The sequence below is a fragment of the Haloferax litoreum genome (genome assembly GCF_009674605.1).
GTDB classification, from domain to species: domain Archaea; phylum Halobacteriota; class Halobacteria; order Halobacteriales; family Haloferacaceae; genus Haloferax; species Haloferax litoreum.
On record NZ_WKJO01000001.1, the window covers coordinates 2,004,057 to 2,113,367 of the forward strand.

Here is a 109,311-nt window from a genome sequence, read left to right on the forward strand (position 1 = left end):
TGGATTGTTCGCACTCAGCACCGCGGTCACCAGCGCACTGTACGCGCCGGAGGGACTCAGTCCCTCGACGAGGATGTACCACGCTGGGACTGTCGACGACGGAAACTCACCGAGGACGACGAGGTGGGCCCCCTGTGGGACGAGGTCCCAGAGGAGTGCTAACCCGAGGTAGACGGCGATACCGAGCGTCATCGCTCGTGCACGAGTGGCCGTCGCGGCGGAGATACCGATAGCGATGCCGACGAAGGAGACACCGAGCGCAGCGGTCAGGAGTACAATCAGTCCGAACGTCGCGACGGGGAGTTCGCCGTAGACGAGGAAGGCGAGGAGGCCCGCGATGAGGACGCCGATGCCGACGCCGGCGACGACGACACCGCTCCGACCGACGAACTTTCCGAGGACGACCGTCCCACGGGCGGGTTTCAGGCCGAGCAAGAGGCGGAGACTCCCAGATTCACGCTCACCGGCGATGGCGAGGTAGGCCGCGACGAGCGAGACGATTGGGACGAGCATGGCCGCGAACTCCGTGGCCGCACCGAGTCCGAGGAGGACAGACCCGTCGAACTCCGGGATGAGAAGCGGCACGAGTGACGTGAGGCCCATGACGAGAGCGACGACGGTGACGAGTCCCCAGAGCAGTTTCGACCGGACCGCGTCGTCGAACTCCTTGGCCGCGATGACGGACCAACTCATCGTTCTGCCTCCACGGCCATCGGTTCGTCCACGGGGTGCGTGTACGCCGAAAACAGGTCTTCGAGCGACGTCTCGTGTGTCTCGATGTCGAGGATGCGACTACCTCCCTCTCGGACTCGGTCGACGAGTGTGACCTTCGAGGTTGGGTCTGTGCACGTCGCTTTGACGACGCTTCCGTCGAGTGCTACGTCGGTGATACCGTCGATGTCGTCGAACTCGACGCCGACTGGCGGCGTGTCGACGGCGAGCGTAATCGTCGCGCCAGTCCCGACCGCTTCGCGCAGGCCGTCGATGGTGTCGATGGCGACGAGTCGCCCACGCGAGAGGATGCCGACGCGGTCACACACCGCTTCGACCTGACTGAGGATGTGTGACGAGAAGAACACCGTTCCGCCCGCGTCGGCGTGGGACCGCGCCAGCGCTCGAATGTCGCGGATACCGTCCGGGTCGAGGCCGCTCGACGGTTCGTCGAGGATGAGTACGTCGGGGTCCCCGACGAGTGCCATGCCAAGTGCAAGGCGTTGACTCATCCCTTTCGAGTAGGTTCCAGCAGGTCGGGCCGCCGCATCCGCGTCCAACCCGACGCGAGCGAGAATCTCGTCTGGGTCGTCGTCGCTCTCCTTCAGTGAGATGGCGAATTCGATGTGTTTGCGCCCCGAGAGGCGGTCGTACAGACTGTACCCGTCGGGGAGGATACCGACGCGTTTGTGAACCGCTTCAGCCTCGTCTTGGGCGTCGTATCCGAGGATGGTCGCCGACCCCGAGGTGGGCCGGACGAAGTCCATCAGCATGTCGATGGTCGTCGATTTCCCGGCACCGTTCGGGCCGAGGAAGCCGAACACTTCTCCTTCTTCGACCGTCAACGAGAGGTCGGAGACTGCGTACACGTCGTGGCCGTACCGCTTCGTCAACCCAGTCGTCTCGATGGCGGGCACGGTCACCACGTCCCCCCGAGATGGTCGGGGCACTGAGGGTCGCTCCGATTTGGCCACTGTCGAGTCCAGAAGAGGTTCATGTCGGTAGAGACGGCTCTCACGAAGTAAATAGTCGCATCACATTCTCACCCCGTGGTAGGCTCGATTCCACGTGGCTCTCTGACCCGGTATGGTCGTCGTTCCCGGAGAGTGAGAGTCTGAAACGGCCATTATCCCCACTGACGACGAATAGTCACCCGGTGACCGCAGATGGCGTCATTCCTCGTCGTATACGGAAGTAGCGAAGGACAGACAGCGAAAATATCGGAGCGAATCGTAGACGTGCTTGCAGACCGTGGCCACGAGGCCACCGCCGTCTCCGCAGGTTCGGTTCCGACGGACGTAGACCCGGACGCGTTCGACGCGATACTCGTCGGGTCGTCGATTCACATGGGCAAGCACGCCAAGCCCGTCTACACGTTCGTCCGCGAGAACCGCGCGGCGCTCGAAGACCGGCCGAACGCGTTCTTCCAGGTGTCGATATCGTCTGCCAACCCGGACGACGAGGCACAGGCCCACGCAGCGACGTACGTCGATGAATTCATCGAAGGGTCTGGATGGCACCCAGACAGAATCGCCCTCTTCGGTGGCGCACTCCGCTACTCGAAGTACGGGTTCCTCACTCGAATCGTGATGAAGCGTATCGCGAGGGATGCGACCGGTGACACGGACACCTCGCGCGACTACGAGTACACCGACTGGGACGAAGTCGAGGCGTTCGCGGCGGACGTCGCATCACTGGTCGAGACTGGCGACGTGTCCGCGAGTGGCGAATCGGAGGGGACGCAGGCGTGAGGACAGCGGGGTCTGCCGTGCAGACTGATACTGCCGTGTCTCTCCCGAGGCCGTACGTCGTGGCGTCGGCTCTGACGCTCTCCTTAGCCGCCGCAGCGACGCTCGTCGGGTTGTTCGTCCCCGACTTCTACCGCGACGCGCCTGCGCTCGTCGCGCAGGTGTACGGACAGGACGCATTGACGCTCGTCGTCGCGCTTCCGGTCCTCGCGGGGTCGCTCTCGCTCGCACGTCGAGGGTCACAAAGCGGGTACGTCGTCTGGCTTGGCGTGACCGGATACCTCCTGTACACGTACGCCTCGTACGCGTTCATGACGGCGTTCAACGAACTGTACCTCGTCTACGTGGCCCTGTTCGCACTCACGCTGTTCACCTTCGTCGGCGGGATGCTCCGACTCGACGCCGTGGCGCTTCGTGAGCGAATGGGTGACCACCCAGTGCGCGCGTACGTCGTGTTTCAGGTGGTCGTCGCCGTCGTCGTTGCGGCACTGTGGCTTTCGGAAATCGTCTCCGCGACGCTGGGTGGAACCGTCCCCGTGAGCATCCATGAGATGGGCATCCCGGTGAACGTCATCCACACACTGGACCTCGCCGTCTTCGTTCCCGGCCTCGTCCTCGCTGCGTATTGGCTCTGGCGCGGTGACGCTCGTGGATACGCACTGACCGGCGTCCTCGTCGTCAAGGCGACGACGCTCGGATTGGCCGTCTTGTCGATGGTCGTCTTCATGGTTCGCGACGGCCACGCCATCGTCCTCCCACAGGTGATTATCTTCGCCGCGTTCAGTCTCGCCGGATTGGCGTTAGTCGGCAGATTCGTCACGGCCATCCGGGGCGCATCGCCGACGACGACGCGGACGACACAGACGAGCGGTGAGATTCGATAGACTGTGCGCGACGACGGACGTTCTCACCCACTTGGAACTGTGTGGTGAGTACATCCACTCACGGACGAAATACCAACCAACGAACGGGTATCCTCCCGAGCGCATCTATGCGCTGACTGGATTCAACTGGTGGTTACATTGAAAACACGCACACTCGGCATCGTGGTAGTCGTCCTCCTCCTCCTCGTCGCCGTCGTCGGTGGTGGTCTGTGGGCAGTCGGACGTCTCTCGTTCCTCGATTCGTACAGAAGCGAGTACGACTACACGGTCCGCGTCTCGGCAGACGAACCGATTTCGAACGTGACTATCTTCGTTCCGTTACCGGTCCACGACGGAACGTCGGACGTCGGCACCGTCGTCGAGACGCGCGAGTACTTGAAGCCCGATTCGTGGACGTACTCGGTCGTCGAGACCAGACACGGTCCGATGCTTCGGATTCAGGCAGACGAGATACCCGCTGAACCGACGTACCATCGGGCAGTCATCGAGAACGACCGGCTAGTGCGCTGGGAACAGATTCCGGTCGAAGAGTACGTCCAAAACGACTCTGAGACGGTTCGCGTCGAACACGACGCGGTCGAAGTCAACGCCGACCTGGCGACGAACCGGTCTATCGATACGAAATCGCCCGAACGGGCAGAGCCACTCCTCAACCCCCGGTCGAACGCACGGGCGGTCCCGTGTGAGTGGCCACACGACGCCGACGAGACACAGTGTTACTCGTACGACACCATGATCTTCGTCGAGTACGACGGTCCGGAGACGACGAACCTCACGGTGACGAGCGAACTCCGCGGGGGGAACTCGTGGTGGGTCGGCGGGTGGAATTTCAACGAGTACACCGACCGCGTCTACGTCTACGACCTCCCGGGCGACCAACAGGGGTGGGTCGTCGTCCAAGGCGAACTCCAGACGGGCGTCGGGAACTACCCACTAAACCCACCGCAGTAAGGCGGTCTTTACCCCTATATCGAATGTATTAATTAGTGATATTCGTCAGTTATATGTGCCGCAGGACGAATTGCGTTCCACCGATGGGATTCAGCGACCACCTCCTCGAAGTCGGTGCGGACCACTGGGACGCACAGAAAGAACACCCGTTCGTGGTCGAACTCGCCGAGGGAACCCTCGACGAAGCGGCGTTCCTCCACTGGGTGCGACAGGACTACCACTACCTTCTCGACTACGCGCGGACTTTCGCCCTTCTCGGAGCGAAGGCCGAAGACGAAGAGACGATGGCCCACCTCTACGGTGTCGCACACCGAGTCGTCGACGACGAGATGGACCTCCACCGCGAGTTCGCCGCCTCCTACGGGGTGTCCCCCGCTGACCTCGTGGCGACTGAGAAAGCGCCGACGTGTGTCGCGTACACCAACTACCTGCTCCGGGTCGCCCGTGAGTGCCCCCTCCCCGTCGGTGCGGCGGTCATCTACCCGTGTGGACAGGGGTATCTCGACATCGCAGACCACATGGCTGAACTGTCCGACGGCGACCACCGATACACGCCGTTTATCGAGAAGTACACGAGTGACGGGTTCCGCGACGCCGTCGCGTGGATTCGCGAGTTCGTCGACGAGATGGCCGAGGCGTACCCCGACCAACGCGACGCGATGGAAGACGCGTTCCGTCGAAGCACGAAACTCGAACACACCTTCTGGGAGATGGCTTACACCGGCGAGGAGTGGCCTACGACCGAAACAGCGTAACTTGGGGAGCGACGGCGGCGGTTGACCCCACAGACGACACCACCTCACCGCTACCGCTCGGGGCAAAGATGGCGGCGCGCACACACATTTTTCCCGTCTTACACAATTATACATTATAATGGCTGGTGGCGATGCTCCGCGGACGAACCGACACACGGAACCGACACACGGAACCGACCTGAGCGACTTCCAGCACTTCCAGGAGTCGCGCGACTACGAGGTGGTAGACGTAGACGAGTACGCCGGATTGGCCGACGACTTGCGTAGTGCCGTCAGCGGTGAGGTTCGGTTCGACGAGTACGCACAAGTGCTGTACGCCACCGACGGGTCGATTTACGGGGCACGTCCCGCGGGTGTGGTCATCCCCGAGACGGTGGACGACGTGACGGCGGCCATCGAAATCGCCGGCACCCACGACGTGCCGATTCTCCCGAGAGGTGCTGGGTCGTCACTGGCGGGACAGACCGTTGGCCCGGGATGCGTCGTCCTCGACTTCTCGAAGTACATGGACGACATCGTGGATATCGACCCGGAGAACCGACGCGCGACGGTGCAACCCGGCGTGGTTCAAGACGACTTGGACGACAGACTCGCCGAGTACGGATTGAAGTTCGCACCCGACCCGGCGTCGTCGAATCGCGCGACTATCGGCGGCGGTATCGGAAACAACTCGACCGGTGCGCACTCGGTCCGGTACGGCATCACCGACGCCTATACCGAGGAGTTACAGGTGATACTCGCGGACGGGTCGCAGATTCACACGCGCGACGTGGTCGTCGACAGCGACGAGTGGGACGAAATCGTGGGAAAAGACGACCGAGAAGCGGCACTGTATCAGACCGTCAGGCAACTCGTCGAGGACAACGAAGACGAACTCGAACGACGGTATCCGACGCTCAAACGCTCCGTCTCGGGCTACAACCTCCACAAGGTGGTCTTCGAGAACGACGCCGGCGAGACAGTCATCAACCTCTCGAAACTCTTCGTCGGCGCAGAAGGGACACTCGGCGTCGTCGTCGAAGCGACTGTATCTCTCGTGACGGTTCCCGAGGAGACGGCACTCGTCCTCTACGCCTACGACGACCTGATAGACGCGATGGCGGCCGTTCCCGACGCACTCGACTTCGACGCCAGCGCCGTCGAACTCATGGACGACGAGGTGTTCAGGATGGCCAGCGAGTCGAGCGAGTACGCGCAGTACGTCGAGCAAATCCCGGACGGGACGGCGGCGACGCTGATGTTGGAGTTCGACTCCGAACTCCACGACGACTTCGAGGCGGCCATCGAAGCGGCCAACGACCACTTCCTCCAGTCGGGGTCGGACGATGGCAACGCCTTCGAGGCCATCGAAGCGTACACCGACGAGGCACAAGCCGACATCTGGAAACTCCGGAAGGCGGCGATTCCGTTGCTCATGTCGCTGCAAGGCGACCCCAAGCCGTATCCGTTCATCGAGGACGCGAGCGTCCCGCCCGAAGAACTCGCCGAGTACGTGCAGTCGTTCGAGGACGTCCTCGACGACCACGGCACGTCGGCGGCGTACTTCGCCCACGCCGGGTCGGGAACGCTCCACATCCGGCCCATCCTGAATCTGAAAGACACCGACGGCATCGAGACGATGCACTCGATTACCGACGACGTGACCGACCTCGTGTTGGACCACCACGGTGCGTTTTCGGGCGAACACGGTGACGGCATGGCCCGAACCGAGTGGAACCCGAAGATGTACGGACCCGAACTCTGGGAGGCGTTCAAGCAACTGAAGTCGGCGTTCGACCCCGACTGGCGAATGAATCCCGGGAAGGTGGTCTACCGCGACGACGACCCGGCGGATATGCGCGAGAATCTCCGCTACGGCGCGACGTACCAGTCGCTCGAACCCACGACTGCCCTCGACTTCGACGACGAAGGTGGGTTCTCACACCTCGTGGAGTTGTGCAACGGGTGCGGGACCTGCCGCCAGACCGGGTCGGAGACGATGTGTCCAACCTATCGAGCGTCGAAGGACGAAGCGGAGACGACGCGTGGGCGGGCGAACATGCTCCGTGCGGCCATCAGCGGCGACCTGCCCGAAGACGAACTCTACACCGACCGGTTCCAAGAGGAGGTTCTCGGCCTCTGTGTCGGGTGTAAGGGGTGTAAGAACGACTGTCCGACCGGCGTGGACCTCGCGAAACTCAAAGCCGAGGTCAAGCACAAACACCACCAAGAAGAAGGGTCGTCCCTCCGTGAACGCCTCTTCGCGCAGATAGACAACGCGGCGAAACTCGGGAGTGCACTCGCACCAGTGTCGAACTGGGCGGCGAGTGTTCCGGGTGCGCGAACCGTGATGGACCGACTCTTCGGTATCGCGCCGGACCGAGAACTGCCGGCGTTCACCCACCACTCCCTCGAAGACTGGATGTCGTCGCACGACCCCGCCGTCTCCGCCACCGAGGCGACACACAAGGTGCTCTTGTTCCCCGACACCTACACGAACTACGTCACGCCAGAGATTGGCCGGGCGGCAGTTCGGACGTTGGAGGCGGCAGGCGTCCACGTCCAGTTGGCAGAGAACGTCGCCCCCAGCGGACGCGCGGCGTTCTCCGGTGGGTTCCTCGACCTCGCACAGGGGCGGGCCGCCCGAAACGTCGAGACGCTCGCTCCGCACGTCGAGGATGGCTGGTCAGTGGTGTTCACCGAACCCTCGGACGCCGTGATGTTCCAAGACGAATACTACGACCTACTCGACCACCCATCCGTCGCAGACGTTGGCGCGGCGGCCTACGGCGTCATGGAGTTCCTCGACGTGTATCGACTGGACGACTCGCTCCCGATTCGAGGACGAGACGACGCGACTGGCGCGGGGTCGGCGGGCGGCCCAAAGGCCGTCGTCGACGGCGGTGCAGTCGAATCGCTGACCTACCACGGCCACTGTAACCAGAAGGCGCTGAACAAAGACCACCACGCAGTCGGCGTCCTGCGCCGGGTCGGGTACGAGGTGGACCCACTCGATTCGGGATGCTGTGGAATGGCCGGCAGTTTCGGCTACGAGACCGAACACTACGACCTCTCGAAGGCAATCGGACGCATCCTGTTCGGGCAGGTCGACGACAGTGACGGCGACACCGTGGTCGCACCGGGCGCGTCGTGTCGAACGCAACTCGAAGACCGAGATACGGACGCGTCACGGCCACCACACCCAATCGAGAAGGTGGCCGAGCGAATCATCGGGTGAGTCGACCGACGAAGGACAGACTCGTCACCGACTGCGCTCACTCTCGAACGTCTTTCTCGCGTATCTACCGGCACTCCGTTCGCTTTCCCTATGTTTTTAGCCCAGTGGGGAGGCACGTCATCGTAGACCATGCCGAATGCACCAGATGTCGGCGAACTCACGCCGCCAAATCGGACGCTGATGGGCCCCGGACCGAGCGACGTACACCCCCGCGTGCTCCGGGCGATGTCGACGCCGCTGGTCGGGCACCTCGACCCGTCGTTCATCGACATCATGAACGAGGTTCAAGAACTCATGCGCTACACGTTCCGAACCGACAACCAGTGGACGATTCCCGTCTCTGGGACCGGGTCGGCGTCGATGGAGGCGGCCATCGGCAACCTCGTGGAACCGGGCGACACGATGCTCGTCCCGACGAACGGGTACTTCGGTGGCCGGATGGAGGCGATGGCCGAACGCGCCGGTGGGAACGTCGTCCACGTCGACGCGCCGTGGGGCGAACCCCTCGACACCGCCGACGTGCAGGAGGCATTCGACGAGTACCAACCCGACGTGTTCGGGTTCGTCCACGCCGAGACCTCGACCGGTGTCAAGCAACCGCACGTTCAGGAACTGACGAGCATCGCTCACGACCACGACGCACTCGTCGTCTCCGACACCGTCACTTCGCTGGGCGGCGTCGAACTCGAAGTCGACGACTGGGGCATCGACGTGGCGTACTCCGGTCCGCAGAAGTGTCTCTCGTGTCCACCGGGTGCGAGTCCGCTGACGCTCAACGACCGTGCGATGGACAAAGTCCTCTCCCGTGAGGAGGCACCGCGTTCGTGGTACCTCGACCTCTCGCTGCTCGAAGGTTACTGGGGCGAAGACCGGGCGTACCACCACACTGCACCCATCACCAACGTCTACGCAATCCGCGAAGCGCTCAGACTCGTCGCCGAAGAGGGTATCGAGAATCGCTGGGACCGTCATCGTCGCGTCGCAAGCGCCCTCAAGGCCGGCGTCGAAGCGATGGGTCTCGGGCTGAACCCCGAAGACGAATACTGGCTCCCGAGCCTCAACGCCGTTCTCGTCCCCGACGGCGTGGACGCAGGCGAGGCCATCAGCTACGTCCTCGAACACTACGACCTCGAAATCGCGGGCGGTCTCGGCGCACTCGCCGGCGACATCTTCCGTATCGGATGCATGGGCTACTCCGCCAAGCCCAAGAACGTCTCGTACCTCGTGACCGCACTCGGTGAGGCACTCGAAGCGCAAGGCGCGGACGTAGACGTGGATGCCGGGTTCGCGGCGATGCGCGCGCAACTGAACCAGTAACGGGGCGTTACTCGCGGATAATCCGCGTTAATCCGGTTCAACCGTCGGCCGAACCGGTGCAAATCGACACGCACTGTCTCCTCCCTTCATCACCCTCCCGTCGTGAGTGGCGACCGGAGCGAATCACGATGAAACGACGAACTATCGTCGGCGTCGCACTCGCCGTCCTCGTTGCGACTGCGGGTGTCGCCGCCGCGACGCCAAGTACAGGTGCGAGCGAATCGACGACGAACCCGAACCCGAGCGACGCCGGCCAACAGAGTCCGCCGAGTAAGTTGCCCGAGCAGGTTCCCGACTTCGTGTCCGCCATCCACGAGACGGTAACCGAGTACGTCGACGGCGCGCTCGATGGCGCGCTCGGCCCCGTCGTGAGTGACCACGCCGAGTCGTCGCACCCCGCCGAGAACTGACTTTTTGACCGACGGTTACTCCCCAAACGAACACGTATCACACACCTATGAAACGGTCCCTCCTCGTCGCCTCGACGGTCGTCCTCCTCGTCGCCGCCGGCGTCGGTGTGGCGTTCGTGGCTGGCATCGGCCCATTCGCCGACGGGTCTGACGCCGGAGACCAATCGACCGACCCGTTCCCGACGCAGACGGCGACGCCCACGAGTGATGGCAGTGGAAGTACCGAAGAAAGCGAGACAGACGGCGGGACCAGCGGTGGTGACGCAACGAGTACGAGTACCGCGACGACGGCAGAACCGGTCGACCCGTTCGCGTTCACCATCGTTCGTATCGAGGAGTGTGGACAGACCTGCCGTGACGTGACGAGTACGCTGACGAACCAGCAAGAGACGGGTGCGACTGGTGTCACCGTCTACAGTCGTATCTTCGCCGGCAATAGCACCGCCTCGGACGACGAGATTTGGCGCGGGAGCGAATCGGTCGGTGACCTCGACGCCGGCGAGTCGTACACGACGACCAGACGTGTCGAACTCTCGTTCTCCGAGGCGTTCGCCGTCCAGCAAGCAGATGGATGGATTACGATTCAGACGACGATTCAGACCGACCAACAGACCGTGACGTACACGGAACGTCGGGACGTCATCTAACTACTGGGGCGCTGTCAGCGCACGGTTCGGTCACGTGGTGCGGTAACGGTTCGCCGTCAGGGCCACCGCTTCCGCAACGTCTTTTCGCGCCGACGCCGAACGCCGCCTATGAACATCGAGGTTCGCGAACTTGCCGGTCTCGGCCCGGACGCCCGCCGCGCCTTCTTCGAGCGTGACGCCGGCGTCGCCGAGGTGCGGTCCGACGTCCGCGACATCGTCGAACGCGTCCGAACCGAGGGGGACGTCGCCCTCCGCGAGTTCTCCCGCGAGTTCGACGGCGTCGAAGTCGGAAACATCGACGTGAGCGACGCGGCGGAACGCGCGTACGAGGAAATCGACGACGACGTACGCGACGCAATCGAGACGGCGGCGGCGAATATCCGCGAGTTCCACGAACGACAGGTTCCCGAGGACTGGCGCGAGGAGTTCGACGGCGGCAGAGAACTCGGCCGTCGCTACCGACCGCTCGAACGGGTCGGCGTCTACGCGCCCGGCGGCACCGCGGCGTACCCGTCGAGCGTCCTCATGGGCGTCATCCCCGCGAAGGTGGCCGGCGTCGAACACGTCGCCGTCGCCACCCCGCCCGCCGACCCGATGAACCCCGTCACGTTGGCCGCGATGCACGTCGCTGGCGCGGACGCGGTGTACTCGGTTGGCGGCGCACAGGGCATCGCCGCACTCGCCTACGGGACCGAGACAGTCAAAGCCGTCCAGAAGGTGGTCGGACCGGGTAACAAGTGGGTGACCGCCGCGAAGGCCGAAGTCCGCGGCGACGTGGACATCGACTTCCTCGCCGGCCCATCCGAAGTCCTCGTCGTCGCCGACGAGACGGCGGACCCGCGATTCGTCGCGGCGGACCTCGTCGCGCAGGCCGAACACGACCCGAACGCCTCCGTCGTCGCCGTCACGGACGACGCCGACGTCGCCGAGGAAATCGTCGCCGAAGTCGAACGGCAGGCCGCCGAACGCGAACGTGTCGAGACCATCGAAGCGGCACTGGAGAACGACGCGTCGGGCGTCCTCCTCGCCCGGTCGATGTCCGAAGCGGTCCTCTTCGCCGAAGAGTACGCCGCAGAACACCTGTCGATTCAGGCCGACGACGACGAAGCACTCTTAGACCGCATCGACTCGGCGGGGAGCGTCTTCCTCGGCCCGTACACGCCCGTCGCCGCCGGCGACTACGCCTCCGGGACGAACCACGTCCTCCCGACCGGTGCCGGCGCGAAGCGGCAGGGTGGCCTCTCTGTCGACCACTTCGTTCGCTCGACGACGGTCCAACGACTCGACCACGACGCCCTCGAGGGTCTCTCGGAGACCATCACGACGCTCGCCGAGGCAGAAGGACTCGACGCCCACGCCCAGAGCGTCCGCGAGCGATTCGACCAGTAGCGAGCCACTGCGTTGGGTGACGAGGGGGTAACGAGATGGTCGGGTTGACCCCGGCGCCACAGTTATCCGTTCCCACAGTATAACGGGTAGTATGAGCACGGAATCCGCGACCGGAAGCGGCGACGCGGGTATCACGGTCACGCCCGACGCCGCGGACGAGGCCATCTCGCTCCTCGAAGGCGAGTCGATGGACACCGACGTTGCCGGTCTCCGTCTGTTCGTCCAACAGGGCGGGTGCGCCGGCCTCTCGTACGGAATGCGGTTCGACAACGAACCCGAAGACGACGACACGGTCGTCGAACAACACGGTCTGCGCGTCTTCGTCGACCCGGCGAGTATCAACTACATCGGCGGGTCGACGCTCGCCTACGAGGGCGGACTGCAAGGTGCAGGGTTCCACGTCGAGAACCCGAACGCGACGAGCAGTTGCGGGTGCGGCGAATCCTTCCGAACGTAGGCCCAGACTTCTTAAGCCACTCGCCCGCGAATCGAGGTACATGGCCGACTTACAATCACAGACCGTCGACAGCGGAAAGACCGTCTACGTCGCACAGGACGAAGTCGAACGCGGGTCGAAGGGGCCGTTCTACGTCGTCTACGCCACCGACGACGCAGAGAACCGATGGGGATTCCTCTGCGGCAACTGCGACTCGTTCAACACGGCGATGGATACGATGGGGCGAATCGAGTGCAACGAGTGTGGAAACGTCCGAAAACCGGACGAGTGGGACGCCGCACACGAGTAGAATCGTCTGTGCAACCGAACATTCGTTGACAATTGGTACGGTATGCCGTGACAACCTTTATCAAGGGCGCTAGTGTAGATAGACTTGCATGGCCCAGGCTTCGATGCCCCCTGTTCAGGAGGCTCGGTCGATATTCGGCCGGCTGGGGTACACCGTCTCGGGGGACGGACCCCAACTGCTGGCCGAACACAAGTGGCGTACGGTCCAAGTGACCGCACTGAGCTCGCGCGAAGCGTCTGAGTGCCGACCGGTACTTACAGACGGCGGAGACGAGAACGGATATCGACTCCGCTGCTTCGTGACGTGGGACGACCACATCGACGCGCTCACAGAGCGCCTCCGTGGTGTCGACCTCCCGTACGAGTGGGCCATTATTGGTGTGTCGAACGGTGGGGGAGACGACTACGAAGTCGTTCGCGGCGTGAACACCTAACCGCGCCCAAACGTTTTCTCACCCCATCGCTAACGGATGGGTATGCCGCAGACCACGCAGTCGGGGCTTCGTCAGTTTGTCCGTAACAAACGGCTCAACGCGGCCCTCTCGTGGTTATTCGTTGGATTTCTCGTAGCAGTCGCTATCGGGAGTGTCGTCGCCAACGACGACCTCGTCTGGGGTGGGTTCGCGGCCATCGTCGCTATCCTGACCGTGGTCCCAGCGATTGCGTTCCGTGAACCGCAGGCGATGCTCCCGTGGGAGGTGGTCGCACTCGCGTCTTTCCCACTCGTCGCTCGGATACTCGTCACGGGGCAGACGATTGGCGGACTGACGTTCACGGGGCGCGTCTCGACGTACCTCGCCGTCGCCGCAGTCGCCCTCATCATCGCCGTCGAGTTAGACGTGTTCACGCCGGTTCGGATGAACCACTCGTTCGCCGTCTTCTTCGTCGTCATCGCGACGATGGCCGCCGCTGGCGTCTGGGCGGTGGTCCAGTGGTTGTCCGACCTCTACCTCGGGACGCGCCTCCTGTTGAACGGCCGACCCGAGGACGTCGTCGAGACGGCGCTGATGTGGGACTTCGTGGCCGCGACAGTCGCCGGACTCGCCGCCGGATTACTGTTCGAGTACTACTTCCGCCGCCGGGCAGATTCGAGACAGCGCCTCCCGGCAGATGTCGTCGAAGCAGCAGAGATGGTCGAACCCGACGGAGGGGAGTCACCGTGAAGATTCGGACGAGACTGCACATCGACGCGAACCGCCAACAGCAACTCGCGCGAGCGATGCAACTGATTCTCGTCGGTCTCATCTTCATCGGACTCGACCGGCGGAACCTCGGTATCGTCGTCAACGCGTCCGTCGGACTCGGTGTGACCTATCTCCCGGCGATACTCGAACGCGACTACCGCATCCCGATGGACGCCGGGTTGACGCTCTGGATTTCTGCTGCCGCGTTCCTCCACGCAGTCGGCACCGTCGGCGTCCCCGGTTCCGAGACGAGTTTCTACGCCGGCGTCTGGTGGTGGGACCACCTCACGCACGCACTCTCGTCGTCCGTCGTGGCCGCCGCCGGGTACGCGACGATTCGGGCCGTCGACCAGCACACCACCGCTATCTACCTCCCCGGCAGGTTCATGTTCGTCTTCATCTTGTTGTTCGTCCTCGCGTTCGGCGTCTTCTGGGAGGTCATCGAGTTCGCGATTTCCCGCGTCGCCGCTCTCGCAGGGACCACGTCGGTGCTGACGCAGTACGGACTCGAAGATACGATGTTGGACCTCGTCTTCGACACTGTCGGTGGGTTAGTGGTGGCACTCTGGGGGACCGCACACCTCACCGACGTGGTCGGTGCGATTCGGTCGCGTCTGGACAAATCCACACAGTAACACGGCGGCGACACCGTTCGTCGACCACCAACTCCGCCGTTACAAATTTGTAGTTACGTTGAGATTTAGAGGCTCATGGGGAAGTCGGCCAATACGGATAACCGGGCAGTCGACTTTTCGACTGTGTCCAAACGGCGGTCGATACTCGACGTGCTGACGACGGAGACGTACTCCAAAGCGGAACTCGTCGAACTACTTTCGGTCTCTCGGTCGACTATCGACCGCGGTATCGAGGAACTCACCGACCTCGGGTTGGTCGAACACGTCTCGGGTGAGTTCGTCGCGACGAACACCGGCGTCGTCGCTTTGCAAACGCACGACGAAGCACTCGACACGTTCTCGAACGTCCTCGCCGCCGACGCGGTTCTGGCCCGTCTTCCGAACGGGTTCGACGTGCCAACGTCGCTGTTCCGCGACGCTATCGTCTGCGACAGAGACCCGGCGGCACTCGAAAACCAAGTCGAGGCCGTCCTCGACGACGTGACGGCAATCGATGGCTTCAACGGTCCGTTTCGGTACAGCCTCGACCCGGACACACGTGAGACGCTCGTCTCACTCGGCGAGCACGCTCGGTTCGTGGTCTCGGAGGAATCGCTGTCGTGGCTTTCGTCACAGTACGGGACCGCGCTCGATGCCGTCAACGACGCAGGTGTTCGTATCTTCAGTGTCGCCGACGCGCCACCGTACGGGGTTTTCGTCGCCGAGCGAACGGACAACGCGTCTGTGACACTCGTCGTGTACAACCACACGGGAGGTGTCGAGGCGGTGCTCGTGAGTTACGACGCTCAGGCAGTCGAGTGGGCCTGTGGCCTCGTCTCCGAGCACGCCGAAACCGGGACGCCGTATCGAGGTCCAGACGGGGACGATTATTTGTGATAGTACGACGAATAGTCTGCCGAGATGGTGTTCAAGAAAATCACCCTCATCGGTCGGAGTAACGAGAGTTTCGACGCGGCAGTCGACGACGCAATCGACCGGGCAGAGGAGACGCTCGCTGGTGTCAAATGGGTCGAGGTGAAAGAGTTCGGCGTCGAAGTCGCCTCCGTAGAGACCCGAGAGTACCAAGCAGAGGTCGAAGTCGCGTTCGAACTGCAAGGCGAAGAAGGCGAGTAGCGCAGTTCGGTTCGGGGAGTGACTCCCTTTTGGGCCGGCGTCTGGCCCGAGTCCACTCTTCGAGTCTCAGTGCGTCCCGACGACTTCTTGTCCAATCGCACCCCCACGTTCGACTAGCGAATGCCTCGGCTCCTCCACTACTCTGATATCGAGAACGTCTTCGACGACCCTGAGCGTGCGGGCCGCCTCGCCGGGTGTGTCACCGCCCTCGACGACGACCGAACCCTCGTCGTCGGCACGGGCGACAACACCTCTCCCGGTGTTTTGTCGCTCGTCGAACGAGGCGGGCAAGTCCTCGACTTCTACGACGCCGTCGACGCCGACTTGGAGACGTTCGGCAACCACGACTTCGACTATGGCGCGAGTCGGACTCGCGAACTCGTCGCCGCGAGTCGCCCGACGTGGGTCTCCAGCAACATCCGCGACGAGAACGGCGACCAGTTCGCCGCCGCGGACGGTGCCGTCCCGTGGACCACCCGCGACGTAGACGGTGTGACACTCGGGTTCTTCGGCGTGACAGACCCTGCAACCGGGTCAATCAACCCCGAAGCGGTCGAACTCACGTTCGACGACCCGTACGCGGCGGCGGACGACGCGACCACCGCACTCCGTGAAGAGGGTGCCAACGTCGTCGTCGCACTCTCACACCTCGGAAGCGGCGACGACGAACTCGCCAGTCGGTGCGACGTCGACCTCGTCCTCGGCGGACACGTCCACGCAGAGCGTGACGACGTGGTCGACGGCGTCCCAATCGTTCGCCCCGGCGCGAACGGCCACGTCGTCTGGGAAGTCCGAATCGAGCCGGACCGAATCGAGACGGTCCGCCACAGGACGTCGGAATACCGCCCCGTCGAGTCACTCGTGACGGCGCTCAACGGCCGTGTGGACGCCGCTGGTCTCGACGAGGTGCTCTGCCGAATCGACCGCCCGATGGACCGGTCAGAAGAGACTGTCGCCGCCGGCGAGTGTCGGGTTGGGAACGCCATCGCAGACGCCTACCGCTGGGCCACTGGCGCGGACGTCGGCCTGCAAAACAGTGGCGGGATTCGCTCTGGCCCACCTATTGGTCCCGATATCACCCACGCCGACCTTGTGAGTCTCGTCCCGTTCGAAGAGCACCTCGTCGTCGCCGAACTAACCGGCACGGAACTTCTCGCCGTCTTCAACGCCGCCCGCGGGGCGAAGATGGGATTCGGTGAACCCGAGTGGTGGCACGCACACGTCAGTGGCGCACGTATCGTCTGGGACGACGACCGAGACGAAGTCGTCGCGGCGACGGTCGGTGGCGACCCACTCGACCCGGATGCGCTCTACACCCTCGCCACGAGCGACTACGTCCTCCACAGCACACAGGAGTTCCCGGCGGTGACACAGGCACACCGCGCCGGTGAGTTCGGGATTCAACACGAGGAACTGGCGCGGTACGCCCGCGAAGTCGGGTTCGACGCGGCAGTCGAGGGGCGAATCGAGCGACGGACGACGACACCCGCGGAGGACTGACCGATTTTCGACCGTCGTTCGGACGCCGGCCAACGCGTCCGAGAAGGAAAGGTTGACGCACACCCAGTGAGTGGGTGCCGAATATGACACGGGTCGTGGTCCCGGTTCGGTATCCGCTCTCCAGACACTCGCGGGCGACGCTCGAAGAGGCAGTTCGCGTCGCGAGGGAACGCGACGCGGAGTTGACGGTCCTCCACGTCGACCTCTACCAGTCGAACCGAGGCGTCACGCGCACCGAACTCAAGCGCGCGGTAGAACGCGAGTTCGGCCCGCTGACTCGCGCGCGCTACGTCGTCCGGAAAGGGTTCCTCGTCGAAGAGACCATCCTCGAAGAAGTGGCCGCCGAAGACGCCGACATCGTCGTCATCGGGTCCAAACAGGCGAGTCGCTGGCGGCGGATGCTCCGACGGTTCCTCGACGACCCGGACATCGACGTGTTCCTCCGCGAGAAACTCGACGCCACGGTCATCACCGTCCGCGCCAACCACTGACGTCGGCTGAACAGACTTATTCTGCGCCGTCGCGGCCGGTGTCGGGTGACTCTGCGGCCTCTCCCGACGGCGCCGCGACTGCGTGCTGGGCGCGTTCGGGCGTGCCAGCGTCGACCTGAAGCGACCCACTCGTCTCGTCGAAGACGATGTGGGTGTGCGGGTAGGCGAACTCGACGTTTGCGTCGGACTCTTCGAGCAGGTTCCACAGGCGTGTCTGTACGTCTGACTGGATACGGGGCATCTTGTACGGTTTCGTCACCCAGTAGCGAAGGCGCAAGAGGACGCCGTTGTCGGCGTACGAGTTGATGTACGCGGTCGGTTTCGCGGGGTAGCGAGCGCTGCCGACGCGAATGTCAGGGCCCCCCTCGATGACCTGCTCTGTGTCGCGAGCAGCGCGTTCGACCAACTCGCGTCCCCGCGCTAAGTCCGACTCGTAGGTGACGAGCACGTCGAGCGTCATCCGCGTCCGTTCGTCCTCGGCGGAGTAGTTGATGACGTCGCGGTTACGGATGTTCGAGTTCGGCATGACGAGGAAGGTGTTGTCGAGCGTGAACACTTTCGTGTAACTCAGGTTTATCTCGTCGACGAACCCACGGGTCCCGTCGTCGAGTTCTATCATGTCTCCGATTTCGAAGGGCTGGTCGACGAGGACGAACACGCCGTTGATGACGCTCCCGACGATGGGTGCGAGGACGATACCGAGTACGGCCGAAAACACCGTCACTGAGAGGACGATGTTACCGAGTTCGAAGCCGAGAAGGTTCGCTGCGAACACGGACCCGGTGAAGAAGATGGAGAGGCGGACGATACGAAGCACTGTCTGTGCGACGCTCTGACGGGCGAACTGCCGGGCGACTGGCCGGCCCAGCAATCTGACCGCGTACTTCGAGACGACGACGCTGAGGACGAGAACGAGGAGTGCCGCGACGAACTGCCACCCGGGGAACAACAGGTAGTCCGGGACGAAGTTCGGCGGTGTCACCAGTCCCGACTGGAGTGGGACGGGGAGGGCGTCTCGGCCCGTCGCTGCGAGTCGCGTCCCGGCATCGACTGCCACGTCCGTCACCCCGTCGACTCCGTGCATGGAAATCGCAACGCAGAGTGACGAAAAAAGGGTTGTCACTTCAGGGGTTCACGAGACAGTGAACGGCTATGTGTCAGTGCGACGTATCGTCGTGTATGACCAACACAGCGATGTCCCGTCCCGACTTCCACATCACACACGAAGAGACGCCGAGCGAGGTTCTCATCGCGGGGTTCTCGTCGTTCGGACTCGCCGGCCTGACCGCCGTCGATTTCATCGTCGACCACCTCGAACTCGAAGAGACCGGACACCTCACCGTCGAAGGGTTGCCGTCGGTGACGCCGTTTCTCGAAGGCCGGCCGAGACACCACACACGACTGTTCTCTCGCCCCGACATCGACGTGACAATCCTCGTCGGTGAATTGTTCGTCCCCGCCGAGTCCGGCGCGCAGTTCAGCAACGCCATCCTCGACTGGATGGAGGGACACGGCGTCGGTGAGATAGCAGTCCTCAACGGGATTCCGATTGCACACGGTCCGGACGAACACCGGGTCTACTACGTTGCAACCGACGACTATCGTGCGGCACGTCTCCAGTCGGCCGACATTCCGCCGATGGGGCGCGGGTTCTTCGGGGGCACGAACGCCGCACTCGTCGAACGTGGCATCGAATCCCCACTGGGCGTCGGTGTGTACATCACGCCTGTCCATGCACAGGTTCCCGACGTCGAAGCGGCAATCAGACTCGTCGACGCGGTAAACGACGTGTACGACTTAGGCGTGGACTCCCACCCGCTCGAATCGTTCGCCGAAAACGTGCACCAGTACTACACCGAACTCGCGGACAGACTCGAAGAGAGCGAGTCTGACCTGCCCGACGACCGAATGTTCATGTGAACGTTCCTGTCGACGAATACACCACTTGTTTTCGAAATGGGGTGCTACTCGGATATTAGTAAATGACTTAGGTGATGCCTGTATACGTCACGAACATGGCTGATGAACTGCGGCTTACGATGGAGCGTGTCGGCGAGCGCTTCAGTCTCGGCGAGTACGAGATAGACGCGTACCTGGCCGTCCTCGAACACGGGCAGTTGACGGCGAGCGAAATCGCAGACCGAACGAGCATTCCGCAACCGCGAGTGTACGACACGGTTCGGAGTCTCTCGGATCGCGGACTCGTCGAACTCCGCGAGTCGCGGCCGATGAAAATCGTCGCCGTCGACCCCGAAGACGCCTTCTCGAACGTCCAATCGTCGCTCGACGAACTCATCGAGGAACTCGAAGCACGCTACACCGCCCCCGCTCGGGACACTGAGGCCGTCTCCCTCGTCAAGTCCCGTTCGACGATTCTCCGCTACATCGAAGAGATAATCGAGTCCGCAGAGTACGAACTCGTCTTGTCGCTGACGCCCGACCTGCTCCGTCGCTTCCGTGACGACCTCGCCGCGGCAGTCGACAGCGGTGTCAGCATCGACCTCTTGGTCACGCCCGCCTCCCGCGCGCCCGACCCGGCCGAGTTCAACTACCTCGACGTGGCCACTATCGCTCGCGCACGCCGCGGTATCACCTCGCCCGTCTTGGCCGTCGCCGACGGCGAATACTCCATCTACGCGACGCAGGACGCCCTCCGCGACGACAGAGACCGGTACGGCGTCATCTTCAACCGCTCGGCACTCGGGTTCCTCGTGAGCGGATTCTTCGGGACGGTCCTGTGGTCCACTGCCGAGACTATCGTCGCCAACGGCAAGCGCCGCCCCTTCCCGCGTCGCTACGCCTCGATTCGCCGCGCAGTCAAGGACATCCGCGAGATAGAAGGCGACTTCTACGCCTCTGTCTCTGGCCGTGACGTGGAGTCGGGCAACCCAATCGTCGTCGAAGGCCGCGTCATCGAGACCGCCTTCGAGGACACCGAGGAAGTCGCGTCGCTCCACATCGAGACGGACGAAGGCGTCGTCGAAGTCGGTGGCCTCGTCGCCGCACTCGAAGACATCGAAGGTCAAGAGATTTTGCTCGGACTCGACGAAGTGCCGGACCGCGACCGGTTCGCCTGAACGGCGTCTCTGTGTCTGAAAAATTCGCTGGTGTCTGAACGACACCCGTCCGTCGCGGTTCGCGATTTTCCTTACTCGTCCCCGAACTCGTAGACGACCGCACCGCACCCCGAACAGCCCAGCACCTCGTGTTCCGGGGAGTCGTAGATGCCGGCCGTGCCGCCACAGCAGTTCCGCACCGTCGTCTCTTCGACGACGCCGCCGCACGCGGGACAGACTTCGGTGAACATCCGGAGTGGTTCCGTCGCGGCGAGCGAGACCATCGGGTCGACACCACGTTCGGTGACTGCCAGAAGCGTCGCCACGTCGGCGATGGCCTGTGGTCGGGAAATCCACACGGACATCGACGGTCCGTCGATTGAGATGCCGTCGTACTCGGCCGTCACGGTCGCCTCGAAGGGAATCGCGGCGGCCACGGCGTCGGCCAGTTCGTCGTCCGAGGCCTTGCGAAGGGTCGCCATCGTCGACTCCCATTCCTCCCGCGCGTCGTCCGCGAGGAACAGGCCGTCTGGTTCTTCGACGAGGACGCCGGCGTCGAGGAGCGTCGACAACATCACGTCCGGGTTGACGTTGGCGTCGAGACTCTCAGATTGACGCGGTTCCTCGTCGTGGTCGAAGACACCGCTGAGTCCGGCGGCGGCGACGAGTTCCGGCGCGAACGACGGTGTTCCGGGGACGACGTAGCCACGGAGGTAGACGAGGAGTGCCCCGATGGCGAGGACGACGAATCCGGCCGGTATCCACAGGACGCCGAGTGCCAATCCGACGATGGCGACGAACGCGGCGTTGACGACTGTACACGGACGACACCGGTTCTCACCGGTGTGCTCGGGTCGTTTCAGTGAATCGATGACGGACATGGTGAGGACGTAGGGTCGTGAGGTGTTTCGCTGTTTGGGTCGTCAGTTCGCTGGTGGGGTCTCGACGGTGTCGAGGCGGACTGCCCGGCCAGTCTCGGACGAACGGTAGATTGCGTCGATGACGCGCTGGACCGCGAGTCCCTGTTCGACGGTGTTTCGGCCGGGGTGTTCGCCCGCGGCGACTGACTCGACGAATAGCCTCTGTTCGGACTTGTGGGTGTCGTTGGCCTGCGTCTCGACGTTCGCCGTCGAGAGGTGGTTGCTGCCACCGACGCCACCGTCGTAGAACTCCAGTTCGTGGCTCGCGCGGTCGAACCGCGCACCACCCTCGGTCCCGCGGAGGAAGAACTCGTCGTTGGTCGGACGGTTCGTCGCCCACGCGACTTCGAGCGAGATAGTCGTCCCTTCGTCGGTACGGATGAACGCACTGGCGGAGTCGTCGACGTCGAACGCCTCCGGCCCGATGTCGTCGCCCCACATCTCGACGTACGTGTAGTCGTCTTTGTCACCGAACTCAGAGCGGGTCACACCGGAGACTTCGACCACGTCGGGGAAGTCGAGGAAGTAGAGTGCGAGGTCGATGGCGTGGACGCCGATGTCGATGAGGGACCCGCCGCCGGCGATGTCCTTCGAGGTGAACCACGACCCGCGGCCGGGAATGCCGCGGCGGCGGACGTAGTTCGCTTCGACGTGCGTGATGTCGCCGAATTGGCCGCTCTCGTAGTGGTGGCGGACGACTTCGACCGGGTTGGCGAAGCGGTTGTTGAACCCGACCATACAGAATCCGTCAGCCCGTTCGGCGGCCTCGGCGATTCGCTCGGCGGATTCGAGCGAGTGTGCGAGCGGTTTTTCGAGGAGCACGTCGAGACCAGCGTCGAGTGCTGCAACGGCGTACTCTTCGTGGAAGCGGTTCGGCGTCGTGATGATGACGGCGTCGACTTCGCCGAAGAGTTCTGCTTTGTCTTCGTAGGTGTTGACGTCGTACTTCTCGGCGAACTGGCGGCGCGCGTCCGCCTGAATGTCGAGACCGCCGACGAGCGTCGCACCGAGGTCGACGAGACGGTCTGCGTGGTGGTGCCCGATGTTGCCGAGTCCGACGATACCGACCCGGACCGATGAACCTGTACTCATGAATCGATTATTAACTACAGCTGGTGTTAAGTTTCACGTTCTTTAGCCTGATTTACCAGCATCGACAACGGCCGAGACGAAATCGGCCGACGGGTGCCGGCCGCGCGAGAGGAGAAGAGGCGGACTGGACGTCTCAGTAGAGTTGCTCTTCGCGCTCTTGTCGTTCCTGTTCACGGCGCTCTTCTTCTTTGAGACGTCTCCGTCCGCGAAGGTACTGCCGTCCCTTCGGGATGTAGATGTTCTTCACGTCGAGGAGGAACGAGACGATTCCGTAGGCCCAGAAGAAGAACAGAATCGTCATGCCGCCGATGTAGAACAGTCCGAGTTCGTTGACCATGGGAGTGTGATACGTCGTGGGTCGGATAAACGTTGTGTGGGAGTGTCGAGGGCTTAGTCGTCGCTTTCGGCTTCGGTACCGGTTGGCCCACTCGCCTGGACGGCGCTCTCGATTCCGTGGCTGATAGCCTTGCCCGTCTCCGTGTCGAAGAGATGGACCCTCGAGCGGTCGAGGATTACCGTGACGTCTTCGTCCTCTTCGATGTCGGTGTCGGGTGCGACGCTCATCAGCAGTTGGTCGTTCATCGCGATAGCGTCCTCGTCGAGGCTCGCTTCCGCGCCTTCTTCGAGTTTCAGGTAGACGAATATCTCGTCACCCATCGGTTCGAGAACGTCGGTCATCGCCTCGATTTCGTGGCTCGGGTTCGCCACGAGGTTCGTGTCTTCGACGAGGTAGACGTCCTCCGGGCGGATACCCATCGTGACTTCCCGCCCGGCCTCGATGCCGACGTCGGCGGGGTCGAACTCGATGTCGATGTTAGTCGACTCGAAGCCGTTTTCGGTGACCGTTCCGTCGAGGAAGTTCATCGACGGCGACCCGATGAAGCCTGCGACGAACAGGTTCGCCGGTTCGTTGTAACAGACCAACGGCGGGTCGATTTGCTGGAGTTGACCGGAGTCGATGACGGCGATGCGGTCGGACATCGTCATCGCCTCTGCCTGGTCGTGCGTGACGTAGATGATGGTCGTGTCCAGTTCCTTGTGCAGTCGCTGGAGTTCCGTCCGCATGTGGACGCGAAGTTTCGCGTCGAGGTTCGCGAGCGGTTCGTCCATCAGGAAGACACCGGGGTTCCGGACGATTGCACGGGCGATAGCGACACGCTGTCGCTGCCCACCGGACATCTCGTCGGGCATGCGGTCGAGCATCCCTTCGAGTTGGACGACGTCTGCGGCGCGGTTGACGCGCCGGTCGATTTCCTCCTTGTCGTAGTTGCGGAGGCGAAGGCCGAACGAGATGTTGTCGTACACGTCCATGTGCGGGAACAGCGCGATGTTCTGGAACACCATCGCCACCCCGCGGTCCTTCGGCGGGAGGTTCGTGACCTCGCGGTCACCGATGAAGACCTTCCCCTCCGAGGGGATGGTCAGTCCCGCAATCATCTCCATCGTCGTCGACTTGCCACACCCCGAGGGGCCAACGAGGCAAATAAATTCGCCGTCGTTGATGTCGAGGTTCATGTCGTCGACTGCCGTTACGTCGTCGTAGTGCTTGCTTACGTGTTCGAGTTTGACGTCTCCCATGGTTACTCCTTCAGTGCTCCTGCAGTCAGTCCACTGACGATACGTTCCTGTGCGATGATGACAAGGATGGCCACGGGTAAGACTCCCACGATGGAAGCGGCGGCCATCAGGTTGTACGGTGTGTCGAACTGGCCTTGATATTTCAGGATACCAGCGACGATTGGCGCCCACGACGAGGCCTCTCCGTTGTTCATGATGAACGAGAAGAAGAACTCGTTGTACACTCCGATGAACGTGAGGACGCCTGCAGTCGCCACACCCGGTGCCGAAAGCGGGACGATGACGCGGAAGAGTGCGCCGAGTCGAGTCGTCCCTTCGACCCGTGCCGCATCCTCCAACCCGTCGGGAATCTGTCCGTAGAAGGTCGTGAGGATGAAGATTGACAGCGGCAGGAACAGTGCGCTGAACGGGAAGACCATCGGTGCCGGCGTGTTGAACAGGTCCGGCGTCGAGATGGTGACTGTGCCGAGGCTGATGGCGGTGTTCCCGGTGAACAGTTCGAACAGCGGGATGAGGAACGCCGCCGGCGGGAAGTACGAGATAGCGAGGATGCCCAGCATCAACAGGCTCTTCCCCGGGAAGCGGAGTCGTCCGAAGACGTATCCCGCGAGACTCGCGAGGAGCAACACGATAATCGTCGTCGTGATGCCCAACACGAAGCTGTTGAACATGTACAGGTGGAACGGCACCCGTTCGAACATGGTGATGAACACCTCGGGATTGAATCCCTTCGGGACCAGTCCCATGTCGGTGATGAGGTTGTTCGGCGTGAGTGCGATGACCAAGAGCCAGTAGAACGGGAACAGGGTCGTCACGAGGAAGAACACCGTCGCGACGTAGAACATCGCTCGGTAGACCCTGCCGGGGTTCTTGATGGCCTTACCGACCCAGCGTCCGAGCGGCCCTCGCTTCATCTCTGCGTCGTCGGAACCGAGGCCGATTCCGGATTGTTCGTTGGACATCTTAGATTCCCTCACTGGCGAAGTTCACGATGTAGACGGAGACCACGATGGCGATGATACCGGCGGTGATGAACGCCACCGTCGCCGAAGTTCCGTACAGCGGTGCGTTGAACGTGGTGACGACGAGACACGAGAGCGACGGCACGGTCTGACACCCTGCCATCGTCTCGATGATACCGTAGACACGCATCGCGTCGATGGTGCGGAACAGCATCGCGACCAGCACCGTCGGCAGGATGAGTGGGAAGGTGATGAGCTTGAACTGCTGCCAGCGCGACGCGCCAGCGACCTTCGCCACGTCGTACAGAGAGCGGTCGATACTCTGCATCCCGGCGAGGATGAGCAGCGCCATGAACGCTGATGTCTTCCAGACGTCGGCCACGATGATGAGGAACAGCGAGTCTGCGGTGTCACGCAGTGGCGTTGTTCCGATGAGGCCGAGTTGGTTCATGATAGCCGGGTTTTCGGTCGTTCCGACGAGGAACCCGATGTTCGGCTGGAACATCAGGAACCAGATCATCCCCTGAATGACGATGGGAACAGCCCACGGGATGATGATAGCGACGCGGACCCACCGGCGGCCACGGAAATCCTGGTCGAGGATGAGCGCTTGGCCGAAGCCGATGAGTGTTTCGAACAGTACGCTGAACACGGTGAAGATGAGCGTCACCATCAGCGCACTCGAGTAGATGTCTGTAACGAACGGGAATTCTGTCGTGAACGTCGGGAGGAAGGCCGATGGGAGCGCGAAGTCCCGCGCACCGGTGAACAGGTCGATGTAGTTCTGCAACCCAACGAACTCACCCAATCGTGCGGCCCCAGTCAGCTGGTCGGCGTACAGCGACATGCTGAACGTCGACGCGAGCGGATAGATTGCGATTACCCCCAGTAGGATGAGTGCGGGCGTCAGAAGCAGGTACGCGAACTGCGTCTCCGAGAGCGTCTCGATCCAGTTGACGGCCGATGCGTACGGGCCGCTTCGCTGGGTCTCTGTGAGTGCCTCCCCCGATTGTTGTTCAGTAGCCATGACAATTGATAACGTGTGTGGGTATTATTACGTCTTACCCAAGACGAGGTTTACGAGGCGCTCTGCTCGATTTGCTCGAGCTGCGACTTGAGGTCAGACATCGCCTGTTCGGGGGCCTTCTCCTGTGCATACGCGTTGTTGACCTCCTGCGCGACCTTTCCGGACTGCTGCGGCCACACGACGGTGACCGGACGCGGGATTGCGTTCTCGCCAGCGACCTTCAGGGCGCTGAGGTAGCGACCGATGACGTCCACTTCTTTCGCCTCGTCGGAATCGAGGAGTTCCGGACGTGGTGGAATCCATCCCTGGATACCGAAGTTGTCGAGCTGGAACTGCGGTTCCATCATCGCTCTCAAGACCTGAACTGCTGCCGACTTCTGCTCGTCGGGGGCGTTCGGGTTCATCGTCATGTGCCAGCCACCGAGGGCGGCGACAGGGCCACCGGTACCCTCGTACTCGGATTCGTCCGGCGTGACGCCGTACGGAATCGGCATGACACCGAGGTCCTCGCCGAAGACGTCCTCTGCACCGTTGATGGTGATGGAGTACGGCCAGTTGCGGTGCATGATGGCGTTTCCGCCCGTGAACGGCTTGCGGGACGGCTCTTCGGTCCACTGCAGGACGGCCTCGGGCGAGATGTTGCCCGTGATGCCGTCGAGGGCGTGTTCGTCGTCCTCACCGTGGATGAGCGTACGAACCATCCGGATGGAGTTGAGGACGGGTTCTTCGTCGACCGTAATCGGTCGGTCACCGACGGGGCCGAAGAGGTTGTCTCGGCCACCGAAGAAGGTCCCACCGTACGAGGTCATGAACTCGTTGAAGTCACAGCACGAGAGACCCTCGTAGACGTTCGCCTGGAAGGTGAACCCGTTGTCGATGTCGGGGTTGGCCTCCATGGCCTCTTTCGTGATCGCGGAGAACTCTTCCCACGACATGGACTCGGTCGCCCACGTCTCGAAGTCCTCGTCGGTGTAGCCCGCGTTTCGAAGCAGGTCTTTGCGGTACTGCATCGTCGGGAAGTCGGGGAACAGCGGAACACCGTAGAGGTCGCCTTCGGCACCCTTCGCCGTATCGACACTCGCCTGGAAGTACTCGTCTTCGATGGTGGAGGTCATCTCGCTCGGGAGCGATTGCGAGAGGTTCTGCAACTGGTCCCGTGCGATGAACGGAATCGTCCACCCGCTGTCCATCATCAGAAGGGTCGGTTCTTCGCGGCCACCGTTCAGCCACTGCTGATACTGTGCCTGTCGGTTGTCGGTCACCTGCGAACCGGCGATAATCTCGACAGAGATGTTCTCAGGCAGTCCTGCATCGTACATGGACTGGATGATTGCATCGCTGTTGTCGGCCATCCGGGTGTCGCCGGCAATCTGGACCGTGATGTCTTCGGTCGGTGCTTCGGTGTTGATTGGCGTGTTGGTGTCTTCGTTGCCACCGTTGCCGCCACCGTTTCCGGAGTTACCGTCGCCGCCGCCTGTGCTAATACAGCCTGCGAGTCCAACTGCGACGCCAGATGCGCCGGCAGCCTTCACGAAGTTGCGTCGCGAGACGCCATTCCGCTTGCCCTTGCGTGAGTCAGCATCAACCATTACAGTTTGTACTCTACAATTAGTGATTATTTATAGTTTTGGTGCCGGCTACTACCGCTGTTGTAGTAAATTGCTTGTCAATAGTGTCGGCACTCCGGAACCCAATCAATCTAGCATCTGCGACGAATCGCGTATTACTTCGGACTATTGAAACTTAATCCTTGCCCGGTGCAGGCCACCGTGGCGTCTTCGGCGCTTCGATACGTTCGATATCGTCGGGTGTTAGGTCGATATCGAGCGCAGCGAGATTCTCGTCGAGGTGCTCGATGCTTCGTGGCCCGACGATTGGTGCGTCGACGACGGGTTTGTGGAGCAACCACGCGAGCGACACTTGCGCCGGCGTCGCGTCTTTCTTCTCGGCGATGTCGCGTATCTCATCGAGGACGTCCCAGTTCTCGTCGCTGAAGCGATTCGAGGTGTATTTATCTGTTTCTGCGCGTGTGCCCGCGGGAATGGAACTATCTCGCTCGTACTTCCCGGTGAGGAACCCGCCCGCCAACGGTGACCACGGGATGACGCCGATATCCTCACCTTCACAGACTGGAAGGAGATTCGCCTCTTCGTGGCGGTCGACTGCGTTGTACTCCGGTTGCATGCACGCGAACCGTTCGAGGTTCTCTACGTCTGCGGTGTACAACGCCTTCGTAAACTGGTAGGCAGACATGGTACTGGCACCGACGTAGCGGACGAGTCCCTCGTCGACGAGGTGGTCGAGTGCGGAGAGTGTCTCTTCGATGGGGACGTGGTCGTCCCAGCGGTGAATCTGATAGAGGTCGATGTAGTCGGTGCCGAGTCTGTCGAGACTCGCCCGCGCTTGGTCGAGGATGTGTTTCCGCGAGAGACCGGACTTGTTCGGGCCGTCGCCCATCGGGAAGTACACTTTCGTCGCGATGGCGAGTTCGTCTCTGTCGCGGTCGGCGATGGCCTCTCCGACGATCTCTTCTGACTCACCGCGAGAGTACGCGTTCGCCGTGTCGAGGAAGTTGATACCCGCGTCGAGTGCGTGGTCGAGGAGTTCGAGACTGGCGTCCCGGTCGTTCATCATCCAGTCCGCACCCGACCCGAAGTTCATACACCCGAGACAGAACCGAGAGACTTCGAGACCGGTGTTTCCGAGGTACGTGTACTGCATGTCGCTCATACGTTGTCGTACACACACGACCGGCAAAAGTGTGTGTGCAGTGAGAAGAGCAGCGCGGTGAGAGGCATCACCACCGACGCCCAGAGACGTAATCGCTTTACCCCCGCCTCTGGAATCCGAGATGTATGGACGGGCGCACTCGCGAGTACCTCGAAGGTCGCTTCGGTGACTACTACCGGAGCACCGACGTTCCCCTCCCGCCCGCCCCGAGCGAACGGGAGTGGGGCGTCATCCCGTGGTCTGCCGGCGGGACACGGATGCACCGCCACCAGTCGTTACTCGACCTGGGTGACCTCAGCGACTATCTCGCACGCACTGCGCCCCGGCACGTCTACTTCTCGTCGGCCCGCTTTGCCGACCCCGGCGCGTCAACGATGGACGACAAGGGATGGCGCGAAGCGGACCTCGTCTTCGACATCGACGCGGACCATCTCCCCGGTGTCGACCCCGAGGAGACGCCGTACGCTGAGATGCTCGAAGCGGGGAAGCAAGCCCTCTTGGACCTCCTCAACCTCCTCGAAGACGACTTCTCGTTCGACGAGATGCAAGCCGTCTTCTCTGGGGGACGCGGATACCACGTCCACGTCCGCGACGAGTCGATTCGGCGTCTCGATAGCGAAGCACGCCGCGAAATCGTCGATTACATCCGCGCAATCGACCTCGACGTGGACGGCCTCATCGAGACACGTGCCTTCGGGACGACCACCCGCCGCGTCCTCCGAACTGAGGGAGGGTGGGGACGACGGACCCACCGCCGCCTCCTCCAGTTCGTCGATGGGCTGATGGACCTCGAAGAAGAGGCCGCGCTCGAACGACTGAAAGAACTCGACGGTATCGGCGACGGTCGAGCGAAGACTATCCTCGGGGCGTTCCAGAACAATCCGGACGCCATTCGAGACGGGAACGTCGAAGCGGGCGGCCCCGGTGTCAGGACGCTAGTCGAAGCGATTGCGACCGAGACGGTCGCCGACGAAACGTCGCCCATCGACGAACCCGTGACGACGGACACGAAGCGCCTGATTCGACTCCCGAAGAGCATCCACGGTGGGTCCGGACTCGTGGTCGAACCCCTCGACCGGGACGAAATCGACGACTTCGACCCACTCGTCGACGCGGTCCCCGACCGTTTCCGTGGCCGCGACATCACGGTCAAAGTCACGGACCCCGGGTCGGTGACCTTCGATGACGATACCTTTACACTTCCGTCGGGCGTGCAGTCAGTACGCGAAAGCCTCGGGGTGTTTCTCATGGCCCGCGGTCGAGCAGAGAAGGTGGCAGAATGAACGTAGACGACCTCAGGAGTGTGCTGCGGACGGAGCGACAGAAAGATAGCTTGCAGCATCTCCGCGAGTCGTTCTACGACGACGTCGCGGAGTACATCGCCGAACAGAAGGCGATTCGCAATCAGAAGGCCGAGGAACTCGGCACCCACTACTCACCGGAGATTCGGCGCATCACCGACGAAATCGAAACCGCCGAAGAAGTCGTCACTTCGATTTACGAGCGACGAGTCGGGAAAGTCGTGAAGGCCGCCAGTTTCGCGGCGGCCGGGATGTCCTCCGAGACGGAGGGCCTGACCCACGAAGAGAAACGACTCTTCGACGACCTGGTCGCCCGTATCGAGCAGAACCGAAGTACCGTCCTCTCGACGCTCGAAGACGTCGTCGCGAACGACGGGCCGAAAGACGCTGTCACAGCAGGGTCCGTCTCGACTGACGAACCGACGGCCCGACAGGTCGAACCGGAGGCCTCCGAGACACCGTCGTCAGACCCCACGATTCCACCGGACGAACCCGACCCGGGGACGATGGCGTTCGACGGGTCTGACACCGACGGAACCGGCGATGCGGGCGACGTCCTCGCCGACGCGATGGGCACCGGTTCGAGCGATTCGGCGGCCACTGCCGACGAACACGTTGCTGCACCCGACGACGAGTCCGGTATCGACCGCCCTTCCGACGAAGCGGCGGCGGTCATCGGCGGCGACGAATCCACGGCGGAGACGCCGTCAGAGTCGGGACTCGAAACGGTGGAGCCCGCAGCGAACACGACAGTAGACTCAGACACTACCGCAGAGTCCGACGACGACCCACTTTCGGGCCTCGTCGACGACCGAGAGACGGTCCGAATCACCGCGGACGTGGGAACCATCTTCGGCGTCGACGAACGCGAGTACGACCTCGCCCGCGAGGACGTGGTGACACTGCCGTCCGCCAACGCAGAACCCCTCGTCGAACGCGGTGCCGCAGAGAAACTCGAGTAGGAAACATCCTTCATCCCACCACCCGAACCGGTGGATATGCTCGCACCCGGCGACGATGCCCCCGACTTCGAACTCACCGACCAGCACGGCGACTCTGTCTCGCTGTCCGACTTCCGTGGCGAACACGTCGTCGTCTACTTCTACCCCCGAGCGGACACGCCGGGGTGTACGACGGAGGCCTGTTCGTTCCGCGACGCGTGGGACGACTTCACGGAACGTGACATCACCGTCCTCGGAATCAGCGACGACCCGGTCTCGGACCTCGATTCGTTCGCCGAAAAGTACGACCTTCCGTTCTCGCTCCTCTCCGACGAAGACGGTGCTGTCTCGACCACGTACGACTCCTACGGCGAGAAGAACATGTTCGGCAACACCTTCGACGGCGTGTTCCGCAACACGTACGTCGTCGCCCCCGACGGCACCATAGAACACGTCTACGAAGGTGTCTCTCCCGCAGGGCACGCCGAGGAGATTCTCGCCGATATCGACGACTGACGGCCGAGTACGGCGTTTTCGACGGTGTTCCACCCGATGCAGAAGTGACAACTACGCACCGAGTACAATCTTTACAAACGGGGAGGGACACACCGCATTTCCGGTGAAACAAACGCGAAGCTCGTTGAAAATTTACTATCCCTAGCAGTGGGTACCACTACATAGTAGACAGGAGTAATAAGAACATATCGGTCCGCCGGAATCACAGCAGACAAAGAGTGTCAGTCGAGGACGAACGTCGATGGATAAACACCAGTCGCAGTCGGTGGGCGAACACCACCGACCGCCGTCGGAAGACGGACCTTACTGGAAGGTCCGGCCGACTTCGGTCTCGCGGTCGCGTTCGACTTCGCTCTTCTGGAAGCGTTCTTCTATCTCCTCGTAGCGGCGGCGAACGTCGTCGGTGACGCTCGCACGAACCTCGTCGAGGGCGTTCTCGAAGTGTTCCATCGTCACGCGGACGTTGCCGATGCTCTCGTCGATTTCGTCTCTCTTCACGCTCTGGATGAGTTCGCGGGAGGCGTTCATCGACGCCTCACGGGCGAGTGCTTCGAGGTCGGCACCGACGTAGCCCTCGGTCTTCGATGCGATTTTGTCGAGGTCGACGTCGTCTGCCAGCGGTTTGCTCCGGGTGTGGACGTCGAGGATGGCGCGGCGGGCGTCCTCGTCCGGCACGGGGACGTGGACGTGGCGGTCCAACCGACCCGGGCGCAAGAGCGCCGAATCGATGAGGTCCGGCCGGTTCGTCGTCGCGATGACGACTACGTCTTCGAGTGATTCGAGACCGTCGAGTTCCGTCAGGAGTTGCGAGACGACGCGTTCGGTGACCCCCGAACTCGACGAGTCGCGGCCACGTTCGGTCGCGATGGAGTCGATTTCGTCGAAGAACACCACCGTCGGGGCGTTCTCGCGGGCCTTCTTGAACACTTCGCGGACGCCCTTTTCGGACTCCCCGACGAACTTGTTCAGGAGTTCGGGACCCTTGATGGAGATGAAGTTCGACTCTGCCTCGTTGGCGACAGCCTTCGCGAGGAGCGTCTTCCCGGTCCCCGGCGGGCCGTACATCAAGACGCCCTTGGCGGCGTCCATGTCCATCTGCTGGAAGACCTCGGGGTATTCGAGTGGCCACTGGATGGTCTCGCGGAGGCGCTCTTTGGTGCCTTCGAGGCCACCGACGTCGGTCCAGTTGACGTCGGGGACTTCGACGAACACTTCGCGGAGTGCCGACGGTTCGATGCTCTTTCTGGCCTGCTTGAAGTCGTCCTCGGTGACGCGCAGGTTTTCGAGGACTTCGGCGTCTATCTCCTCGGCCTCTAAGTCGAGTTGCGGGCGGATGCGGCGCAGTGCGTGCATCGCCGACTCCTTGGCGAGCGATTCGAGGTCGGCACCGACGAACCCGTGGGTGCTGTCGGCGTACGCGTCGAGGTCGATGCCGTCCGACAGCGGCATGTTCCGCGTGTGGACCTGGAGAATCTCCTTGCGGCCGTCGCGGTCCGGGACGCCAATCTCGATCTCGCGGTCGAACCGGCCACCACGGCGCAGTGCGGTGTCGATGGCGTCGACGCGGTTGGTCGCGCCGATGACGACGACCTCGCCGCGTTCGTCCAGCCCGTCCATGAGGGACAGGAGCTGGGCGACGACGCGGCGTTCTACGTCACCGCCGGCCTCGCTCCGCTTGGGCGCGATGGAGTCGATTTCGTCGATGAAGACGATGGCGGGCGAATTCTCGGTCGCCTCTTCGAAGATTTCGCGGAGTTGCTCTTCGGACTCACCGTAGTACTTCGACATAATCTCCGGGCCGGAGATGGTGTGGAACGAGGCGTCGATTTCGTTGGCGACGGCCTTCGCGATGAGGGTCTTCCCGGTCCCCGGCGGCCCGTGCAGGAGCACGCCTTTCGGCGGCTCGATGCCGAGGCGCTTGAACAGTTCCGGGTGACGCATCGGGAGTTCGATCATCTCCCGAACCTGCTCGAGTTCCTTGTCGAGGCCACCGATGTCTTCGTAGGTCACAGACGGCCCGTCGCCACCGCTCGGCGCGGTTTCTTTGATTTGCTCGGCGGGTTTCTGGCTGACCTGGAACTCGGTGTTATCGGTGACGACGACGGTCCCAGCGGGGTCGGTGGAGGCGATTTTGATGGGGACCGACTGGCTGGAGGCGCTCATGAACCCGAAGCCCAGTGGTAACTGGACGTTCTGGCCCGTCGTGACCGGTTGCCCCGAGAGTTTGTCGCGGATGTAGGTCCCGATGTTGCCACCGATACGGAGGTTCTGGGGGAGCGCGATGGTGACGCGGTTGGCTGGTTTCACGTCCGCTTTTTCGACCTGTACGCGGTCGTCGATACCGACGCCGGCCTGCTGGCGGAGTCGCCCGTCGATGCGAATGATACCCGTCCCCTGGTCTTCGGGGTACCCAGGCCAGACACGCGCGATGGCGGTGCCACCGTCGGGGCCTTCGATACGGATGAAGTCGCCGCCTTCGAGTTCGAGTTCCGCGGCGGCGGCACGGTCGATTGCGGCGAGTCCACGGCCAGCGTCCTTCTGTTTGAGTGGTTTGACAGTGAGTTTCATTTATTTCTGGATGGTGATGGTGAGCACGCCGTTTCGAACGTCCACATCGACGTCGCCGCTAGCGGGGAGTTCGAACTCCGTCTCGGTCACGTGGTCGCCGGTGTCGGCGACGACGATGGCCGTCGAACCGACGATATCGACGTCTATCTCGTCTTCCGAGAGGCCGATATCAGCTGCGATGACCCAGCTGTCTTCGTATTCGTACCGGCGAATGAACCGCTCGTTTCCGCCGGCGAATTGCTGCATGCTCATGATAAGTCTAACCCAAGGTTAGCGTTTTGAATATATAAATCTTTCTGCGCAAAATCGGGTGACGACGTGGAAATACCCGTTTTTCGGTTGTATTGCGGTTCACACTCGTCGCACCTCGGTATGTGATTCGCGGCGGAGTAACGTCAAACTAGTGGCCTCGGAACTCGGCGCTGGAACCCATTTCGACGAGTGGCGTCTCAGGCGAGTGCGGATGTGATACGGGAACCGCCATAGATGCCAGTGAGGGTGGTGACGCGACTTGCGAGATAGACAAACGCGTAGATGACAGCCGTCACTGGGTGGTAGAAAAAGAGTGCGGCGTACGTCCCAACCGTCAGCGACATCACCGAGGCTCTAACCGCTGGTTTGCTGCTTAGTCGATTGAAATACACGAAATACTGGAACAGAAACGGAACGACCGCCCCAAGGACGACTCCGGGAACGAGACCGAGTAGTAGCGCAGCGATGATCGAATCCGGTCGTGCATCGAGTGTTGCGAGTGTCATTATCTGCAGCGACTTGGCCAACACGAATACCAACCCAAACTCGACAGCTACCACCCCTACCAGTGCAAGTCCGAGAACGAATGTCCTCGTCTGTGTGTAATCCACCGAATTACGAGAGACAATTCGTCCCCAATTTCGGAGAGGCACCATAGCCACGAGAACATATCAACAGACTACTAAATTTTCGGTTAGAGAGGACGAGCGTATCCTCAGGACCGCGGCCTACGGAGTCGGCTTTATCGCGCCGTGGTGTGCAAGAGACACTATGGACGTTTTGACGACTGCGCACCACGGACGGACGACGACGTATCGGTTCCGTGAGGCGCGCGGCGAGCCTGATGCACCAACCATCTTGTTCGTACACGGCAGCGGCGGGTCTCATTCCGTCTGGCGTGGCCAATTCCGACTCGCGAGTGACTACTCGGTCGCCGCGCTCGACCTGAGTGGCCACGGAGATAGCGACGACGTGGACGCCGACACCGGCTACGAAACACTCTCAGCGTACGTGGACGACGTTATCGCTGTCGCCAAAGCGACGGACGCGAGCGTCCTCGTCGGCAACTCACTCGGTGGGGCAGTGGCCATGACGCTCGCGCTGGAACGCGACTACGACCTCGACGCACTCGTCCTCGCGGGAACCGGCGCGAAACTCGCCGTCCTCGACGACTTACTGAACTGGTTGGACGACGACTTCGACAGGGCCGTCTCGTTCCTCCACGAGGAAGACAAACTGTTCCACACGGACGACGAACGACTCGTCGAGGGGTCGAAAGAAGCCATGTACGACGCCGGACGGGCCGTCACTCGGCGCGACTTCCGCTCGTGTCACACCTTCGATGTGCGTGACCAACTCGGCGAGATTTCGGTCCCAACGCTCGCGCTCGTCGGCGAGTACGACCGCTTGACGCCGCCGTCGTATCACGAGTTCCTCAGCGAAGAGATACCGAACGGCGAGATGGCGACTATCGAAGACGCGGCACACCTCGCCATGTTAGAACAACCGGAAGCGTTCAACGCGGCGGTTACGTCGTTTCTCGACCGGCGCGTCGAATAACATCGAGACGCGGTCTCTCGCTCAGTACAACTCGTCTAACTCGTCTTCGACGTGACTGTGTTCGTCGGCCGGGAACTCGCGCGCTTCGACGGCGTCGCGGTACGCGTCCACTGCCTTCTCCATCTCGGCTTTCACGTCGCCGAACTGGGCCGCGAAGGGCGGCACGCGGTCACTCATGCCCACGACGTCGTCGATGACGAGGACCTGCCCGTCGCAGTCCGGGCCGGCACCGATGCCAATCGTCGGGATGTCGATGGCTTCTGTGACTTGCGTTGCGACGTTGGCCGGAACGTGTTCGAGGACGAGTGAGAACGCGCCTGCGTCCGCGTGGGCCTTCGCCAGTTCGAGGATTTCGCGGGCACTCTCTTTGCTGGTCCCCTGTCTGCTGTAGCCGACTTCCTTGACGCGTTGCGGCGTGAGGCCAAGGTGGGCCATCACGGGGATGCCGAGTTGGACGAGACGCTCCGTCAACTCCACAGTGTGGGGGCCGCTCTCCAACTTGACCGCGTCTGCGTCCGCCTCTTTGAGCATCTGACCGCAGTTCTCGATGCTCGACGCTTCGTCTACGCCGAACGAGAGGAACGGCATGTCGGCGACGACGAGTGCGTCGTCAGTCGCCCGTGCAACCGCGGCGGTCCGACTCTTCATCTCCTCGACTGTCACCGGGAGCGTCGACTCGTGTCCGAGCGACGTGTTCCCCATGCTGTCGCCGACGAGGATGATGTCGATTCCCGCGGCGTCGACGATGCCCGCCGTCGGCGCGTCGTACGCCGTGAGCATCGTAATCGGCTCTGTTCCAGCCTTCGCCCGAAGGGCCCGTACCGTGACCATGCAGGCCGTTCGCACGTCTGGTTTATCAGCGTCACTCTTGCGCGCTGCGAGCGGCGGGACACCCCAGCACGCAGACAGTGTCCAATCGATAACGTCGTGGAATACTGTTATATTCTCGCCGTCTGATGCCTCAGACGACGGATGGTCCCAGAACGCCCCTCCATTACCCTCCCACGCTTCGGTCGCAGAGGCATCTCACCAGTCGTCGGTGTCTCACTCATGCTCGTCATCGTCGTCCTCCTCGCGACGATGGTCGGCGTCATGGTGATGGGGTTCGAGGATTCGCTCGTCGAACCACAACCCCAACTCTCGTTCGACGTGGCGTACCACCCCGCTGGAGAGGGCAACGGCGCGAACGGGGCGTACATCAACCTCACCCACGAGTTCGGGAGCATCGAAGACGGAAATCAGGTGTTCGTCATCGACGGGAGCGGCAATCGCATCGCGTGGGAAGACATCTGGACCGGCGGACCAGTCGTCGGCCCGGCAGGTGAGTACGCCCACATCGACGGTGCCGGGTCGGACGATGTGCTGGACCCCATCTGTGAGGCCGGCCAAACGTACCGCGTCGTCGTCGAACACGACGACGGGTCGTCGAGTACGCTCACTACCTACGAGATACCCACAGACCCGTCGTCGACGAGTTCTGACTGCTGACGGGAACCGGCACGCATTAGCCCCCGCCGTCGTAGCTTTACTCGTGCAACCAGTCGAGCGAACGAATCCGGAAGGTGTCGACTACGGGTGGGTCATGCAGATGACCTTCGTCACGACGATTCTCGTCGGGTCGCCAATCGTGGCACTCCTCTCGTTGAACACCACGCTCCCGACGTGGGGCGCACGTGCGGCGTTCGCCATTCGAATCGGTGCAGTCATCTGGTTCGTGACCGCCATCGCTCTGTTCGTCTACGCGAAGCGGACCAACGCCGGCGACGGCGGGTCGTCGCCCGAGGCGGACGCCGAGAACTGACACGTCTGCCCCCGTCCCGGAAACTCTTTCACACGATACGCAGAGGTTCTCGTATGATAGACGAGACCATCGAGGAGATTCGTGAGATGCAGACACACAGCTCCTCGGTCGTCGCCGTCAAGGCCACGCAGTCGCTCGCGGAGTTGACCGAACGCGACTACGCGACCGTCGAGGAGTTCGAGCGTGACCTCGAACGAAACGTCGGCGCACTCAAGCGCGCGAACCCGTCGCACGCCTCTCTCTACAACGCGCTTCAAGACGTCCTCCGGAGCGTGCAAGGTGAGACAGATACGTTCGAAGACGCACGCGAACTCACTCTCGACACCATCGACCGCGTGGTCGAGAGCGTCGAGATGGGCAAGAGTCGCGCCGCCGAAAACGCGGCGACGACTATCAATGACGGCCAGACGTTCCTCACACACGACTACTCGTCGACTGTGATGGAAGCGGTCGAACTCGCCGTCGACGAGGGTGCAGAACTGACTGCCTACGTCACGGAGGCCCGTCCGCGCTTCCTCGGCCGGAAGTTCGCTCGTGAACTCGCCGCCATCGACGGCGTCGAACCGCACCTGATGGTCGACGGCGCGTCCGGCATGTTCCTCGCCGAGTGCGACCGAGTCATTATCGGGATGGACTGCATCGTCGAAGAGACCTTGTACAACCGCATCGGGACCTTCCCACTCGTCGCGACGGCCAACAAGATGGACGTTCCCGTTACCGTCGTTGGGTCGAGTACGAAAGTCGTCGACGGCGGGTTCCGCTTCGAGAACGAGATTCGCTCGCCCAGCGAGGTCATGCTCGAACCCGTCGAAGGTATCGAGTTGGAGAACCCAGCCTACGACGCGACCCCTGTCGAACTCATCGACCAGGTCATCACCGACGAAGGCCTCGTCGAGTTCTGATTCCCTCCCCTATTCGAGACTGACCCACTCACCGGATTCGTCCGACCGCTCGATTGCATCGAGCACCTGCTGGACTTCGTAGGCGTCTTCGAACGACGGGTGGAACTCGCCGCCTTCCGCCGCCGCAGACAGGAACTCGAAGTTCTCGTGGACGAAGGTGTGTTCCCACCCGATGACGTGGCCCGGCGGCCACCAGTGGTCCACGTACGGGTCGGTTTCGTCGGTGACGAGTACCGTCTCGTAGCCCCGGTTGTCGCCCGTCTTGACCTCCAACTCGTTGAGGCGTTCGAGGGAGAATTTCAGGCTCCCTTCGGACCCGTGAATCTCGATGGTGTGGTCGTTCTTGTGGCCGTTGGCGAAGCGGGAGGCTTCGAACGAGCCGACAGCACCGTTTTCGAACGCGGCCTGCGCGGTGTACGCGTCGTCCACCGTGACCGGTTTGTACTCGTCCGTACCGGGGACGGGTCGTTCGTCGACGAACGTCTGGAGGTGGCCAGAGACGCGTTCGATGTCACCGGCGACGTTCCCGACGAGGAATCGCGCGAGGTCAACCGTGTGCGCGCCGAGGTCACCGAGTGCGCCGGACCCGGCGAGGTCCTTGTCCATCCGCCACGCCCACGGCGCTTCGGGGTCGACCAACCAGTCTTGGAGGTAGCGCCCGCGAACGTGGTGAATCTCACCGAGTTCGCCGTCTTCGATGAGGCCCTTCGCGTGCTGGATGGCCGGGACGAAGCGGTAGTTGAACGCACATCCGGCGACGCCGTCGGCGTCGCGGGCGGCGTCGCGCATCTCCTCGGCTTCGTCCAGCGTCGGGGCGAGCGGTTTCTCGCAGAAGACGTGTGCGCCCGCTTCGAGTGCGGCGATAGAGGGTTCGGCGTGGAGGTGGTTCGGGCCGAGGTTGTAGAACACGTCCACGTCGTCGACGACGTCGCGCCAGTCCGTTGCCGTGGACTCGAAGCCGAATCGGTCGGCAGCGTCGGCGAGGGCCTCTTCGTCGCGGCCGACGATGACCGAGCGCTCTACCTCGGGTGCCTCCGGGAAGAACATCGGGAGGCGTGCGAGGGCGTTGGAGTGTGCTTTCCCCATGAAGCGGTAACCGAGGACACCGACGGAAAGTTTGTCACTCATGGTGAATCACTCCGCCCAGTAAGCGTCGCCCGGTTGCGTCTCGAAGACGGCGCGCGAGAGCACGTCGACGGCCTTTTCGAGTCCTTCGTTCGAGGAGGTGAGCGCATCTTCGTGTTCGATGGAGAGCGCACCTTCGTAGCCGACCATCCGGAGCGTCGAGACCACGTCCTTCCAGTGTTCCTCGCCGTGGCCGTAGCCGATGGAGCGGAAGAGCCACGAACGGTCCGCGGTGTCGGCGTACGAGGTGGTGTCGAGGACGCCCTTCACACGGGCGTGGTGGTCGTATACCTTCGTGTCCTTCGCGTGGAAGTGGTGGATGGCGTCGTGCTCGCCGAGGAAGCGAATGGCCTCAGTGATATCGATATCCTGCCAGTAGAGGTGCGAGGGGTCGAAGTTCGCGCCGATGCGCTCGTTGGTTTCCTCGCGGAGTTTCAGCATGCCAGTCGGTTCGTAGACGAGCATGTTGGGGTGCATCTCGATGGCCATATCGACGCCGTGGTCGTCGGCGAACTCGGCGAGGTCCGACCAGTAGTCGATGGCGACGTCCCACTGGTACTCGTGGGCGTCGGCGTGCTCAGTCGGCCACGGCGCAGTAATCCAGTTCGGCACCTCGTCGTTCGGGCCGCCGGCAGGCAGGCCGGAGAAACAGGTGACGGTGTTCACGCCGAGTGCGTCGGCAAGTTCGATGGCCTCTCGGAGTTCCGCGTCCGCGTCGGCCGCCGTCTCCTCGTCGGGGTGGAGCGGGTTGTTGTGGGTCGCCAGCGCGCTGATTTGCATGTCGCGTTCCTCGACGGCGGCGAGCAGGTCGGCCTGCGCGTCGTCGTCGCCGAGGACGGCCGTTCGGTCCACGTGGTCTTCGCCCGGCCACCCGCCGACGCCGAGTTCGACGCCCGTGACGCCGATTCCCGACAAATAGTCGAGGGCGTCTTCGAGTGATTCGTTCCCCAGTGGGACAGTGAGCACTCCGATGTACATACGCGGCCCTACTACTACGAAGCGAATAAAAATTAAGGATACGAGCAAGGTCGGAGCGCTGGCGCAGAGTGCGACGCTCCACGAGTGAGGAGGGGGTCAGCAGTCGGTGTGCGGGTGGGTTACCGCCGCAAGAACTCGGAGAGTCGTTCCCGGAGACTCGCTTCTTCCCCGAGGCGGAGATAGTACGACGCGCCGCCGTCTTCGTAGTAGTTCTCGATGCGTCGCTGGACTTCGAAGCCCATCGCCTCGTAGAAGTCGAGGGCGTTCCGGTTCGTCGTTCGAGCGTGGCAGGTCACGACCGGATGCTCTTTGGCGACTTCGGCGACGAGACGTTTTCCGTAGCCCTTGCCGCGGGCCTCGGGAGAGACTGCGAGAAAGAGGATGTAGCCGTCGCGTCGTGTCGACGCGAAGGCGACGAGTGCGTCGTTTTCGAAGAGGAGATAGGTCGTCGACCGGCGGTAGGCGTCCATGAAGAACCCACGGCGTTGCTTCAGGAGGCCCTCGTTGACCCGGATTTCTTCTTTGAGGGCCCACGCCGTTTCGGCGTACTCCGTCTCGCCGGGGCCGTCGATTCGCATCTCCACGTTGACGCTCACGTCCCGAGGTAACCGGAGCGAGAATATAACTCCACCGTCCGTCAGGACAGGTCTCAATCACGAGAGAACTCCGCGAAGTATCGCCGCCCGCGACGACCGACGAGAGTCACGACTGTCGACCGAAAGGACGAGGACACACGCCACCTCTCTAGTGGATATGGGATTCACACTCCGCGAACACACCGCCGACGTGGCCGTCGAGGCCGACGGCCCGAGTCTGGGGGCCGTCTTCGCCGCCGTCGCCGACGGCCTCGCGGCGGCGATGTGCGACGACATCCCCGAGACTGGCGAGCGATTTTCGCTCTCTGTCCGCGCCGAGAGTCGCGAGGCGGCACTGTTCGACTATCTCGACCAACTCATCTACGAACGGGACGTTCGAGGCGTGCTACCGGTTGCGCACGAGGCGACGGTCACACAGGACGGCGACGAGTGGGTCGTCGACGCATCGGCCCGCGGTGTTCCCTTCGCGGACGTAGAGGCCCGTGACGTGAAGGCAGTCACCTATTCAGAGATGCGACTCGCACCGACCAACGACGGGTGGGAATCGTACGTGGTATTCGACGTGTAATTCGCGTATTCTATCGTTTCATACCTTCTATCGGCCGTCTTCGACCGAATTTATCCCGCGACGTTATGCCGTCTCGACCGTAGTATCGTGCATGTCCTCCACCGTTCGACGCGGGGCCGCGCTGAGTGGACTCGTCACCCTCCTCACCCTCGCCACGGGGACGGCAAGCGCGCACGTCAAGTACGTGACACCGGGGAGTGACCCCGTCGAAGTCGCCGCGTTCCTCGCCGACGCGTTGACGGACCCGTTTAACCTCGCCGTCCTCTCCGTGGGCGCATTCGGCACCATCGCTACTGGGCTGGCGTATCTCAGACTCCGGCCGTTTCCGGACGACGTTCGAGTCTTCCGCCGCACACTCCGGTCGTACGAGGACCGCCTGCCGTGGCTTCTCCGCCTCGCAGTCGGACTTCCGTTGGTCGGTGCAGGATTTTCGGGGTACTTCTTCTCGCCCGTCGTCCAACCTGCTGCCCCTGTCTTCGTCCGCCTGTTCGGCATCACCATCGGGTTCCTCCTCCTGTTCGGGTTCGGGACGCGACTCGTCGCCGCCGTGGGTCTCGTCTCGTACCTCGTCGCGCTCGCCGTCGAGCCTGCACTCCTCCTCGCGTTCGAGTACGTCCCCGGATTCCTCGCGATTGCACTCGTCGGTGGCGGACGGCCCAGTGCAGACCACGTCGTCGCGTCCATGGCGGCAGACGACCGGACCGTGTACTCACGTCTCGACCCGTTCTATCGCCGCGTCGCGCTCCCGTTCGTGGAACGGACCCGTCACCTCGAATCGTACGTTCCCGTGATTCTCCGCGTCGGCCTCGGACTCACCTTCGTCTACCTCGGTGTCGCACAGAAACTGATGGAACCCGGTGACGCACTCGCCGTCGTCGCCAAGTACGACCTCACGGCCGTCGTGCCTGTCGCACCCGAACTGTGGGTCGTCGGTGCGGGGTTGACCGAACTGCTCGTCGGTGTCCTCCTCATCGTCGGGGCGTTCACGCGCGCGGCGTCCGGTGTCGCGTTCTTGCTCTTCACGACGACGCTGTTCGGCCTCCCTGACGACCCTGTCCTCGCGCACATCTCGTTGTTCGGACTCGTCTCGGCGCTCCTCGTGACCGGTGGCGGGCCGTATTCGGTGGATGCGGCGCTCCACGACAGTTCGACTACTGCCGACACCAGCGCGCCGCCGCGGACGACACAGAGCGACTGACCGATTGGAGCACGGCATTCGGTGTGAGACGACTGACACAGGCGCGTGACGGAATCCTATTCAATCGCCGTCTCGATTGTTCGACCATGACCACACGCGAGTTCGGCGATATCGAACTGCGACGAGTTCGCGAGCACGTCTGGGAGATTCCGCAGGAGGGCGACATGAACGCCCCCGCACGGATTCTAGCCTCCGAGGCACTGCTCGAACAGATTGGACAGGATAAGACGCTCGAACAGTTGCGAAACGCCACGCACCTGCCGGGTATCACGAAACACGCCATCTGCATGCCAGACGGTCACCAAGGCTACGGGTTCCCCGTCGGCGGCGTCGGCGCGACAGACACCACTGACGGATGCATCTCACCCGGTGCTGTCGGATACGACATCAACTGCGGGGTTCGAATGATGACGACGAACCTCACCTACGAAGACCTTCAGGGGAAGGAAGCGGAACTCGTTGACGCCCTCTTCGAGGCCATCCCGTCCGGCCTCGGCGGCGGCGGTGTCGTCAACGGTGACGCCGAGACCATCGACGACATCCTCGCTCGCGGGATGCAGTGGGCACTCGACGAAGGCTACGCCACCGAAGACGACCTGGCCCACTGCGAAGACGAAGGGTTCCGCGACGACGCACATCCAGAGTACGTCTCGCAGAAAGCGAAAGACCGTGGTCGAAACCAAATCGGCAGTCTCGGGTCCGGTAACCACTTCCTCGAAGTCCAGCGTGTCACCGATATCTACCGCGACGACGTCGCCGAGTCGTTCGGTCTCGAAGCAGACCAAATCGTCGTCCTCATCCACTGCGGGTCCCGCGGACTGGGTCATCAGACCTGTACGGACTATCTGCGACGAATCGAGAAGGAGCACAACGACCTGCTCGAAGAACTCCCCGACAAGGAACTCGCCGCCGCGCCCGCCGGGTCAGAACTGGCCGAGGAGTACTACGGCGCGATGTGCGCCGCCATCAACTTCGCGTGGGTGAACCGGCAACTAATCATGCACCGCACGCGCGAGGTGTTCGCCGACGTGTTCGACCGCGAGTGGCACGACATGGAGATGCGCCTGCTCTACGACGTCGCGCACAACATCGCGAAGAAGGAAGTACACACCATCGACGGCGAGGAGCGAGAACTCTACGTCCACCGAAAAGGTGCGACCCGAGCGTTCCCCGCCGGGCGACCCGAACTCCCGCCGGCGTACGCCGACGTGGGGCAACCGGTCATCATCCCCGGCAGCATGGGCGCTGGAAGCTACGTCCTCCGAGGCGGCGACGAGTCACTCGGCCTCACGTTCGGGTCTACCGCCCACGGTGCGGGTCGATTGATGAGTCGAACGAAGGCGAAACAGGAGTACTGGGGCGAGACGGTCCAAGAAGAACTCCGCGAGCAAGAGAAGATATTCGTGAAGGCGCAGTCGGGTGCGACGGTGGCAGAAGAGGCACCGGGCGTCTACAAGGACGTGGACGAAGTCGTCCGTGTCTCTGACGAGTTGGGCATCGGCGACAAAGTCGCGCGGACGTTCCCGGTCTGTAACATCAAGGGTTGAACCGGCCGAGAAGCGGATTTTTTAGGCTGTGGTCGCGGTCACAGTCCGACGCTTGTAGAAGTAGTACGCGAGGGCAGCGAGGCCGACGAAGACGGCGGTGACGCCGTCGCCAACTGCACTACCGGACAGGAGTGCCGAGACGACGCTCCCGAGGCCGAGGGCGAGGACGAGCAGTCCTCCACCGAGAATCCACGCCCGCGAGTCCGAATTCACCTCGGCGTACTGACCGCTCTCGATGAGCGCCATCTCTTTTCTGTGTTCGAGGTAGGCAATCACCACACCGAAGGTGAGGATAGCGACGCCGAGGAGGGCGAACGGGAGGAAGAAGAACACGTCACCGAGGCTGAATCCAGATTGTATTGGTATCATACCTTCATATCGTCACGCAGGGTATTGAATCGAGAGTGACAGGTGGTAGCGCCCGGTGTGAGACAGAGACGGAGTCGGATGGCCTACTCAGTAGCCGCCGGGTCCGCGCGGCCCAGCGTTCGGCCCTCGCGGAGTCGACGGTCCCTGTCCCCCGATAACGACGTAGTCGCTCTCGGGGACTGCTTCGACTTCTCGCCCGTCTTCATACTTGACGAACGAGAGGTAGAAGTCGCGTCCGCACGGCGACGCCAGACCGGGATTTTCTACGTCGGCGGCGTCACTCACGTCGTCAGTCCATGCCACCGCCGAGGCGTCGCTCTCGCCGCAGACGAAGTGGACACCGTCTGCGTCTTCGAAGTCTCCTGACGGGTCGGCGTAGTCCCACCCTTCTAACGGGTACGGCGTCACCGACTTATCGGCGAGGTAGCCGTCCCGTTCGAGTTCGACGACGGAACCGCAGTGCGGGCAGTAGTACGAGACCGGAAATCCCATGAGAGAAACGTAGGACTCGGCGGGCTTAACGGACACGGCGAGGCGATAGCGTCCCGACTGAGGTTTATCTGCCATGACGCGGCCAGACCCCGTGTGCGTTGACACCCACCGTGAGGCGTGACGCGGTTGTGCGGCACGTCGCCTCGCGGACGCCGAGTGCCGCCTGTTCGCTATTCGTCTTCCAATTCAGACGCCCGACGGTCCGTCGCCGACGTACCGGAACGCGACGCCCGCGCGTTCGGCAGTCACTTCGTCGCGGGCGGAGTCGCCGACGAACACCGCCGAGTCGGGGTCGGCGTCCATCCGGTCGAGCGTCGTGAGCAACGGTTCCGGGTCCGGTTTCCGCGTCTCGACGGTGTCGCGTCCGACGACAGCGTCGACGTAATCAGCTAGGTCGTGTACGTCGAGTGCGACGCGGCAGGCGTCCTCGGCGTTGAGCGAGCAAACACCGGAGGGAACGCCGTCGTCCGGGAGATAGTCGGCAAGCGGGAGCACGTCAGAAACCCACGCCCCCTGTCGTTCGTGCGAGGCGAGTTCCAGTTCGAGTTCGTCGCGGACGCCCGCCTCGTCGGCCACGTCGAGCATGTCCCAGAGGTCCATCGAGTCGGCGTCGACGCCGGCGTCTCGGAGGACGGCGGCCACGTCGGTTGCCGCGTCGTCCCAGTCGACGCGGAGGTTCACGAGCGTGCCATCTAAATCGTAGACGACGGCGTCGAAGTCAGCGAGGTCGGGGAGACTCATTAGTCGATGTAGGGTGTTCGAGCGAAAAGACGCTTCGGGAGAAGACCTATACTGGAGAGTAACAACTCGAATCCATGTTCTCCTCGCTGCGTGACCGCCTCCTTCCGCTGTTTCCTTCGTTCGTCGTCGTAGCCGGTGTTCTCATGCCGTGGGTGCAAGTCGACCCGAACCACGAGGGACCGGTCATCGCCATCTACTACCCCGGAATGGGGAGTGGCCTCGAACTTCCGCATGGAGTCGCGCTCCTCGTCGCTGTCGGTGGCCTCTCTGTCCTCTCACTCGCTGGTCGCCGGTTGCGACGCGCTGAACTCGTCGTCGGCGTCGGCGGGGCTGTCGCAGTCGGGTGGTTCATTCTGTCGTGGCAGGGAGCGTTCGTCCCCGCGCCCGGCGCGTGGGTGACACTCGTTGGGTGTCTGTTACTCGCCGCTGTCGGAGCGGGTCGTATCACCGTCGCACGCCGGAAGACGAAAACTGTCGCCTGAAATCGGAAACGAGAGTTAGTCGAGCAGCGACCGGGCGATGACTTCCTTCTGAATCTCGCTCGTGCCCTCGTAGATGGTCGTAATCTTCGCGTCGCGGTAGTAACGTTCCACGTCGAAGTCGGTCGTGTAGCCGTAGCCACCGTGAACCTGTACGGCTTCGTTAGTCACGTCGACTGCTGCTTCGCTGGCGTAGTACTTCGCCATCGATGCGGCGGTCCGCGGGTCTTCGCCGGCGTCGGCGACGCGGGCCGCTTCGCGGACCATCGTGCGCGACGCGTGGACCTTCGTCCCCATGTCCGCAATCTTGTGACGAATCGACTGAATCTTCGAGATGGGGTTGTCGAACTGCTCACGCTCGTTCGCGTAGGAGATGGCGTCGTCGAGCGCCGACTGGGCGAGTCCGGTCGCCTGCGCGGCGATGCCGATGCGACCACCAGTCAGGATGTGGAACGCCGCGGAGAGGCCGCGCCCTTCCTCAGTGAGGCGGTTCTCGGCAGGGATACGCACGTCGTCGAAGGTGAGGCCGGTCGTATCAGACGCGCGGAGGCCGAGTTTCTCTTCTTTCTTGCCGACTTCGTAGCCGGCGTCTTCGGGAACGAGGAACTGCGTCACCGAGTTCGGGTCGTCGGGGTCCGTCTTGGCGAAGAGGATGCACACGCCGCCACGCTGGCCGTTCGTAATCCACTGCTTCTGGCCGTTGATGACGTACTCGTCGCCCTCACGGCGAGCGACGGTGGACATCTCGGCCGGGTTCGACCCCGCTTCGGGTTCGGAGAGGGCGAACATCCCGACTGGGCGACCTTGCGCCATCTTGGGAAGCCACTCTTCTTTCTGCTCCTCGGATGCGAACTCCGAGATGCACTCAGTGGCGAGACAGTGAACCGAGAGGGCGGTGGCGACGGCGAGTTGGCCGTAGGCGACTTCCTCGTTGACGACAGCGTAGGTGGTTCGGTCGGCACCGAATCCGCCGTACTCCTCGGGGACGGTCAGTCCCGTCAAGTCGAGTTCGGCGAGGCCGTCCCAGACGTCCTCGGGGAACGTCTCCGTCTCGTCTGCCTCGCGTGCAGTTGGCCGAATCTCTTCGACTGCGAACTCGTGGACCACGTCCTGAATGGCCCGTTGCTCGCCAGTCAGACCCGTAGCAGACCCTACTGATTCCATGGTGTCCACTACGGATCGTCATTGAAAAAGATGATTGAACCATCCCGCGACTCTGTTCACTTCGGTGATGCGTGGGCAGTCCGACACCCACCGATTAGTAGACTCGTTGTGAAGTCACAGTATGGAGACGACGACCCGAGAGGACCACACGTTCGACAGTCAGGGCGTCGCCTGCGCCGGGTGGCTTTACCGACCAACCGATGTCGAGAACCCACCGGTCGTGGTCATGGCACATGGGTTCGGTGGCGAACGAACGTGGCGTTTACCCGCCTTCGCCGAGCGGTTTTCTGAACGGGGACTCGCAGTATTCGTCTTCGATTACCGAACCTTCGGTGCGAGTGGGGGGACCCCGAGAAACCTGGTCGACCCGTTCAACCACCGCGCAGACTGGCTCGAGGCTATCGACTACGTGCGGTCGCTCTCAACGGTGGACGCCGGCCGGGTTGCGCTCTGGGGTACGTCGTTCAGCGGTGGCCACGTCATCGACGCCGCGTCCCGCGCGGCCGGTATCCGTGCAGTCGTCGCGCAGGTGCCGTTCTCTGATGGGCCACGGACGGGACTCAACTTGGTTCGACGCGGGGGACTGGACTACCTCAAAAAGAGCGTCGTCGCAGGACTCCGCGACGCGTGGCGAGCGATTCATGGCCGAAAACCATACTACATCCCGCTCGTCGGGTCACCCGACGAGTTCGCGCTTCTCAACACGCCCGACGCTGTCCACGGGGTCGAAGCGCTGATACCCGACGACGAGGAGTGGGACAACCGCTGTGCTGCGCGGGTCTCGTTCACTGTGCTGACTTATCGACCACTCGCTCGTGCGCGCAACGTCAACGCCCCGGTGTTTATCGCACAGGCGACGAACGACGCGATAATCCCCGCATCGACGGTCGACCGACTGGTCGACGAACTCGACGACGTCGAACGGGTCCGATACCCGTTGGGACACTTCGATGCGTACGTCGGGGACGCCTTCGAGGAAGTCGTCGACCGAGAGGGTCGCTTCCTCGAACGACACCTCACGGACTGAGTGAGTCGAACGGAGAACGGCGAAACGAGCAACCGTTAGACGGGACCACCGAGCCTCGGCGTTCAGTCTCTGAGGAACGCCAACACCTCGTCAGCGGACGCGCCGATGCCGCCACCCTGTGCGAACGTCGGACTGCCACCGCCGCCACCGCCAAACTCGTCGGTCACCTCGGAGACGACGTCACCCGCGGCGACGTCTCCTGCGCTGGCGACGACGAGGAACGGCGCGTTCGACTCGCCGACGGCGACCATCACGTCGGCGTCGTCGCGTGCTTCTTTCACCGCCTCACCGACCTCGTTGGCCTCGAATCCCGAAATCGACCCAATCTTCCACGTCAGTCCGCCGCGTTCGACAGTCTGGAACTCGGCGAGGCGCGCACCGAGTACTTCCGACTTCAGGTCGGCGAGTTCGGATTCGAGGTCACTTCGGGCCTCGACGGCGCTGGACGCCGTCGGTCCGAGGTCATCGAGACTCGTCCCGAGTGCACTCGCCGCGTCGTACGCTGCTGTCTGCAACTCGGCGCGGTGGTCGATGGCCGAGGGGCCGACTGCGAACTCGACGCGAGTGAGTCCCTCACCGGGGTTCGAGCGACCGAGGACTTCGACCGGGCCGATTTCGATGGTGTTCGAGACGTGCGTCCCGCCGCACGCGCCCCAGTCCCAGCCTTCGATACTGACGATGCGAACCTCGTCGGCGTCGGCGAAGACACCCTCTTCGGTCTTGACGTTGAACGCGATTTCCTCGCGTTCGCGTGCCTCTTCGACCGGAATCTCTTCCCACGACACGTCACGGGCGTCCCAGACTGCTCGGTTGACGAGGCGTTCTAACTCGACGAGTGCCGTGTCGTCGACGTCAGTCGTCGTCTCGAAGTCGACGCGGACTTTCTCGTCGGAGATGCCGAACCCACCGTAGCCGAGTTCGTCGAAGATGTGGCGTGCGGCCCCGTAGAGCACGTGGCTCGCAGTGTGCGCCCGCATACAGTAGGTCCGGAAGTCGTCGTCGACGACGCCGGTCACCTCGTCGCCAACCGAGAAGGTCGGTTCGGTGGCGAGTTCGTGGACGACGACTCCGTCCGCTGCTCGGACGTGGACGACTTCGGTGTCGCCGAGCACACCACGGTCGGACGGTTGCCCACCGCCTTCGGCGTAGAAGTACGTCTCGTCGAGGACGACAGACTGGCCGTCGACGTCGGTGACTGTCGCCTCGAACGCCCGAACCGTCGGGTTGTCGGATGCGAGAGAGGATGACATGTGGGCGTCGAGACGCCCGAGGGAGAAAAATCGTGCTACTCGTCTACGAGGGTCACGTCGAGTCGCTCTTCGAGTGCGCGGATGACCGACCCGCCGACGTTCGCGCGCGTCGCCCGGCCCTGTTCGATGGCGAGCAGTTGTTTCTCTTCGAGTTCGAGTTCGTCTGCGAGTTCGTCCAGTTGCAGACCTTCGTCCTGTCGGGCAGATTCGACGATATCGCCGTATCCAGACACGAGGTACGGGAGACGGTCTTTCTCGTAGTTCGTCCCCTTCTCTTCCCAGTGCTTCGCGCTCCCCTTGGCGCTGTCGTACATCTTCGCCGTTCGCTGGGCGGCGCGTTTGCGGCGACTACGCTCAGAGTCGTCTCGTGTGGACTGCGACTGCTCGTTCTTCCGGTCGGTGTGGCGGTTCTCGCCGTGAGGGGCGCAGTCGGGACAGACCAGCAGGTTCGCACCGGCAACGTTCGCCCGGCGGAGTTTCGTGGTCGTCCGCCCGCAGAGTTCGCAACTGTCGCCACCGGAGTCACCGCCGCCCCGGTTGGTCGAATACTTAGCCATGTGGCGTGTTACTCGTTCGACCCTTTTAAACTCGCGGCACGGTGCGGGGATTCGGGTACCGATTGGACGGAGCAGAGTGAGAAATCGAGGACGGGACAGCGCCGTCGCTTGCAGTGTGAAGAGGTGGAAAACCCACGAAGGGAACTCTCTCGTGGGTGGTAGTTTCGGAAGGATTGTGCGTGGGTGATGTCCGTGTAGGGACGTCACCTGCATCTTGCGATGCGTGGGACCGGATTTGAACCGGCGGACCTCTACAGGACAGCGCCCTCAACGCTGCGCCGTTGGCCTGGCTTGGCTACCCACGCTCGCTGTGTCTTGCTGCACTCTTCGTTACCCCGCGGTAATTTAAATGACTTTCCTTTCGCCTCGACAATGTCGGGCGTTTGCAGGCGACGTAGCGGACCGATGGACAGAACGATTTTCCCGTCGCAGTCCCCCAATACGGCTATGGAGCTTCGAGCACGCGACCACGTCCGTGAACTCACGGCAATCCTCTCAGTACTCTCGCTCGCGCTGGTCTTCGGGGCGGTCCTCGGGGCGATTCCTCGGGCGGTCATCCCGCAGGCACCGGAGTCGTTCTTGAACGCGATTCCCCACGCGAACGCGGTCATCAGTACGGTCGCTATCGTGACTATCGTCACCGGCGTCCGATTCGTCCGCCGCGGAGAGGTGGAAAGACACCAGCGGATGATGCTCACTTCGTTCGTCCTCTTCGCCACGTTCCTCGTCCTCTACCTCTACAAAGTGGTCGTTCAGGGGACTGCCGAATTCCCCGGTCCCGACGCAGTCTACCAGTTCGTCTACCTGCCGACGCTGGCGATTCACATCCTCCTCGCCGTCGTCTGTGTCCCCATCGTCTACTACGTCCTGTTGTTGGCGTTGACCCGCCCGCTCTCGGAGGTTTTCAACACCCAACACGCCCGGTTCGGTCGCATCGCGGCGTCGCTGTGGCTCATCTCGTTCGTTCTCGGAAACGTCGTCTACGTCCTCCTCTACGTCGTGTACTGAGACGACAAGGGAGTTGCCTGTCCGAACCTGCGTGTCGAGAACGGTTCCCGATGCGAGAGTTGTTCGGACAGGTAGTCGGTACGTGGTGTGACCGGCAGGTCACAAAGACGGAGATGGGCGAGACGTCTCGCGTAGTTACACGTCGCCCCGTCGGTCGCATTGCACTCCGTCTGTACTCCGTTCCGTCACCCGGTTTCTGACGGGCCGAAGTACGTGTGACTGTACGAACGCGAAGGAAAAGAAACGACGCGTTGATTATGTTAGCACGCCTCCCGGTGAGAGTCACGGACGATGACAGACGACGGCAACCCACCGAAAACCAGTGTGTCAGCCACCAGTAAGGGTCTGGTGTCCGAGTCGGAAGAACTGCGCGTGTTTCAGTCGTCTGCCGGGGCGTCGGCACCGACGACAGGGCGACTGATGTCGCGGTCGGTCTCCTCGCCGTCGATGTCGTAGGGGTACTCACCGGTGACACACCCGAGACAGAGGTCGGCACGCGACTTCTCGAGGACTGCAGAGACAGCGTCGATAGAGAGATACGAGAGGCTATCGGCCTCGATGGTGTCACAGACCTCGTCGACAGACTTGTCCGAGGCGATGAGTTCCTCCCGCGTGGCCATGTTGATACCCATGTAACAGGGCGCGACAATCGGCGGCGCACCGATTCGCATGTGGACCTCTTCGGCACCGGCCTCACGGAGCAGTTGGACGAGTTGGTTCGAGGTCGTTCCGCGAACGATACTGTCGTCGATGAGGGTCACGGACTTCCCCTCGACGGTGCTCTTGATGGGGTTGAGTTTCAGGCGGACGGCGCGTTCGCGTTCGTCCTGTGTGGGCATGATGAACGTCCGGCCGACGTAGCGGTTCTTCATCAGGCCTTCGGCGAACTCGACGCTCGCGTCGTCTTCCTGTGCCGCCTCCGCGTATCCGGAGGCGAACGCCCGGCCAGAGTCGGGGACGGGCATGACCACGTCGGTGTCGACACCCGCTTCCTCCCAGAGTTTACGCCCGAGACCACGGCGCACCTCGTAGACGAGTGTGTCGTTCATCACCGAGTCGGGACGGGCGAAGTAGATGTGTTCGAAGAAGCAGTGGGCCGTGTTTTCGCGTTCGACGAGTTGATAGGAATCGAATCCGGACCCGTCGGGTTCAAGGACGACGAGTTCGCCCGGTCGAACGTCGCGGACGAGTTCGCCGTCGAGGGTGTCGATGGCGGCGGACTCGGACGCGAGGACGTAGCCGTCGTCGAGTTTACCGATGCAGAGTGGGCGATTCCCCTCTGGGTCGCGGACGCCCAGCACAGTCTCGTCGTGCATGATGGTCAGCGCGTACGACCCGTGGATTCGCTCCATGGTCCGTTTGACGGCGCGGACGAGGTCCTCTTCGAGGAGGTTGCGGGCGAGGTCGTGGGCGATGACCTCGGTGTCGCCCGTCGAGGTGAACGCGTGCCCGAAGTTCTCCAGTTCGTCGCGGAGTTCGTCGGCGTTCACGAGGTTGCCGTTGTGTGCGAGGCCGAGCGACCCCGACTTGAACGAGACGGCGAACGGTTGCGCACAGGATTTCGTCACGTCGCCGGCAGTCGGGTAACGGACGTGGCCGATGCCCGCTTGCCCGTTCAGACCGTCGAGGTCTGACGCGCTGAAAGCGTCTCCGACGAGGCCCATCTGGACGTGGCTGTGTTGTTGGAACCCGTCGTGGGTGACGATGCCTGCGGACTCTTGCCCTCGGTGCTGGAGGGCGTACAGCGAGTAGTACAGGGGTCGAGCAGCGTCTCGGTCGCCGAGTGCGACACCGACGACACCGCACTTCTCGGTTGGTCCGCTGATGTGGTGGGAGTCGTCCCGCCCATTTGCCATGGATGAAAATAGCGCGGGGAGGGGGTAAAAAACCCGTCCTTATGCAGTAACTGCGGGTTTCAACACCAGATATTATGCATAATCGTGTATTGTCTGGTGAGAGAACGAGTAGGCGCTGATGCTCCCGAGTCGGTGACGATAGCAGTCTATGCTGGGGCCAGTCAGCGATGGTCGATGAGAACGGCTCCCTACGGTGAACGATGCCTCTCTGAAAGTCTAGTGGTACCGAATGGCATGGATGAGACGACAAACCGGGAGTCAGGAACGCGGGTTGGTTGCTCGCCGGGTGACGGCGAGACAGAAGACAAAATGACGGTCAGAGACCGTCGAGAGTCGTTATTTGTCGCCGGCTTTCGACTGCCAGGCGTAGCTGCGACGCTTCTTCGACTTACCGAAGCCGCAAGACGAGCAGACCTTCTTCTTCACGTGGTAGGACTTCTCGCCACAGCGACGGCACTTCACGTGCGTCGTCTTGTTCTTCTTTCCTTGGCTGGGGGTTCCTGCACCCGTCATGCTTTGATGGTGACGACGTTATCGCCGCGTATAATGGTTGTGTCTTGGACTTGCTCGAGTTCGATATCCCCGGGCACGGTGTCTTCGTCCAGCGCTTCTTCGAGTACGACGTTCATGTGCTGGTCGTAACCAGCGAGGACGCCGAAGTATGCGTTTCCGTCCTTGAGTAGAACCGTCACCGGTTCGTCGAGTGACGCTTCGAGGACGTCGAGAGGTCGACCGCTCATGTTTCAATTCCTTCTCGTAATTATCTTAAAGGTGCCGAACCGCACGAATCGGAGAGTGTCACCGAGCGCTGGCTATCAGGCTGCTGCCTACCGAAATCGGTGTCGGGCGAGGTGAGATGGACGAATTCGTGTCAGTTCCCCGGCTCGTCTCCACTTCTCTCCCCGTTGTTGGTTTCCTCCCCGTTCTATTTACGACCGGTTGTGCGGGCGCGATGAACCCACGTAGTTTTTAGTACCCCGGTGAGTAGGTGCCGATACCAGAAACCCGCGGGTAAGTGCGGGTGCGCCCACATCGACCGGCTGGGCGCACCTCGCACGCGGGGTCAATCGACCGACGAGCTGCAAGACGCCGGGGCCGATGGCCCCCAGACACCCGTCTTTCCGTGAGCACCTTCGCCACATCGTGGCTTTCGATGCTCGGAATATCGAGATACAAACCATGGAAATCGAAATCGCAACCATAGGCGGATACGAAGAAGTCGGCCGTCAGATGACGGCCGTCCGTGCCGGAGACGACGTTGTCGTCTTCGACATGGGTCTCAACCTGTCGCAGGTCCTCATCCACGACAACGTTGAGACAGAAAAGATGCACAGCCTCGACCTCATCGATATGGGCGCCATCCCGGACGACCGTATCATGAGTGACCTCGAAGGTGACGTGAAGGCAATCGTGCCGACGCACGGCCACCTCGACCACATCGGTGCCATCTCCAAACTGGCACACCGCTACGACGCCCCCGTCGTCGCGACGCCGTTCACCATCGAACTGGTGAAACAGCAAATCGAAGGCGAGAACAAGTTCAACGTCAACAACGACCTCGTCAAGATGAGCGCCGGTGAGACGATGTCCATCGGTGACTCCGGAAAGGTCGAACTCGAGTTCGTCCACGTCACCCACTCCATCATCGACGCCATCAACCCGGTCCTCCACACGCCCGAGGGCGCAATCGTCTACGGTCTCGACAAGCGTATGGACCACTCGCCGGTCCTCGAAGACCCAATCGACATGAAGCGCTTCCGCGAGATTGGCCGCGAGGGCAACGGTGTGCTCGCGTACATCGAGGACTGTACGAACGCCGGTCGGAAGGGCCGCACGCCCTCCGAATCCGTCGCTCGTCGCCACCTCAAGGACGTCATGACCTCCGTCGAAGACTACGACGGCGGTATCGTCGCGACGACGTTCTCGTCGCACATCTCGCGCGTCTCCTCGCTCGTCGAGTTCGCGAACGACATCGGCCGACAACCTGTCCTCCTCGGTCGCTCGATGGAGAAGTACTCCGGCACCGCCGAGCGTCTCGGCTTCGTCGACCTCCCCGACGACCTCGGGATGTACGGCCACCGAAAGTCCGTCGACCGCACCTTCAAGCGCATCATGAAGGAAGGCAAGGAGAACTACCTCCCCATCGTCACGGGCCACCAGGGCGAACCGCGCGCGATGCTCACCCGCATGGGCCGCGGCGAGACGCCGTACGAACTCGACGACGGTGACAAGGTCATCTTCTCGGCCCGCGTCATCCCGGAACCGACGAACGAAGGGCAGCGCTACCAGTCCGAGCGTCTCCTGCGCATGCAGGGCGCTCGCATCTACGACGACATCCACGTCTCCGGCCACCTTCGTGAGGAAGGGCACTACGAGATGCTGCAGGCACTCCAGCCCCAGCACGTCATCCCGGCCCACCAGAACCTCAAGGGCTTCGCTCCGTACGTGGACCTCGCAGAGAGTCAGGGCTACGCCCTCGGCCGCGACGTCCACGTGACGCGGAACGGCAACATGATCCAACTGGTGGAGTGATGAGTTCGGACGCGACGGAACAGCGAGTGCTCGAGGCGATTCGCGAGCGACGCGAACTCGTCAACGACGCACTCGACGAGGACGTGCCGATGGCCGAGCCAGAACGGCTGTACGAGGCCTCTCGGTACCTCCTGAAGGCCGGTGGAAAGCGACTCCGCCCGACAGTCTCGCTCTTGACGGCCGAGTCCCTCGCGGACGTGGAACCGATGTCGGAAGACTACCGCGCGTTCCCGACGCTCACCGGGGAAGCAATCGACGTGATGATTGCCGCTGTGAGCATCGAGGTCATCCAGTCGTTCACACTCATCCACGACGATATCATGGACGACGACGACCTGCGACGCGGCGTCCCAGCAGTCCACAAAGAGTACGACACCGAAACCGCGATTCTCGCGGGCGACACGTTGTACGCGAAGGCCTTCGAACTGTTGACGAAGACGGGCGCAGACCCAGCGGCAGGCCTCGAAGCGGTCCGCCGCCTCGCCACCACCTGCACGCAAATCTGTGAGGGGCAGGCGCTCGACATCGGCTTCGAGCGACGGACCGAGGTGCTCCCCGACGAGTACCTCAAGATGGTCGAACTCAAGACGGCAGTCCTCTACGGCACCGCGGCCGCCATCCCGGCAGTCCTCATGGGTGCCGACGACGACGTCGTCGAAGCCCTCTACCAGTACGGCATCGAGTCCGGCAGTGCGTTCCAGATTCAAGACGACGTGCTCGACCTGACCGTGCCCTCGGAGAAACTGGGTAAGCAGCGAGGCTCGGACCTCGTCGAAAACAAGGAGACGGTCATCTCCCTGCACGCACGCCAACAGGGTATCGACGTGGACTCCCTCGTCGACGCCGAGACGGCCGAAGAACTCACCGAGGCTGACGTCGAGGCCGCCGTCGAGGAACTCGAAGCGGCCGGCAGCATCGACTACGCCCGTGAGATGGCAGAAGGCCTCACCGAGCAGGCGAAGGCGCGTCTCGACGTCCTCCCCGACAACGACGCACGCGACCTGCTGCGCGACATCGCCGACTACCTCATCACCCGCGGGTACTGACCGACCCCGGTGTCGGCACTCATTTCTGTTGGACGCTTCGTCCGACACTCGCGCTTACAGTCACTCTCTGTGTGTCACCGCCGCAACTCATATTTACTTAGCCGTGTTAACAATTCACGTACCCCTGCCCGCGCGAGGACCCTTCCCCGCAATCCGGGCCTGTTTTTAGGCGCGCCGCGGAATCGGACGGTAATGGACGACGAGCTTCGAGAACGCGTCGAGCGAGAAGCGGAGAAACACGCACTCCTCAACGCGGTCAAGCACGACAGCGACGCCGACGTGGGTGCCATCATGGGCCCACTGATGGGCGAGAACCCAGAGTTCCGACAGCACGGTGGCGAGATTCCCGGACTCATCGGGCCCGTCGTCGCCGAAGTCAACCAACTCTCGGCGGACGAAAAGCGCGACCGACTGGAGGAACTCGCGCCCGAGGAACTCGCTGAGATGGAAGCAGAAGAGGAAGAAGACGAATCACTGCTGCCCGACCTTCCCAACGTCGAAGCGTACGACGAAGTTCGGATGCGCGCCGCGCCGAACCCCAACGGTCCGTGGCACCTCGGCCACGCCCGTATGCCCGCCGTCATCGGGACGTACAAGGACATGTACGATGGGTCGTTCATCGTCCGTTTCGACGACACCGACCCGGAGACGAAGCGTCCCGACCTGAGCGCGTACGACGCTATCCTCGAAGATATCGACTATCTCGGGTTCGACCCCGACGACGTGATTCGCGCCTCGGACCGCGTCGAGACGTACTACGACCACGCCCGCGAACTCATCGAGATGGGCGGCGCGTATACCTGTTCGTGCACTGGTGAGGAGTTCTCGAACCTGAAGAACAACGCCAAGCCGTGTCCGCACCGCGACAAGGACCCGGAGACGACACTCGAAGAGTTCGAGGACATGGTCGCCGGCGAGTACACCTCGGGCGAGATGGTCCTCCGCGTCAAGACCGACATCGAACACAAGAATCCCGCCCTGCGCGACTGGGTCGCCTTCCGGATGATAGACACGCCGCACCCACGGCCAGAGGCCGAAGACTACCGCGCGTGGCCGATGCTCGACTTCCAGTCTGGCGTCGACGACCACCTCACGGGGGTCACGCACATCATCCGCGGTATCGACCTGCAAGACTCCGCGAAGCGTCAACGGTTCGTCTACGACTACTTCGGGTGGGACTACCCCGAAGTCATCCACTGGGGCCACGTGCAGGTCGACGAGTACGACGTGAAGATGTCCACGTCGAGCATCAAGGAACTCATCGACGCGGGCGAACTCGACGGCTGGGACGACCCGCGCGTGCCGACTATCAAGAGCCTCCGCCGCCGCGGCATCCGCGGACAGGCTATCGTGGACGCGATGGTCGGCCTCGGCACCTCTACCTCGAACGTCGACCTCTCGATGTCCAGCATCTACGCGAACAACCGTGACCTCGTGGACGACGAGACGGACCGCTACTTCCTCGTCCGCGACGTCGCCGAGGAGACCTCGGCGGGCGGCCAGACGTGGTCTGGCCACGGGCAAGAATTCGCCATCGAAGGCGGTCCCGACGTTGCCCACCCGCCACTCCATCCGAGTTTCGAAGAACGCGGCACCCGCGACATCCCCGTCGGCGATAGCGTCCTCCTCGAATCCGGTGACGTGCCCGCCGAGGGAGAGCGCGTCTGGCTGAAAGGGTTCGGCGCAGTCCGCCGTGAGGACGACACGCTCGTCGCCACCGGTGACGACCTCGACGTGGTCCGCGAAGGTGACGTTGCGGTGATTCACTGGGCGCCCGCAGACGGTGTCTCGGTCCGAATGCGAACGATGGACGGCGACGTGCTGGGCGTCGCTGAACCAGACTTCGCTGACGTGCCCGAAGACGAACTCGTCCAGTTCGAACGCGTCGGCTTCGTCCGCGTGGACACGGCGGGTCACGACGAGACGCTCGTCTACTTCGCGCACAAGTAGGGAACTGTCCTCGAACCACTCACTTCACACACGAACACTCGTTTTACCGACGCCCGCGTAGGACCCGTCGTGACCCTCGTAGACCTCACTCGTCGCGTCGAGTCCGGGATGCCGACGTACCCCGGTGACCCGGCCGTCTCGGTCGAATCGCACGCGGACTTCGACGCCGACGGCTATCGCGTCTCTCGTCTCGAACTCGGCACCCACACCGGCACTCACGTCGACGCTCCGGCGCACACCGAGGCGGACGGCGCGACGCTGGATTCGTACTCTGTCGAGGACCTCCGATTCACCGCGCAGGTGGTCGATTGTCGCGACGCGGGTGCGAACGGCCTCGTCACGGCGGGCGTGATACCCGCCGAATTGGACCCCGACGTGGACTGTCTCGTCTTCCGAACGGGGTGGGAAGACGAGTGGGGGACCGTCCGGATGACCGACCACCCAGCGCTCGCACCGGAAACGGGGCAGGTGTGTGCCGACCGCGGATTCTCAGTCGCACTCGACGCGCTCAGTCCCGACCCGACTGGCGGTGATGGGGTTCCGGTTCACCACGCGGTGCTGGGCGCTGGCAACCTCATCGTAGAGAACCTCCGCGGGTTGGAGGCACTCCCGACCGACCGTTCGTTCGACCTCTTCGTGTTGCCGCTTCGGGTCGATGCCGACGGCGCGCCGGCACGGGTCGTCGCCGAGGTGTGAATGGGAGGCAGCAGTACGGTAAATGTTGGTACGGTGAGTATGGCAGTATCAGCGTGTCGCCGAAAAGAGCGATTCGGGTGGTCCCGAATGCATAAGCCCATCCATGACCATTGTTAACATAGGTGATAGTGAATGAGATATCGAACCGCCCGGTTCGTGACGCGAAACTGGTGGCTCTTGCTGTTCGTGGCGCTCTTAATGCTCGCCCTGTCCGCCGGTGTCGTCGATGGCCTCGCGGTGTAGCCACCCCATGGTGACCCAGACCTGAGTGTGGAGTGAGGCGAGTATCGTCGCCTACAACACTACCACGACGGCAAACCCGACGAGCATCGAGAGCGTCAGCAGTACTTGTACGACGGACGACGCGAGGACACCGACAGTCGTGTAGAGGGCGCGTCGACCGCTCTCTTCTGCATCTTCGTGTTCGAGGTACTCGATGACGAAGACGGTTCCAGCGACGCCGAGGAACATTCCGAGTGGACCGAGGACGAACAGGAGGATGAAACCGACCACACCAGCGAGGATGGACGTTCGGGTCGACGCGCCGCCGACACGGGCAGCGATAAACCCGGCACCGTAGTCGGTGGCGACGGCCACGACACCGACGAAGAGGAGGCTAAAGAGGCCGAGCAGACCGGGGTCCGTGAACCCGGTCGACCACCAGTAGACGAGGACACCGGCCACGGAGAGCACCGCACCGGGAAGCAACGGGAGGACGCTCCCGACGACGCCGAGGACGAGGAGGGCGAGTGCGACCCAGAAGAACAGGTCCATGTCTGCTCGTTGCACCTCTGGGGTAATCACCGCATCGAGAATTCTCTGTCCCGTGTTCGGGGCATGATTTATTGTCCCGTCAACGGAATGGTAACAAGAACCATGCCAATTGACCCGTCCTTCGAAGAGAACCGAGAGCGTGTCGACGATGGGAGTGGTGTCGCGGTCTGGGGCCCTACTGACCCACCAGAGAAACTCGGTATCCACGGGACGCACGTCGCCGTCGACTTCGACATCTGTCTCGCCGACGGTGCGTGCCTCGAAGACTGTCCAGTCGACGTGTTCACGTGGGTCGACACACCCGGCCACCCCGAATCGGACATCAAAGCGGAACCGACACACGAAGACCAGTGTATCGACTGCATGCTCTGTGTCGACGTCTGCCCGGTCGACGCCATCGACGTCGACCCGGGACGCGCCGGACGCATCTAGTCGACGCGACTAATCGACCCTTGGTTCCTCCGCGGCCGTTTGCCCGATTCGAGAGCAACAGCCCTCGCTGACTTTCCAACGGGGTAGCACAAAAGATTATTATGAATATGAGCTAGCATTAAGGAGAGAGTGTTCTCAATGCACACGGTGGTACTTACCAAAGGGGTCCCTGACTTTCGAGAGGGACAGGTATCGTTCGACGAAGACGGGCATCTCGAACGCGGCAAGACGCCCACAGTGATGAACCCAAACGACCAGTTTGCACTGGAGGCGGCGCTCCAGACGCGGGTTCGACACGGTGGCAACGTCAGCGTGATGAGCATGGGTCCGCCGGGGTACAAGGAAGTCCTCCAAGAGGCGATGGAGTCGGTGTACGCCGACGACCTGTATCTCGTCTCGGACCGCGAGATGGCGGCGGCGGACACGTGGGCGACGGCGATTACGCTCAGTGCGGCCATCGAGAACCTCGGCGAGATGCCGGATATCGTCTTTGCGGGGTTCAAGACGGCAGACGGGGAGACCGGTCACACCGGCCCCCAGACGAACTGGTGTCTCGATATGCCACTCGTGACGCACGTCATCTCCCTCGACATCGACGAAGAGGCGCGAACACTGCGAGCGAAGCGCCTCGTCGAAGGCGACATCGAAGAGATAGAGACCGTCGAGGTATCGCTCCCGGCGTTCGTCGTCACCGACCCCGAATTCGTCCCGTCGTATCGCTCGGCAGGGGAGCGACTGACTCTGAAGGACCTCCGGGCGGCGACGACGGAGCGAGCACCCGATTACGAGGACTACCTCACCGTGTGGGACCACGCCGACATCAACGTCGACCCGGACTACATCGGACTCGACGGGTCGCCGACCATCGTCTCGTCTGTCGACCCGATTCCGAAGGCACCGGCAGAGCGCGAAGCGACGATGGTCGAACCGGGAGACGTCGATGGAATGCAAGAAGTGCTGGAGGCGATGCAGTCGGCAGTGGGTGGCGACGCCGCGGCGGCGGAGGGTGACTGACCATGTCTGACTTCGACCCGGGTGAGTACGATATCTCGGAACTCGGCCCGGCGCTCAAAGATATCGACGACGTGGGCGAGTTAGAGGAGATTCTCCAGAAGGAACACCGCGGCCAGAACCGCGACCCGGTCATCGCACTCATCCAGAGTCGCATCGAGAAGTTCTCCGAAGACGAAGAGGAACCCGAAGACGCAGGGAGCCTCGACCTCGCGTCGATGAGTACCGCAGACGTGGGGAACGCCCTCCAGAGCATCGACGAAGTAGACGAACTCGAAGCGCTCCTCGAAGCGGAAGAGGCGGGTGAGGACCGCGGTGCGGTCAAGCGACTCATCAACAAGCGCATCGACTCCGTGCAGGGAAGCGACGAGGAGGTCATGGTCGACGAAGAGGACGAACGGACCGCCGAAGAGCGGCATCCAGACCTCGACCACCCGACGCGCGACAAGCGCCACGTCCGGTCACTCCACGGCGGCGTCTACGAAGATATGTGGGTCTACTGCGAGACGCAGGCCGGCGAACTCGTCGACGTGTCGAAAGAGATGCTCGGGAAAGCCCGCGAACTGATGGACCAGTACAACGACGACTACGACGCCGACGAACGCGTCGTCGCCGTCCTCATCGGGTCGGACGTGTCGAAGCACGTCGACGACGTCGTCGCCTACGGGGCGGACGTTGTGGTCGTCCGCGAAGACGACCGACTCGAACGCTTCCAGCACAAGCCTTACACCGAGATATTCTGCGATATGGCCCGCGCCGGGGCGACTCACAACCGCGGCGAGGTGGTAGACGGCCGAGACGAGGAGTGGCGCGACTACGACAAACCGCGGTACACCCTCTTCCCGGCGACGAACAACGGTCGTGACCTCTCTGCGCTGGTGCAGGCCGAACTCGACTCCGGTCTGGCGAGCGACTGTTCGGGACTCTACATCGAGAACCAGGTCATCTCGAACCCGGTCAAGACCGGCGTGGCCGGTGAGAAAAAAGAGTTCGAGCGCGTCTTGCACATGAAGCGTCCCGACTTCTCCGGGTTCGAGTATTCGACGATTCTGTGTCTCGACAACCCGCGACGCGAGTTCCACCCACAGGGTGGGTCGGTCATCCCGGGGAGTTTCGATATCCCCGAGACCGACCCAGAGCGCGAGGGCATCGTCGTCGAACACGACGCGCCACTCGACGACGACTGGTTCCGCATCTCCGTGACCGAGTGGGACCAGTTGGACGAGGGTATCGACCTGACCGGCCACGAGGTCATCGTCGCCTTCGGCCGTGGTATCGGCGACAACCCGACGAAAGGCGTCGAACTGGCGTTAGAACTCGCAGACCAGTTCGAAGACGCCGAAGTCGGCGTCACGCGTGGTATCGTCACCGGGTCGTTCCAGTTCGACGGCCACGTCGAACAGTACACCCACGAAGACAGACAAATCGGCGAGACTGGACAGGTCGTGGCCCCGAAACTGTACATCGCGGCGGGCATCTCCGGCGCGATACAGCACAAGGTCGGTGTAGACGAGTCGGACACGATTATCGCCATCAACACCGACCCCGACGCGCGCATCCGCGACTTCTCCGACTACTTCATCGAGGGGGACTTGTTCGAGGTACTCCCGCGACTGACGGAGGCGTTGAAACAAGGACGATTCGAGGCAGCGGTGGCAAGCGACGGAGGCGTCGCAGGCGAACACGGTGACTCACAATGAGCGACTACGAACACTACGAAGCACTCGTCGTCGGGGCAGGTCCCGGCGGCGCGGCGGCAGCAGCGACGTTCGCGAACTACGGCATCGAGACACTCGTCCTCGAACGCGGGGTCGAAGCGGGGTCGAAGAACGTCTCTGGTGGCCTCATCTACGCGGAGGAATCCGCGCCCTACACCATCGACGACCTCTTCCCCGGATTCCGCGAGGAGGCGTCGGAACGGCCGATTACGAAGTACCGCATCCACAACCTCGCCGGCGACAAGGTGGAGTCGTTCGACCTGACGAAACTCCACGAACACGACACCGAGTGGTCCGACTCCGTCCTTCGACGGAAGATGGACTCGTGGCTCGAAGAACGCGTCCACGAACGGACGCGCGCGACGGGCGGTGGCCTCCTGACCGGCGTCCACGTCACCGGCCTGCTCCGCGAAGAAGGGAAAATCGTCGGCGTCGAGACGGACGAACTCGACCCGATTACGGCGGACGTCATCGTCGCCGCCGACGGGGTGAACTCCGAACTCGCCCGCGACGCGGGCTTGATGGACTGGGACGAACCCGAAGAGTGGTTCCAGGGCGTGAAAGCCGTCGTCGACATGCCGAACGACGTCATCGCCAACCGATTCGACGTGGGCGAGGACGAAGGCGCGGCCCACCTGTTCTCGGGCGACCTGTTCCAGGGCGTTCGCGGTGGTGGGTTCCTCTACACGAACCGCGACACGCTGTCGCTGGGGACCGTCTTCCACCTCGACAGTCTCGTGGCCGAACAGGCCGAACCGCACGAACTCCTCGACGCCATGTTGACCCACCCACTCCTCGCGCAGTGGTTGGGCGACGACTACACGGAGCTGGAGTACAGCGCGAAACTCGTCCCCGATTCGAAGAAGGTTGCACTGCGCGAACCGCACTTCGGTCGACTCCTCGTCGTCGGCGACGCCGCCGGCCAGATGCAAGCGCAAGGACCCATCATCAAGGGAATGAACCACGCCGTCACCGCGGGCGCACTCGCGGCCGAGTCGTACGCGCAGGCGAAGTCCCGCAACGAACCCGAGAAGGCGGGGACGCGCTACGCGCACAAACTCAGGAGCGAAGGCGTGATGCAGAAACTCCGCCCGCGCGGGTACGAGATGTTCCGCGGCGTCACCGAAGACGACGGGGTCACCGACCTCGTCGAGAGTGTCCTCACGTCCTTCGTGGGCCGCGCCGGCATCCGAGCGCTCTCTGGTCAACTCGAACGCCTCTACAACGTCCCGGCGCTCTCGTCGATGATTCCGGACACGCAGACGCCCTACGTCACGCTCCCGACGGTCATCGCGGAGGAACTCGGCACGCCGGTCCGTGAGACCAGTTCTGTCACCCCGCCGAGTCTCGAAGAACGCATCGGCGACCTGACCTACGACACCGACATCGGCAACCCGCACATCACAGTCCTCGACAACTCCTACGAGGCGAGTGGTGCCGCCGTGGCGGCCTGCCCCGTCTCCGCGGTGGACTTCGGCGGTGGGTGTTACCGCGAAGAACTCGTGCGAACCAACGGGTCCGAAGAACGCGTCGTCAGCCTCGACACGCAACCGTGTGTCGAGTGCGGCACGTGCGCCGTCGTCGCCGATACCGAGTGGACACATCCACGCGGTGACAAAGGCGTCGAGTTCAAGTGGGGATGACGTCGTGACTGGGGACACAGTACAGTCGGCGCGACAGGGCGACGAGCGTCGACCGGATGGCCGGGAACGCGACCCGGAGCACGTCCGGTTCGGCGAACGCGTTCGGACTCTCGCAGCCGAGGCTCGGCAGGCCCGCGAGCGATTCGACCCACCGGACGAATCCGCGGCAGACGAGCGAGCGCTGGTGTGCGCCCGCGACGGCGTCGGGCCGGCAGTCTCGCTCTACATCGAAGCGCGAACCGGCGGGCGGATGGTCGAGTTCACGCGCGAGGAGTTCCGACTCCTCCACCGCGCGCTCAACGACTGGTTGACGCTGTACGCTCGGTGTTACGGCGTCGAACTCGACGCCGACTTCACCATCCGCGAGGCAGCGGAGGTGCTTCTCAGGACGCACAACGTCCGCGACACGGCCCAACTCTTGACCTGCGTGCCCGCACGGTACTGAGGTTCTCGCTTCCTCACTACCGAGGAATCTCTCAGTTCCCCGCGACAGTCCGCTCTCGACAGTCGAGAGTTCGAACCAGACGTTCTCTCAATTCATCACGAACAACAATTATTAACCATGCCTGTGATTGTGTACCATGGAAGTAACTGACAGTCTTAACTTCGGTCACAAAGACCGCAAGGACATCTACGAGTACATCGAGAGTCACGGCACCGTCAGAGAAGACGAGGTACGACGCGCACTCAACTTCGACCCGGCGGCCCTCGGTGCCCACCTGACGATTCTGCGACGAGACGGGTACATCCGAAAGGTCGGAAAGCACGTCGAGGTGGCGTACGCCCCCGAGAAAGAACAGACAGTCGAACTCGGCGACTTGGATGTGACGATTCGGATGGCCCAGAACGTCGACTTGGAGAGTCTCGTAGACGCTATCCACGAAGTCGCCGACGAAGGACGCTACATCGAAGCGGAGACAGTCGCGGACGTCCTCGACCACGAAGAGGTCGTTCTCCGCCACAACGAGGTCAGTTCACGGATGGTGTTCGTCGCCACCGTCGAAGACGAACTCGCGGGATGGGTCCACCTCGACTTGCCCGAAGCCGAGAAACTGAGTCACACCGCCGTTCTCACCGTCGGGACCCGACCCGAATACCGTGGCCACGGTATCGGGAGTCGCCTCCTCGACACGGGCGTCGAGTGGGCACGCGACCACGGATTCGAGAAACTGTACAACAGCGTCCCCGCGACCAACGAGACGGCAATCGAGTTCCTCGAAGGCCACGGATGGGAGACAGAAGCGGTCCGCGAGAATCACTACAAGATAGACGGTGAGTACGTCGACGAAGTGATGATGGCCGTCTCACTCCGGTGAATCGTCTCCCCTACGACCAGTCCTTTTCTGCGCCATCGAGCGGTTCAGCGACGACGCCGTCCTGCTGAACGAATGCCCGTCCGTGTGCTGTGCAGACGTCTCTGTCGGCGTCCCATGGAATGTAGAGTCTGACCGCGGCGACGTTCTCACACCCGTCTTCGCTACACTCGGCCATAGTCGACCATCGTCGCGAACGACTATCGGTGTACCGCCGAGAACCACTGGCCGCCGTCTACAGATATCGCGAGCGTTCGTCGTGCGCCACCTCGCCGCCGTACTCGTCGACGAGGGGTTCGTGGGCGTCTCCGAGGGCGCGCATGCACTGCGCAGTCGAGTGGAAGTCGAGTTCGTCGGCGACAGCAGGCCACGGGTGGGTCTGCAACACCTTCCGAACGAGTAGACGCTCCTCTCGGTCGGAGAGCGAGACACGCTCAGGGTTGGTCAGGTGCGTGAGCGCGAGGCGACGGAACGCACCCGGTGCCGTCGTGTAGAGGCCGGGGCCGTAGGATGCTCCGACGACGACGCGCCACTCGTAGTCAGAGAGCGACGGTTCGTCGTCCGCGTCGTCGTCAGACCCACCTTCCGAAGAGTACCCGACAGAAGCGAGTGCGGCGCGCGCGACGTCTGGGTCGAGGTCCGAGAGTGCGTCCCCGAGTACGTCGCCGATGCGCTGGACGAACCACTCTGTGTGTCTATCGTGGAGGGCGTGGCCCGCTGGCGAGAGTGGAAGCACCATCAGCGCGGAGTATTCGCCGCTCGTGTCGTTCCGGGTGGTCGAGAGATGGACGGTGCCGTAGTCGTTCTCGCGCCAGAACGAGAGGAGTTCGGGCGTCGCACCGAACCCGACACCGAGGTAGTCCACGTCGTCGGCGAATTCACCACGAATCGCTGCGAGCAAGTGTGACCCGAGTCCCGACGACCGGACGGCGTGGTGCGTCGCGATTCGCATCACGCGATAGCCCACCGGGACGCCGGCGTCCTCGTCGCGGAGTTGACTCGTGAACACGTCGGGGAGCATGTTCCCGCGGATTCGACCACCGTCGTACATGTGGCGGCGGGTCTCCGCATCGAGACCACCTTCGCGTGCGAGCAAGGCGACAGAGACGATTCGGCCCTCGTAGGTGAGTGCACGCAGCGTCAGGTTGGGCGCGTCGAGGAGGCGGGCTAAGTCGTCTGGTTCGGTCCGGTAGTGGGCAAGGACGAGCAGACCGAACGCCTCTCGCAAGAGGTGTTCGTCGGCGAGGAGTTCGTTCGGGGTGAGCGTCTGGTACTCGACGTTCTGCGGGGCCGCCTCGGTAATCAACTGGGCGACCGGTGGACGAGCATCGAGCAGAAGCACCCGGAAGGTCCACGATTCCAGGGGGTCGCCAGCGGCGTAGCGAATCGGGTCGTCGAGTCGCACGTCAGTGACCTCGTGGTCTGAGTCGTCGAGGCGGTCACGGAATCTGACGGCGAACCCGCGTCCGGCACCCTCATACCCGCGGACAGTCGTACAGAACGCCACCGACGGCGCGTCGAGGAACGACGTGAGAAGCCGAACCGGGAGCGCGGCAGCCTCGTCCACGACGAGGGCGTCGATATCTGCCGCCACGGCCCCCGCCTCGGTCGGCGGGACGTATCGGACGCGGCCTCCACGCGACGACGAGAGGTCGAACTCGTCGGCACTCTCGGCGTCGTACAGGTCGAGTTCTCTGAGGAGTCGCTCGGCGCGGACAAACACCTCGGCGGCGTTGCGTCGGCCGGGGGCGGTGACGACCACGTCGCGTCCCTCGGCAGCGAGACTCCCGGCGGCGAGGCCCGCCGCACTGGACTTTCCGCGCCCGCGGTCCGCCTCGACGACGACGGCGTTATCGGGTTCAGCGAGTGCTTCGAGTGCCGCAAGTGCGTCAGTTTGGTCGGCGGTGAGACAGTCTTCGTAGGCACGACGTGGGAATCGCCGTTCTCTCGGGACGGTCGGAAGCGACGTGTCGAACGTGATTCCCTGCCTGTACGCGCCGTCGCGTTCGACGGTGCCGGTGTCGAGGTCCACGAGCGCGACGCCGGGGTGGTCGCGAAGTGTCGAGACGAGTCGACCACGGAAGCGGTCGCTCACGTCCGCGGTAGTAAACGGTGGGACGGCGAGGCGTTCGTCGAACGAGTCGCGTCGCGCGACCCACTCGTCGAGGGACGGTGTGAGGAGGACGAGGAGGCCACCGCCGTCGACAGTGCCGGCGACGCGGCCGAGTGTGTTGGCCGAGAAGTCCTCGTGCGCGTCGAGGACGACGACGGTGCGCGTGGTCCCGAGGAGGTGTGACGCCTGCCGCGGTTCGACTCGGTCGAACCGGAATCCGTCGCGAGTCGTGACAAACGTCACTTCGTCGTCCGGAACGTCCGCTCCGCGAACGACGTCGAACGCGGCGTCGATGCCGGCGTCTCGGGCACCGGCGAAGACGAGGAGACGACGCTGGTCGGTGTCCATCGCTTCCTCACGGAGGTCGGCAGCGAGCGACTCCACGTCGAGTGTTTCGGCACCGTCGCCGGACCGAGCGTCCTCCCCAGAACTGGTCATACCCCTCGTTTCCCGGCGAGTGTATTCACTTCCTTCGGTCGGGTCGTCTTGGGAGTGGCGTGACTCGTAAGGGGTGATGGTTCGATTTCTTCGGGGTGAATTTGCATCATTCTTCACCGAATTTCTCGCGACCGAGAACGCCGATTCCCGGGGCGTGCGGACGCGTACCACGCCGTCGAGATTTTGAAAGCGCTTTTATGGGGTCCGAAGCAAGGAATGGTTACAGCCTGTCCGGGGTTGATGAACCTCCTCGCCGTAGGGATTGTGCCCACCGGTCGATTCCGACCGACTGGTGACGCCGGCGAGGGAGTCGAGCCCGCGAGCAGGATTTAGGTGAACAACAATGGCAGTCTACGTAGATTTCGACGTACCGGCCGACCTCGCTGACAGCGCCGTCGAGGCGCTCGAGGTCGCCCGAGATACCGGCATCGTGAAGAAAGGAACCAACGAAACGACCAAGTCCATCGAGCGCGGCAACGCCCAGCTCGTCCTCATCGCGGAGGACGTCTCCCCCGAGGAGATCGTCATGCACCTCCCCGAACTCGCAGACGAGAAGGGTATCCCGTTCATCTTCGTCGAGACGCAGGACGATATCGGCCACGCCGCCGGCCTCGAAGTCGGCAGTGCCGCGGCCGCTATCGTCGACGCTGGCGAGGCGTCCGACGATGTCGAGGACATCGCGACTAAGGTCGAGGACCTTCGATAACCGACCATGAGCGCGGACGAACAAGCCAGCGACTCGACGCCCGCGGAAGTCATCGAAGTCGTTGGAAAGACTGGGATGCACGGCGAGGCCATGCAGGTCAAATGCCGCATCCGTGAGGGCTCCAACAAGGGCCGTATCATCACGCGAAACGTGCTGGGTCCTGTCCGCGAGGGCGACATCCTTCAGCTCCGCGAGACCCAGCGTGACGCCGACTCCATTGGAGGGCAATAACGATGGTCGAGAAACGAACCTGCGACTACAGCGGTGAAGAGATCGAACCCGGAACGGGTACGATGTACGTCAAGGTCGACGGAACCATCCTCCACTTCAAGAACTCGAAGGCCGAGAAGAACTACTTCCTCGGTCGCGAGGCCCGTGACCTCGAGTGGACGGAGGCCGGTCGACGCGCACGTGGTCGCACGGAGGAGGACAACTGATGTCCGACGCCGAGCGTACCTTCGTGATGGTCAAACCGGACGGCGTCCAGCGTGGCCTCATCGGTGACATCGTCTCCCGCTTCGAAGAGCGCGGTCTGAAGATGGTCGGCGGCAAGTTCATGCAGATTAGCGAGGAACTCGCCCACGAGCACTACGGCGAGCACGAAGGCAAGCCGTTCTTCGAGGGCCTCGTCGACTTCATCACGTCCGGACCCGTCTTTGCGATGGTCTGGGAAGGACAGGACGCGACGCGTCAGGTCCGCCGCATGATGGGCGAGACCGACCCCGCAGAGTCCGCACCCGGTACCATCCGCGGCGACTACGGACTCGACCTCGGTCGGAACGTCATCCACGGCTCCGACAACGAGGACGAGGGCGCAAACGAGCGTGAAATCGACCTGTTCTTCGACGAAGACGAACTGGTCGACTACGAGCGTATCGACGAGACCTGGCTCTACGAGTAAGTTCTCGTCTCGATTTTCCACGTTTTCTCCCGACGGAGCGACGGCCATCTCCGGTGGTCGCCGCTCGTCCGCGCTCTTTACCGAAGTGAACGTCTCGTCGTCTAAGTGTGTGTCGTGGTATCATCGGCCGCTTCGGTAGAGTGCGACGACGACACCCTCTACAGGTCGTGACCGTCAGGTCTGGCGCAAATAATCGCTTTGCTCGTCGCCAGCGAAAGAGAGGACATGGTGGAACTGGAACTCGTCCTCGTCACACTGCTGGTGATATTCTTCGTGGGAGCGGTTGCGATGCTCGGGGCGACGGCAGTCGCTGCGTGGGTCACTGCGCGACTTGCGACGAACGCCCTGGCGCTGGCCCGGCCGGTCGTCCTCGGTCCGACCGACATCCGTGACGTGGAACTCAAGGTCGCAGGACTTCGTGCCCTCGACCACGTCGATTCTGCGGTCGTCACTGCCGTCGTGCCGGAACGACGACGGGGCAAACACGGCTTCTCGCGGTTCTCGCTGAACGATGGTGTCAGATTCGACCTCGCACTCGCGACGCCCGATGACAGGAGAGCACGCCTCTGGGTCCCGTTTCCGAACCAGCTGACCGGTGAGTCGCGACTCGAACGAGTCGCCGCGGCGTGTGGCGTCTTCCCCGACGAGATATCGGACGCAGTGGGGACCGAACTCCCACTCGTCCGGGGGTCAGACGGAACGTGGCGAGTTCCCGAGTACCGAGGGGCCACTCGCGACAGCGAATACACCGGCCCGGCGTACGAAAGCGAGTGGGTCTAACCCCTGGCTACACCGACTCGAAGCGGAAACGAAAGCGATGAGAGTTCACTCGACCGAGTGTCTACAAAAAATGTCGTCCGAAGCGTCTGTCTGACGCGTTATTCGGACTCACTGTCTCCGCTGCGGTACGCTTCGACGATGGCGTCCCACGAGACCGTTCCCTCGCTGACGATGTTCTCTGGCGAAAGGAGGGACGACTCGAAGACCGCTGCCGAACTGGGGAGGTCCAAGTCGAGTCCGCCAACGAAGGCCGAAAAGATGTTCATCTCGACCGGTGGGCGACCGGTGTCCATCTCTTCGGTTTCGTCGGTACCGTCGTCCGTGTCGTCGCCGTTGTCCCCGTTGGATTCTGAGTCCACGTCCGCTCCGTCGTCCATACTGTCGTCGTCTGGCATCGACTCGTCACCGACGACGACGCGCATCACCATCCCAAACGGTTCGTGTGGTGGACAGTACGCGTCGTAGACGCCCTCGGCTTCGAACTGGTAGAGCCAGTATCCCCCGACGGGAATGAGTGGGGACGAGATTGGCCCCACACCGTCAGGGACACGGTTCTGTCGTCCATGGCGTTCGTGGAAGACAGTAAAGCCGTGGTCAGGTGTCTCTGCACTGAACAGAACCACGTCACCCGGTTCGACAGCGAGCCCCGTCGGCTCGAAGTGGAACGCGAGGGTGCCGGCGAGGGCCGTTGCAATCTCTTCGACGGTCAACGTAACCTCTCCTTCCGGTGTCTGGGCTGTAACCTCCATCTCCGGGTCGTCGAGTTCGTCTACATCGACTTCGCCGCTTGCGATGGCGGCATTGATGTTCTCAATCGTCGATTGGTCGAGCACACCCGGTGCAGTAAAGGGAAACACTTCCTCTGGCAGGTCGATGTGCAGTTCGACCTCGTGTACCGGTTGCACGTCGAACGACTCGAAGCAGTCCTCGCTCGCGTCCCCCATACAGGGATTCGGTCCTGCCGATGCGAGCCCGAATATCGGGTCTAGTCCGTCCATCTGGGAGTCGTCGTCACCGTTCCCGTCGTCCTGTGGCGTCTCCCCCTGTCCATCTTCGTCACTCTGTGCGACTGTCGTCCCCGCTCCCATTCCGAAGAGCAGCGCCGATGCCCCCGCGGCGCGCAGTACACTCCGGCGAGCCACCGGGAACCAGTGTTGCTCGTCGCTCAGTTCACCCGCTGCTGGTGTGTTTGTCACATTTCACCACCATATGATATGACAACGCATTCCAATATAAACTCGCGTAATGTTTTGTTCAGTTGACAATCCTGAGGCGCTGAACAGCGGGAACTCGTGGTGGTATCGAATGAAAGAACGGACACGAACCGGACGCATTTTGGTTCGAAAAGAGTTACTGCGCCAGCGAGACGGACGAGTCAGTCGGCCGATTGGACCGGTGCGTCGAGGTCGATTTCGCCAGCGTCGAGTTCTGCTTCGACCTCACGGGCGGCCGTGACCATGTTCTCCATCTTCTGGTAAGCAACTTCACGGGGGAGGAGTTTCACACCGCAGTCCGGCGAGATGGTGAGTTTCTCCGGCGGGACGACCTTCAGACCCTGTTTGATGTTCTCTTTTATCTCTTCGACCGACTCGACGTCTGCGTCGTGCACGTCCACGACGCCGAGGGCGAGGTCGGGTTCGAACTCGGGGTCGGTGAACACGTCTATCTGCTCGTAGCCACCGTTGCAGAGTTCCACGTCGAACTCGTCGATTGGGTAGTCGTTGAGTTCGGGGTAGATACGCGAGTAGTCGCCGTAACAGACGTGCAGACCGATGCGAACCTCGTCCGGAACACCCGAGACGATGCGTTCGAGACACTCGCCGACGATTGCGTGGTCGTCTGGTGTCGTCGCCAGCGCGGGTTCGTCGATTTGGATGTAGGTCGCGCCCGCCTCGACGAGTTGCTCGATTTCCTCGTTGACGAGGTCGGCCAGCGCGTAGGCGAGGTCTGCTTCCGAGTCGTAGTGCTCGTTGAACGACCAACTGGCGAGGGTGTACGGGCCGGTGATGGGGACTTTGACCGGCTTGGAGGCCACGTCACGCGTGAACTCGAACTCGTCGACTAACCACGGTTCGTCGTACTCGACTTCGCCGACGACGGAGGGCTTGTCGAAGTAGTTGTGGCCCCAGACCTTCACCGGGCCGTTGAACTCGTATCCCGGAATCCGGTGGGCGAAGTATTCGACCATCTCTTCGCGGCGCATCTCACCGTCGACCACCGTGTCGAGACCAGAGCGCTCGTGTTCGTTCGTGATGACCCGGCAGGCGTCGTCGTGCGCCTCGTGAAGGTGCTCTTGGGTGAACTTGGAGTCCGGGTCCTCTGCGAGGTCGTTCGCGCGGTTCAGCCACTTGGGCTTCGGGTACGACCCGACGACGGTCGTGAGCAGGAAGTGCTCGTTCTCGTGGTTCTCGGGGCGGAACTGCTCGCGGTTCTCGACGCCTCGACTCATGCTTCCACCTCCAGTTCTTCGTCGGTCGCAGCAGCGAGGGCGCTGAGTTTCTCCGTGGCGCGGTTCTCCGGCAGGTAGAACAGTTCGGTGTTAGAGGTCACGTACGCGGTGTCGAACGTCTTGTTCTGTACGCGGTCGAGCGTCCACTCGACGCGTTCGCGGACCGTCTCGGGGTCTTCGACCAACGTGTTCTGGCCGTCGACGAGGCCGAGAGCGATGTCGTCTTTCGTGCCGTACTCGTTGATGTTGTAGAACGTCTGGTCGCGGTCGCCGGCGACGAAGTCGAAGCCGATTGCGTCCACGTCCGCGTCCATCAGGTGGGCGTAGACCTTCTCTTCGAGCGACCCCCAGTAGGTGTGGACGACGACGTTGGCGTCAGTCGCGTCCGCGACGGCCGAGATAGCTTCGGGGACCTGCGCGTCGATGTCGTCGCCCGGCGGCGACTCGACGAGAGAGGGTTCGAGGAGGAACAGCGTCTCGTGTTCCGGGAAGGCGTCGACTTCGCCGGCGAGGAATTCGCCGACTGCGTCGAGGAAGTCTGCCTCGTCGCCGTAGTATTCGTCGGTGGCGAGGTCCGCGAGGGAGTAGGGGCCGGGGAGGACGGCCTGCAGCGGCTCGTCGCCGAGGAGGTCGGTCGTCGTCTCGAGTTCGGCGGCCACGTCGCCGGAGAACGTCAGTTCGCCGCGGACCTGCGGGTCGCGGTAGAAGTTATTGTTGTCGTAGTAGCGGACGATACCACCGGTCTCGACGTTCTCGTGGACCGTCAGCGGGTGCGCGAGCATGTCGTCCCAGCGGAGTTGCCCTTCGACGACGTGGTCGAGGCCAGCGTCGACTTGCTCGGAGACGACTTCCTCGCGGGCGCGGTCGTAGGCGCTCACGATGTCCGGACCCTCGTCGCCGGAGATGAGGTCGTGCTTCTGGTGGCCTTTGAGGTCGGAGAGGTCTTGTTTCGCCCAATCCGGGAGGGGATACAGCCCCGGTGTCGTCGAGACGAGTTCAGTCATCACTCGCCGCTAAGAAATGACGGCGTATAATATTTCCTGTATGGACAAATGCACCACAGTTATTTTAGGGCGAGGACCGTGAGCGTCTCGTAGGGGTACGACTCCTGGACGACGACGTCGTGCCCGAATCCGTTCGCCTCGGCCCGAGCGAGTACCGCGTCGTACCCGGTGAGACTGCTCACGAGGAGGAGTACCTCTCCGTCTGGTTTGAGGACTCGACCGACGGTGTCGAGGAAGGGGTCGATGATTTCGCGCCCGTCTTCTCCGCCAGTGAGTGCGACTTCCATCCAGTCGTCGCGTGCCGCTTCGAGGTCCTCCGGGAGGTACGGCGGGTTGAACGCGACGGCGTCGAACGAGTCGTCGCAGAAGGGGTCAACGAGGTTACCACGGACGACGTCGAACCCGCGGTGACCGTCGTCGCGAAGTTTCGCAGAACGTTCGGCCGCCTGTCTGCACGCGTGCGGGTTCAGGTCGCTCGCGACAACGTCGGCGTCCGTCTTCTGGACGAGTTGGGATGCTACCCACCCGGACCCCGTGCCGACTTCGAGGACACGCCCCGAGACACGTCCGATAGCCGCCTGTGCGAGGAGTCCAGAGTCCTCGGCCGGTTGGTAGACAGTGGTGTTCATCCCCCGTCGCTCTGCGAGGTCGGTCATCGGTCCCCTCCATCTGACGCGCCCGAACGTCCGTTGGTCTCGGGGGTCCCCCGCGACGGTTCTTCGGTGAGCGGAATCGGCCCCGACTGGTCTCGCGACGAGAGTTCGCGCTGTGGGAACGGGATGGTGATATCTTCTTCCTCGAAGGCGTCTCGAACGGCCCCGATGACCGCAGTCTGGGTCTGCCACTTTCGGCGGGCGGTCGGACGGTCTATCCACGGCCGCACGCCGAGGACGACGGCGGAGTCGTCGAACCGCTTGGCGACGATTTGGGGTTGCGGCACGGAGAGCGTCTCGTCGAGTTCCTCGACTGCCTCCTGTGCCACGGACGCGGCGTGGTCGAGGTCTGCCTCGTAGTCGACGCCGACTTCGATGTCGAGGCGGAGTCGACCCTTCCGACTCCGATTGACGAGGCTCTCGGAACTCACCACGTCGTTCGGAATCATGACGTACTCCCCGTCGAACGTCTGGATTCGGGTGTTCACGACCGTGATGTCGGTGACGATGCCCTCGTGGTTTCCGACTTCGACCCAGTCGCCGATTTCGAAGGGGCGAGAGAACATCAGGACGAATCCCGCGATGAGTGCCCCGAGCGTCTGTCTGGCGGCCATCCCGACGACGATACCGAGGAATCCCGCCCCGACGAGGATACCGCCGAGGTCTGCCTGCCAGACGCCGAGGATGACGACGAACGCGACGAGGTAGGTCGAAACCTGCGCCAGACGAAAGATAATCTCACGCTGGTGGTCGGATATCTCCGGGCGAGTGCTCGCAACCTCCTTGATGAGTCGCCCGAGGACGGTGGTCACCACGTACGCTCCTGCGAGGAACGCTGCCGAGAGACCAATCTGGACGAGTGTGTCGGTCCCGAGGCCGTACTGTTGGGAGAGCGTGGCGATGTCACCAGAACTCGACCAAATCAAGAAGAGGAACGCCCCGCCGAAGACGACGCCGACGAGGCGGAACAGCGTGACGGTGAGGTGCCAGAGGGCCGACGAGAATCCCTCGGTGTCGACGTCGTGCAGTCGCGCACCGAGGGCCCAGATAGTGACGATGGCGGCGATAGTGAGCACGCTCGCGACGAGACGGAGTTCGACCGACGGCAACAACGTCGCGAAATCTATCGGGACGATGTTCTGGAGTGTGACTGTCGTCGGTACGTGAGTGGACACGGTGGACGGAGGGAGTGTGGAGGACATGGGCAACGTCGTGGACAGGGAAGGTGTGGGAGACATATTCGATACGAACGCGGGGCGTGACACGACTTACAAGCCGACGTCAGCGGCCAGTTGGGCGAGTTCGGCGAACTCGCTGGGTGCCATGTTTCCGGCACGTTTCCGAAGCACGTCTTCGTCCGCCGCCTCGACGACGGCGTCGGGGTCGACCAACCCAGAGATGTGTGCCGTGTTTCGGATGCCGTTGCGAATCGTCTTACGACGCTGGGTGAACAACGCCTTCACGAAGTCGAGGAAGAACTCCTCGTCGTCGACTTCGTAGTCGGGCGCACGTGGGGTCACACGGACGATAGCGCTCTGGACCGCCGGTTGCGGGTCGAACGCCTCGCGAGGGACGATTTCACAGACGTGTACGTCGCCGTAGTGCTGGGCGCTCACCGAGAGACGACCGTACTCGGACGTTCCCGACTCGGCGGCCATTCGCTCGCCGAACTCCTTTTGGAACATGAGGACGAGCGGTTTGCCGCGCGGAAGGAGGCGGAACGCTATCTCCGAGGAGATGCCGTACGGGAGGTTCGAGACGCACGCCGTGAACTCGGGGAGGTCGACTTCCAGTGCGTCACCGTCGACGACTGTGAGACGGCCGTCTTCGACTTCCTCGGCGAACTCGCGGCGCAAGTGTGCGGCGAACGTCTCGTCTTGTTCGACGACCGTCACGCGGTCGGCAACCTCGAGCAGTCGGTCGGTCAGGACGCCCGGGCCGCCGCCGATTTCGAGGACGTGAGACAGGTCTGTCCCCTCGGGAAGGTACGTCGGAATTCGGTCGACGACGCGGTCGTCGACGAGGAAGTGCTGGTCTCGGTCGGGGTCACCGCGGACGCCTGCCCGGCGGATGAGTGCGTCCGGGTCGCGCGCGCCGGACGCACGGACCTGTTCGCTGCCGTCGCTCGTCATTGGCGGTCCTAACGCGTGAGTGCGGGTAAAAGTCCCGTTCCGCTTATTGGTCGTTTCGCACGAACGTCTTGTACTTCACGTCGTTACCGTGAAGTTCTTCGAGGATGCGTTCGACGACGACTTCTTTCGGGTGGTGAAGCCCCGAGACACGCTCTTGGAGGTCTTCGAACGACTCGAACGGCCCGTAGCGCTTCCGCTCTTCGAGAATCTTGTCCCGGAGTTTCTTCCCGATGCCGGGGAGCAAGTTGAGTTGGTGCAGGCGAAGCGTGATGGGTTGGGCGTCGTTGTAGAAGTCGACGAAGCGCGCTTCGTTGGCGTCGACGATGTCTGCGACGACGTACTCTAACTCGGAGTCCGCCGTGTTTGAGAGGTCGCCGTAGGACAACCGCTCGACCTGCCTGACGGTTTCGCGGTCTGCAACCGGTGACACAACGACGCGGTCACCGATGCTCACGTCTGCGTCTTCCGCCAGCGTCAACTCGAGGAGGCGGAAATTCGACTCGTCGAGTGCGTACGCGATGGGGTCGGCGTCGAACCGCCGTCTGCCGTCGTCTTGACGCCCGTGCCGAAGTACGTCGAGCAAGACGGCGTACTCGACCGTTGCCTCGGCGTCATCGCTCTCCGATGCAGTCATGTCAGTAGATACGACGAGGCGCTATTTAAATAGTTGGCCGCGTCGTCGCCCGTTCAGACGTACTTGGCGACGACGTTGAGAATCTCGTCGAGTTCGTCGCCAGAGAGTGCGTACCGTTGCTGGGCGAACACCGCACGCAGTTCGTCGCGGGACTCCGGCAGGAGGTCCGCGATTTTGATTGCGGTGGGGCCGTCGACCTTCTCGAGTTCGGCGAGCTCCTCGACGAGTTCGCGAGATTCCTCGGGGTCGAGGTGGGCGAACCGGTTGACGTGTTCGATTGCACGCGCCAGTTCGTAGCGCATCTCGCGCTCTTCGTCGGCAGCGCGTTCCGCCTCAACCTCGGCGAGGAGTTCTTTGACCTCAGACGTGGTCAGATACTCCTCGTCGAGCTTCTCTTTGAAGATGGTCATCGCTTACTTCTGGGCGCGCAGGTGAGCGGGCCGGACGATGACCAACTTCTCTTTGCCACCGTCGTTGATCTGGACCTTGAACGCACGTCCCTGCTTTCCGACGACCTCACCGGTGAGGCCGTTGAAGCGTGGGTGGAAGCGTCCCTCGCGCACGCTCGGGTCGAGGTTGAGGTGGACCTTCTGACCGTCTTCGAATTCGGCGATAGAGCGCTGCGGCGGCGAAGTACCGCGCTCGCGCGGTTTGTTCGAGAGCTTTCCTCGCGTCCCCTTCATTGGACCATTGGAGCTCGGCATAGTCGTGAGAACGAATACTTGCGTCGCCATTATAAATTGCACGTTACGAACCGCGCGTGTGTGTCTCCCGCGTGGTCGCGCGGGAGGGACGGACTTAACCCGAGCGGGCGCGGGGATTCGCGTATGTCTGAAGACGAGCGACGCATCGAGACGCGCGCAATCCACGCCGGCCAAGAACCCGACGAGGAGACGGGCGCGCTCATGACGCCTATCTACGCGAACTCGACGTACGCGCAGGACGGACCCGGCGACCACCGCGGGTACGAATACTCCCGAACGGGCAATCCGACACGGACCGACCTCGAATCGAACCTCGCGGCGCTCGAAGGCGGGTCGTACGGTCGCGCGTTCTCCTCCGGGATGGGCGCTATCAACACCGTTCTCAACCTCCTCGAAGCGGGCGACCACGTCGTCGCCGGCAACGACGTCTACGGCGGCACGCACCGCATCTTCACGCAGGTCTACGAGAAATACGACCTCGAATTCGACTTCGTCGAGACGACGGACCACGACGCCGTCCGCGACGCCGTCCGCGACGAGACGGCGCTCGTGTGGGTCGAGACGCCGACGAACCCCCTCATGCGCGTCAACGACATCGACGCTCTCGCGGACATCGCACACGAGGTGGACGCGCTCTGTGCCGTCGACAACACCTTTGCCACGCCGTACCTCCAGCGCCCGCTCGAATACGGCGCGGACATCGTCTCACACTCGCTGACGAAGTACCTCGGCGGCCACTCCGACATCGTCGGCGGCGCACTCGTCACCGACGACGAGGAACTCGACGAAGAGATAGGATTCTACCAGAACTCCGTCGGCGCGACACCGTCACCGTTCGACTGCTTCCTCGTCCTCCGTGGAACGAAGACGCTCCCCGTCCGGATGGACCGCCACTGCGACAACGCCCGCGAACTCGCGGCTTGGCTAGACGACCACGAGGCCGTCGAGACTGTCCACTACCCCGGCCTCGACTCCCACCCACAGCACGAACTCGCGTCCGAGCAGATGGACGACTTCGGCGGCATGCTCTCGTTCGAACTCGACGGCACGCTCGAACAGGCGTCGACCGTCGTCGAGGAGACGGAGGTGTTCACGCTCGCCGAGAGTCTCGGTGGCGTCGAGAGTCTCATCGAACAGCCTGCGGCGATGACGCACGCCGCCATTCCGCGAGAAGAGCGTCTCGAAGCGGGACTCACTGACGGACTCATTCGCGTCTCGGTCGGCATCGAGCACATCGGCGACATGAAAACCGACCTCCAGCAGGCGTTCTCTGCGGCGTTCTAAGCGCGTCTCACCCTCACGTTCATCTCTCGAAGACAGTCGTCTGAGGTGGCTAAACGTTCGTTTTCGACTTTTGGGAACCCGAGCAAGGATTATAGACTAAGACGATGAATCATTACATATGTCCCAAGAATCAGTGTCACTGAGCGCAGAGGCCATCCACCAACAGACGCCCGCCGAGCCCATGGACCACGTGATGGTCGATTCCGACGACCGCTCGGGGTCGAGTCACAGCGCAGAACAGTTCGGTATCGGCCTCGCCGCTGGGATTCTCATCGGCGGAATCGCTGGCGTCATCGGCAACTCGCTCACGCTCGGCGTGATGAGCGGTCTGATACTCGGAGTCGTCCTCGGCATCTACGTGATGGAACGCCGCTGAAACCGCACGAGAGCCGACGCGGTCGCTCAGCGGGACGGGTTTTCTGTAAAAGGGTGGTCGTACAGTTAGATACGGCCGACGTTCTCGACGGAGACGGACTCGACGCCGTCCACTCCGGTGAACGCCTCTTCGACGGCCTCGGTGCCGCCGGCGTCGTCAGGGACGATGACCGTCGGCAGGAGTGCGACGAGGCCGAACGCGACGTCGTCGCGTTCGAAGCCCTTGATTTTCGCACCCTCGGGGAGGGAGTCTTCGAGCTTGTCCTCGAGGTCGTCGAGGTCCAGCTCGGGGCTGTTCGGCATGACCTTGATTTTAGCGGCTACTTTTCCCATGTTTATGGACCCATGAACCCGCAGTCGGGGCACTCGTAGAGGTTGCTCTGCTTGCGGCACTTGGAACAACGCGAAATCTCCTGGCCACAGTCGGGGCACTTGAACGTCGCTGCGCTCATGCCAGCGATGTTGATGCCACAGGACACACACTGGTGCGCGTGTCGCTGTTCGGACTCGCTCATACGCTCACAAACCGGCGCACGACTTTTAACCGTTGTCTTTCCGGGTTCCAGTGGGGGTAATCTGTGTCCCACGTCGACACGACTCATCCGAGTGCTACCGGTCCCATGAGGACACTCATCAGGTGGACGCGACGGCATCCGAGGGACACTGGAACGTAGCCAACGAGTGCGGCGACGACGAGGACGGCGACGCCACCCACGCCCGCGAACGCCCACGAGAGCACGACGAGAAAGACGCAGACGACGGTGACGAGTCGCCGCTGGTCGAATCGCCCCACGAGCACCAACGCCCGGTCACCGAGGAGTGGGACCAACATCGCGCCGACCATGCCGGCGACGACAGTTACCGGGACTGCAACCCAGAGACCGGACGGGAGGTCGGCGGCCGTGAGCGCGACGAGTGCACCGGTTCGCGGGGTTCCCAGCCCGACCAACGCGAACAGCGCGAACACTGTCGTCGCCGTCGTGGCCGCACTCGTCGCCGTGACGTACGCCCGTGCCGACTGGTCCGGGTCGCGTGCAGGGAGGACTGCGAGTGCGAGTGTCCCTGCAATCCCAGCGGAGACGCCGGGGAGATAGCCGACGAATGCGCCCCCGCCGGTTCCAGCGAGGATACTGCGAGCGACTGCCCGTCGACTCGTCGCGAGCGTCGTATCACCCTGTGGTGGGACGCCCGCGCCATCGCGCGCGTCGAGGAGGACTGGAACTCCGAACAGACCGGCCAAGAGTGGGGCCAACACGCCGCCAACCGGGAGCGGGCCGGCAAATGTCCTGTCGAGAACGGCGAATCCCAGTCCCGCCGCAGCGACCACTGTCCCCGCCGCCGCGAGTCTCCCACGCAGTGTCGGTTCGGCCCAGACGAGCGCCAGAACGACGGCACCGAGAACGGCCCACAGGGAGTCGCGAACGACTGGGTAGACACCGACCATCACCTCGGTAATCGGGAGTGCGAGTGGGACGGCGAGACAGAGGGCGGCACCGCTCCCGAGTGCAGACAGTCGCAACGCTTCGCGGCCTCTCCCGCCGAGAACGAGTCGATGGGCCGGGAGCGCGCCGGGTGCGAGCGCCGCGTCTGGGACGCCGAGTGCCAACGCGGGAACCACGTCGAGGAACGTGTGGACCGTGGCCGCTGCGAGAATGGCGGCGGCGATTGCGGCTGGTGGGCCGGGGATGCTGGACGCGACGCTCGCCAGCAGGAGTGCGAACGCGTTGGCGTGGAGGCCGGGGACGAGGCCGGAACACGTCCCGAGGACGACACCGACCACGACACCAGTGACGACGGCCATAGTCGGCTCGGTGGTGACGAGTCCGAGTGCCCCAGTGAACGACATCGCATCGAGGTGGCCCCGTGATTGGGTATGAACCTACGGCTATGCTGGGTCGGCAGACGACCAACGTGAGTCGACACCGAGCGCTGCCGCTCCCGGGAACGAAGAAAAATGCAGAATTGGGAAGCGAGTCGTGCCGCGTGTGCGGCGTGTGTCTCGCGAGGGTTTAGCCGAAGAGAGCGCCGAGGCCTTCGCCGTCTGCCTCTTCGTCTTCGTCGTCGTCTTCGTCAGCGGCCTCTTCTTCGGCGGCTTCCTCTTCGTCGTCATCGTCAGCGGTCTCGACTTCGCCACCAGCGCCGCCCGTCGCGGGAGCGGGGGCAGCGGCGGCCGTCTCGATGGCCTCTTCGATGTCGACGTCCTCGAGCGCGGCGACGAGCGCCTTGACGCGGGACTCTTCGACATCGACGCCAGCGGCGTCGAGGACTGCGGTGATGTTCTCTTCGTTGATCTCTTCTTCCGTCTCGTTCAGGATGAGTGCGGCGTAGACGTATTCCATTGTTGTGTTCCTCGTTGTGTGTTGTTAGAACAGCGAGCCGAGAGCGTCGCCTGCGTCACCGTCGTCTTCCTCGTCGGTGTCGTCGGCGTCAGCCTCTTCGGCGTCTGCTTCTGCTTCTTCTTCGTCGGTCGATTCGTCTTCCGCTGCGGGTTCCGCGCTCTGCGCGGAGACGCCGCGGAGTTCCTCAGGGAGTGCCTCTTCGTCGTCGATCTGGGCGGCAAGTGCCCGGAGCTGGCCGTCCGCCTTGCTGATGAGTTCCGGCATGAAGTCCGGACTCTCGATGTTGGCGAACAGACCGACGGATTTGGCCTCGCTGGTCGCCTTCGCGATGAGCGTCGGCGCGGTCTGAGCGGTCGGGTAGACCGCGTTGACCGAGAGGTTGGTCGCGGCGGCGACGGCCGACTGGATGTCGGCGCGGTACTCGTCCACGTCGATGGCGAGTTCGTCGGGTTCGAACAGGACGCCTTCGGAGAAGACGCCACGAAGGTCGAGACCGACCTCCTTGGGCTCGATACCGAGTTCTGCCAGGACGTTCGCGAGTTCCTCGGAGACTTCCTCGCCCGTCGAGAGGACGTGGGAGTCTTCGGTCACCTTGATGGAGCCGTCCATAATGCGGGCGGACGCTCCGACTTGCTGGAGTTCGCCAACGAACGGACCCGGGTCGACACCCGTGTCACCCTCGGGGATGACGATGTCGTTCGGGGCAACCTCGCCAGCGTTGATGGGCGCGGGCGTCTTCGACGCCTCGAGCTCCTTGTACAGGGCGAACGGGTTGTCGTTCGTGCCGATGAGGGCGACCTGTCCGGCGACGTACTCCTTGAGTTCCTCGAAGCCGTCGTCGACTTCGTCGAGCGCGCGGTTCACGAGCGTGTTACGGCTCATACGCACCTGAGCCGAGCCGTGAAGCTCGCGGCGCATGGCCTGGAGCTGGCGGCTCGGGATGCCCGCGACGCCCACGACACCGACGGATTCGTAGGATTCGACGAATTCGACGAGCGCGTCGACTTCGTCCTGTTTCCACTGCGGAATGACTTCCGTCTGTCGAGCTTCAGATTCGCTCATGCGGGCACCTCCACGGACGGACCCATCGTCGTCTTCACGAAGATAGAGTCGATGTTGAGGGGGCCCTTTTCGAGCGTCGCCTCGAGACGACGAACGATAACGTCGATGTTCTCCGCGATTTCGTCGGGAGCCATATCGTCCGCGCCGACGCGCGTGTGGAACGTGCGTCGGTCACGGGAGCGGAGTTGCACCGTGTTCTTCATCCGATTCACCGTCTCGACGACGTCGTCGTCGGGCTGAAGCGGGGTCGGCATCTTACCACGAGGACCGAGGACGGTACCAAGGTAGCGACCGATGTCCTGCATCAGTGCTGCCTCGGCAACGAAGAAGTCGGTCTCGTCGGCAAGGTCTTTCGCCGCATCAGAGTCGTCACCGAGGTCCTCGAGTTCATCTGGTCCGAGAACGTCGTCAGCGACATCTTCAGCGCGGAGCGCGGTTTCACCGGTCGCGAACACCACAATCTGGGTGTCCTGGCCGGTGCCAGACGGGAGTACGATACTCTCGTCGACACGCTTCGACGGGTCGTTAAGATCTAAATCGCGCAGGTTCACGGCGAGGTCAACCGTTTCGCGGAAGTTCCGCCCAGGTGCCTCGTCGAGTGCGCGAGAGACTGCGTCAACTATTGTGTCTGCCATTATTCACCTCCGTAGTACGCAGGATTGCTCCTACGGGTCAGTGAAACAGGCTACTGCCTGCCTCGTCCGGCAGGACGAGTAGGCCAAACTTAAGTCCGTCGAAGAAAGGGCGTCGAGGCGGCCGAATTCGGCCGTTTCGCGTGTGACGGCGACACATGCAGCCACGCGAAGCTATCCGTATTCTGGAGAGGAGAAAGCGGGCCGAGCAGACTCGGCCCGACGGAAAGTGCGGTTCGACGTGGCGAGACGATTACTCGTCGTCGAAGTAGTCGTCGAACTCGCCGCCGTCGATGCGCTCTTTGAACGTCCGCGCGTCTTCGCCCTCGACGGTGACGCCGAGCGACGCACACGTGCCGGCGACTTCCTTCGAGGCGTTCTTGAGGTCGTACGCGAGCAGGTCAGAGGACTTCTGCTCGGCGACCTTCTTCAGCTGTTCGATGGACATGTCGGCGACGAAGTCCTTCTGGGGCTCGCCGCTGCCAGTCTCGAATCCGACCTCGTCCTTGATGAGGGCGGCCGTCGGCGGGACACCGACCTCGATAGAGAACGAACCGTCGTCCTCGTACTCGACGGTGACGGGCACTTCCATGCCGTCGAACGCTGCCGTCTGGTCGTTGATCTGGTTGACGACGTCCTGCACGTCGACGGGGGTCGGGCCGAGTTCCGGGCCGAGCGGCGGACCGGGGTTCGCCTTCCCGCCGGGAACGAGTACTTCGATAGTTCCAGCCATACGTGGAAACACCGTGTGGCGACTTTTAACGGTTTTCTTTCGCCCGGAGACGTGTGAGAAGACTACGCACAGACCGGACAGCGACCACGTGACAGCGGCCACCAACTCGGTTCCGGTGTCCGTCCTGTGACCGGTGACAGTCCCCGATTACAGTTCGACGCCGAAGGACTCGACGTCGCCTGCGAGCGTCGCCATCGCCCCGAGAAGCGCGGCCACGTCGTCTAAGTCCTCCGTCGAGATGACTTCGACCGGCGTGTGCATGTAGCGGTTCGGGATGCCGATGTTGAGTGAGGGGATGCCGGAGCGACTCGTGTAGAAGGCGTCGGCGTCCGTGCCGGTGTACGTGCCGGTCGCTTCCAGTTGCACGTCGATGTCGGCTTCCGCCGCGGCGTCGCGGGCGAGTTTGACGACGTTCGGGTGGTTAGCGCTCCCGCGGGAGATGGATGGTCCTTCGCCGAGTTCGACCGGGCCCTTGGCCTTGCCCGGTACGTCCGGGTTGTCCGTCGCGTGCGTCACGTCCACGGCGACCATCGCGTCGGGGTTCAGGTCGTAGCCGACCATCTTCGCACCTTGCACGCCGACTTCTTCTTGGACCGTGCTGACGGCGTAGACAGTGGCGTCCACGTCTGCTTCGACGGCGGCGCGCAGTCCTTCGGCGGCGGCCCACGTCCCCACGCGGTTGTCCATCCCGTTGGCCGCGATACGGTCGCCCGCGAGGTCACGGACTCGTCCTTCGACAGTCACGGGGTCGCCGACTTCGACGTAATCTTTGGCGTCGCCTTTGCTCGTGACGCCGATGTCGACGAACTGCTCTTCGAGGTCGTCGTACTCCTCTTTGCCCACGTCGCGGAGATGGATGGCCGTCTGGCCGATGACGCCGGGCACGTCGCCGTCCTCGTTGTGGACGGTCACGTGCTGGCCTTTCGAGACGGTTCGGTCGGCCCCGCCGATGGGGCCGATGCGGACGAACCCGTCGTCGTCGATGTCGCGGACGATGTAGCCAATCTGGTCGGCGTGGCCCGCGAACGCGATTTCGGGGCCGTCGCCCGAGCCTTCGTGGACTGCGACGGCGTTGCCGTAGGCATCGACCGTCACGTCGTCGGCGAACTGGGAGACGTAGTCCACCCAGACGCGCTGTCCGTCGGTCTCGTACCCGGAAGGGCTGGGTGTGGTGAGCAGGGCGTCGAGGAAGGAACGTTGGTCGTCGTCCATGGGGTTCCTTCGTGGTGCGGGCGTGAAGAACACAGCGAAAATCCGACCGTACCTGTCGCGACGGAACCGCCACAGGTGGCACAGAAGCCACAGTGGAGACCAACCTACCGAACGTTTCCACCCGGTGAGTATCGCCACAACGACTATCACTCTTGTGAGCGTATTGATGGGTATGGCCGACTTTACCCTCTTCGAGGTACACCTGCACGACGGCTTCGAGTTCAGCCCTTCCAGCCGCGGACCGTTCTTCGGGAAGAGCGAAGAGATGTCTGAAGACTACGAGGCGGAACTCGAATCGGAGGCCGAAGAGTACGACATCGAGATAGAGACCGAAGACGAAGACGAATCCAGCGGCAGTCGCGCGATGTCGATGCTGGTCGGTCTCGTCCTCCTCGTCGGTATCGCGGCAATCGTCCGCTTCGTCCGTGGTCGCGGCGACGACGACCTCGACGAACTGGCCGACCTCGACGACCGCGAGGAAGTCGAAATCGGAGCCTGAACCGGCGACGACGCCAGCACCGCCCGCACAACGTCCCCGTCTCCGTTCTTTGTGACCCACCCTCCCAGTGACGACGCCGGTCGGATACGCTTAAGCGAGTCCCACAGAAAGCCCGGAACATGACCGTTTCGAGCGCTCCCGGCAAGGTGTACCTGTTCGGGGAGCACGCAGTCGTCTACGGCGAACCGGCAGTCCCGTGTGCCGTCGAGCGCCGGGCGACTGTCTCCGTCTCGCTCCGTGACGACGACCACGTTCGGGTCCGTGCCGAAGACCTGAGTCTCAACGGCTTCACCGTCGAGTACAGCGGTTCGACGGGCGGCCGCCCGGACGTTGACGTTCCAGCACCGCTCGTCGAGGCCGCGATGGGGTACATCGACGCCGCCGTCGAACAGGCCCGCGACGCCGCCGGCGCCCCCGACGCTGGCTTCGACATCAGCGTCGAGAGCGACATCCCGCTGGGTGCTGGTCTCGGGTCGTCGGCCGCCGTCGTCGTCGCCGGCATCGACGCCGCCACGCGCGAACTCGGCGTCGAACTCTCTCCCCGAGAGATAGCCGAGCGAGCGTACAAGGCAGAGTACGAAGTCCAAGACGGACAGGCCTCGCGCGCGGACACCTTCTGTTCGGCCATGGGTGGCGCAGTCCGTGTCGAAGGCGACGACTGCCGGACGATTGATGCGCCGGCGCTCCCGTTCGTCATCGGATTCGACGGCGGCGCGGGCGACACCGGCGCACTCGTCTCCGGCGTTCGCCAACTCCGCGAGCGCTACGACTTCGCCGCCGACACTGTCTCCACCATCGGCGACATCGTCCGGCGCGGCGAGGAACTCCTCGCCGACGCGGACCCCGACGAGGAACCGACCGAGGAACTCCTCTCCGAACTCGGCGGGTTCATGAACTTCAACCACGGCCTGCTCGAAGCACTGGGTGTCTCCTCTCGCTCGCTCGATTCGATGGTCTGGGCGGCCCGCGAGGCCGGTGCCCACGGCGCGAAACTGACCGGTGCGGGCGGTGGCGGGTGTATCGTCGCACTCGACCCGACGCCCGAGTCACAGACCGGTCTCCGATTCACACCGGGGTGCGAAGACGCCTTCCGTGCCGAACTCGCTACCGAGGGCGTCCGCGTAGAAGAACCGCCGACCACCGACGGTGAGACACCCGCTACCGACGACTCGTCCGCGGAGGAGTCGGCGTGAGCCTCGTCGTCCTCAAACTCGGCGGGAGCGTCGTCACCGACAAGGACGAACCCGAGACGGTAGACGAGGACGGCCTCGCCGCCGCCGCAGACGCCGTTGCATCTCTCGCCGCGTCCGGACAGGTCGTCGTCGTCCACGGCGGCGGCAGTTTCGGCCATCACCACGCCGCCGACCACGGCGTCTCGTCTGCGACCGGAACCCACGACGCCGTCGGCGTCCGCGCCATCCACGACGCGATGAAGCGCCTGAACGACGCCGTCCTCGACGCCCTCGCGGAGCGTGACGTTCCGGCGCTTCCAGTTCACCCGCTGTCTGCCGGTGCGCGCACCGAGGATGGGTCGCTGTCGCTTCCGCTCGCATCGACTGAGACGATGCTCGCAGAAGGGTTCGTTCCAGTGCTCCACGGAGACGTCATCGCCCACGCGGGCGAGGGGGCGACTATCGTCAGCGGTGACGACTTGGTCGTCTCGCTCGCCTCCGGTCTCGGTGCGGACCGAGTCGGCCTCTGTTCGACGGTTCCGGGCGTCCTCGACACCGACGGCGACGTGATTCCGGAGATTACGGCGTTCGAGGACGCCGCCGCCGCACTCGGCGGGTCCGAGTCCACAGACGTGACCGGTGGCATGGCCGCAAAAGTTCGGAAGTTACTCGCACTCGGTGCACCTGCACACGTCTTCGGTCCAGACGGTCTCTCGTCGTTCGTCGCGGGCGAGTCTCCCGGGACCGTCATCCGCGGCGAGTAAACGCCGAGCGACGCCGAATCAGCTACTCAGAATTCGACGGTCATCCCGTCTTCTGCAACCTTCACCTCGCCGTCGAAGTGCGCTGTGACGCGTTCGACGAGTTCGCCAGTCACGCGGTCAGCGTGGGGGTACAGGTGTGTGAGAAACACCGTGTCGATGTCGCGTCCGGTCAGCGTCTCGCCGAGTTTGGTCGGCGTCGGGTGGTTCGACACGTCCACGTCGTCCGGGAACGAGCAGTCGTGGACGAGGACGCTCGCACCGTCGGCGAAGTCGGTGAGTCCCTCGAACGCCTCGGTGTCACCCGAGACGACGAGGTCAGACTCGCCCAACTCGTTCGTAAATCGGTAGGCGAGCGTCGGTACGGAGTGTCGCACTTCGTAGCCCATCACGTCGAATCCGGCGATACCGAACTCGTGCGGACCGACCTCTCGGACGGAGATGTCGAGTCGGTCTTTCATGTAGTCGTGTACGTCGAGGAGGCCGTCGACGAGTGCCTCGGTCCCTTCCGGGCCGACGATTTCGAGGTCGTCCTCACCGACCAACCATCGCGCCTTGACGAGTGGCATGAGGTCCGAGACGTGGTCGAGGTGGACGTGGGTCAGAAGCACCGACGAGACGCCTTCGTATCCAACGTCGGTTTCGGCGAGTCGAGCGAGGACGCCCGACCCGCAATCGACGAGGAGCGTGTTCGAATCCGATTCGAGGAGAAGTCCAGACTGGGCACGGCCCGAGACGGGCATCGCGCTCCCAGTGCCGAGGAATGTGACGCGCATGGGTCACTATACCACGTTTCCCGCGTTAGTCCTTGTGTTCGGTCTGACCGATTCGCTGAAATGAAAATCTTGATATCCTGCATGATTATTTTCACGGATGTCCCGTGTCCCGCATTCGCACCCTCCTCTCCCACAGCATTTTCGCCGTTCTCGGCGTCTACGCGGTTGTCTCACTCGCGTTTGCCCTCATCGCCCTCACACCGGACCCCGGCGAGGCGTTCCTCGCCCACACGCTCGCCCGGCACGGTCAGGGTGACCAGATAGAAGCAGAGATTCAGGCCTACCGCGCGGCCCGGAACCTCGATGCACCCGTCGCCGTCCGATACGTCCGTTGGCTCGTCGACATCACCGTCCTCGATTGGGGCCGCTCACTCGAGACGGGTCGGCCCGTCCTCTCGATGGTTCGCGACGGCCTGACCTACACGTTCGCGTACGTCGTTCCGGGCATCCTCGTCGGGACTATCGGTGGCATCTGGGCGGGGCTAATGAGCGCCTCGGAGGACCGCACTCGGTCCCGACGCGGCCTCTCGGTCCTCTCGTACGTCGCCTTCGGTGTCCCGAGTTTCTGGGTCGCCGCCGTGTTCCTCATCGCCGTCGCGCCGTCGCTCTCGTGGTTCCCCGACCGGTTGCCTGCGAGTGGCCCGTTCACGCCGGACGGTGCGTTGTTCCTCTTCCCGGCCGCACTCCTCGTCGGTGTGAACGTCTTCGCTGGGCAGTTTCGATACGCCCAGAGTAAAGGACGCGAGTACCTCAAAGCGGACTTCGTCCGCCAACACCGAGCAATCGGCATCAGTCGACCACGCGTCATGTGGTACATCCTCCGCGTCGCCGCCGTCCCGTTGCTCGCCGTCTCGCTGGCGGACCTCATCGCCATCCTCGTCGTCACCGTGTTCGTCGTCGAGTTTGTCTTCAACGTACCCGGTATCGGTCTCCTCACGTACGGCGCGATTTCGGACCGCGACATGCCGGTGGTGCTGGGGGCGACGATGGTCGTCGCGCTCACTGGCATCGGCGTGAACTTCCTCCAGGAGGTCGTAAACACGCTTCTGGACCCCAGAATCGGTGACGACGGAGGGTCGCATGACTGACACCGTCACCGGGGCCGGAGCAGACGACGACCCATCGGCGGGGAACGACCCGGCGAGTCGGGTCGCGTGGAAACCGTTCGTCCTCGTGGTCGGTCTGCTCGGATTTGCGGCACTCGCATGGTACTCGTCGAACGTAGATTCGCTCCCGCTCCTCGGCGACCTGCGCAGAATCGACTTCCTGTTCGCCCCCTCGTTGTTCCTCTTCGCCGTCTACGGGGTCGCACCAGTGATACTCGAACCGGGCCGGGCGCGCCCACTGTGGAACTACGCGTCGCGACGGCCACTCGTCGCGTTCAGTCTCCTGTGGGTCGCCGCGTTCGTCGTCGTCGGCCTGCTTGCCCCCGTGTTCATCGACCTGTCGTTCGACCTCGACGCGACGAACCAGTCACCGGTGTTCACCGCTGTCTCCACCACCTTCACGGACGACTGCGTCGGCACCGCCGTCGACGGCCGGTGTTTCGGCACGTGGGAGCACCCACTCGGCACGACGGGTATCGGTCGCGACGTGTCGAAGTTGGTCCTCTACGGCGCGCGCGAGGCACTCACGTTCGCCACTATCGTGGCAGCGCTCATCGTCCCCATCGCCACGACAGTCGGCGTCGTCGCGGGATACCGCGGTGGATGGACCGACGAGATACTGATGCGTATCGTCGACGTCCAACAGACGCTCCCGGCGTTCGTCATCTACCTCATCGCGAGTTTCCTCTACGGTGAGAGCGAGTTCCTCCTCGTCGTCGTCTTCGGCCTCACGAGTTGGGGGAGCGTCGCGCGAATCGTCCGCAACGAGACGCTCCATCTGCGGGCGAGCGAGTACGTGACCGCCGCCCTCGTCGTCGGTGCCGGGACGCCGCACATCCTCCGACGCCACATCCTCCCGAAACTCTCGGGGCCAATCGCCACCGCCGTCACGCGGCAGATTCCGATGTTACTCCTCGTCGAGGCGGCGTTGTCGTACATGGACCTGACCGTCGTCACCACCGGGTCGTGGGGGCGGACGATTCGGACCGGATTGGTTGAGTTCCCGCAGGCGTGGTGGGTCTCGACCGTCCCTGTCGTCGTCCTCTGTGTGACAATCGTCGCCTTCAGCGTCCTCGGCGACGCACTCCGAGAGGTGGCCGACCCGCGACTGGGAGACTGACGCGGTCCGAGCGCGAGAAGTACACTCGCGGGGCACAACCCTCATACCTGCGGAGGCTAACCCCGAGGTAATGACTCAGCGTGGCCGTTCCCTCCTCACTGCGAAGCGGGACGACTACGACTTCGACCCCGAGTCGGTCGCCGTCGCCGACGAGGACGTCCTCGACCTGCTGGAACCCGCCGTTCAGGAGTGGTGGGTCGACCAGTTCGGCGCGTTCGTCCCCGGCAACGGCGGTTTTTTCACGCCGCCGCAACGCGGGGCGATTCCACTCATCCACGAAGACCAGAACGCCCTCATCTGCGCCCCCACCGGGTCGGGCAAGACCCTTGCATCCTTCACGGCCATCATCAACGAGTTGTTCCGACGAGACCGGGAGTCACCAGACGGCCTCGACAACTCGGTGTACTGTCTCTACGTCTCACCGCTGAAATCACTCGCAAACGACATCCACCGGAACCTCACCGAACCGCTCTCGGGAATCGCCGACATCGCCGCCGAACGCGACGAGACAATCGACATCAGACACGCCATCCGACACGGCGACACGTCGTCGTCGGACCGGCAGAAGATGTTGGAGGAGACGCCGCACATCCTCAACACCACCCCGGAGACGCTGGCCATCCTGCTCAACTCGCCGAAGTTCAAAGAGAAACTCCGAACCGTCGAGTACGTCGTCGTCGACGAGATACACAGTCTGGCCGAGAACAAACGCGGGACGCACCTCTCCGTCTCGCTGGAGCGGCTGGAAAACCTCGCCGAATCGTCGCCGACGCGCATCGGATGTTCCGCGACGGTCGAACCGCTGGACACCGTCGGTGAGTTCCTCGTCGGCTACGAAGACGGCGACCCTCGAGACTACGAACTCGTCGACACCCGATTCGTCCGCGATTTCGATATCGAACTGGAGTGTCCGACCGACGACCTGATTCGGACGCCGCGCGCGGCGGTCCAGACGCGCTTCTACGACCGACTCCACGAACTCGTGACCTCGCATACGAACACGCTCGTCTTCACGAACACCCGCTCTGGAGCGGAACGCGTCCTGCACAACCTCCGGGAGACGTACCCCGACATCGACGAGTCGAACTCCGGGTGCCACCACGGGAGTCTCTCGAAAGAGCGCAGACAGGAGATTGAGTCCAGACTGAAAGCCGGCGAGTTACGGGTCGTCACCACCTCCACGAGTCTCGAACTCGGCATCGACATGCCCCACATCGACCTCGTGGTACAGGTCGGGTCGCCGAAGTCGGTGGCGGCACTCCTCCAACGTGTCGGCCGGGCGGGCCACCAACTCGGCCAGACCGTCGAAGGGCGTGTCATCGCCCTCGACAGAGACGAACTCGTGGAGTGCGCGGTGATGCTCACGAAGGCCGAAGAGGGGTTCGTCGACCGCGTGTTCATCCCGGAGAACGCCTTCGACGTCGCCGCCCAGCAGGTCTACGGGATGGCCATCAATTCGATTCGCCCCGAGTCCGAGGTCCGCGAGACGCTCCGGCGGGCGTACCCCTACCGCAACTTCTCGGACGACGACTTCGAACGACTGTTCCGGTATCTCACCGCCGACTACGACGGCCTCGAAGACAAGAACGTCTACGCGAAGGTCTGGCGCGACACGAACGACCCGCCCGACGGCGAACACCACTACGAGGAGTATCCCGTCGGCGAACCACTCGTCGGCAAGCGCGGGCGGATGGCGCGCGTCATCTACATGACCAACATCGGAACCATCCCCGACTCTTTCACCTGTGACGTGTTGGTCCGCGGGGCCGACCAGTGGGTCGGCACACTGGACGAAGGCTACCTCGACACGCTGGAGAAAGGCGACGTGTTCGTTCTCGGCGGCGACAACTTCGCCTACCGCTACCGGCGCGGGTCGAAGGTGTACGTCGACCGGACCTCACAGCGACCGACCGTCCCATCGTGGTTCTCCGAACGCCTCCCGCTATCGTACGACCTCGGACGAGAGATAGCCGCTTTCCAGCAGGAAATCGTCGAACGCCTCGCGTCGGGCGGCCCACCTGCCGTTCGCACGTGGCTTCGTGACTTGCCCCTCGACGAGAACAGCGTCCGCGCCGTCACGCGCATGTTCGACGAGCAGGTTCGGTACACCGGTCCCGAGAGCGTGGCGACACCCGACCGACTCGTCGTCGAGACGGAACTCGACCGCGAGACCTACCGCCGGCACTACTACGTCCACTGCACCTACGGTAGACAGTTCAACGACGGCCTCTCTCGCCTCCTCGCGTACCACTGCGCCCGCCGGACCAACGCGAACGTACAGGTCGCCGTCGCCGACAACGGATTTTCCATCTCGATGCCGCTGAACCGAAAAGTGGACCTCGGGACCATCCTCCGCGAGGCCGACCACGACACCGTCGCCGAAGACCTGCGGGCCGCACTCGACGGAACCGACCTCCTGAAGCGCTACTTCCGCATCAACGCGACGCGCTCGCTCATGATTCTCAAGCGCTACAAGGGCTACGAGAAGACGGCGGCCCAACAGCAAGTCTCCTCGGAGATGCTGCTGTCGTTCGCACAGGACTTAGACGAGTTCGCCGTCGTCGAAGAGACCTACCGCGAGATTCTCGAAGACAAACTGAACCTCGCCGCCATCGAAGACGTGTTAGCGGCGATTCAGGCCGGCGACGTGGACGTCATCGACCATCAGGTGTCGACGCCGACGCCCCGCGCGTTTGGCCTCGCCACGCTGATGGCGAGTGACGTGGTCCTCGCCGAAGACGAGAGCGCGGCGCTCCGCGAGTTCCACGAACGTGTCCTCGACGAAATCGGCGAGGACGACATCGGAATCGACGTGAACTGACGCGGACACCCTCAGCCAACCAGCCTCCGCCCAGTATCCTCAGACCAACAGCGTGTTCAGCGCGTCCGGGACCACGAGGACGCGACTCCCGGGGTCCACCGCGTCTTCGACCGAGTCTCTGGCGTGCATGAGGCAGTCTTCGACCACGTCGGGTGCCGCCGAGTTCGTCACGTACACGTCGTGCTCGCGGAGGACACGCGCGACGACGAACGCCCGCTGCGCACCCGGTTCGTATCCTGCCCGCATCGACTCGTAGAGCGAGTCGGCATCCGTTGCCGACGAGAGCGCATCGAAGAATCGGCGTTCTCCCGTTCCCTCGCCCGCACCCTCGCCGAGTGCCGCGGGGACGACGAGTCGGCCACGCGCAGTGAGTGGGTTACAGTCTCCGAGGGCGACGTACGTCGCCGCGCGGGTCGCCTGATAGAGGTTCGCGTCTTTCGGCGCACCCACGCCGCAGACGACGGCATCGTAGTCGGCATCGACCGAGACGGAGAGTGCGTCACGAGCAGTCGAAGCGAGCGACCTGACGACTGAGGTGGGGTCGCCCGCGGCGGCACCGAGGAACCCGTCCGGTCCCTTCGTCACGTTGAGACAGAAGTCTGGACCGGCGATGAGTCCCGCGCGGTCCAGCGTCTCGCGGAACGGGTTTCCACGGACGCGGCCGAGGCGGACCCCGTCCCGTGAGAGCATCTCCGGGCCGTGCGTGTAGCGGATGATAGCCTCCGACCCCGCGCCGATGACGACTGTCTTCGCGCCGCCCGAGAACCCGGCGTACTGGTGGGGTTCGACCATGCCAGTCGAGACGACCACGTCGGCGTCGGCGACAGCGGGATGAACCGCGATGGGGCACCCATCGACTGCACCGAGCGTAACCGCCGCGTGTGGGTCGTGGTTCACCGCGAGGGGCGCGTACTCACCGAGTCCGTCGCGGAGTTCCTCGTCGGTCATCGGCCGGTGTAACCCGAGTCCGACGACGATAGTCACGTTCTCGCGGGGGACGGGGAGGTGCTCGAACAACACGTCAACGAGTACGTCGTCGGGCGTGTCGCGCGTCACGTCGGTGACGACGATTGCCACGTCGTCCGCCGGATTGACGAGACTCGCGAGTGGCGGGCCGTGTGGAGACTCCATCGCCGTCTCCGCGACGGTTCGGGGCGAAACTGGGTCTCCGCCGGGAGGACGGGCAACGTCCACGTCGCACGACGGGAGCGAAAGAGAGGTGGTCCCGTCTCCGAGGGGAAGGTCCATGCCACGGGGTACGGTAGAGCAAACGTGAATCTATCGGCAAGTCGCCACGCTCGGTGCCGGGCCGGTCTACCGGCGCGCCCACCGGAGCATCCGGTCGTAGAACGGGTCTGATTCGAGGGCGTCGGCGTCGCCGACGAGACAGAGCGCCTTCTTCGCCCGCGTGAGGGCGACGTTGATGCGGCGGTGGTCCTCGAACAACGGCCCGTCCAAGTCGCCGGTGGCGACGAACGAGACGACGATGACCTCCTTCGACGACCCCTGGAATCGGTCGACGGTGTCGACCGTCACGTCGGTCCGGCGGGAGACTTCGGCGACCTGCGCGCGGAACGGGGCGATGACGCCGATGTCGTCGGCGTCGACGCCCGCGGCCTCGTAAGCGGCGACGATTTCGGCGACGCGGTCCGCCTCGGTCGGGTTGGTGTTGCCGACGCGACGACCATCGGGGTCGACGAACGTCACTTGGTCCGTAAGTTCGGCGGGCAAGTCAGCCGTCTCGACGCCGAGGTCACGGAGGTGCTGGGCCGCGACTTCGCCCGTCGCCGGGCGGAGTGCGCCGTCGTAGAACTCGGCAGACGCGAAGGCCTGAATCCGCTGGGACATCCGGTACTGGCGGTCGAGCATCACCGATGCCTCGGGGTGGGCCTCGATGAGTCGCTGGAAGAGCGAGGTCTGGAGGTCGTTTTCCGCGCGGACGACCGGCGGGAGTTGCTTGTGGTCGCCGACGAGGACGAATCGGTCGGCGAGATTCACGGCGGCGAGCGTCCCCGGTTCGGTGAGTTGGGACGCCTCGTCCACGAGGGCAACGTCGAAGGACTGTTCGCGCATCACGCGCGACCCGCAGGAGGCAGTCGTCGCGGCGACGACTGGCGCGTCGTGCAAGGCCGACGCGAGCGTGTTCGGGTCGCCGCTTCGAGAGAGACGAACGTCGAGCATGTCCTCGCGGACCCCCGATTCGGTGCCGACGCGGACGATATCTTCGAACCCTTGGTCGCGAAGCGCTTCGAGTGCGTTGTCCACCGCGCGGTTCGTAAACGCCGAGAGCAAGACGCGGTTGCCGTCTTCGACGAGGGCGCGGATGGTTCGGGCGATGGTGTACGTCTTGCCAGTCCCCGGTGGGCCGTGGATGAGTGCCACATCGTCGGCGTCGACGGCGAGACTCACTGCCTCGTCTTGCGCTTCATTGTTGTCGATGTACGTCTCACCGGCCGACCGGTCCGCGAATTCGGGGGCGCGGCGGTCGAACAGCACGTCCTTTCGCTCGGGCGACCCCTTCAGCACGGCGTCGTGGAGTGCCGTGAGGAGACGGGCGACGTTGAGTTCCGAGGGGTACACGTCGAGACGACGGAGTGGGACCGGTTCGTCCGTCGTGACGACGACTTCCTCGCCGAGTTCGACGATGCGAGCGAGTTCGGCGTGGCCCTCGACGGGGTGGCCGTCACTAGCGAGAGCAACGTCACCTTCGCGGAGTTTGGACACCGCGTCGTCCGTCTTGCGAGCACGGAGTTCCCACGTCCCGTCGGGTTGTTCCTCCGAGCCGAGTGGTTCGAGGCCGATAATCGCCCGGTCGTCGTCTGCGCGTTCTTCGGGCGACTGTTCCCAGAGTTTGCGGTACTCGGCGTGGACCTCTCTGCGCTCTTCTTCGAGGGCGCGGTAGAATCGGTCGAAGTACGCCCGTTCGTCTTCGGGGACAGGGGTGCCAATCTGACCGGCCTTCGACTCCTGTCCGAGACGACCGGAGACGACCATGCAGGTGTCTTTCTCGAAGCAGTACTGGCACTTCGAGTTCGACTCGTACCCGGTTGGCACCGACACGTCGTGTTCCATCGCGGCGATTTCGTTGCGCGTTCGGACGACGAATTCGAGCAGGCCGCGCCCGATAGAGAAGTCCTTGGCCGGCGAGAGGTCGCCGGACTCCTCGGTTCGGTCCAGCGTGGTGTTCTTCGTGTAGAGGAGCGTCCCGGTATCGACCGGCACGTCGCGTTCGTGGAGGATGAGGGCGTAGGCGGCGGCCTGAATCTTGTCCTGGAATCTGGGGTCGCGCTTGAGGTTCTTCCCGGTTTTGAGTTCGACGGGCGACCCGCGGCGGAGAGCGTCTGCGCGTCCCTTGATGCCGAACGTGGGCGAGATGAGGGTGTACTCAGAGCGCCACTCGTCTTCGTCGGTGAGGACGCCCTGCGAAAGCCACCCCTCGATGGCGGCGGCGTTTCGGCGCACTTCGTCCGCGACTTCCTCCGTCTCGCGGCCGAGCAATCCGAGTTCGAGGCCGCGTTCTTCGATGCGTTCGTCGATGGACGAGTCGAGGTCACGGCCACGGAGTAAGTCGCCGAACACCTCGTGGACGATGGTCCCTTTGACGACGGGGTAGTTCAGCGGGATACCCGAGAGTTTGTTCAGGTAGTACATCCGCGAACACTGGACCCACGAGCGGATGTCGGTCACGTCCACGAGGAAGTCGGGTTCGACGACGACGAACGACTCCTTTCCCGTCGCGTACGTCGTCTCGCCGCGGTACTCCGACTCGTCCACGTCGGTGACGAGGATATCCATCCCCGGTTCGGCGTGTTCGGCGGCGTGCGTCCACTTCCCCCAGAGGGTGACAGTCACTGGGTCAGCCGCCCCGCCGTCGGGACGGAGCGTCACCTCCGCCAGCGAACGCTCTCCGTACCGCGTCTCGACCTCACGTGGGTCGCCCACGTCGACGAGTGGACCGCGAAGATTCACGTCGAAACCGTCGGGGAGGAACGGGCAAATAGGCGTCGGTCGGCCGAGTTTTTCGTCTCATCCGTCCCCGCGTGACTCGTCTCTGGACCGAGACGAACGGTACTTCAGGCGACACTAACCGTCACGTTCTTTCTCGCCGCCGCGGTACCTCCGTCCATGCGCGTCAGAGATTGGCAAGACATCCTCTCGGACGTCGTCGAAGAAGACCGCGACCCCGGCGCGTGGCGCGCCGTCGCGGGAAGTCGACGCGGAGGCCTCGGTGAGGACCTCTTTCTCAGCCACCGCGACGTCGGTGTCTACCAACTCAAGACGTACGCGAAGAACCCGTACAAAGTTCGCGGCGTCGGCACGCGAGTCGCCCGGCGTATCGACGACGGCTTAGAACCGCTGTTCCCGACCCGCGATACAGACGAGGAGACCGGTCGATTCGGCGTTCAGCGCCCACCGGAAGACGAAGACGAGGCCACGTCGATGGCCCGGCGACTCGAAGAGACCGTGAAAGTCCACGCGGAGGCCCCGACGACACCGGACGACTTCTTCACCGACGTGATGGAGGCTCTCGACAGTCCCGCGTTCGGCCCGATGGACTACGAGTTCGACGCCCGTCCCGACAGACTCGACGAGTTGACTGACGAGTTCACCGACGCGAACGACCTCCTCACTACCGAACTCGACGACCTCATCGAGACGGACGAAGTGGACCGCGGGTTCCACTGAGAGCCATCGGTTTCAAACCGTCTCGACACGACGACTCGACATGGACAATCGGGAGACGGCCCGACCGACACACGCAGTCGGGGCGAGGACGTGGGTGATGCGATGGTAGGACCGAGTTTGAGTGACGACGAGATGCGACTCGCCAGCTATCGCCTCCAGATTGGGTTCGTCCTGCTCGTCGGTGTCTCCGCTGGATTCATCGCCCTCGCCGCAGGTGCGGTACTTCCCCAAGTCGGTATCGCTTTCGCCGGCGGAACACTCCTCGGCATCGCACTGCTCGTCTTTCTGTCGTACTGGGGCCGCGAGTTCGTGGGTGTGAACCGACGGCGGTGACGCTGTGAGATTGCTGGACGGTTGTCTACGAAAAAGGTGTCAATATTGTAATCTCTATGCAAATAAGTAAACTCGTTTGAACGTGTGCCATTGAATCGCAGGGTATTTATCTATACCCTGTGCACGCAATATCGCCGGTAACCAGGGCAGGGGCAACGACCTGGTTTCTCACCGGATACGCCGGTCGTGTTGGGATTGGGCTTCTAACACAATACGGCGTACCTACCCAAGGTGCGTGCGCGACCTGAACGACATCAGAACTCGGGTGCGCAACCTGATGGAGTTGCAGTCTCCTCAGGGCGACACCCGAGCAATCCATCGCTCGGGCGCGTCCAATTCTGCATCTGTCGGCAAGTTCTCCGGATGGTCCCACACACGCGACGCCGCAGCGACGCCGCGGTGGTCCGCGACGTACTCGAAGAACCGAGCACCGCGTTCGTACTGTCTGCGTTTGAGTCCGAGTCCGAGTGCGCGGCGGGCGAGTCTGGCGATTGGTCCACCACCCTGTCGCCGTTCGTCGAGTTTTCGCCGCAGGTCTTCGTACTCGTCGTCGAACGCGCGGTCCATCAGTAGTTCCGCGTAGCCTTCGACTGCCGTCATCGCCGTGTCGAGTTCGGCGAACGCGTCTCGGTCGAGGTCACCTTCGACGAGTGCGTCGATGCCACGGTTCATCCGGTTTTCGAGGTGGGTCGAGAGCCACGGGGCCGCACCGAACTCCGCCGCGTGCGACACCTCGTGGAACGCAATCCAGCGGCGGAACCGCGGGTAATCGACGTCGAGTGAGTCGGCGACGCGTCGAATGTTCGGGTGGACGAAGTAGAGGCCGTGGTCGTCGTCGCCCTCTGCGAGGAGCAGGGGGTCGTACTGTCCGAGGACGTTGTTGCCGAGGAACGAGAGGACGAGTGCGAACGTCCCGGTGTTGACCGCGCGGGTCACACCGGGAAGTATCGCCGGCCCGTGTTCCTCGAACGGGGCCATCACCCGACGGAACGTCTCGACGTTCGCGTCTATCCAGTGGTGACGATTCTGCACCTCCACCACGTCGGGAACGTCGAACGTCACTTCGGCGACGTCCGCGAGGCGGTCGCGTGCGTCTCGAACGTCTGAGGCGTACCCCTCGCGTTCGACAGGCGAGAGGTCGAGCGAACCCGGTTCGGTCGCTGCCCGTGCGGCCTCGCCGACGGCGTCCCAGTCGATATTGCCGGTCCCCGTCGCCGAAGCGTCTGCGACGACCCGGACGCTCCGCAGGAAGTTCATACGCTATCGACGGGCGCTGAGGGCAAAACGCTTCGGCCGATATCTGGCGCCGTGAACACTCGAACCAGAACACGGGCGACGGCCGTTGTACCGGGTGTCTCGTCCGAACACGCAAGCGGAGACGAATCAACAGCCAATCGCCCACTAAAGACTATACGGAGTCTCGCGTGGAGGGCGTATGGACCGAACCATCGACCACGTCGCGTTCGGTGGTATGGAGTTGTACGAACTCCGGACCGCCGCCAACGAAGTCGGTCTCACGCCGACGTACGGCGGTGAACACAACACCGGAACGACGCACATGGCAGTCGTCCCCTTTCCCGACGGGTCGTACCTCGAACTCATCGCGCCGACGCTCGGAACCGATGCCGAAGATTCAGGATTCTGGCCGACCCACCTCGCGGCCGACGCCGGCCCAACAGCGTGGTGTCTCGAAGTCCCAGACGTAGCAGCGAGTGCCAAAGCGGCTATCGACGCTGGCGTCCCCGTTGATGGCCCGCACGAGGCCGCACGAGCACGTCCCGACGGCCGCCTCGTCGAGTGGGACATGTGCTTCGAGGGCGACGACTTGCGCCTCCCGTTTACCATCCACGACCGGACCCCGCGCGACTATCGCGTCCCGCGCACGTCGCACAATACGGCGGTGCGCGGCCTGCGGACCGTGGTCGTCGCGACCCGTGACCGCGAGGCGACTGCCTCTCTGTTCGCTCGGCGACACCGCTACTCGTCGCCTGTCGATATCAACGGTCCGTTCACCAACTTCGCAGTCCTTCCGGGCACGCCGCTGGCACTCTGTGAACCCGGTGACGGGGAACTCGACGCCCGCATCGACGAGGTCGGAGAAGGGCCGTGTGCGTTCCTCGTCGGGGTCACGGACCTCGACAGAGCACGACAATCGCTCTCGCTCGGTCCGGAGATACGGTTCAGCGACCGCAGGATGGCGTGGTTCGACCACGACCTGTTCGACCGGCGGTTAGGCGTGGTCGAACTCCCCTGAGACCGGTCCGAGGTACGTCCCGCCCCATCCCGTCTCAGGCGGCGCAGTTGTTCGGCCCGAGTTCGAGTTCAGTCGCTTCCTCTTCGTCCGTCACCGACTCGCGCCCCGTGTTGATTGCGATGACTCGTTCGTAGTTCGGCGGTTTCTCCGGCGTGTCGTCGGCGATGCGATGGACGAACGCGTCTTCGTCGAGTCCGAGGAGGTCCAACTCCTCGCGGAGTTCGCCGAGCGTCGTACTCACGAGTTCGCCCGGCGAGGCGACGCCGTACGTTCCATCGGCGGCGACCGAGACGTGTCCGGGGAGGATTCGTGTCTCCGACGGAAGTGAGAGAATCCGCTCGTGAAGCGTGTCGTAGAGGAGTTCAGCGCCCGTGGCGGCGTCCTCGTCTCCAAACTGGAGTTCGGTGCGACCGACCGACTCGACGAACAAGGTGTCGCCGGTGAGGAGATACCGCCCGTCGACGAGGTAGTTCGTCATGTCAGAGGTGTGCCCCGGTGCGAAGCGCGCTTCGATTTCTACGTCGCCGACCTGTATCGACTCGCCGTCGTCGAGCGGCGTGAAGTCGTACTGCACGTCGCGGTCGGTGGCGTTCGCACCCATGTAGTACGGGACACCGACTCTGTCGGCCAGTGTGCGTCCGCCCGAGATGTGGTCGGCGTGGACGTGTGTGTCGAGGACGGCCGAGATGGTCATCCCTGCGTCGGCGGCGACGAGTTCGAACTCGTGGGACTGCCGTGTCGCGTCCACGACGACGGCCTCCTTCGCCGACTTCGACCCGACGACGTACCCGAGACATCCCTTGGCACGACGCTGTACCTGCGCGAGGTACAGGTCGTCTGACTCGGTATCGAGTTCCACGACTTCGTACAGTTTGCTCCAGTCTTGCATGCCGCCTTTGACGACGGTCACGTCGTCGTACCCACGAGAACTGAGTTCGAATCCGAACGAAGTAGACGAGAGGCCTTTCCCGCAGATAGCGACGATTGGGCCCTTCTCGGCGAGTTCGCCGACGCGTTCCCAGTCCCAGTCACCACCGAGGCCGTCGAGTGGATGGTACGGCACGTTCACGGCACCTGCGATGTGCCACGCGTCGAAACTCTCCGGCGGACGGGTGTCCACCACGGTGAACGACTTCCCAGCGTCGAGGTCTGTCGCGAGTTCCTGGACCGTAATCTGGTGGAGGAGTGTTCCCATGTGTGTAGCTATGGCAATCGCGGCCAATACGGTTTGTGGCGAGGGTGGGTTGGTATCTCTCTTCGGTGTACGAGCGAGATACAACGCTGTCGCTCACCGAACGAGTGTCAGAAAAGTCGGTTCGAAACGGTCGACCCGTCTACAGTTCCGCCTCGAAGTCTTCGAGGGCGTAGACGGTGTCGGTGCCGCGGCGGTCGAGCGTCTCGTTGGCGAGGAGCCAGTAGACGACCGACAGTGCGCGGCGACCCTTGTTGTTCGTCGGGACGACGAGGTCGACGTTGGACGTCTGGTTGTTGGAGTCGCACATCGCGATGACGGGGATACCGACCGTGATGGCCTCCTTGACTGCCTGCGCGTCACCGATTGGGTCGGTGACGACGACCACGTCAGGTTCGATGTAGCCGGCGTAGTCCGGGTTCGTCAGCGTGCCGGGGATAAAGCGTCCCGTGCGGGCACGAGCGCCGACGGCGTCGGCGAACTTCTCGGCCGGGAACCGACCGTACTGACGGGAGGACGTCACCAGAATCTGCTCTGGGTCGTAGTTCGCGAGGAAGTCCGCAGCGGTGCGGATTCGCGAGTCCGTCTGGCTCACGTCGAGCACGTACAGCCCATCGTCACGGACACGGTGGATGAACCGAACCATGTCGTTGGTCTTCTGCTGGGTACCGATGTGGACACCGGCGGCCAGGTAGTCTTCGACCGGGATGAGCAGGTCGGCGTCTTCGTCGGGCATGACGTCCTCGTCGAAGGCCGGCTCTGGCTCTGCTTCTTCGGCCTCGGCAGCCTCGTCGGCCGCCTCGGCGGTCTCTGCTGTCTCGTCTTCGGTGGCGGCCTCGTCGGTGCCCGTCTCGGTGACCGCTTCGGTCTCCGTCTCGGGTTCCTCGTCGGCGACCTCCACCGCGTCGTTTTCGTTGTCGCTCATACTGCGTCGTCCGCGATGCGGATGAGTTCGTTCAGTTTGGCAGTTCGCTCGCCTTGCACCGTGCCGGTCTTGATGAACGGCGCGTCGGTTGCGACGGCGAGGTGTGCGATGGTCGTGTCTTCCGTCTCACCGGAGCGGTGAGAGATGACAGCGTCCATCCCGTTTCGGGAGGCCAGTTCGACGGCGTCGAACGCGTCGGTCAGCGTCCCGATCTGGTTCGGTTTGATGAGGATGGAGTTCGCGGCACCCACGTCGATGCCATCTTGCAGGCGGTCGACGTTGGTGACGAAGAGGTCGTCACCACAGATGAGCGTGCGGTCTCCCACACGGTCGGTGAGTTCCGCGAAGCCCTCGTAGTCGTTCTCGTCGAGGGGGTCTTCGACGTAGACGAGGTCGTACTCGTCGACCATCTCGGCGACGTAGTCGATCTGCTCGTCTGTCGTCTTCGTCTCGTCGCCGTAGTGGTAGACACCATCTTCGAACATCTCCGAAGCGGCGATGTCGAGACCGAAGCGAATCTCGAAGCCGAGTTCGTCCTCGACGTCGGAGACTGCTTCGTCCATAATCTCGAACGCCTCTGCGTCGGAGACTGCTGGTGCCCACGCACCCTCGTCGCCCTTCGCGGCAGGCACACCACGCTCGTCGAGAATCTCGGACGCGCGGGCGTGGACCTTCGCGTTGGCGAAGACGGCCTCGGAGACGCTCGGCGCACCGACTGGTGCGGCGAGGAACTCCTGAATGTTCGTGGCTTCCTTGGCGTGTTCACCGCCACCGATGACGTTCCCGAGCGGCGTCGGGAAGTTGTCGCCGCGGAACGCACCGCCGAGGTGCTGGTACAGGGGTGCACCGAGCACGTCGGCACCGGCCTTCGCGGCCGCCATCGAGATGGCGACGGCGCTGTTGGCACCGATTTCCGAGAAGTTCTCGGTTCCGTCGGCACCACGCAGGGCACGGTCGACCTCACGCTGGTTGCCCGCGTGGACTTCGTCCACGAGACGGGGAACCGCGTGGCGGCGTGCTGCTGCGATAGCCTCGGTCGGCGGCAGTTCGATTGCCTCGTATTCCCCAGTGGACGCACCACTCGGGGCCGCAGCACGACCGAACCCACCGGACGCGGTGAGGACGTCGGCTTCGACCGTCGGGTTTCCACGGGAGTCGAGCACGCGGCGCAGGGAGATGGATGTGATTCGAGTCATGTTCTCACTTACCCTCTCGTTTCACGGTGAACGGAAGGACACCTGCATCGTACTCCTCGGCGGCGATAAGTATTGGTTCGGTCTGCTCGGTCTCTACGAGCACGGGTGCGCCGTAGGAGACCTGCAGTGCTCGCGCACCGAGGATGCGGGCTTTCTCGTATCGGTTGTACCGTTGTATCATTGGTAGGGAGACACGACGTCCACGAGGTCTTTGTGCGATACCATCATCCGCCGGCAGCAGGCACGAGTGACCCCGAGGTCGTCGAGGACATCTGCGGGGTCCTCGTCACCCTCGCGAGCACGGGCCTGGAATTCATCCCAGTGTTCGCCAATCACCTTGCCGCAGGTGAAACACCGGACGGGAATCATCATGGCTAGATCACCTCAGCGGTAGGACTTCTGGTAGCGAGCGCGTGCGCCCGGTCCGCCCCACTTCTTGGGTTCGGACTGGCGAACGTCGTTGACCAGCAGCGAGCGGTCGAACTCCATGTACGCGTCGCGAAGTTCCGCGTCGTTCAGGTGTTGCACCAGCCCACGAGCGAGCGCGGTGCGGACTGCGTCGGCCTGACCGGCCACGCCGCCCCCGTTGACGCGCACGTCGATGTCGACCTGCGAGCGGAGGTCCTCACCTGCGATGCGGAACGGTTCCAGCATCTTCAGGCGAGCCATCTCCGGCTCGACCAGCTCGACCGGCTGGGAGTTGATACGGACTCGACCCTCGCCGTCGCGCACGGTCGCGCGGGCGATGGCGGTCTTCTTCTTACCGGACGTGTTCGTTACCATGTGACGTTAGCACCCAGCTTCTCGGAGACCTCTCCGAGCGAGATGAACTTGATGTTCGAAAGTCGGTCCAGCGAGGTACCGTCGAGCATCTCGCCGTCTTCGTCGAACGGGTTGCCGACGTAGACGCGGATGTTCGAGAACGCCTCGCGCCCGCGGGGCTTCTTGTACGGAACCATCCCACGGATGGCACGCTTGAAGATGCGGTCGGGACGCTTCGGGTAGTACGGACCCTGGTCCGAACCAACGTCGGCGCGCTTGCGGTAGACGCCCATGACGTCCTGTTCGGAGCCAGTGATGACGGCGTCTTCCGCGTTGATGACGGCGACCTTCTCGCCTGCGAGGGCGCGCTGAGCGACCTCAGAGGCGACGCGGCCCATGATGCAGTTCTTGGCGTCGACGACGACGTCGGCGTCGAATTCTGCGAGGCTCATCGGATCACCCGTACGTTGGACCCATCGGGGTTCTGTTCAGCAATCTGTTCGAGCGTCACGACGTCGCCAACCTGCTCGATCTTCTTTCGAGCGGTGGACGAGAAGTCCACAGCAGCGACTGTGACGTTTTTCTGCAGCACACCGCTACCCAGCACCTTGCCGGGCACGACGACGGTTTCGTCTTCCCGAGCGTATCGTTCGATGCGACTCAGGTTGACTTCCGCGTGGGTGCGCCGTGGCTTTTCGAGACGGTCCGCGACATCCTGCCAGACGTTGGCACCGGACTCACGCGAGACCGCCTTCAGCTCGGCGATGAGACTGTTGAGTCTCGGGTTCGTCTTACTCATTGTCTACCTCCAGAGAGAAAGCGGAGTGCAGGGAGCAGGATTTGAACCTGCGGACTCCTATGAGACAGCGCCCTGAACGCTGCGCCGTTGGCCAGACTTGGCTATCCCTGCAAGCATTCCGCTGTACTTCATGCCCCGTAAAAACACCTTCGGTCCGACCGGCCACCGTGAGGCAGTCACACGCCACGCTGTCCGTGGGTTTGACTGCTCGCGGGGTGGGCGAACGTCGATGTTGTGTGTACGGGGCAGTAATCATTCGTTTACAGTGAGACCTTCTCTTCGAGCTCGGCCGCGCGGCCACCAAGAGAGGCGACGGCGCGAAGCACCAGCTCATCGACCGTGAAGGAACCGTCCGTCTCCACACTGAAGACGAACGCTTCCGGCACGTCGTGCACTTCGACCTCTTTACCGGGATACCGCTTCGTCAGGTCGTTGTCGAACTCGCTCGTGACTACGAGGTCACCGTCTTCGGCGTCCTCGTCGTCTGCGTGTTCGGCAGCGGCCTCTTCGATGACGCCGCGGAGAATGTTCGGTTCTTGTTCGTCGAACTCGCCGGCGTCGCCGGTGACCTCCACGCGCTGGAGGTGTCGGTAGCCGACTGCGACCCCGCCTTGATTCTTGGCGTGGTCTTTCCCGTAGCCGAGGACGGCGTCTGCCTCGAATTCGAGGCGCTGACCTTCCTTCAGCTCGATAATTGGGACGTTCTCGTCCGCGGGGACGACCATGTCGTCCGCGGACTCGATGTCCCCGGAGTACGCAGTCGCCGGCCCGTCGACTTCGAGCGCGACGGTGACGGTGTCACCAGGCTCGAACTCGTCGAGGGGCGTGGTCAGCGGAACCAGACCGAGCCGAAGCCCGATCATCTCGTCGAACATGACCGACGTGTTCTCCACGAACCGGACGGTGTCGATGGAGAACGTCGGCACGTCGGCGATCATCGCCCGACGAATGCCGTTGGCTAGCGCCGGGGTCAGACCGCGCGCGACGAATCGGGCGCGTCGGTCTTCGCGTTCGATGAACTCGACCTCGAAGTCGTTTGCCATGGTTGGTTAGAGTCGGCTGTTTTTCGGCGCGCGAGTTCCGTCGTGCGGAATCGGCGTCACGTCCTCGATACGACCGATCTCGAGACCGGCACGCGCGAGGGCGCGAATCGTTGCCTGTGCACCGGGTCCGGGGCTCTTGTTCCGGTTGCCACCGGGGCCACGGACGCGGACGTGCAGACCCGAGATGCCGGCCGCCTTGATCTGGTCGGCGACGCTCTCGGCCATCTGCATGGCCGCGTACGGGGATGCCTCGTCACGGTTCTGCTTGACGACGGAGCCACCGGACGACTTGACGATCGTCTCGGCGCCCGTGATGTCAGTGACCGTGATGAGCGTGTTGTTGAACGATGCGTGGACGTGGGCGATGCCCCACTTGTCACCAGTTTCGGATTCGCTCATTCTTGGGCCTCCGCGCGCTCAGGGTGCAGTTCGTCCGAGAGCGGCGACGTTTCGTCGAAGCTCACGGAGTCCTCTTCGTCGACCTCCACTTTGCGGGAGGGGACGGTCGTTCGAGCGCCGTCGATCGTCACGTGTCCGTGGACGATGAACTGACGTGCCTGCTGCGGAGTCTGTCCGATTCCGTTGCGGTAGGCAATCGTCTGGTAGCGTCGCTCGAGAATGTCCGTCACGTCGAGGCGCAGCGTCTGGGAGATGTCGTCCTCGGCGGACAGAATCCCGTAGCGGCGCAGGCGTGCCATAAACTCGGCTCCGAGCGCCTCTGCTTCCTCGGTGTCACCCTGGG

At 63.2% G+C, this 109,311-nt stretch carries 121 protein-coding genes and 2 tRNA genes (2 of these 123 running past the window's edge); 59 read left to right on the forward strand and 64 right to left on the reverse strand.

The window, feature by feature from the left end:
* Positions 1–693, reverse strand: the 5' portion of a protein-coding gene (locus tag GJR96_RS10295) for an ABC transporter permease subunit (RefSeq protein ID WP_151162855.1). Its footprint begins 144 nt before the window's first position; 693 of the gene's 837 nt are visible here — the first part of the coding sequence; it begins with the start codon at positions 691–693; its stop codon lies beyond the left edge, outside the window.
* The gene (locus tag GJR96_RS10300; RefSeq protein WP_191965844.1) at positions 690–1,628 is read right to left on the reverse strand and encodes an ABC transporter ATP-binding protein; all 939 of its coding nucleotides are present in this window, start codon (positions 1,626–1,628) and stop codon (positions 690–692) included. The genes GJR96_RS10295 and GJR96_RS10300 overlap by 4 nt, the downstream gene beginning before the upstream one ends.
* Positions 1,629–1,877: 249 nt before the next feature.
* On the opposite strand from GJR96_RS10300, the gene GJR96_RS10305 reads away from it, so the two are divergent.
* The 18 genes from GJR96_RS10305 (at position 1,878) to GJR96_RS10390 (ending at position 17,697) form a co-directional block, all read left to right on the forward strand.
* Positions 1,878–2,462 carry a flavodoxin domain-containing protein gene (locus GJR96_RS10305; protein WP_151162856.1) on the forward strand — a complete coding sequence of 195 codons (585 nt, stop codon included), beginning with the start codon at positions 1,878–1,880 and terminating at the stop codon, positions 2,460–2,462.
* 59 nt (positions 2,463–2,521) lie between these two features.
* Positions 2,522–3,343, forward strand: coding sequence for a hypothetical protein (locus tag GJR96_RS10310; RefSeq protein ID WP_225317733.1), 822 nt, complete (start codon positions 2,522–2,524; stop codon positions 3,341–3,343).
* Positions 3,344–3,481: 138 nt separating this feature from the next.
* A complete protein-coding gene (locus GJR96_RS10315; protein ID WP_151162857.1) occupies positions 3,482–4,294 on the forward strand; it encodes a hypothetical protein in 813 nt (270 codons plus the stop codon).
* Between the two features lie 83 nt (positions 4,295–4,377).
* Positions 4,378–5,049: a thiaminase II gene (tenA, locus tag GJR96_RS10320; RefSeq protein ID WP_151162858.1), complete on the forward strand. Its 672-nt coding sequence runs from the start codon at positions 4,378–4,380 to the stop codon at positions 5,047–5,049.
* A 118-nt stretch (positions 5,050–5,167) separates the two neighbouring features.
* Positions 5,168–8,266, forward strand: coding sequence for an FAD-binding and (Fe-S)-binding domain-containing protein (locus GJR96_RS10325; RefSeq protein WP_151162859.1), 3,099 nt, complete (start codon positions 5,168–5,170; stop codon positions 8,264–8,266).
* A gap of 180 nt (positions 8,267–8,446) precedes the next feature.
* Positions 8,447–9,583, forward strand: a complete 1,137-nt coding sequence (locus GJR96_RS10330; protein WP_191965895.1) for a pyridoxal-phosphate-dependent aminotransferase family protein — start codon at positions 8,447–8,449, stop codon at positions 9,581–9,583.
* 128 nt (positions 9,584–9,711) lie between these two features.
* Positions 9,712–9,993 carry a hypothetical protein gene (locus GJR96_RS10335; protein WP_154326215.1) on the forward strand — a complete coding sequence of 94 codons (282 nt, stop codon included), beginning with the start codon at positions 9,712–9,714 and terminating at the stop codon, positions 9,991–9,993.
* Between the two features lie 47 nt (positions 9,994–10,040).
* Positions 10,041–10,640, forward strand: coding sequence for a hypothetical protein (locus GJR96_RS10340; RefSeq protein WP_151162861.1), 600 nt, complete (start codon positions 10,041–10,043; stop codon positions 10,638–10,640).
* Between the two features lie 114 nt (positions 10,641–10,754).
* A complete protein-coding gene (hisD, locus tag GJR96_RS10345; protein ID WP_191965896.1) occupies positions 10,755–12,029 on the forward strand; it encodes a histidinol dehydrogenase in 1,275 nt (424 codons plus the stop codon).
* 91 nt (positions 12,030–12,120) lie between these two features.
* Complete coding sequence (locus tag GJR96_RS10350; protein ID WP_151162863.1) at positions 12,121–12,486, forward strand: HesB/IscA family protein; 366 nt, start codon at positions 12,121–12,123, stop codon at positions 12,484–12,486.
* A 40-nt stretch (positions 12,487–12,526) separates the two neighbouring features.
* A complete protein-coding gene (locus tag GJR96_RS10355) occupies positions 12,527–12,775 on the forward strand; it encodes a DUF5816 domain-containing protein (RefSeq protein WP_151162864.1) in 249 nt (82 codons plus the stop codon).
* An 88-nt stretch (positions 12,776–12,863) separates the two neighbouring features.
* Positions 12,864–13,208, forward strand: a complete 345-nt coding sequence (locus GJR96_RS10360) for a DUF7116 family protein (RefSeq protein ID WP_151162865.1) — start codon at positions 12,864–12,866, stop codon at positions 13,206–13,208.
* 42 nt (positions 13,209–13,250) lie between these two features.
* On the forward strand, positions 13,251–13,937 hold the full coding sequence (locus GJR96_RS10365; RefSeq protein WP_151162866.1) for a hypothetical protein: 687 nt from the start codon (positions 13,251–13,253) through the stop codon (positions 13,935–13,937).
* Positions 13,934–14,593: a hypothetical protein gene (locus GJR96_RS10370; RefSeq protein ID WP_151162867.1), complete on the forward strand. Its 660-nt coding sequence runs from the start codon at positions 13,934–13,936 to the stop codon at positions 14,591–14,593. Before GJR96_RS10365 ends, GJR96_RS10370 begins: the two co-directional genes overlap by 4 nt.
* A gap of 75 nt (positions 14,594–14,668) precedes the next feature.
* Positions 14,669–15,469 carry a transcriptional regulator FilR1 domain-containing protein gene (locus GJR96_RS10375; protein ID WP_151162868.1) on the forward strand — a complete coding sequence of 267 codons (801 nt, stop codon included), beginning with the start codon at positions 14,669–14,671 and terminating at the stop codon, positions 15,467–15,469.
* A 24-nt stretch (positions 15,470–15,493) separates the two neighbouring features.
* Positions 15,494–15,706, forward strand: coding sequence for a dodecin (locus tag GJR96_RS10380; protein ID WP_151162869.1), 213 nt, complete (start codon positions 15,494–15,496; stop codon positions 15,704–15,706).
* 120 nt (positions 15,707–15,826) lie between these two features.
* The gene (locus GJR96_RS10385; protein WP_151162870.1) at positions 15,827–17,206 is read left to right on the forward strand and encodes a bifunctional metallophosphatase/5'-nucleotidase; all 1,380 of its coding nucleotides are present in this window, start codon (positions 15,827–15,829) and stop codon (positions 17,204–17,206) included.
* Between the two features lie 83 nt (positions 17,207–17,289).
* A complete protein-coding gene (locus GJR96_RS10390) occupies positions 17,290–17,697 on the forward strand; it encodes a universal stress protein (RefSeq protein ID WP_151162871.1) in 408 nt (135 codons plus the stop codon).
* 16 nt (positions 17,698–17,713) lie between these two features.
* Here the strand turns inward: GJR96_RS10390 and GJR96_RS10395 are convergent, their stop codons facing one another.
* A complete protein-coding gene (locus tag GJR96_RS10395; RefSeq protein ID WP_151162872.1) occupies positions 17,714–18,781 on the reverse strand; it encodes a mechanosensitive ion channel family protein in 1,068 nt (355 codons plus the stop codon).
* Positions 18,782–18,876: 95 nt separating this feature from the next.
* Between GJR96_RS10395 and GJR96_RS10400 the strand changes: the two genes are divergently transcribed.
* Positions 18,877–19,617, forward strand: a complete 741-nt coding sequence (locus GJR96_RS10400) for a proteasome assembly chaperone family protein (protein ID WP_151162873.1) — start codon at positions 18,877–18,879, stop codon at positions 19,615–19,617.
* Between the two features lie 95 nt (positions 19,618–19,712).
* Positions 19,713–20,774 carry an HTH-type sugar sensing transcriptional regulator TrmB gene (trmB, locus tag GJR96_RS10405; protein WP_151162874.1) on the forward strand — a complete coding sequence of 354 codons (1,062 nt, stop codon included), beginning with the start codon at positions 19,713–19,715 and terminating at the stop codon, positions 20,772–20,774.
* Between the two features lie 71 nt (positions 20,775–20,845).
* Here the strand turns inward: trmB and GJR96_RS10410 are convergent, their stop codons facing one another.
* From GJR96_RS10410 to GJR96_RS10445, 8 genes are all read right to left on the reverse strand, one after another.
* Entirely contained in the window at positions 20,846–21,634 is a 789-nt protein-coding gene (locus GJR96_RS10410) for a hypothetical protein (protein ID WP_151162875.1), read from the reverse strand.
* Between the two features lie 42 nt (positions 21,635–21,676).
* Positions 21,677–22,765: a Gfo/Idh/MocA family protein gene (locus GJR96_RS10415; protein WP_151162876.1), complete on the reverse strand. Its 1,089-nt coding sequence runs from the start codon at positions 22,763–22,765 to the stop codon at positions 21,677–21,679.
* Between the two features lie 133 nt (positions 22,766–22,898).
* Positions 22,899–23,102, reverse strand: coding sequence for a hypothetical protein (locus tag GJR96_RS10420; protein ID WP_151162877.1), 204 nt, complete (start codon positions 23,100–23,102; stop codon positions 22,899–22,901).
* Positions 23,103–23,155: 53 nt separating this feature from the next.
* A complete protein-coding gene (locus tag GJR96_RS10425) occupies positions 23,156–24,343 on the reverse strand; it encodes an ABC transporter ATP-binding protein (RefSeq protein WP_151162878.1) in 1,188 nt (395 codons plus the stop codon).
* A 2-nt stretch (positions 24,344–24,345) separates the two neighbouring features.
* Positions 24,346–25,305 (reverse strand): carbohydrate ABC transporter permease, encoded by a 960-nt coding sequence (locus GJR96_RS10430; RefSeq protein ID WP_151162879.1) that lies wholly within the window; start codon positions 25,303–25,305, stop codon positions 24,346–24,348.
* Between the two features lies 1 nt (position 25,306).
* Positions 25,307–26,254, reverse strand: coding sequence for a carbohydrate ABC transporter permease (locus GJR96_RS10435; protein ID WP_151164007.1), 948 nt, complete (start codon positions 26,252–26,254; stop codon positions 25,307–25,309).
* A 128-nt stretch (positions 26,255–26,382) separates the two neighbouring features.
* Positions 26,383–27,921, reverse strand: coding sequence for a substrate-binding domain-containing protein (locus GJR96_RS10440; protein WP_151162880.1), 1,539 nt, complete (start codon positions 27,919–27,921; stop codon positions 26,383–26,385).
* Positions 27,922–28,075: 154 nt separating this feature from the next.
* Positions 28,076–29,062 (reverse strand): aldo/keto reductase, encoded by a 987-nt coding sequence (locus GJR96_RS10445; RefSeq protein WP_151162881.1) that lies wholly within the window; start codon positions 29,060–29,062, stop codon positions 28,076–28,078.
* A 125-nt stretch (positions 29,063–29,187) separates the two neighbouring features.
* Here GJR96_RS10445 and priS point away from each other — a divergent pair, with 125 nt between their 5' ends.
* From priS to bcp, 3 genes are read left to right on the forward strand one after another with little or no spacing between them, the layout of a single operon-like run.
* Positions 29,188–30,345: a DNA primase small subunit PriS gene (gene priS / locus GJR96_RS10450; protein WP_151162882.1), complete on the forward strand. Its 1,158-nt coding sequence runs from the start codon at positions 29,188–29,190 to the stop codon at positions 30,343–30,345.
* Positions 30,342–31,325, forward strand: a complete 984-nt coding sequence (locus GJR96_RS10455) for a DNA replication complex GINS family protein (protein ID WP_151162883.1) — start codon at positions 30,342–30,344, stop codon at positions 31,323–31,325. The genes priS and GJR96_RS10455 overlap by 4 nt, the downstream gene beginning before the upstream one ends.
* Positions 31,326–31,361: 36 nt before the next feature.
* Positions 31,362–31,820 (forward strand): thioredoxin-dependent thiol peroxidase, encoded by a 459-nt coding sequence (bcp, locus tag GJR96_RS10460; protein ID WP_151162884.1) that lies wholly within the window; start codon positions 31,362–31,364, stop codon positions 31,818–31,820.
* Between the two features lie 303 nt (positions 31,821–32,123).
* Here the strand turns inward: bcp and GJR96_RS10465 are convergent, their stop codons facing one another.
* The 3 genes from GJR96_RS10465 to GJR96_RS10475 form a co-directional block, all read right to left on the reverse strand.
* Positions 32,124–34,388 carry a CDC48 family AAA ATPase gene (locus GJR96_RS10465; protein WP_151162885.1) on the reverse strand — a complete coding sequence of 755 codons (2,265 nt, stop codon included), beginning with the start codon at positions 34,386–34,388 and terminating at the stop codon, positions 32,124–32,126.
* A complete protein-coding gene (locus tag GJR96_RS10470) occupies positions 34,389–34,640 on the reverse strand; it encodes an Hsp20/alpha crystallin family protein (RefSeq protein WP_191965846.1) in 252 nt (83 codons plus the stop codon).
* A 197-nt stretch (positions 34,641–34,837) separates the two neighbouring features.
* Positions 34,838–35,251, reverse strand: coding sequence for a hypothetical protein (locus tag GJR96_RS10475; RefSeq protein WP_151162886.1), 414 nt, complete (start codon positions 35,249–35,251; stop codon positions 34,838–34,840).
* A 160-nt stretch (positions 35,252–35,411) separates the two neighbouring features.
* Between GJR96_RS10475 and GJR96_RS10480 the strand changes: the two genes are divergently transcribed.
* Entirely contained in the window at positions 35,412–36,200 is a 789-nt protein-coding gene (locus tag GJR96_RS10480) for an alpha/beta fold hydrolase (protein ID WP_151162887.1), read from the forward strand.
* Positions 36,201–36,221: 21 nt separating this feature from the next.
* Here the strand turns inward: GJR96_RS10480 and panB are convergent, their stop codons facing one another.
* Positions 36,222–37,031 carry a 3-methyl-2-oxobutanoate hydroxymethyltransferase gene (panB, locus tag GJR96_RS10485; protein ID WP_151162888.1) on the reverse strand — a complete coding sequence of 270 codons (810 nt, stop codon included), beginning with the start codon at positions 37,029–37,031 and terminating at the stop codon, positions 36,222–36,224.
* 141 nt (positions 37,032–37,172) lie between these two features.
* On the opposite strand from panB, the gene GJR96_RS10490 reads away from it, so the two are divergent.
* From GJR96_RS10490 to GJR96_RS10500, 3 genes are read left to right on the forward strand one after another with little or no spacing between them, the layout of a single operon-like run.
* Entirely contained in the window at positions 37,173–37,688 is a 516-nt protein-coding gene (locus tag GJR96_RS10490; RefSeq protein WP_151162889.1) for a type IV pilin, read from the forward strand.
* 43 nt (positions 37,689–37,731) lie between these two features.
* Entirely contained in the window at positions 37,732–38,001 is a 270-nt protein-coding gene (locus GJR96_RS10495) for a DUF5822 domain-containing protein (protein WP_082682160.1), read from the forward strand.
* 53 nt (positions 38,002–38,054) lie between these two features.
* Entirely contained in the window at positions 38,055–38,903 is an 849-nt protein-coding gene (locus tag GJR96_RS10500) for a translation initiation factor eIF-2B (RefSeq protein WP_151162890.1), read from the forward strand.
* Positions 38,904–38,912: 9 nt separating this feature from the next.
* Here the strand turns inward: GJR96_RS10500 and GJR96_RS10505 are convergent, their stop codons facing one another.
* The 3 genes from GJR96_RS10505 to GJR96_RS10515 form a co-directional block, all read right to left on the reverse strand.
* Positions 38,913–40,031 carry a Gfo/Idh/MocA family protein gene (locus GJR96_RS10505; protein ID WP_151162891.1) on the reverse strand — a complete coding sequence of 373 codons (1,119 nt, stop codon included), beginning with the start codon at positions 40,029–40,031 and terminating at the stop codon, positions 38,913–38,915.
* Between the two features lie 6 nt (positions 40,032–40,037).
* Complete coding sequence (locus GJR96_RS10510; protein ID WP_151162892.1) at positions 40,038–41,006, reverse strand: sugar phosphate isomerase/epimerase family protein; 969 nt, start codon at positions 41,004–41,006, stop codon at positions 40,038–40,040.
* A gap of 119 nt (positions 41,007–41,125) precedes the next feature.
* The gene (locus GJR96_RS10515; protein WP_151162893.1) at positions 41,126–41,602 is read right to left on the reverse strand and encodes a GNAT family N-acetyltransferase; all 477 of its coding nucleotides are present in this window, start codon (positions 41,600–41,602) and stop codon (positions 41,126–41,128) included.
* Positions 41,603–41,759: 157 nt separating this feature from the next.
* Between GJR96_RS10515 and GJR96_RS10520 the strand changes: the two genes are divergently transcribed.
* From GJR96_RS10520 to GJR96_RS10530, 3 genes are all read left to right on the forward strand, one after another.
* A complete protein-coding gene (locus GJR96_RS10520; RefSeq protein WP_151162894.1) occupies positions 41,760–42,170 on the forward strand; it encodes an archease in 411 nt (136 codons plus the stop codon).
* 91 nt (positions 42,171–42,261) lie between these two features.
* Positions 42,262–43,368, forward strand: coding sequence for a DoxX family protein (locus tag GJR96_RS10525; RefSeq protein ID WP_151162895.1), 1,107 nt, complete (start codon positions 42,262–42,264; stop codon positions 43,366–43,368).
* 86 nt (positions 43,369–43,454) lie between these two features.
* Entirely contained in the window at positions 43,455–44,915 is a 1,461-nt protein-coding gene (locus GJR96_RS10530; RefSeq protein WP_151162896.1) for an RtcB family protein, read from the forward strand.
* 21 nt (positions 44,916–44,936) lie between these two features.
* Here the strand turns inward: GJR96_RS10530 and GJR96_RS10535 are convergent, their stop codons facing one another.
* From GJR96_RS10535 to GJR96_RS10545, 3 genes are all read right to left on the reverse strand, one after another.
* Positions 44,937–45,284 carry a hypothetical protein gene (locus tag GJR96_RS10535; RefSeq protein ID WP_151162897.1) on the reverse strand — a complete coding sequence of 116 codons (348 nt, stop codon included), beginning with the start codon at positions 45,282–45,284 and terminating at the stop codon, positions 44,937–44,939.
* Positions 45,285–45,371: 87 nt separating this feature from the next.
* Positions 45,372–45,776 (reverse strand): hypothetical protein, encoded by a 405-nt coding sequence (locus tag GJR96_RS10540; RefSeq protein ID WP_151162898.1) that lies wholly within the window; start codon positions 45,774–45,776, stop codon positions 45,372–45,374.
* A 186-nt stretch (positions 45,777–45,962) separates the two neighbouring features.
* Positions 45,963–46,517, reverse strand: a complete 555-nt coding sequence (locus GJR96_RS10545; protein ID WP_151162899.1) for an HAD family hydrolase — start codon at positions 46,515–46,517, stop codon at positions 45,963–45,965.
* 74 nt (positions 46,518–46,591) lie between these two features.
* Here GJR96_RS10545 and GJR96_RS10550 point away from each other — a divergent pair, with 74 nt between their 5' ends.
* The gene (locus GJR96_RS10550) at positions 46,592–46,999 is read left to right on the forward strand and encodes a hypothetical protein (RefSeq protein ID WP_151162900.1); all 408 of its coding nucleotides are present in this window, start codon (positions 46,592–46,594) and stop codon (positions 46,997–46,999) included.
* A 15-nt stretch (positions 47,000–47,014) separates the two neighbouring features.
* On the opposite strand, the gene GJR96_RS10555 is transcribed toward GJR96_RS10550, so the two are convergent.
* Positions 47,015–48,160: an acyl-CoA dehydrogenase family protein gene (locus GJR96_RS10555; RefSeq protein WP_151162901.1), complete on the reverse strand. Its 1,146-nt coding sequence runs from the start codon at positions 48,158–48,160 to the stop codon at positions 47,015–47,017.
* 121 nt (positions 48,161–48,281) lie between these two features.
* Here GJR96_RS10555 and GJR96_RS10560 point away from each other — a divergent pair, with 121 nt between their 5' ends.
* Positions 48,282–49,187, forward strand: a complete 906-nt coding sequence (locus GJR96_RS10560) for an alpha/beta hydrolase (RefSeq protein WP_151162902.1) — start codon at positions 48,282–48,284, stop codon at positions 49,185–49,187.
* Between the two features lie 62 nt (positions 49,188–49,249).
* Here GJR96_RS10560 and GJR96_RS10565 read toward each other — a convergent pair whose 3' ends face one another.
* The 3 genes from GJR96_RS10565 to GJR96_RS10575 form a co-directional block, all read right to left on the reverse strand.
* Positions 49,250–50,437: an alanyl-tRNA editing protein gene (locus tag GJR96_RS10565; protein WP_151162903.1), complete on the reverse strand. Its 1,188-nt coding sequence runs from the start codon at positions 50,435–50,437 to the stop codon at positions 49,250–49,252.
* Positions 50,438–50,472: 35 nt separating this feature from the next.
* Positions 50,473–50,994, reverse strand: coding sequence for a multiprotein-bridging factor 1 family protein (locus GJR96_RS10570; RefSeq protein WP_151162904.1), 522 nt, complete (start codon positions 50,992–50,994; stop codon positions 50,473–50,475).
* Between the two features lie 220 nt (positions 50,995–51,214).
* Positions 51,215–51,299: transfer RNA gene (locus tag GJR96_RS10575), tRNA-Leu, on the reverse strand.
* A gap of 142 nt (positions 51,300–51,441) precedes the next feature.
* Here GJR96_RS10575 and GJR96_RS10580 point away from each other — a divergent pair.
* Positions 51,442–52,002 (forward strand): DUF420 domain-containing protein, encoded by a 561-nt coding sequence (locus GJR96_RS10580; RefSeq protein ID WP_151162905.1) that lies wholly within the window; start codon positions 51,442–51,444, stop codon positions 52,000–52,002.
* A 377-nt stretch (positions 52,003–52,379) separates the two neighbouring features.
* On the opposite strand, the gene purF is transcribed toward GJR96_RS10580, so the two are convergent.
* From purF to GJR96_RS10595, 3 genes are all read right to left on the reverse strand, one after another.
* Entirely contained in the window at positions 52,380–53,858 is a 1,479-nt protein-coding gene (gene purF, locus GJR96_RS10585) for an amidophosphoribosyltransferase (protein WP_151162906.1), read from the reverse strand.
* A gap of 336 nt (positions 53,859–54,194) precedes the next feature.
* On the reverse strand, positions 54,195–54,371 hold the full coding sequence (locus GJR96_RS10590) for a 50S ribosomal protein L37e (protein WP_082682159.1): 177 nt from the start codon (positions 54,369–54,371) through the stop codon (positions 54,195–54,197).
* Positions 54,368–54,598 carry an LSM domain-containing protein gene (locus GJR96_RS10595; RefSeq protein WP_004042938.1) on the reverse strand — a complete coding sequence of 77 codons (231 nt, stop codon included), beginning with the start codon at positions 54,596–54,598 and terminating at the stop codon, positions 54,368–54,370. Before GJR96_RS10595 ends, GJR96_RS10590 begins: the two co-directional genes overlap by 4 nt.
* A 439-nt stretch (positions 54,599–55,037) precedes the next feature.
* On the opposite strand from GJR96_RS10595, the gene GJR96_RS10600 reads away from it, so the two are divergent.
* The 4 genes from GJR96_RS10600 (at position 55,038) to GJR96_RS10615 (ending at position 60,082) form a co-directional block, all read left to right on the forward strand.
* The gene (locus tag GJR96_RS10600; protein ID WP_058572086.1) at positions 55,038–56,390 is read left to right on the forward strand and encodes a ribonuclease J; all 1,353 of its coding nucleotides are present in this window, start codon (positions 55,038–55,040) and stop codon (positions 56,388–56,390) included.
* Positions 56,390–57,436 (forward strand): geranylfarnesyl diphosphate synthase, encoded by a 1,047-nt coding sequence (gene idsA3 / locus GJR96_RS10605; RefSeq protein ID WP_151162907.1) that lies wholly within the window; start codon positions 56,390–56,392, stop codon positions 57,434–57,436. The genes GJR96_RS10600 and idsA3 overlap by 1 nt, the downstream gene beginning before the upstream one ends.
* A 192-nt stretch (positions 57,437–57,628) precedes the next feature.
* Positions 57,629–59,386: a glutamate--tRNA ligase gene (locus tag GJR96_RS10610; RefSeq protein WP_151162908.1), complete on the forward strand. Its 1,758-nt coding sequence runs from the start codon at positions 57,629–57,631 to the stop codon at positions 59,384–59,386.
* A 69-nt stretch (positions 59,387–59,455) separates the two neighbouring features.
* On the forward strand, positions 59,456–60,082 hold the full coding sequence (locus GJR96_RS10615; RefSeq protein WP_151162909.1) for a cyclase family protein: 627 nt from the start codon (positions 59,456–59,458) through the stop codon (positions 60,080–60,082).
* 294 nt (positions 60,083–60,376) lie between these two features.
* On the opposite strand, the gene GJR96_RS10620 is transcribed toward GJR96_RS10615, so the two are convergent.
* Positions 60,377–60,856, reverse strand: a complete 480-nt coding sequence (locus GJR96_RS10620; protein WP_151164011.1) for a DUF456 domain-containing protein — start codon at positions 60,854–60,856, stop codon at positions 60,377–60,379.
* A 102-nt stretch (positions 60,857–60,958) separates the two neighbouring features.
* Between GJR96_RS10620 and GJR96_RS10625 the strand changes: the two genes are divergently transcribed.
* The 6 genes from GJR96_RS10625 to GJR96_RS10650 all read left to right on the forward strand — a co-directional run bounded on the left by GJR96_RS10625 (position 60,959) and on the right by GJR96_RS10650 (position 66,976).
* A complete protein-coding gene (locus GJR96_RS10625; protein ID WP_058572090.1) occupies positions 60,959–61,288 on the forward strand; it encodes a 4Fe-4S dicluster domain-containing protein in 330 nt (109 codons plus the stop codon).
* Positions 61,289–61,426: 138 nt separating this feature from the next.
* The gene (locus GJR96_RS10630; protein ID WP_151162910.1) at positions 61,427–62,302 is read left to right on the forward strand and encodes an electron transfer flavoprotein subunit beta/FixA family protein; all 876 of its coding nucleotides are present in this window, start codon (positions 61,427–61,429) and stop codon (positions 62,300–62,302) included.
* A gap of 2 nt (positions 62,303–62,304) precedes the next feature.
* Positions 62,305–63,999 (forward strand): electron transfer flavoprotein subunit alpha/FixB family protein, encoded by a 1,695-nt coding sequence (locus tag GJR96_RS10635; protein WP_151162911.1) that lies wholly within the window; start codon positions 62,305–62,307, stop codon positions 63,997–63,999.
* On the forward strand, positions 63,996–65,660 hold the full coding sequence (locus GJR96_RS10640; protein WP_151162912.1) for an FAD-dependent monooxygenase: 1,665 nt from the start codon (positions 63,996–63,998) through the stop codon (positions 65,658–65,660). The genes GJR96_RS10635 and GJR96_RS10640 overlap by 4 nt, the downstream gene beginning before the upstream one ends.
* Before the next feature lie 4 nt (positions 65,661–65,664).
* Entirely contained in the window at positions 65,665–66,105 is a 441-nt protein-coding gene (locus GJR96_RS10645; protein ID WP_151162913.1) for a hypothetical protein, read from the forward strand.
* Between the two features lie 136 nt (positions 66,106–66,241).
* Positions 66,242–66,976, forward strand: a complete 735-nt coding sequence (locus GJR96_RS10650; RefSeq protein WP_151162914.1) for a GNAT family N-acetyltransferase — start codon at positions 66,242–66,244, stop codon at positions 66,974–66,976.
* Between the two features lie 10 nt (positions 66,977–66,986).
* On the opposite strand, the gene GJR96_RS18130 is transcribed toward GJR96_RS10650, so the two are convergent.
* Both GJR96_RS18130 and tmcA read right to left on the reverse strand, forming a co-directional pair.
* Complete coding sequence (locus GJR96_RS18130) at positions 66,987–67,151, reverse strand: hypothetical protein (RefSeq protein ID WP_191965847.1); 165 nt, start codon at positions 67,149–67,151, stop codon at positions 66,987–66,989.
* Positions 67,152–67,208: 57 nt separating this feature from the next.
* Complete coding sequence (gene tmcA, locus GJR96_RS10655) at positions 67,209–69,524, reverse strand: tRNA(Met) cytidine acetyltransferase TmcA (RefSeq protein ID WP_151162915.1); 2,316 nt, start codon at positions 69,522–69,524, stop codon at positions 67,209–67,211.
* A gap of 343 nt (positions 69,525–69,867) precedes the next feature.
* Here tmcA and rpl7ae point away from each other — a divergent pair, with 343 nt between their 5' ends.
* The 5 genes from rpl7ae to GJR96_RS10680 all read left to right on the forward strand — a co-directional run bounded on the left by rpl7ae (position 69,868) and on the right by GJR96_RS10680 (position 71,911).
* Positions 69,868–70,230 (forward strand): 50S ribosomal protein L7Ae, encoded by a 363-nt coding sequence (rpl7ae, locus tag GJR96_RS10660; protein WP_058572097.1) that lies wholly within the window; start codon positions 69,868–69,870, stop codon positions 70,228–70,230.
* A gap of 6 nt (positions 70,231–70,236) precedes the next feature.
* Complete coding sequence (locus GJR96_RS10665; RefSeq protein WP_004060228.1) at positions 70,237–70,461, forward strand: 30S ribosomal protein S28e; 225 nt, start codon at positions 70,237–70,239, stop codon at positions 70,459–70,461.
* 2 nt (positions 70,462–70,463) lie between these two features.
* The gene (locus GJR96_RS10670) at positions 70,464–70,667 is read left to right on the forward strand and encodes a 50S ribosomal protein L24e (RefSeq protein WP_151162916.1); all 204 of its coding nucleotides are present in this window, start codon (positions 70,464–70,466) and stop codon (positions 70,665–70,667) included.
* On the forward strand, positions 70,667–71,131 hold the full coding sequence (gene ndk / locus GJR96_RS10675; RefSeq protein WP_058572099.1) for a nucleoside-diphosphate kinase: 465 nt from the start codon (positions 70,667–70,669) through the stop codon (positions 71,129–71,131). The genes GJR96_RS10670 and ndk overlap by 1 nt, the downstream gene beginning before the upstream one ends.
* Positions 71,132–71,356: 225 nt before the next feature.
* Complete coding sequence (locus GJR96_RS10680; RefSeq protein ID WP_151162917.1) at positions 71,357–71,911, forward strand: hypothetical protein; 555 nt, start codon at positions 71,357–71,359, stop codon at positions 71,909–71,911.
* A gap of 98 nt (positions 71,912–72,009) precedes the next feature.
* Here the strand turns inward: GJR96_RS10680 and GJR96_RS10685 are convergent, their stop codons facing one another.
* The 9 genes from GJR96_RS10685 to GJR96_RS10725 all read right to left on the reverse strand — a co-directional run bounded on the left by GJR96_RS10685 (position 72,010) and on the right by GJR96_RS10725 (position 79,487).
* Positions 72,010–73,107 (reverse strand): cupredoxin domain-containing protein, encoded by a 1,098-nt coding sequence (locus GJR96_RS10685; RefSeq protein ID WP_151162918.1) that lies wholly within the window; start codon positions 73,105–73,107, stop codon positions 72,010–72,012.
* Between the two features lie 179 nt (positions 73,108–73,286).
* A complete protein-coding gene (locus GJR96_RS10690) occupies positions 73,287–74,360 on the reverse strand; it encodes a methionine synthase (protein WP_151162919.1) in 1,074 nt (357 codons plus the stop codon).
* Positions 74,357–75,364, reverse strand: coding sequence for a 5-methyltetrahydropteroyltriglutamate--homocysteine methyltransferase (locus GJR96_RS10695; RefSeq protein ID WP_151162920.1), 1,008 nt, complete (start codon positions 75,362–75,364; stop codon positions 74,357–74,359). Before GJR96_RS10695 ends, GJR96_RS10690 begins: the two co-directional genes overlap by 4 nt.
* 59 nt (positions 75,365–75,423) lie before the next feature.
* On the reverse strand, positions 75,424–76,020 hold the full coding sequence (locus GJR96_RS10700; protein ID WP_151162921.1) for a HemK2/MTQ2 family protein methyltransferase: 597 nt from the start codon (positions 76,018–76,020) through the stop codon (positions 75,424–75,426).
* A complete protein-coding gene (locus tag GJR96_RS10705) occupies positions 76,017–77,219 on the reverse strand; it encodes a mechanosensitive ion channel family protein (protein WP_151162922.1) in 1,203 nt (400 codons plus the stop codon). The genes GJR96_RS10700 and GJR96_RS10705 overlap by 4 nt, the downstream gene beginning before the upstream one ends.
* Before the next feature lie 66 nt (positions 77,220–77,285).
* Complete coding sequence (locus GJR96_RS10710) at positions 77,286–78,149, reverse strand: 16S ribosomal RNA methyltransferase A (protein ID WP_151162923.1); 864 nt, start codon at positions 78,147–78,149, stop codon at positions 77,286–77,288.
* A gap of 43 nt (positions 78,150–78,192) precedes the next feature.
* Positions 78,193–78,783 (reverse strand): DUF655 domain-containing protein, encoded by a 591-nt coding sequence (locus GJR96_RS10715; protein ID WP_151162924.1) that lies wholly within the window; start codon positions 78,781–78,783, stop codon positions 78,193–78,195.
* Positions 78,784–78,836: 53 nt separating this feature from the next.
* The gene (locus GJR96_RS10720; protein WP_058572108.1) at positions 78,837–79,193 is read right to left on the reverse strand and encodes an RNA polymerase Rpb4 family protein; all 357 of its coding nucleotides are present in this window, start codon (positions 79,191–79,193) and stop codon (positions 78,837–78,839) included.
* Positions 79,194–79,196: 3 nt separating this feature from the next.
* A complete protein-coding gene (locus tag GJR96_RS10725; RefSeq protein WP_058572115.1) occupies positions 79,197–79,487 on the reverse strand; it encodes a 50S ribosomal protein L21e in 291 nt (96 codons plus the stop codon).
* 123 nt (positions 79,488–79,610) lie between these two features.
* Between GJR96_RS10725 and GJR96_RS10730 the strand changes: the two genes are divergently transcribed.
* Both GJR96_RS10730 and GJR96_RS10735 read left to right on the forward strand, forming a co-directional pair.
* Positions 79,611–80,771 carry a cystathionine gamma-synthase gene (locus GJR96_RS10730; RefSeq protein ID WP_151162925.1) on the forward strand — a complete coding sequence of 387 codons (1,161 nt, stop codon included), beginning with the start codon at positions 79,611–79,613 and terminating at the stop codon, positions 80,769–80,771.
* Positions 80,772–80,889: 118 nt separating this feature from the next.
* Complete coding sequence (locus GJR96_RS10735; protein ID WP_151162926.1) at positions 80,890–81,147, forward strand: hypothetical protein; 258 nt, start codon at positions 80,890–80,892, stop codon at positions 81,145–81,147.
* A 65-nt stretch (positions 81,148–81,212) separates the two neighbouring features.
* Here the strand turns inward: GJR96_RS10735 and GJR96_RS10740 are convergent, their stop codons facing one another.
* The 8 genes from GJR96_RS10740 to GJR96_RS10775 all read right to left on the reverse strand — a co-directional run bounded on the left by GJR96_RS10740 (position 81,213) and on the right by GJR96_RS10775 (position 87,124).
* Positions 81,213–81,479 carry an elongation factor 1-beta gene (locus tag GJR96_RS10740; protein ID WP_058572111.1) on the reverse strand — a complete coding sequence of 89 codons (267 nt, stop codon included), beginning with the start codon at positions 81,477–81,479 and terminating at the stop codon, positions 81,213–81,215.
* A gap of 2 nt (positions 81,480–81,481) precedes the next feature.
* Entirely contained in the window at positions 81,482–81,661 is a 180-nt protein-coding gene (locus GJR96_RS10745; protein WP_004042997.1) for an HVO_2753 family zinc finger protein, read from the reverse strand.
* A gap of 83 nt (positions 81,662–81,744) precedes the next feature.
* Complete coding sequence (locus tag GJR96_RS10750; RefSeq protein ID WP_151162927.1) at positions 81,745–82,992, reverse strand: tripartite tricarboxylate transporter permease; 1,248 nt, start codon at positions 82,990–82,992, stop codon at positions 81,745–81,747.
* 163 nt (positions 82,993–83,155) lie between these two features.
* Positions 83,156–83,485: a 50S ribosomal protein P1 gene (gene rpl12p / locus GJR96_RS10755; RefSeq protein ID WP_151162928.1), complete on the reverse strand. Its 330-nt coding sequence runs from the start codon at positions 83,483–83,485 to the stop codon at positions 83,156–83,158.
* A 24-nt stretch (positions 83,486–83,509) separates the two neighbouring features.
* Complete coding sequence (locus GJR96_RS10760; protein ID WP_151162929.1) at positions 83,510–84,547, reverse strand: 50S ribosomal protein L10; 1,038 nt, start codon at positions 84,545–84,547, stop codon at positions 83,510–83,512.
* Positions 84,544–85,182, reverse strand: coding sequence for a 50S ribosomal protein L1 (locus GJR96_RS10765; RefSeq protein ID WP_151162930.1), 639 nt, complete (start codon positions 85,180–85,182; stop codon positions 84,544–84,546). Before GJR96_RS10765 ends, GJR96_RS10760 begins: the two co-directional genes overlap by 4 nt.
* 250 nt (positions 85,183–85,432) lie before the next feature.
* Positions 85,433–85,912 (reverse strand): 50S ribosomal protein L11, encoded by a 480-nt coding sequence (locus GJR96_RS10770; protein ID WP_151162931.1) that lies wholly within the window; start codon positions 85,910–85,912, stop codon positions 85,433–85,435.
* 147 nt (positions 85,913–86,059) lie between these two features.
* Complete coding sequence (locus GJR96_RS10775; protein WP_151162932.1) at positions 86,060–87,124, reverse strand: M20/M25/M40 family metallo-hydrolase; 1,065 nt, start codon at positions 87,122–87,124, stop codon at positions 86,060–86,062.
* Between the two features lie 172 nt (positions 87,125–87,296).
* On the opposite strand from GJR96_RS10775, the gene GJR96_RS10780 reads away from it, so the two are divergent.
* The 3 genes from GJR96_RS10780 (at position 87,297) to GJR96_RS10790 (ending at position 89,559) form a co-directional block, all read left to right on the forward strand.
* Complete coding sequence (locus GJR96_RS10780; protein ID WP_151162933.1) at positions 87,297–87,623, forward strand: hypothetical protein; 327 nt, start codon at positions 87,297–87,299, stop codon at positions 87,621–87,623.
* A 119-nt stretch (positions 87,624–87,742) separates the two neighbouring features.
* Positions 87,743–88,816 (forward strand): mevalonate kinase, encoded by a 1,074-nt coding sequence (mvk, locus tag GJR96_RS10785; RefSeq protein ID WP_151162934.1) that lies wholly within the window; start codon positions 87,743–87,745, stop codon positions 88,814–88,816.
* Complete coding sequence (locus GJR96_RS10790) at positions 88,813–89,559, forward strand: isopentenyl phosphate kinase (protein ID WP_151162935.1); 747 nt, start codon at positions 88,813–88,815, stop codon at positions 89,557–89,559. Before mvk ends, GJR96_RS10790 begins: the two co-directional genes overlap by 4 nt.
* 26 nt (positions 89,560–89,585) lie before the next feature.
* Here the strand turns inward: GJR96_RS10790 and GJR96_RS10795 are convergent, their stop codons facing one another.
* A complete protein-coding gene (locus tag GJR96_RS10795) occupies positions 89,586–90,332 on the reverse strand; it encodes an MBL fold metallo-hydrolase (protein WP_151162936.1) in 747 nt (248 codons plus the stop codon).
* Between the two features lie 104 nt (positions 90,333–90,436).
* Between GJR96_RS10795 and GJR96_RS10800 the strand changes: the two genes are divergently transcribed.
* The 3 genes from GJR96_RS10800 (at position 90,437) to GJR96_RS10810 (ending at position 95,379) form a co-directional block, all read left to right on the forward strand.
* On the forward strand, positions 90,437–91,420 hold the full coding sequence (locus tag GJR96_RS10800; RefSeq protein WP_151162937.1) for an ABC transporter permease: 984 nt from the start codon (positions 90,437–90,439) through the stop codon (positions 91,418–91,420).
* Positions 91,413–92,558, forward strand: coding sequence for an ABC transporter permease (locus tag GJR96_RS10805; protein WP_151162938.1), 1,146 nt, complete (start codon positions 91,413–91,415; stop codon positions 92,556–92,558). The genes GJR96_RS10800 and GJR96_RS10805 overlap by 8 nt, the downstream gene beginning before the upstream one ends.
* A 70-nt stretch (positions 92,559–92,628) precedes the next feature.
* Complete coding sequence (locus tag GJR96_RS10810; protein ID WP_151162939.1) at positions 92,629–95,379, forward strand: ATP-dependent helicase; 2,751 nt, start codon at positions 92,629–92,631, stop codon at positions 95,377–95,379.
* 39 nt (positions 95,380–95,418) lie between these two features.
* Here GJR96_RS10810 and GJR96_RS10815 read toward each other — a convergent pair whose 3' ends face one another.
* A complete protein-coding gene (locus GJR96_RS10815) occupies positions 95,419–96,627 on the reverse strand; it encodes a lactate racemase domain-containing protein (RefSeq protein WP_151162940.1) in 1,209 nt (402 codons plus the stop codon).
* A 66-nt stretch (positions 96,628–96,693) separates the two neighbouring features.
* Positions 96,694–99,348, reverse strand: a complete 2,655-nt coding sequence (locus tag GJR96_RS10820) for an ATP-dependent helicase (protein WP_151162941.1) — start codon at positions 99,346–99,348, stop codon at positions 96,694–96,696.
* A 156-nt stretch (positions 99,349–99,504) separates the two neighbouring features.
* On the opposite strand from GJR96_RS10820, the gene GJR96_RS10825 reads away from it, so the two are divergent.
* A complete protein-coding gene (locus GJR96_RS10825; protein WP_151162942.1) occupies positions 99,505–100,065 on the forward strand; it encodes a hypothetical protein in 561 nt (186 codons plus the stop codon).
* A gap of 102 nt (positions 100,066–100,167) precedes the next feature.
* On the forward strand, positions 100,168–100,398 hold the full coding sequence (locus GJR96_RS10830; RefSeq protein WP_151162943.1) for a hypothetical protein: 231 nt from the start codon (positions 100,168–100,170) through the stop codon (positions 100,396–100,398).
* A 294-nt stretch (positions 100,399–100,692) separates the two neighbouring features.
* Here the strand turns inward: GJR96_RS10830 and GJR96_RS10835 are convergent, their stop codons facing one another.
* The gene (locus GJR96_RS10835) at positions 100,693–101,655 is read right to left on the reverse strand and encodes a zinc-dependent metalloprotease (RefSeq protein WP_151162944.1); all 963 of its coding nucleotides are present in this window, start codon (positions 101,653–101,655) and stop codon (positions 100,693–100,695) included.
* A 178-nt stretch (positions 101,656–101,833) separates the two neighbouring features.
* Between GJR96_RS10835 and GJR96_RS10840 the strand changes: the two genes are divergently transcribed.
* Positions 101,834–102,652 carry a VOC family protein gene (locus tag GJR96_RS10840; protein WP_151162945.1) on the forward strand — a complete coding sequence of 273 codons (819 nt, stop codon included), beginning with the start codon at positions 101,834–101,836 and terminating at the stop codon, positions 102,650–102,652.
* Between the two features lie 34 nt (positions 102,653–102,686).
* Here the strand turns inward: GJR96_RS10840 and GJR96_RS10845 are convergent, their stop codons facing one another.
* The 12 genes from GJR96_RS10845 to GJR96_RS10900 all read right to left on the reverse strand — a co-directional run.
* A complete protein-coding gene (locus tag GJR96_RS10845; RefSeq protein ID WP_151162946.1) occupies positions 102,687–103,847 on the reverse strand; it encodes an MBL fold metallo-hydrolase in 1,161 nt (386 codons plus the stop codon).
* A gap of 139 nt (positions 103,848–103,986) precedes the next feature.
* A complete protein-coding gene (gene rpsB / locus GJR96_RS10850) occupies positions 103,987–104,769 on the reverse strand; it encodes a 30S ribosomal protein S2 (protein WP_151162947.1) in 783 nt (260 codons plus the stop codon).
* Positions 104,766–105,965, reverse strand: coding sequence for a phosphopyruvate hydratase (gene eno, locus GJR96_RS10855; RefSeq protein ID WP_151162948.1), 1,200 nt, complete (start codon positions 105,963–105,965; stop codon positions 104,766–104,768). Before eno ends, rpsB begins: the two co-directional genes overlap by 4 nt.
* Before the next feature lie 4 nt (positions 105,966–105,969).
* Entirely contained in the window at positions 105,970–106,146 is a 177-nt protein-coding gene (locus tag GJR96_RS10860) for a DNA-directed RNA polymerase subunit K (protein ID WP_004060263.1), read from the reverse strand.
* On the reverse strand, positions 106,143–106,337 hold the full coding sequence (locus tag GJR96_RS10865; RefSeq protein ID WP_058572136.1) for a DNA-directed RNA polymerase subunit N: 195 nt from the start codon (positions 106,335–106,337) through the stop codon (positions 106,143–106,145). Before GJR96_RS10865 ends, GJR96_RS10860 begins: the two co-directional genes overlap by 4 nt.
* 12 nt (positions 106,338–106,349) lie before the next feature.
* Positions 106,350–106,748: a 30S ribosomal protein S9 gene (locus GJR96_RS10870; RefSeq protein WP_058572137.1), complete on the reverse strand. Its 399-nt coding sequence runs from the start codon at positions 106,746–106,748 to the stop codon at positions 106,350–106,352.
* A complete protein-coding gene (locus GJR96_RS10875) occupies positions 106,742–107,179 on the reverse strand; it encodes a 50S ribosomal protein L13 (RefSeq protein WP_151162949.1) in 438 nt (145 codons plus the stop codon). Before GJR96_RS10875 ends, GJR96_RS10870 begins: the two co-directional genes overlap by 7 nt.
* Positions 107,176–107,526: a 50S ribosomal protein L18e gene (locus GJR96_RS10880; RefSeq protein ID WP_058572139.1), complete on the reverse strand. Its 351-nt coding sequence runs from the start codon at positions 107,524–107,526 to the stop codon at positions 107,176–107,178. Before GJR96_RS10880 ends, GJR96_RS10875 begins: the two co-directional genes overlap by 4 nt.
* Before the next feature lie 26 nt (positions 107,527–107,552).
* A tRNA-Leu gene (locus GJR96_RS10885) sits at positions 107,553–107,637 on the reverse strand.
* Between the two features lie 149 nt (positions 107,638–107,786).
* Complete coding sequence (locus GJR96_RS10890; protein WP_058572140.1) at positions 107,787–108,569, reverse strand: DNA-directed RNA polymerase subunit D; 783 nt, start codon at positions 108,567–108,569, stop codon at positions 107,787–107,789.
* 6 nt (positions 108,570–108,575) lie between these two features.
* Positions 108,576–108,968, reverse strand: a complete 393-nt coding sequence (locus GJR96_RS10895) for a 30S ribosomal protein S11 (protein WP_008320582.1) — start codon at positions 108,966–108,968, stop codon at positions 108,576–108,578.
* On the reverse strand, positions 108,965–109,311 hold the 3' portion of the coding sequence (locus GJR96_RS10900) for a 30S ribosomal protein S4 (RefSeq protein WP_058572141.1). 181 nt of this gene lie beyond the right edge of the window; the window shows 347 of its 528 coding nt (coding positions 182–528); the start codon falls outside the window, past its right edge — the gene reads right to left on this strand; it ends in the stop codon at positions 108,965–108,967. The genes GJR96_RS10895 and GJR96_RS10900 overlap by 4 nt, the downstream gene beginning before the upstream one ends.

What these genes read in the sequence shown, in the direction of transcription:
- GJR96_RS10305 (WP_151162856.1), top strand. Translation starts at nt 1,878, where the DNA reads ATGGCGTCATTCCTCGTCGTATACGGAAGTAGCGAAGGACAGACAGCG.
- tenA (WP_151162858.1), top strand. Translation starts at nt 4,378, where the DNA reads ATGGGATTCAGCGACCACCTCCTCGAAGTCGGTGCGGACCACTGGGAC.
- GJR96_RS10325 (WP_151162859.1), top strand. Translation starts at nt 5,168, where the DNA reads ATGGCTGGTGGCGATGCTCCGCGGACGAACCGACACACGGAACCGACA.
- GJR96_RS10330 (WP_191965895.1), top strand. Translation starts at nt 8,447, where the DNA reads ATGGGCCCCGGACCGAGCGACGTACACCCCCGCGTGCTCCGGGCGATG.
- GJR96_RS10335 (WP_154326215.1), top strand. Translation starts at nt 9,712, where the DNA reads ATGAAACGACGAACTATCGTCGGCGTCGCACTCGCCGTCCTCGTTGCG.
- GJR96_RS10340 (WP_151162861.1), top strand. Translation starts at nt 10,041, where the DNA reads ATGAAACGGTCCCTCCTCGTCGCCTCGACGGTCGTCCTCCTCGTCGCC.
- GJR96_RS10350 (WP_151162863.1), top strand. Translation starts at nt 12,121, where the DNA reads ATGAGCACGGAATCCGCGACCGGAAGCGGCGACGCGGGTATCACGGTC.
- GJR96_RS10355 (WP_151162864.1), top strand. Translation starts at nt 12,527, where the DNA reads ATGGCCGACTTACAATCACAGACCGTCGACAGCGGAAAGACCGTCTAC.
- GJR96_RS10360 (WP_151162865.1), top strand. Translation starts at nt 12,864, where the DNA reads ATGGCCCAGGCTTCGATGCCCCCTGTTCAGGAGGCTCGGTCGATATTC.
- GJR96_RS10365 (WP_151162866.1), top strand. Translation starts at nt 13,251, where the DNA reads ATGCCGCAGACCACGCAGTCGGGGCTTCGTCAGTTTGTCCGTAACAAA.
- GJR96_RS10375 (WP_151162868.1), top strand. Translation starts at nt 14,669, where the DNA reads ATGGGGAAGTCGGCCAATACGGATAACCGGGCAGTCGACTTTTCGACT.
- GJR96_RS10380 (WP_151162869.1), top strand. Translation starts at nt 15,494, where the DNA reads ATGGTGTTCAAGAAAATCACCCTCATCGGTCGGAGTAACGAGAGTTTC.
- GJR96_RS10385 (WP_151162870.1), top strand. Translation starts at nt 15,827, where the DNA reads ATGCCTCGGCTCCTCCACTACTCTGATATCGAGAACGTCTTCGACGAC.
- GJR96_RS10390 (WP_151162871.1), top strand. Translation starts at nt 17,290, where the DNA reads ATGACACGGGTCGTGGTCCCGGTTCGGTATCCGCTCTCCAGACACTCG.
- GJR96_RS10395 (WP_151162872.1), bottom strand. Translation starts at nt 18,781, where the DNA reads ATGCACGGAGTCGACGGGGTGACGGACGTGGCAGTCGATGCCGGGACG.
- GJR96_RS10400 (WP_151162873.1), top strand. Translation starts at nt 18,877, where the DNA reads ATGACCAACACAGCGATGTCCCGTCCCGACTTCCACATCACACACGAA.
- trmB (WP_151162874.1), top strand. Translation starts at nt 19,713, where the DNA reads ATGGCTGATGAACTGCGGCTTACGATGGAGCGTGTCGGCGAGCGCTTC.
- GJR96_RS10410 (WP_151162875.1), bottom strand. Translation starts at nt 21,634, where the DNA reads ATGTCCGTCATCGATTCACTGAAACGACCCGAGCACACCGGTGAGAAC.
- GJR96_RS10415 (WP_151162876.1), bottom strand. Translation starts at nt 22,765, where the DNA reads ATGAGTACAGGTTCATCGGTCCGGGTCGGTATCGTCGGACTCGGCAAC.
- GJR96_RS10420 (WP_151162877.1), bottom strand. Translation starts at nt 23,102, where the DNA reads ATGGTCAACGAACTCGGACTGTTCTACATCGGCGGCATGACGATTCTG.
- GJR96_RS10425 (WP_151162878.1), bottom strand. Translation starts at nt 24,343, where the DNA reads ATGGGAGACGTCAAACTCGAACACGTAAGCAAGCACTACGACGACGTA.
- GJR96_RS10430 (WP_151162879.1), bottom strand. Translation starts at nt 25,305, where the DNA reads ATGTCCAACGAACAATCCGGAATCGGCCTCGGTTCCGACGACGCAGAG.
- GJR96_RS10440 (WP_151162880.1), bottom strand. Translation starts at nt 27,921, where the DNA reads ATGGTTGATGCTGACTCACGCAAGGGCAAGCGGAATGGCGTCTCGCGA.
- GJR96_RS10445 (WP_151162881.1), bottom strand. Translation starts at nt 29,062, where the DNA reads ATGAGCGACATGCAGTACACGTACCTCGGAAACACCGGTCTCGAAGTC.
- priS (WP_151162882.1), top strand. Translation starts at nt 29,188, where the DNA reads ATGGACGGGCGCACTCGCGAGTACCTCGAAGGTCGCTTCGGTGACTAC.
- GJR96_RS10455 (WP_151162883.1), top strand. Translation starts at nt 30,342, where the DNA reads ATGAACGTAGACGACCTCAGGAGTGTGCTGCGGACGGAGCGACAGAAA.
- bcp (WP_151162884.1), top strand. Translation starts at nt 31,362, where the DNA reads ATGCTCGCACCCGGCGACGATGCCCCCGACTTCGAACTCACCGACCAG.
- GJR96_RS10465 (WP_151162885.1), bottom strand. Translation starts at nt 34,388, where the DNA reads ATGAAACTCACTGTCAAACCACTCAAACAGAAGGACGCTGGCCGTGGA.
- GJR96_RS10470 (WP_191965846.1), bottom strand. Translation starts at nt 34,640, where the DNA reads ATGAGCATGCAGCAATTCGCCGGCGGAAACGAGCGGTTCATTCGCCGG.
- GJR96_RS10480 (WP_151162887.1), top strand. Translation starts at nt 35,412, where the DNA reads ATGGACGTTTTGACGACTGCGCACCACGGACGGACGACGACGTATCGG.
- panB (WP_151162888.1), bottom strand. Translation starts at nt 37,031, where the DNA reads ATGGTCACGGTACGGGCCCTTCGGGCGAAGGCTGGAACAGAGCCGATT.
- GJR96_RS10490 (WP_151162889.1), top strand. Translation starts at nt 37,173, where the DNA reads ATGGTCCCAGAACGCCCCTCCATTACCCTCCCACGCTTCGGTCGCAGA.
- GJR96_RS10500 (WP_151162890.1), top strand. Translation starts at nt 38,055, where the DNA reads ATGATAGACGAGACCATCGAGGAGATTCGTGAGATGCAGACACACAGC.
- GJR96_RS10505 (WP_151162891.1), bottom strand. Translation starts at nt 40,031, where the DNA reads ATGAGTGACAAACTTTCCGTCGGTGTCCTCGGTTACCGCTTCATGGGG.
- GJR96_RS10510 (WP_151162892.1), bottom strand. Translation starts at nt 41,006, where the DNA reads ATGTACATCGGAGTGCTCACTGTCCCACTGGGGAACGAATCACTCGAA.
- GJR96_RS10520 (WP_151162894.1), top strand. Translation starts at nt 41,760, where the DNA reads ATGGGATTCACACTCCGCGAACACACCGCCGACGTGGCCGTCGAGGCC.
- GJR96_RS10525 (WP_151162895.1), top strand. Translation starts at nt 42,262, where the DNA reads ATGTCCTCCACCGTTCGACGCGGGGCCGCGCTGAGTGGACTCGTCACC.
- GJR96_RS10530 (WP_151162896.1), top strand. Translation starts at nt 43,455, where the DNA reads ATGACCACACGCGAGTTCGGCGATATCGAACTGCGACGAGTTCGCGAG.
- GJR96_RS10535 (WP_151162897.1), bottom strand. Translation starts at nt 45,284, where the DNA reads ATGATACCAATACAATCTGGATTCAGCCTCGGTGACGTGTTCTTCTTC.
- GJR96_RS10540 (WP_151162898.1), bottom strand. Translation starts at nt 45,776, where the DNA reads ATGGGATTTCCGGTCTCGTACTACTGCCCGCACTGCGGTTCCGTCGTC.
- GJR96_RS10545 (WP_151162899.1), bottom strand. Translation starts at nt 46,517, where the DNA reads ATGAGTCTCCCCGACCTCGCTGACTTCGACGCCGTCGTCTACGATTTA.
- GJR96_RS10550 (WP_151162900.1), top strand. Translation starts at nt 46,592, where the DNA reads ATGTTCTCCTCGCTGCGTGACCGCCTCCTTCCGCTGTTTCCTTCGTTC.
- GJR96_RS10555 (WP_151162901.1), bottom strand. Translation starts at nt 48,160, where the DNA reads ATGGAATCAGTAGGGTCTGCTACGGGTCTGACTGGCGAGCAACGGGCC.
- GJR96_RS10560 (WP_151162902.1), top strand. Translation starts at nt 48,282, where the DNA reads ATGGAGACGACGACCCGAGAGGACCACACGTTCGACAGTCAGGGCGTC.
- GJR96_RS10565 (WP_151162903.1), bottom strand. Translation starts at nt 50,437, where the DNA reads ATGTCATCCTCTCTCGCATCCGACAACCCGACGGTTCGGGCGTTCGAG.
- GJR96_RS10570 (WP_151162904.1), bottom strand. Translation starts at nt 50,994, where the DNA reads ATGGCTAAGTATTCGACCAACCGGGGCGGCGGTGACTCCGGTGGCGAC.
- GJR96_RS10580 (WP_151162905.1), top strand. Translation starts at nt 51,442, where the DNA reads ATGGAGCTTCGAGCACGCGACCACGTCCGTGAACTCACGGCAATCCTC.
- purF (WP_151162906.1), bottom strand. Translation starts at nt 53,858, where the DNA reads ATGGCAAATGGGCGGGACGACTCCCACCACATCAGCGGACCAACCGAG.
- GJR96_RS10590 (WP_082682159.1), bottom strand. Translation starts at nt 54,371, where the DNA reads ATGACGGGTGCAGGAACCCCCAGCCAAGGAAAGAAGAACAAGACGACG.
- GJR96_RS10595 (WP_004042938.1), bottom strand. Translation starts at nt 54,598, where the DNA reads ATGAGCGGTCGACCTCTCGACGTCCTCGAAGCGTCACTCGACGAACCG.
- GJR96_RS10600 (WP_058572086.1), top strand. Translation starts at nt 55,038, where the DNA reads ATGGAAATCGAAATCGCAACCATAGGCGGATACGAAGAAGTCGGCCGT.
- idsA3 (WP_151162907.1), top strand. Translation starts at nt 56,390, where the DNA reads ATGAGTTCGGACGCGACGGAACAGCGAGTGCTCGAGGCGATTCGCGAG.
- GJR96_RS10610 (WP_151162908.1), top strand. Translation starts at nt 57,629, where the DNA reads ATGGACGACGAGCTTCGAGAACGCGTCGAGCGAGAAGCGGAGAAACAC.
- GJR96_RS10620 (WP_151164011.1), bottom strand. Translation starts at nt 60,856, where the DNA reads ATGGACCTGTTCTTCTGGGTCGCACTCGCCCTCCTCGTCCTCGGCGTC.
- GJR96_RS10625 (WP_058572090.1), top strand. Translation starts at nt 60,959, where the DNA reads ATGCCAATTGACCCGTCCTTCGAAGAGAACCGAGAGCGTGTCGACGAT.
- GJR96_RS10630 (WP_151162910.1), top strand. Translation starts at nt 61,427, where the DNA reads ATGCACACGGTGGTACTTACCAAAGGGGTCCCTGACTTTCGAGAGGGA.
- GJR96_RS10635 (WP_151162911.1), top strand. Translation starts at nt 62,305, where the DNA reads ATGTCTGACTTCGACCCGGGTGAGTACGATATCTCGGAACTCGGCCCG.
- GJR96_RS10640 (WP_151162912.1), top strand. Translation starts at nt 63,996, where the DNA reads ATGAGCGACTACGAACACTACGAAGCACTCGTCGTCGGGGCAGGTCCC.
- GJR96_RS10650 (WP_151162914.1), top strand. Translation starts at nt 66,242, where the DNA reads ATGGAAGTAACTGACAGTCTTAACTTCGGTCACAAAGACCGCAAGGAC.
- GJR96_RS18130 (WP_191965847.1), bottom strand. Translation starts at nt 67,151, where the DNA reads ATGGCCGAGTGTAGCGAAGACGGGTGTGAGAACGTCGCCGCGGTCAGA.
- tmcA (WP_151162915.1), bottom strand. Translation starts at nt 69,524, where the DNA reads ATGACCAGTTCTGGGGAGGACGCTCGGTCCGGCGACGGTGCCGAAACA.
- rpl7ae (WP_058572097.1), top strand. Translation starts at nt 69,868, where the DNA reads ATGGCAGTCTACGTAGATTTCGACGTACCGGCCGACCTCGCTGACAGC.
- GJR96_RS10665 (WP_004060228.1), top strand. Translation starts at nt 70,237, where the DNA reads ATGAGCGCGGACGAACAAGCCAGCGACTCGACGCCCGCGGAAGTCATC.
- GJR96_RS10670 (WP_151162916.1), top strand. Translation starts at nt 70,464, where the DNA reads ATGGTCGAGAAACGAACCTGCGACTACAGCGGTGAAGAGATCGAACCC.
- ndk (WP_058572099.1), top strand. Translation starts at nt 70,667, where the DNA reads ATGTCCGACGCCGAGCGTACCTTCGTGATGGTCAAACCGGACGGCGTC.
- GJR96_RS10680 (WP_151162917.1), top strand. Translation starts at nt 71,357, where the DNA reads ATGGTGGAACTGGAACTCGTCCTCGTCACACTGCTGGTGATATTCTTC.
- GJR96_RS10690 (WP_151162919.1), bottom strand. Translation starts at nt 74,360, where the DNA reads ATGAGTCGAGGCGTCGAGAACCGCGAGCAGTTCCGCCCCGAGAACCAC.
- GJR96_RS10695 (WP_151162920.1), bottom strand. Translation starts at nt 75,364, where the DNA reads ATGACTGAACTCGTCTCGACGACACCGGGGCTGTATCCCCTCCCGGAT.
- GJR96_RS10700 (WP_151162921.1), bottom strand. Translation starts at nt 76,020, where the DNA reads ATGACCGACCTCGCAGAGCGACGGGGGATGAACACCACTGTCTACCAA.
- GJR96_RS10705 (WP_151162922.1), bottom strand. Translation starts at nt 77,219, where the DNA reads ATGTCCTCCACACTCCCTCCGTCCACCGTGTCCACTCACGTACCGACG.
- GJR96_RS10710 (WP_151162923.1), bottom strand. Translation starts at nt 78,149, where the DNA reads ATGACGAGCGACGGCAGCGAACAGGTCCGTGCGTCCGGCGCGCGCGAC.
- GJR96_RS10715 (WP_151162924.1), bottom strand. Translation starts at nt 78,783, where the DNA reads ATGACTGCATCGGAGAGCGATGACGCCGAGGCAACGGTCGAGTACGCC.
- GJR96_RS10720 (WP_058572108.1), bottom strand. Translation starts at nt 79,193, where the DNA reads ATGACCATCTTCAAAGAGAAGCTCGACGAGGAGTATCTGACCACGTCT.
- GJR96_RS10725 (WP_058572115.1), bottom strand. Translation starts at nt 79,487, where the DNA reads ATGCCGAGCTCCAATGGTCCAATGAAGGGGACGCGAGGAAAGCTCTCG.
- GJR96_RS10730 (WP_151162925.1), top strand. Translation starts at nt 79,611, where the DNA reads ATGTCTGAAGACGAGCGACGCATCGAGACGCGCGCAATCCACGCCGGC.
- GJR96_RS10735 (WP_151162926.1), top strand. Translation starts at nt 80,890, where the DNA reads ATGTCCCAAGAATCAGTGTCACTGAGCGCAGAGGCCATCCACCAACAG.
- GJR96_RS10740 (WP_058572111.1), bottom strand. Translation starts at nt 81,479, where the DNA reads ATGGGAAAAGTAGCCGCTAAAATCAAGGTCATGCCGAACAGCCCCGAG.
- GJR96_RS10745 (WP_004042997.1), bottom strand. Translation starts at nt 81,661, where the DNA reads ATGAGCGAGTCCGAACAGCGACACGCGCACCAGTGTGTGTCCTGTGGC.
- GJR96_RS10750 (WP_151162927.1), bottom strand. Translation starts at nt 82,992, where the DNA reads ATGTCGTTCACTGGGGCACTCGGACTCGTCACCACCGAGCCGACTATG.
- rpl12p (WP_151162928.1), bottom strand. Translation starts at nt 83,485, where the DNA reads ATGGAATACGTCTACGCCGCACTCATCCTGAACGAGACGGAAGAAGAG.
- GJR96_RS10760 (WP_151162929.1), bottom strand. Translation starts at nt 84,547, where the DNA reads ATGAGCGAATCTGAAGCTCGACAGACGGAAGTCATTCCGCAGTGGAAA.
- GJR96_RS10765 (WP_151162930.1), bottom strand. Translation starts at nt 85,182, where the DNA reads ATGGCAGACACAATAGTTGACGCAGTCTCTCGCGCACTCGACGAGGCA.
- GJR96_RS10770 (WP_151162931.1), bottom strand. Translation starts at nt 85,912, where the DNA reads ATGGCTGGAACTATCGAAGTACTCGTTCCCGGCGGGAAGGCGAACCCC.
- GJR96_RS10775 (WP_151162932.1), bottom strand. Translation starts at nt 87,124, where the DNA reads ATGGACGACGACCAACGTTCCTTCCTCGACGCCCTGCTCACCACACCC.
- GJR96_RS10780 (WP_151162933.1), top strand. Translation starts at nt 87,297, where the DNA reads ATGGCCGACTTTACCCTCTTCGAGGTACACCTGCACGACGGCTTCGAG.
- mvk (WP_151162934.1), top strand. Translation starts at nt 87,743, where the DNA reads ATGACCGTTTCGAGCGCTCCCGGCAAGGTGTACCTGTTCGGGGAGCAC.
- GJR96_RS10795 (WP_151162936.1), bottom strand. Translation starts at nt 90,332, where the DNA reads ATGCGCGTCACATTCCTCGGCACTGGGAGCGCGATGCCCGTCTCGGGC.
- GJR96_RS10805 (WP_151162938.1), top strand. Translation starts at nt 91,413, where the DNA reads ATGACTGACACCGTCACCGGGGCCGGAGCAGACGACGACCCATCGGCG.
- GJR96_RS10810 (WP_151162939.1), top strand. Translation starts at nt 92,629, where the DNA reads ATGACTCAGCGTGGCCGTTCCCTCCTCACTGCGAAGCGGGACGACTAC.
- GJR96_RS10815 (WP_151162940.1), bottom strand. Translation starts at nt 96,627, where the DNA reads ATGGACCTTCCCCTCGGAGACGGGACCACCTCTCTTTCGCTCCCGTCG.
- GJR96_RS10825 (WP_151162942.1), top strand. Translation starts at nt 99,505, where the DNA reads ATGCGCGTCAGAGATTGGCAAGACATCCTCTCGGACGTCGTCGAAGAA.
- GJR96_RS10830 (WP_151162943.1), top strand. Translation starts at nt 100,168, where the DNA reads ATGGTAGGACCGAGTTTGAGTGACGACGAGATGCGACTCGCCAGCTAT.
- GJR96_RS10835 (WP_151162944.1), bottom strand. Translation starts at nt 101,655, where the DNA reads ATGAACTTCCTGCGGAGCGTCCGGGTCGTCGCAGACGCTTCGGCGACG.
- GJR96_RS10840 (WP_151162945.1), top strand. Translation starts at nt 101,834, where the DNA reads ATGGACCGAACCATCGACCACGTCGCGTTCGGTGGTATGGAGTTGTAC.
- GJR96_RS10845 (WP_151162946.1), bottom strand. Translation starts at nt 103,847, where the DNA reads ATGGGAACACTCCTCCACCAGATTACGGTCCAGGAACTCGCGACAGAC.
- rpsB (WP_151162947.1), bottom strand. Translation starts at nt 104,769, where the DNA reads ATGAGCGACAACGAAAACGACGCGGTGGAGGTCGCCGACGAGGAACCC.
- eno (WP_151162948.1), bottom strand. Translation starts at nt 105,965, where the DNA reads ATGACTCGAATCACATCCATCTCCCTGCGCCGCGTGCTCGACTCCCGT.
- GJR96_RS10860 (WP_004060263.1), bottom strand. Translation starts at nt 106,146, where the DNA reads ATGATACAACGGTACAACCGATACGAGAAAGCCCGCATCCTCGGTGCG.
- GJR96_RS10865 (WP_058572136.1), bottom strand. Translation starts at nt 106,337, where the DNA reads ATGATGATTCCCGTCCGGTGTTTCACCTGCGGCAAGGTGATTGGCGAA.
- GJR96_RS10870 (WP_058572137.1), bottom strand. Translation starts at nt 106,748, where the DNA reads ATGGTAACGAACACGTCCGGTAAGAAGAAGACCGCCATCGCCCGCGCG.
- GJR96_RS10875 (WP_151162949.1), bottom strand. Translation starts at nt 107,179, where the DNA reads ATGAGCCTCGCAGAATTCGACGCCGACGTCGTCGTCGACGCCAAGAAC.
- GJR96_RS10880 (WP_058572139.1), bottom strand. Translation starts at nt 107,526, where the DNA reads ATGAGTAAGACGAACCCGAGACTCAACAGTCTCATCGCCGAGCTGAAG.
- GJR96_RS10890 (WP_058572140.1), bottom strand. Translation starts at nt 108,569, where the DNA reads ATGGCAAACGACTTCGAGGTCGAGTTCATCGAACGCGAAGACCGACGC.
- GJR96_RS10895 (WP_008320582.1), bottom strand. Translation starts at nt 108,968, where the DNA reads ATGAGCGAATCCGAAACTGGTGACAAGTGGGGCATCGCCCACGTCCAC.